The organism is Clostridium sp. CS1-1 (assembly GCF_056135525.1).
The window spans coordinates 230,687-346,029 of the sequence record NZ_CM148680.1; the positions used below are offsets into that span (position 1 = coordinate 230,687).

Here is a 115,343-nt window from a genome sequence, read left to right on the forward strand (position 1 = left end):
GATAAGAGAACGATTTGGTGTAAAATGGGCTTTTTTTGCCATGCTTACATTACTGGTAGCAAATCTTGGAGTATGTATAGCAGATTTTGCTGGGATAGCTGCAAGTTTGGAACTATTTCATATAAGTAAATATATTTCAATTCCTTTGTTATCTGTTCTTATATGGTTTTTATTAACTAGAGGTGATTATTCAAAGGCTGAAAAGGTATTTCTACTACTTACGATTACGTTTTTTAGTTATATTGTAACTGCTTTTCTTGTAAAGCCTAATTGGGGGCATGTAATCACAAGTATTGTAAGGCCACAGGCTAAGTTTGACAAAGGATATTTTTTAGTGTTAATTGGGATGGTGGGTACTACCATAACACCTTATATGCAATTTTATTTACAGTCATCTATTGTGGATAAAGGAATATCAATTAAAGAGTATAAATATGAAAAATTGGACGTTTATATTGGAACAGCATGGGGAATACTGACAGCTTTATTTATTACTGTGTGTACTGCTGAAACTTTGTTTAAAGTTGGCATAAATATAGATAGCGCGCAAGATGCTGCAGCTGCCCTTGGACCGCTTGCAGGACAATATTCGTTTATCCTATTTGCCATAGGACTTTTCGGAGCATCATTTTTAGCTTGTTGCATAATACCGCTAAGTACTGCCTACGCTGTATGTGAGGCTTTCGGATTTGAAAGTGGCGTGGATAATAAGATAAAAGAAGCACCTGTATTTTTTGGATTATTTTTATTTATGATTTCTATAAGTGCTATTGTTGTCCTTATACCTAATATATCACTAATTAATATTATATTAGTAACTCAACAGTTAGCAGGTATCTTATCCCCAGTAGTATTAGTTTTTATGATAATACTTATAAATGATACCGAGGTAATGGGTAAGTATGTTAACACAACTATGCAAAATTTTATAGCAAAAGCTACAGTGTTACTTATAGTAGGTTTAACTGTATTAGCGCTTGGGTCAAATTTCGTATAACAGCAATTAAAGTAGAATTAAATTAAGATGTATATACTTGATAAATACATCTTAATTTAATTCTACTTTTTATATTTGGGTAAATTTAATATTAATAGGAAAATTACTCCTTAAATTTCCAACAGTAACTATTTACTGTTGACTTTTTTGCGTGTATTTTTTAAAAATTTGTGCACACACTAAGTTCATAGAGCGAATCATAACCTCATGCTATGATAAGGAGTGATTATATGAAAAAAAGGATTTCTAAATTTAGAAAGGAAATAATTTATGTACTTGCTATTATGTTTACATACAGTGTCACAACTATAGGTGTTGCTCCTTACAATAATGCAGCAAGAGCTATAGCCTATAATTACGGTGATAGAGGAAATATAGTGTTAGAAATACAAAGAAGACTTAAAGCTTGGGGTTATTATGAGGGTGATTTAGATTCAATATATGGTTATAGAACTTATACTGCAGTTAGGAGTTTCCAAGGTAAACAAGGACTAACAGCAGATGGAATAGCAGGGAATGCAACGCTTAATGCATTAGGAATTAATGCAGGACAATATGCGACAAACACCGCGACAAACACTGCTGCAAAAGCTCAAAGTGCTAGTAAGTATACTACAAACAATCAAGATGTAATGCTGCTCGCAAGACTGATAAATGGAGAAGCAAGGGGAGAGCCTTATGAAGGACAGGTGGCAGTAGGGGCTGTAGTATTAAATAGAACAAGGGATTCTAGGTTTCCGTCAACTATTGCTGGTGTTATTTATCAACCTGGAGCATTCACGGCAATAGTAGATGGTCAAATCCATTCTAATATGGAGCAAAACTCTATAAATGCTGCAAGAGATGCTTTAAATGGTTGGGATCCATCAGGTGGAGCGGTATATTATTTTAATCCAGCAACATCAACTAGTAAATGGATATGGTCAAGACCGCTAATAAAGGTTATTGGTAAGCATAGATTTTGTAGATAAACAGATTTAAATTAATATTAAAAATAGGTTGACAAATTTGAAAATCATAATATAATATAATTATAGAATTCATAGTAAAACACTCAGAAATACGTTGAAAAAGGAAAGTAACTTAAAAGGAGTTTTGCAGAGAGGAAGCCATTTGCTGGGAGGTTTCTAAACAAGTTTTATGTGAAGTGCCCTTTGGAGTAATGTACCGAATTAAGTAGGCTACATCGGGTCCACCCGTTATAGTGGTAGAGCATAGCGCTGTGCTTGAGTATCGAGTTGGAATCTTGATTGTTTTAAGATTCAATTAGAGTGGAACCGCGGAGTTTACTCCGTCTCTAAGTTTATAGAGACGGGGTTTTTTGACGTTAAAAATATTTTTAAGCTCATAGGGAATTATAATAATAAATAATTAAAATTTTATAATAAAAATGGAGGTATTAATAATGATATTTAGTAATGCAATTGATATGATAGGAAACACACCTTTATTTAAGCTTAGCAATATGGTTGATAATAACATGGCGGAGGTATATGTAAAACTTGAAAAGTTTAACCCAGGTGGAAGTGTTAAGGACAGAGCAGCACTTGGAATGATTGAAAAAGCTGAAAAAGATGGAATTATAAAACCGGGTGATACTTTAGTTGAGCCAACTAGTGGTAATACGGGGATTGCACTAGCTATGATAGGAAAATTAAAGGGATATAAGGTTATCATTGTTATGCCAGAAACAATGAGCGTGGAAAGAAGAACTATGATGAAGGCTTATGGAGCAGAACTTGTGCTTACTGATGGTGCTAAAGGAATGAAAGGTGCTATAGAAAAGGCATCAGAAATAGCAAATGATAAAGAAGGATATTTCATCCCACAGCAGTTTATTAACGAAGCTAATCCAGTAAAGCATTATGAAACTACTGCGGAGGAAATATTAAGTGATTTAAAAGATTTTGATGTATTTGTAGCAGGCGTTGGTACAGGTGGAACAATATCAGGAATTGGTGGTAAATTAAAAGAACGTAATAGTAATATAAAAGTTGTAGGTGTTGAGCCTGCTAAATCACCTGTAATATCAGGCGGACAGGCTGGACCACATAAAATACAGGGAATAGGAGCAGGATTCATTCCTGATATTTATAAAAAAGAATTAGTAGAAGAAGTTATGACTATAACAGATGAGGATGCTTTTGAGTATGCAAGACTTATGGCAAAAGAAGAAGGAATTTTAGTGGGAATATCATCTGGCGCTAACATAGCAGCAGCCATAAAGATTGCAAAAGAACTTGGTAAGGGTAAAAAAGTAGTTACTGTTGCACCAGACGGAGGAGAAAAGTACTTATCAATGGGATTATACGATTAGTTCCAATTCATGGGGGGGAAGAGTTATGAGAAATCCGTTTAAGTCATTATCTTATGATTTAAAAAGTGCTATGAAAAATGATCCTGCGGCTAGAAACCAAATAGAGGTATTTCTTCTATATCCGTTTGTTCATGCACTTATTGGATATAGAATATCGAATGTTTTATATAAGAGAAAGTTCTTTTTCTTAGCGAGATTAATATCCCAACTAGCTAGGTTCTTTACAGGCATAGAAATACATCCGGGGGCGACAATAGGAAAAGGATTGTTTATTGATCATGGCATGGGTGTGGTTATTGGAGAAACAGCAGAAATAGGAGATAACGTAACTTTATATCATGGAGTAACTTTGGGTGGTACTGGAAAAGACACTGGAAAGAGACATCCAACTGTAGGCAATAACGTCGTTATAGGAAGTGGTGCTAAAATTCTAGGACCTATAGTTATTGGTGACAATGTTAAAGTGGGTGCAAATTCAGTAGTTTTAAGAGATGTACCATCAGATTGTACAGCTGTTGGAATACCTGCTAAGTATATTCACAGAAAGCCTGCTCCAGCAGTGATAGAAATCAAGGATTATAAAGGAAGAAAAAAGAGTATATATAATGAAATGGTGATATAGTATAATTGGGGATGAGTAACTACGGGTTGAAATGAGTATATTTTCAGCTCTCAGTTCCTCATCCTTAATTACTTTTATACAGAGAAAGTTTCAGAGTAGATAGGTATCGGATAATTAAAATTTTACCTGATGTAGATTTGGGTTTAAGAGGTGATGAATGTGAATCATAAGGAGCGAATAATACAATACTGTAAAGAATTAGGGATAGATGTTATTGGTTTTACAGATTGCAGGATATTTAGTGAATTAAAACCTTATTTTGAGAATAGAAAAGAAAGAGAATTAGAAAATGAGTTTGAGGAAGAGGAGATAGAAAAAAGAATAAATCCATTCCTATACATGGAAGATGGAAAGACAATAATATCTATTGCTTTTCCGTATTTGTTTGATAATAATTTTAAGGGAGCTATAAATTTCTCAAAGTATACTAGAGGTAAAGATTATCACGCTGTAGTTTCTAGTTACCTCAAGAGGATTTGTGAATTTATAGAGGGTTTAGGTGGAAAAGCAATACATTTTGTTGATAGTAATGCACTACCTGAAAGGTACATTGCAACTCAAAGCGGAATAGGTTTCCTAGGTAAAAATAATACTCTTATTACAGAGAAATATGGCTCGTATGTGTTCTTAGGTGAAATAATAACGAATCTTAGTATAGAAAAGGATAAGCCTTTAGAAAACAAGTGTGGAGATTGTAATCTGTGTCAAACTGCATGTCCTACAGGTTCAATTAAGGTTGGAAATAACCCCAATATATGTTTATCGTATATAACGCAGAAAAAGGATATAGAAGACCAGTGGTTTAAGAAGTTTAAAGGGAGAATGTTTGGTTGTGATACCTGTCAAATTGTATGTCCTTATAATAAAAGTGCAGCCTTTTCTAACTTAGAGGAGTTTAGACCTAATGAATTTATGAATGACATTGCCATAGAAGAATTAATTAATATAGATAAAAAAACTTTTAAAGAAAAATATAGTCAAACATCCTGTGGTTGGAGAGGAAAAAATGTATTACAAAGGAATGCATTAATCAATGCGATTATTTTAAATAAAGATATGAAAATAGGAGAAATTACATCACCTTATGTAAAAAATTATTATGATAGACTTTTAGAGTTTTTCAAACTATAATTTATATTGAAGAGTAAATTTTACATTATTTTATAACTTGATTCGATCTGTGATGAAAGTAATCCTTAAATTACAGAGTATGATTGAGTATATGCATAATGAAAGGTGGGCATTGTTATGATTTCTCCTGGAGTGGCCAAGATTATAGGCTATCTTCCTAAAGGATTTGTTCAGGTTTTATCAAGAAAGATAGTAAATGGATATTTAAAAAAATATGCTGATATAGAAGTTACAGGATTAGAGGATTTAAAAAAGGTAAAAGGACCCATAATATTCGTATGTAATCACTTAAGTAATTCGGATGCATTGGTTATAAATAAGGCTTTAAGAGATCAAGACATAACTTTTATTGCAGGCATAAAATTATCTGACAACCCTTTAACTAGCATTGGTATAAATATCACCAAGACTATAACTATAAGGCCGAACACTGCGGATAAAGAAGCTATATCCAAAGTTATAAAGACATTAAAAGATGGTAATAATATTCTTATATTCCCAGAGGGAACACGAAGTAGAACTGCGCAACTGATTAGGCCTAAAAAGGGAGTTGTTCTAATTCAGAAGTTGACTAAAGCGTCAATAGTTCCTCTTGCTGTATATGGAAGTGAAAAACTCCTTCCTATAAATAGCAAAGATATGGGGTTAGAAAAGTTTCATCATGCTAAAGTTAATATTAATATTGGAAAGCCAATGGAACTTCCTGAAAAGTATAAGGAAGAAGACAAACGTGATTATGAAGATAGGGCTATGGATTTTTTGATGAGAAAGATTGCCGAACTTTTGCCTGAGGAATATAGAGGAATATATGGATAAAAGAACAGCCGTGGAATAGTATCTACGGCTGTTTTCATAGAAATATACTTGTAGTCATAATTTTAATAAAGCAGGTGATAATGTTGGATAAAGAAAATATGAAAGAGGTATTAAGGATATTAAGTGAAACTTATCCGGAGGCAAAATGTGCTCTTAATTTTAATTCACCTTATGAATTATTAGTTTCTACTATATTATCAGCTCAATGTACAGATGTAAGAGTCAATCAGGTCACAGAGCAGTTATATAAAAACTATAATACTCCAGAAAAAATGCTGAGTCTTACAGAGGAAGAGTTAGGAGAAAAAATTAAAAGTTGTGGATTTTACAAAAATAAAAGTAAAAATATATTGGGGACCACTAGGACCATAATAGAAGAGCATGATGGGAAGGTTCCAGATACTATGGAAGAGCTTATAAAACTTCCTGGCGTAGGAAGAAAAACAGCGAATGTGGTACTCTCAAATGCTTTTGGAATACCAGCTATTGCTGTGGATACTCATGTTTTTAGAGTGTCAAATAGAATAGGTATTTCTAAAGGAAATACACCAGATGCAGTAGAGAAAGGACTTATGGAGAATGTGCCTAGGGATATGTGGAGTGATGTTCATCATTATCTGATATGGCATGGAAGACAAATATGTAAGGCAAGAAAGCCTAATTGTGAAATATGTCCTGTAGCGCCATACTGCGAATATTTTAATAATGTAGTTGAGGAGTAGCATTCAATAATAAAACACTCCTGTGATGCTGTAATCAGAGCGACAGATTAGTACCCCAGGAATCATAACTAAAGCTATTAAAACTAAAAGCACTGTTTATAGTTCTGGGAGTGTTGAAAAGAGAAGGTTATCCCCAAACATACGAAAAACTTACTGAATATGTGGACAAAACTTAAAAAGATTGTGGATTAAATTTAGTTTTTTATATAGGAGGAATTTTTAGATGAACGTTAAAGAAGAGGCATTAAAAATACATAAAGAGAATAAAGGGAAGCTAGAGATTAAAAGTAAAATTGAATTAAAAACGAGAGAGGATTTATCTATAGCATACACACCTGGAGTAGCAGAACCTTGTCTTAAAATAGCTGAAGATAAAAATGCTATTTATGATTATACGATTAAAGGTAATACAGTAGCTGTAGTTACAAATGGTACTGCAGTTCTTGGACTTGGGGACATTGGTGCTGGTGCAGGGCTTCCTGTTATGGAAGGAAAAGCTTTGCTGTTTAAAGAGTTTGGTGGGATAGATGCATTTCCTATATGTATAGATAGCAAAAATCCAGATGAAATAATCAAGACTGTAAAAATGATATCACCTACTTTTGGTGGAATAAACTTAGAAGACATAAAGGCGCCAGAATGCTTTTATATAGAAGAAACTCTAAAAAGAGAATTGGATATTCCAGTTTTTCATGATGATCAACATGGAACAGCTATTGTAGTACTTGCAGGTCTTTATAATGGACTAAGACTTTTAGACAAAAATATTCAAGAGGTTAATATTGTAATAAATGGAGCAGGATCAGCCGGAATTGCAATATGTAAGCTACTACTTAAGGCAGGCGCAAAGAACATAGTAATGTGTGATAAAAATGGTGCATTAGTAGAGGGTGATAAAGATTTAAATGAAGCTCAGCAAAGTATTGCAAAGCTAACGAATAGAAATAAGGAAAGAGGGACTCTAAAAGAAATAATTAAGAATAAAAACGTATTTATAGGAGTTTCAGCAGCAGGGGCACTTACAAAAGAAATGGCTCAGTCAATGAATAATGATAGCATAGTATTTGCTATGGCAAATCCTGTGCCGGAAATAATGCCAGACATCGCAAAAGAAGCAGGTGTAAGAGTAATTGGAACTGGGCGTTCGGATTTTCCAAATCAAATAAATAATGTTTTAGTGTTCCCAGGTATATTTAAAGGGGCGTTAGAAGTAAGGTCTAAGGTTATTAATGATGAGATGAAACTTGCTGCAGCGAGGGGAATAGCTAACCTAATTACTGATGAAGAATTAAAAGAAGATTACATAATACCGGATGTTTTTGATAAAAGAGTATGCAGTTCTGTGGCAGAAGAGGTTAAGAGGATTGCGAGAGAAATGGGAGTGGCAAGAGTTTAATTACGGGCTTAGTTGGTTAATAGTTAATAATGGACAGTTGACAGTTAAGGAAGTTTTTCCTCCTTACGTCGGAAAATAATTAATTTCTCTGACACTTGTTTCACTTGTGATGAAACATTGTAGGTTAAATTAGAGCAAGCTCTAATTTAACCTAGTTTACCGAAGAAAAACCAACCTTAACTGCCCAATGTCCACTTAACTAAAGTCAATTATTTAATCAATTCTCTTCTAAGCCAATCGAGTGCAGTTATAGTAGTCCTTCTCCTTATTCTATCCCTATCTCCTGAAAGTTCAAGTTTTTTAACTTGAACAATTCCATTTATATAGAGCCCTATGTACACAAGTCCTACAGGCTTTTCAATAGTTCCACCACCTGGTCCTGCGATACCGGTAGTAGATAAACCTATGTTTGTGCCAGAGGTTTTAGCAATACCTTCTGCCATCTCTCTTGCGGTTTCCTCACTTACAGCCCCGAATTTTTCTAATGTTTCTTTTTTTACATTTAGACGATTCATTTTTGCATCGTTGCTATAGGTAACGGCTCCTTCCATAAAAGTGGAGGAAATACCAGGATAGTTAACGAGTTTTGATGCTATTAGCCCACCAGTGCAGGATTCTGCTGTGGATATTGTTAGGTTTTTTGATATAAGAAGATTTCCTATAACCTCTTCAAGCGAAGTCTCATCTTCACCATATATGTTTTCACCTAATCTATCTCGAATTTGTTTTTCTATGGGAACTATAAGTCTAGAAGCTTCTTCTTCAGTTTTAGCCTTAGCAGTAAGCCTCAAGGTAACCTCCCATTCCTTTGCGTATGGAGCAACTGTAGGGTTAACGCTTTCATTTATAATGTCAGAAATTTGCTCGGCCATAACGCCTTCGCCAATACCACAAATCCTTAATATCTTAGATTTTAAAATCTCATCACTATACTTTCTTAGAAATGGGACTACATAGTTTTCAAACATAGGCTTCATCTCTCTTGGAGGTCCAGGTAAAACTATGAGAATTTTTTCGTTTTCCACTATGGCACAACCAGGAGCAGTGCCATGATCATTTGGAAGGATAGTCGATCCTTCAGGAAAATAAGCTTGTTTTAAGTTATTTCCTTCTAGTTCGCCTCTACCATTTCTAATAAAATATGAATTAAGTTTATCTAGAGTAACTTGGTCCAGTACCATCTTCTTGTTAAAATATTCAGCACCTGTTTCTTTAGTAAGGTCATCAGGAGTAGGCCCTAGGCCACCTGTAGTAATTACTAAGTTAGCCCTACTAAAGATGTCTTTAAATTCATTCTTTAATCTTTCCGCATTATCGCCAACTACAGATTGGTGATACACAGAAAAACCAAGGTCTGCTAGTCGTTTTGATAAGTATTGACCGTTTGTATTTACAATATCTCCAAGTAAAATTTCTGTACCAACACATAAAATTTCAGCCTTCATTTATATACCTCCAGCGATTTAAAATTAAGAATTAAAGTTATATATTTTAAATTATACACTATATTTACGCCAATGCTTAATTTAGTCTTATTTGTCTATTATATTTGTTTATTTTAGCAAATATAATAAATAAGTAATCAATAAATACAAAAGTGAGTAACACTGTAGTATAATAACATTGGGGAAAAGCAAAGGGGGATTTTCAAATGGAGTTAGAAAAAAAGGTTAATACCTCTAAGAATGGCCTTATAGGAATAGTTATAATTTCAGTTTTACTATTAAGTTCGGCTTGTGGTTACATAACGTATCATTATCAGGACATAAAATATTGGAATAATTTAATTTATCCAGGGGTAACGGTAGATGGTATAAATTTATCGGGAAAAACTAAAGCCGAAGCTTTAGCTGTAATCAGAGGAATTTCTGCTGAACGAGTGTCTAAAGGAAAAATTAACGTTATTGAAGGTGAAAATAATTATACTTTAGGTTATTCTGAACTAAATCTAAAGTTCGATATAGATTCAGCTGTTAATCAAGCTTATGCTTATGGGAAAAACTTGAATTTATTCCATAAGTATATCTTATTAAAAAAGCCAAACTACATAAACTATAAACTAACCTTCTCTTATAATAGAGAACCTGTAAAGAATTTAATAAAAACTATTGAAAGTGACGTGAACATCGCTCCTAGAGATGCCACTTTAGAAGTTGCAGGAAATGGTTTCAATGTAGTATCAGAAAAGATCGGTAGGAGGGTTCAACGAGATAGAATTGAGAAAGAGATTTTAACTGAATTGAATAAGGGTGTAAGTAGTGATGTTCAGGTAAGCGTGCCTACAGAAACATTTGAACCTAGAATCAAAGCAGACATGATAAAGGGTATTAATTCAAGAATTGGAGGGTTTACTACAAACTTTGGAGCTATATCCTCACCACAAAGGTCTAATAATATAATTATATCAACTAAGAGTATTAATGGAAAAATATTGATGCCAGGGGATGTGTTTAGCTTCAATGATATTGTAGGTGAAAGAACTTCAGAAAGAGGGTACGAGGCTGCGCCGGTGATTGTAGATAACAGGTTAGAGTCAGGGCTTGGTGGAGGAATTTGTCAGGTATCTTCTACACTATATAATGCGGTATATAATTCTGGTATGACATCATTGGAAAGAACTCACCATACACTTCCAGTTCATTATGTACCAGAGGGAATGGATGCCACTGTAGACTATGGAAATATTGATTATAAGTTCAAGAATACGCTGGAATATCCGGTATACATACAGGCATACACTGCAGGTGGAAATGTTGTTTTTAACTTGTATTCTAATTCAGCTGCTAGAAATTAATTTGAATAAGTTTTGTTTTATAGTATAATAGCTAGGTAAAAGATAAAATTATGTCGGATAAAGTTATGCTTAACATGGTTTTTGTTGTAGCAAACGAAGGATAAGTAAAGAGGTGATGTTGGTGGCAAGGAAGAAGAGAGCTAAGAAGAAAAAGTTACCCTTGGGAATTATAATAGCTGTTGTAATAATAGTAAGTAGTTCTTTTGGAGTAATATTCCATCAGTATAGCACTGTAAAACAGTGGAACAACTTAATATACCCTGGAGTTAAAATTGAAGGCGAAAACTTATCTGGAAAAACTAAGGATGAGGCGAAAAAGATTATAGAACAAGGACATGGTGCTACTGTAATAAAAAAGAAAATGAATATAGTTACACCAGATAAAACATATACTATAGATTATTCTAAACTAAATCCTAAACATAATGTTGATGAAGTTATAAATCAAGCTTTTGAATATGGAAAAAGTTTAAATTTGTTTTCTAAATACAGATTAATAAAAAAAGGTGGAGAAAAACAATTCGAACTAAACTTTGCCTATGATACAAAGCAAATAGATAGTATATTAGATACTATTGAAAAGGATGTAAAAAAGGATCCTATAAATGCAAAAATGAAAGGATATGGAGGAAATTTCGAAGCCGTATCGGAACAAAATGGTAGAAAGCTTGAGAAAGATAAATTAAGAAAAGAAATAACTTCTAAGATTAATGGAGATAAAGGACCAGATGTAACCATTAATGCACCTATTGAAGTGGTTACGGCCAGAATCACTGCAGAAAAGTTATTCTCTATAGATTCCAGAATTGCAACATTCACTACCAATTACGGGTCTATATCATCGCCAGAAAGAGCGAATAATATAATATTAGCAACAAGAAGTATCAATGGTACAATATTATTGCCTGGAGATGTATTTAGCTTTAATGATGTGGTTGGGGAAAGAACTGCTGGAAAAGGATATCAATCAGCTCCAGTTATTATAGGAAACCAAGTTGATTCAGGTTTAGGTGGAGGAATATGTCAGGTATCTACAACATTATATAATGCAATACTTAGATCTAATATTAATTCTGTAGCAAGGGCACATCATACGCTTCCGTCTCATTATGTGCCTTTAGGTTTGGATGCCACAGTTGATTATGGTAATCTAGACTATAAGTTTAAAAATACTCTAGATTATCCAATGTATATAGAAGGTAGTACTTCAGGGGGAAATGTTATCTTTAATATATATTCTAATAGTTCTCTGAAAGGTATAGTAACTGAAATTAGCTCAGAAGTATATGAAACTATACAGCCAGGAGTAAAATATGTGGATGATCCTACTTTGCCTATTGGACAAACACAACAAGTGCAAGCACCGTCTACTGGTTTTAAAGTTAAAGTTACAAAAAAGGTTATTCAAAACGGGAAAGTTATTAGTCAAGATGTTGTTGCAAATGACTTCTATAAGCCTGTTGATGCTATTATAAAAAAAGGAACGAAAAGTTAAAGAGAAATAGGGAATTAGGAATTTTAATAGTTTCTAATTCTCTATTTTAATTTTATCCGATGACTATCCAATCTAATACTCCATCTGGTTGGAGTTTCACTTTATACTAGTAGAAATATTATATAGATATATTCATTATGTTGGAATAATATGATATAATATACTTGTAAAATTATTACAGATGCGGGTATGGCGGAATTGGCAGACGCGTTAGATTCAGGTTCTAATGGGTAATACCGTGCAGGTTCAAATCCTGTTACCCGCACCATAAATTTAGTTAGGATTTGAGAAAAAGATATTTGTTTAAGCATCTAAAGAAAAATCAAAATAGAGAGGATTTTAATATGAGGATTGTTAACAGGAAAAGATTTACGCTTTCTTGTATTTTTTTTACTATGCTAATGTCAATATTTGGAAAAGGATTCGTGTCGGTAGAGGGTAGAAGTATTCTTAGGGAATCTTCGTTACCTGTGATTAAGGCCTCAGGAAAAAATAATAAATTAGAGGATAATAAAGATAAGTTAAATGAAAATAGCAAATATATTATAGTTCTAGACTCAGGGCATGGTGGAGTTGATAAGGGAGCAAGCTATGGAACTATGAATGAAAAAGATTTGACACTTAAAGTTGTAAAATATGTAGAAGAGTATTTAAAGAATAAAGGATATACTGTAATTTTAACAAGGAATACTGATGTACTTATTCCGTTAAAGGAAATAGGTGCTAAGGCAAATTCTAGTAGGGCTGATGTTTTTATTTCAGTACATATTAATTCGATTAGTGATCCTAACTATAAAGGGATTAGTACTTATTTTTATGATCCTGATGGATATCAGAGAGAACAAAGGATAGAACTGGCTAGAGTCATGCAGAATAAGATTTTAAAAAGTGATAAGTGGGAAGATAGAGGAATAAGGAGGCAAAATCTTGCTGTTCTTAGATACAGCAAAATGCCAAGTGCGCTAGTTGAGTGTGGTTATATTACAAGTAAAGAGGATAGGGACAAGTTATCTAAGGATGAAACATTAAAGAGTATAGGTGAAAGTATTTCAAATGGAGTTATAGAATACTTGAGCAATAAAGATAGTTATGGGTATGATGAACATAATAAAGAGAGCACTTCTTATATAGATGAAGTAAGTTCTAGTGAAAAAGATTTAATTAAACAAGATAACAAAAATAATGGCGTTAAGAAAAGTGACCAAGGCGACATATCCAACAAAATAAACAAAAATACTCAAAAAACTGATATAAAAAGTAAAAGTACAGTTAAATCAGAAACTAAGGTAGAGAAATCTTTAAAATCTAATACTAGTAAAGTTAATGTTAATGAAGTAAAACACTAAACAGTATTTGCAAACTCTTTACTATTAAGGTATTATATAATAATATATTTGATGAAATCTTTTTGAAGAGATTTTGAGTTCTCCTTATATTTTACAAGGAGAATTGCTTAGGATAAGGAGGAATTAATTTGAATTTAAATATAGTATTGTTTCAACCAGAAATACCTCAGAATACAGGAAATATAGCTAGGACCTGTGTGCTAACAAATTCTAAATTACACTTAATAAAACCATTAGGATTTAGCTTAGATGAAAAACAAGTAAGAAGGGCAGGGCTTGACTACTGGAAGCACTTAGATCTTACTGTATATGAATCCTACGAAGAACTTAGAGAAAAGTATAGCAGCTCTACGTTTTATTTTTCAACTACTCATGCCGGTAATTTTTACCATGAGGTTCAATTTAAGCAAGGTGATTTCATAGTGTTTGGAAGAGAATCATCAGGTCTTCCTGATAGAATAAGAGAAAGTGACCCTGAAAGATGTATTAAAGTACCTATGATAGAGACTAGTGCCCGTTCCTTAAATTTATCTAATACGGTATCGATAGTAGCATATGAAGCCTTAAGACAAATGGATTTCCCGAGGATGAAGTAGGAAAGGTGAGGTAATGGAAAAAATAAAGGTAATTACTGATAGTACCGCAGATCTGCCAGAATACATATTAAAAAAGTATGATATAGAAGTACTTCCTCTTTTAGTAAGTTTTGATGAGGAAACTTATAGAGATGGAGTAGATATAGACACCCATACATTACTGGAAAAAATGAGTAGTTTGGATGTGTTTCCTAAAACCACACAAGTAACACCGTCGAGATTTATAGAATGTTATAAAAAGTACATAGATCAAGGTTATAAGATAATTTCAATACACCTTTCCTCAAAGATGAGTGGTACTTATCAATCAGCATGTATAGCTAAAGAAACTCTTGAAAGTGATGAAATTGTTGTGATAGATAGTCTAAATGTAACATCCGGACTAGGACTTTTAGTAATAAAAGCGGCAAAATTAAAGGAAAGCGGACTTTCAATAGATATTATTAAGGAAGAGCTTCTTACAATAATACCGCATATAAAAAGCGCAATTGTTTTCAATAGTTTGGATAATTTAGTTAAGGGTGGAAGATTGTCTAAAACAGCTGGGGTTATTGGGAGTTTATTGAGTATAAGGCCTATACTTACAGTAGATAATGGTGAAATGGTAGTTATGGATAAGGTTAGAGGAAGTAAAAAAGCTGTAAGAACTATTTTAGACTATGTTTATAAAAAAGGAATAAAGAGTGAGGAAGAAACTATTCTGCTTGAAATAGAAAGCAAGGATGTTGATATATTAAGAGGGGAATTAAAGGCTAATGGAAGTTCGTTTATAGACTGTCAAGTAGGTTGCGTTGTAGGAGTACACGCTGGACCTGATGCTACTGGAGTATTTTTTATAGAGAATTTTTAATACTTAACAATAATTTATTTGATAGAAAAGCGCCATAAATATTATTAAACTCCGATAATATTTATGGCGCTTTTCTTATTTATAATAAAAACTATATATATAAATTGATGATTATAACAATTTGTTAACAAAATAGTGTTAATAAATTGTAACAAATGTTAACAAACTATTGTTAACAAATTATCAAAATTGCATTTCGAGCAAATATATTAATAAGTTCAAAAAATAAGGGTAAAAATGCATTTATTTGACGAATTAAGTCATTTGATTAAATATTTTGTATAATAAACGAAATAAATAGTCGAAATATATCCATTTAAAGTAATTAGTACAAGAAAATGTAACTAAGTATTAGTAAAATGAATAATATGTATCAAAAAACACAATACTAAATATCTTTTAAAAATATAGAATTTTTTGTATTAGTAATATATAATAGTAATTGTAAACAGTAACATTAAAAAAGTTAATAAGTTTGGATGAAATTTTCGGGAGATTAAGTAGAATTGTTAACAAAGTTTTGCGCAATTTATTACTTAGCTATAGATCTAAATGTGAATTTAATATCTAGATATATAGCATCCTTAAGTGGATAGCCGAAGGAAGAAATATTATTTTTGCGAAATAATATGAAGCTCTCAGGCAAAAGGACCGAAAATGGACAAGTCTCTGGAAAGCTTATGCACCGAAGGAGTAAAACTCTCAGGTTAATAGACAGAGGTAAAAGCGAAAAAGCCTTTACCTCTGTTTTTTTGTTTATCTAATTGCCAATTGATGGATTGGTAATAATCCTATAAAGGAGATTGAGTATGATAGAACCAATAATAGTTGTAACAAATAATCCACTTAGCAAAGAAAATTTAAGTAATAAATATGTAACTGAATTTATAGGCGGGTCTACTATTGAAGTTTTTAAAAAAGTAAGAGACTATATTCATAATGGACACAAGCTACTTACTCATCCTTTAATGAGTAGTATAAAACCAAATGAGACTCCGTATAGAACAGTCATCATATCAAAAAATAAAGAAAATACTGTAGATATGGATTCCTTAAAGTATATAGAAGAAGGAATATATGCAACTGAAAAGTTTACAACAAAATTTGGGATTCCAAATTGGAATGAAAATGTTTTAGAGGATTTTCAGTTAATAGATTATGATTTGATTTATCATGCATTATACTAATATATTTTATATAATAACTAGACTTTGTATCTAGGATTGGATATATACTACATATCCATAATTGCAAGGTTTATAAACATCTAGTAAAATAGGGGTTAATCATAAGGGCTTATTATCCTAAACTGGTGATTCTCACTAGTAATGATTTAATTAATAATATTTAGGAGGTAATAACAATGTCACACATTTATGACACAATAATAATTGGTGGTGGACCAGCTGGATTATCAGCAGGACTTTACGGTGCTAGATCAAGAATGGATACTCTAATTATTGAGAAAGCAAAATTTGGTGGACAAGCAACAACTACAGATGAACTAGAAAATTATCCTGGTTCAATTGAAGAATGTACAGGATCAACATTAAGTGAAAGAATGAGAAAGCAAGCAGAAGAATTTGGAACTAAGTTTGCTGTTGATGATATTATTGAAGTTGAACTTGAGGGAGATATTAAAACTGTAAAAGGTAGAAAAGACTCATATCAAGCAAAAACTATAATAATAGCTACTGGAGCTAACCCAAGGCTTGGAGGATTTGAAAATGAAGTAGAATTAAGAGCGAAGGGAGTTTCATATTGTGCAACTTGTGATGCAGACTTCTTTACTGAGCTAGATGTTGCTGTTATTGGTGGAGGGGATTCAGCTATAACTGAAGCTATATACCTTACAAAATTTGCAGAACATGTAACTGTAGTACATAGAAGAGATTCATTAAGAGCAGCGAAATCTTTACAAGAAAAAGCTTTTGCAAATCCAAAGATAAGCTTTATCTGGAACTCAGTAATTGAGAAAGCTATTGGAGATGAGATATTAGAAGGTCTTGTAATAAGAAATAGAGAAACAGGAGAAACTAGTGATTTAAAGGTTGATGGATGTTTCGTATTTGTAGGATATGATCCAATAACTCAATTATTTGCTGATAAATTAGAGTTAGAAGATGGTTATATTGTAACTGATGAAGACATGAGAACAAACATACCTGGAGTATTTGCAGCAGGAGATGTTAGAAAGAAAACATTAAGACAGGTAATAACAGCAGCGGCAGACGGAGCTATAGCTGCAACTGTTGCTGAGCATTATATAGAAAATCATAAATAAGGAGGGTCTATAAATGATAGAATTAAATAAGGAAAATTTTGATGCAGAGGTTGTAAACTATACTGAGAAGCCAGTATTCGTAGATTTCTGGGGAGATAAGTGTGAAATATGTAAACAGCTTATGCCAGGAGTACACGACCTTGAAGGAAAATATGGCGATAAAATAAAGTTTGCTAGTTTAAATACAAGCACAGCTAGAAGACTTGCTATATCACAAAAAGTTCTTGGATTACCAACAATGATAATCTACAAAAATGGAGAGAAAGCAAGTTCAATAACTGCTGACAAAATCGCTACATTAGATGATATAGAAGGCTTTATAAAAGCTTACTATGAAACTCTATAATTTAAAAGTTATCAATTAAAATTAATAATAAATAATCACTCAAAACCCTAAAAAATAGTTTGATATTGATTGAGAGTTAAAAACTTAACTCTCAATCGGAATAAATTTGGAGGTGAACACTTTGCGTTTAGAATTAGGAAAAATTTATGTAAAGGACATTCAATTTGGAGCTGAAACAAAGGTTGAAAATGGAGTTCTTTATGTAAATAAAGAAGAGTTATTAGAAGCAGTTGGTGGAGACGAAAAGATTCAAAGCATAGACTTTGAAATTGCAAAGCCAGGCGAGGAAACAAGAATAATCCCTGTAAAAGATGTCATAGAACCAAGAGTTAAAGTTGAAGGAAAGGGTGGAATATTCCCAGGATTCATCAGCAAAGTTGATATGGTTGGTGCAGGAAGAACTCATGTATTAAAGGGAGCTGCTGTAGTTACTACAGGTAAAATAGTTGGTTTCCAAGAAGGTATCATAGACATGAGCGGAGAAGGCGCTAAATACACTCCATTCTCAAAGACAAATAACTTAGTAATTATTTGTGAACCAAAAGAAGGCGTTAAACAACATGAGCATGAAGAAGCTGTAAGAATGGTTGGATTCAAAGCTGCTACATACCTTGGAGAAGCTGGAAGAAATGTTGAACCAGATGAAATTAAAGCTTATGAAACATTACCAATATTAGATCAAGTTAAACAATATCCTGATCTTCCAAAGGTAGTATATGTGTACATGCTTCAAACTCAAGGACTTTTACATGACACATATGTATATGGAGTAGATGCTAAGAAAATTATACCAACATTCTTATATCCAACAGAAGTATTTGATGGAGCAGTAGTAAGCGGAAACTGTGTTTCAGCTTGTGATAAAAACCCAAGCTATGTTCATATGAATCACCCAGTAATTGAGGATCTATATGAAAGACATGGAAAAGACTTCAACTTCTTAGGTTGTGTAATTACAAACGAAAATGTTTATCTTGCAGATAAAGAAAGATCATCAAACATGACTGCTAAGTTAGTTGAATACTTAGGAGCTGATGCAGTAATAATATCAGAAGAAGGATTTGGTAATCCAGATGCTGACCTAGTTATGAACTGCAACAAGATTACTGACAAGGGAATTAAAACTGTATTAATTACAGATGAATATGCTGGACAAGATGGAGCTTCACAATCACTTGCAGACTCAACACCAAAAGGTGATGCAGTAGTTACTGGTGGAAATGCTAATGAAGTTGTTATACTTCCAGTTATGAAAAAGATAATAGGTCACGTAGAAGCTGCTGATATAATAGCAGGTGGACACGTAGGAAGTTTAAGAGAAGATGGTACTATAGAAGCTGAAATCCAGGTTATAACTGGAGCAACAAGTGAAGTAGGATTTAACTACTTAACAGCTAAAGGATACTAAAATCACCTTAAATAGACTGAATATTAAAGTAAAATTATCACTTATCATAAAATAAGTAATTTTATGTAATAGTTAATTTTATCGATATTAGTACATTGTAAAGGTATACAAGAATGTGGATTGAAAGAGAGGAAGATATAGATGTTACAAGGAAAAAAAGTTATTGCAGTAGGAGATAGAGATGGAATTCCAGGACCAGCTATAGAAGCTTGTGTTAAATCAGCTGGAGCAGAAATAATTTTCGCATCAACAGAATGTTTTGTCTGAACAGCCGCTGGTGCTATGGATCTGGAGATCCAACAAAGAGTAAAAGACTTAACTGAAAAGCATGGTGCAGAAAACGTAGTAGTAGTAATCGGAGGAGCAGAAGCAGAAGCATCTGGACTTTCAGCTGAAACTGTAGCTGCTGGAGACCCAACTTTTGCAGGTCCACTAGCTGGAATTCCACTAGGTCTTGCAGTTTACCATGTAGTTGAGCCAGAAATAAAAGATGAATGTGATGCAACTGTTTATGACGAACAGTGCGGAATGATGGAAATGGTTCTTGACGTAGATGCTATCATCGAAGAAGTTAAGAACGTTAGAACTCAATACTCAAAATATTAATATGAAGTACGTGTAAATTCCTATAAGGGGGGAAATGCTGAAATGATTAAAGTTGTTCATTATATAAATCAATTTTACGCTGGTATAGGCGGAGAAGAAAAAGCAGATATAAAACCAGAAGTTAGAGAAGGTTTTGTAGGTCCTGGTATGGGACTAAATGGTTTACTAAGCAAAGAGGGTGTTGAAATAGTTGCTACAGTTATCTGTGGAGACTCATATTTCAATGAAAACACTGAAGAAGCTAAAGCAGAAATTATAGATATGGTTAAGAAGTATAATCCTGACCTATTTATAGCTGGACCTGCTTTCAATGCTGGAAGATATGGTGTTGCTTGCGGACACATTGCAAAGGAAGTTGAAGAAAAGCTAGGAATACCTGTACTTACAGCTATGTATATTGAAAATCCAGGTGCTGATTTATACAAAAAGCATGTTTATATTGTAGAAACTAAAAACAGTGCTGCTGGTATGAGAGATGCACTTCCAAAGGTTGCTGCTTTAGCAGTAAAGCTTGCTAAGGGAGAAGAAATCGGACTACCTACTGAAGATAACTATATCGAAAGAGGTATAAGAAAGAATTATTTCGCAGCAGAAAGAGGATCAAAGAGAGCTGTTGATATGCTTGTTAAAAAGTTAAAGGGTGAAGAGTTTGTAACAGAATTCAAAATGCCTGTATTCGACAGAGTTGCTCCAAATCCAGCTGTAAAAGATATATCAAAAGCTAAGATAGCATTAGTTACATCAGGTGGTATAGTTCCAAAAGGAAACCCAGATCACATAGAGTCATCAAATGCTTCTAAGTTCGGAAAATATAACATAGAAGGTGTAATGGATTTAACAGCAGAAACATACGAAACTGCACACGGTGGATACGATCCAACTTATGCTAATACAGATTCAGACAGAGTACTTCCAGTTGACGTATTAAGACAAATGGAGAAAGAAGGAAAAATAGGTTCACTTCACAATTACTTCTATACTACTGTTGGTAACGGAACAGCAGTTGCTTCATCAAAGAAATTTGGTGAAACTATAGTTAAAGAATTAATAGCTGATGGTGTTGACGCAGTTATACTAACGTCCACCTGAGGAACTTGTACACGTTGCGGTGCAACGCTTGTAAAAGAAATTGAACGTGGAGGACTTCCAGTAGTTCACATGTGTACAGTAGTTCCAATCTCTTTAACAGTTGGTGCTAACAGAATAGTTCCTACAATAGCAATACCTCATCCACTTGGAAACCCAGCTTTAGAAGCTAAGGATGAGTTTGAATTAAGATACAAACTAGTTGATAAGGCATTAGCAGCTCTTTCAACTGAAGTAGAAGATCAAACAGTTTTTGACAAGTAGGATATTTAAGCTTAAGGCAGTACTAAGTGTGTATAACTAATTATTCAATACTGTTAACTGCCTTTAAGCACTCTAAAGTTTGTAAATACAGAAAATCTAAGAGCTCTCGCTAACTCGCTATCGCTCAGACAAGCGAGAGTTCTAAGATTTTCTGAATTTACAAACTAAGAGTGCTAAGAAGTCAGTTAAATGTATCTTCATAATTAGTTACACACACCTATACAAACTTTAAGTATAAATTTATTGAAACAATATTGGTGAGAATTTAAATATTGAGAATTGAGAAATGAGAATTGAGTTAAAAGCATTAGTTCTTAACTCTCAATTCTCAATGAAATTTAAGGGAGGTTTTTATAATGAGTTTTCCAGTTATAAAGAAAGCATCTTATATTTTAGTAAATACGCCAGATATGGTAATTCATAATGGTACTACACAAATGTTAGAAAGGGAGACTAATCCTGATTCAGAGTATTTAAAAGAATTAAAAAATCACTTAAGAACATTTGATGAAGTTGTAGGTTATGCTCCAAATCAAACATACATAGGAAACATGACTCCAGAAGAGCTAGGGGAATTAAAGAGACCTTGGTACAACAGTACAATCGAGAATGCTAACAGATTTGGTAAGTTTGGCGAAATAATGCCTCAAGATGAATTCTACGGATTACTAAAAGCTTCAGATGTATTTGACTTAGTAATTCTTGAAAAATCCTTTACAGCAGCAGTAAAAGAAAAGTTTGTAAATCATCCTATATTAAATGTAAAAGTAGAAGCATTAAAAGAGGGAGAAGAGCTATCAGCAATAGAAACTTTGGTTGAAAATGGAGTAGCTGAAGGTTTATATAATGCAGGGAATTTAGTAGGATGTGTTAAAAGAGCACATGAATTTGATAGTAATTTATCATCACATATAATGGTAGAAAACTTAGTAGTTAAGGCATCTGGAGTTTTAGCTCTAATGCACTTAATAAAAAATTCTGGTGTAGATGTAAATGAAGTTGGATACTTAATAGAGTGTTCAGAAGAAGCGGTAGGAGATATGAATCAAAGAGGCGGTGGAAACACTGCTAAGGCTTGTGGAGAAATAGCAGGAATTGTAGGAGCTACAGGTGTAGACATGAGAGGTTTCTGTGCTGGTCCAAGCCATGCTTTAATAAATGCTGCAGCTTTAGTAAAATCAGGAATATATAAGAATGTAATTGTATTTGCTGGTGGAAGTACAGCTAAACTTGGAATGAACGGAAAAGATCATATAAAGAAGGGCTTATCAGCACTTGAAGATTGTGTTGGAGGATTTGCTGTTCTTGTATCCGAAAATGATGGAGTAAGTCCAGTTTTAAGAACTGATGTTATTGGAAGACATACTATAGGACATGGAGCAGCACCACAAGCAGTTATAGAAGCTCTAGTATCAGAACCTTTAGCTAGAGTTGGAATGAAGATTGTAGACGTTGACAAATATGCTCCAGAAATGCAGACTCCAGATATTACTGAACCAGCTGGAGCAGGAGATGTTCCAACTCAGAACTACAAAATGATAGGAGCACTTGCTGTTAAGAGTGGACAATTAGATAGAAAAGAATTACCAAACTTCGTAAAAGATCATGGATATCCAGGATATGCTCCAACACAAGGACACATTCCGTCAGGAGTTCCAATAGTGGGACATGGCGTAGAGCATATAATGAATGGAAAATTAAACAACTTCATGGTAGTTGGTAAAGGAAGTTTATTCTTAGGAAGAATGACAAATCTATTTGATGGAGTATCTATATTAGTTGAGAAAAATACTGGAGCTACAGAAGAAGCTTCAGGAATTTCAAAAGATGAAATTAAGAACATGATAGCTGAAGGTATGAAGAAATTTGCTGAGGAAATTTTAAAATAAATTAAAGTGGAAGGTTGGCAATTGTTAACTGTCAATTGTCAACTCTCAACTTAAAAGGGGTGATCTTAATGGATGCAACTAAAAAAATAATATCAGAAGTTTTTAGTGAAATAGCTGACGGCATAAAATCCGGAAGCTTCGGTAAAAAAGTAAGAATTGGACTCACCACTTTTGGTTCGGAGCACGGTGTAGATGAAATGGTAAGAGCTGCTCAAATGGCTAAAAGTAAATATGGTGACTTTGATATAGTTTTAATAGGACCTAAAGTAGAAGGCAGCTTTGAAATAGTAGAAGTTAAGGACGCAGAAGAAGGTCATAAGAAGATGGTAGAGCTTCTAGAAAAGAAAGAATTAGATGGCTGCGTGACTCAACACTTTGACTTTCCGATAGGGGTTTCAACAGTAGGAAGAGTGTTAACTCCTGGTAAAGGTAGAGAACTTATAATTGCAACTACTACAGGAACTACTTCTACAAATAGAGTAGAAGGCATGATAAAGAATGCTATATCTGGAATAGCTGTAGCAAAATCAGTGGGCATAGATAATCCGACTGTAGGTATTTTAAACATAGATGGAGCAAGAGGCGTCGAGAGAGCCCTTAAAGAATTACAATCTAAAGGATATAACTTTAAGTTCTCAGACTCCCTAAGAGCAGACGGTGGTTCAGTAATGAGGGGAAATGACCTTTTAGCAGGAACACCAGACGTAATGGTATGCGATTCTCTAACAGGAAACCTTTTAATCAAAATTTTCGCTTCTTATACAACTGGAGGAGATTATGAAACTCTAGGATATGGATATGGTCCTGGAATAGGTGAATCTTATGATAAGCTAGTTAACATAGTTTCTAGGGCATCAGGTGCACCACTTATAAGCGAAGCTTTAAGATATTGTGCAACTTGTGCTAAAAACGATGTTTTAGGAAAAGCAAAACAAGAGTTCACAAAGGCAAACGAAGCTGGATTAAAAGATATATTAGGAAAGTTATTAGCTAAAGAAAAGCCAGCAGTAGAGGAAGAGGTAGAAATGCCTCCTAAGCAGGTAGTTACTTATGCTATACCAGGAATAGATATACTAGAACTTGAAAATGCTTGTAAAGCATTATGGAAGGAAGGTATTTATTCTGAAAGTGGTATGGGATGTACTGGACCAATTATTCTAGTACCAGAAGCAGTTGGTGAAAAGGCAACAGAGATACTAATAAAGAACGGATTTAAGTAAATATTACCCTAATGGTGGGATGCAAGACCCCGGAGATCACAAGCAAGTCTGTCGGTATTCGATAAACCTGTTTAAGACCTCAGGGGTCTTATTTTAAATATTATATAATTAAGGTGTAATTAAGATTAAATTTATAATAATCTTAGTTTTAATTTGCCATAATAGTAATGTGGAAAATATTATTAAATCTTTAGAAGGAAAAGCAAACTTTTTGTAGAATAATTTACTGGCATAGACAAATCATATAAATAAAAATAGGTGTTTTAGGAGGGAAACTTTAATGAACAAAAAGAGAGTAGTATCATTATTTGCTGCAGCAATAATGACAGTATCATTATTTGCAGGCTGTGGTCAAAAACAACAAAGCGGTACAGAAGGTGGCGGAACAAAGCAAGAGAAGAAGATAAAAGTAGGTCTTGCAACTGATGAAGGTGGTTTAAATGATAAGTCATTTAACCAGGCTGCTAACGAAGGAATAAACAAAGCCAAGAGTGAACTTAAGAACATAGATTATAAGGCTATCGAGTCAAAAAAGAAAGATGAATTCCAACCAAATCTTCAAGCATTAGTTGATAATGGTTCTGATATAGTATTTGGTGTAGGATATCAAATGGCAGACGCTATGACAGCTATGGCTAAAAAATATCCTGACAAGAAATTTGCAATCATAGACTCAGAAGTTAAAGAAAAAAATGTTGTTTCACTTAACTTCAAAGAGCAAGAGGGTTCTTTTTTAACAGGTGTTATTGCTGCAAAGATGAGCAAATCCGGTAAAGTAGGATTTATTGGTGGAAAAGACTTTGAATTAATAAATAGATTTGCTGCTGGATACATAGCTGGAGCTAGAGCTATTAATCCAAATATTCAATTTGATATAAGATATGCTGCTGATTTTGCAAATCCAACTAAAGGTGAGGAACTTGCAAGTGCTATGTACAATGGTGGTTGTGATGTAATTTACCATGCTGCTGGTGGGACTGGTCTTGGATTATTTAAAGCTGCAAAAGCTATGGGCAAACCAGATAAGAAGCTTTGGGCTATAGGCGTTGATATGGATCAATCTCTTACTGTTCCAGAATATGCAGACGTTATCCTTACAAGCATGATAAAGAGAGTTGATACAGCTACTTATGATACAACTAAAGGTTTAGCTAATGACAAGTTCGAAGGTGGAGCATTAAAAGTCTTCGGATTAAAAGAGCAAGGTGTTGATATAGCTGCAACTTCTAATAAAAATACTCCAAAAGATGTTTTAGATTTAGTTGATAAGTATAGAAAAGCTATAATAGACGGAAAAATAACTGTTCCAGCTACAAAAGAAGAGGCGATGAAATTTACAGCGCCTGCAATCTAAAATTTAATTTGTTTAAATTAGAACAATACAAGAGAATACTTCAAATATATTCCATAGGGTAATTAAAAAAAATCTCTTTACTAGAATATTACCAAAGTAATATAATAGCTAGGTATAATATGCATAAGCTAGGCATATACCTAGCTTTTTCTCTACAAAAGAAGCGGCAATGTTATGATGAGGAGGGTAAAAATGGAAAAGGTAATCGAAATGATTGGAATAACAAAGGTTTTTCCCGGAACTGTAGCTAATGATAATGTAAATTTCGAATTGCTTAAGAGTGAAACTCATGTTTTGCTTGGTGAAAATGGTGCAGGTAAAACTACACTTATGAATGTGCTTTACGGCCTTTATCAACCAGAAAAAGGTGAAATACATGTAAACGGTAAAGAAGTAAAGATAACTAATCCTAATGATGCTATTAGACTTGGAATTGGAATGGTTCATCAGCACTTTATGTTAGTTCATAATTTTACTGTAGCTGAGAATATAGTTCTAGGGTTGGAGCCTAAAAAAGGATTAAGAATTGATATAAAGAAAGCCGTTAAAGATGTGAAAGAAATAGCAGATAAGTATGGTTTTAATATAGATCCTAATGCTGTTATTGAAGATATTTCTGTTGGTCAGCAACAAAAGGTTGAGATTTTAAAAGCTTTATATAGAGGTGCAGACGTATTAATTCTTGATGAACCTACTGCAGTGCTAACTCCGCAAGAGATTGAAGAATTAGGTGTAATAATAGATAATCTGAAAGAAGAAGGGAAGTCGGTTATTCTAATAACTCATAAATTAAAGGAAGTTATGAAGATGAGTGATAGGGTAACAATAATAAGAAGAGGTAAAGTAACTGGAACTGTTAAAACAAAAGAAACTAATATTGATCAGCTTGCAGAGCTTATGGTAGGTAGAAAAGTAAATCTAGTTGTCCAAAAAGGTGAAGCTAAAGCTGGTGTTGAAGTACTAAAGGTTGAAAATTTAGTTGTAAAGGATCACAGAGGGGTAGAAGTTGTAAAAGGAATAAATCTTACAGTTAGAGCAGGAGAAATAGTTGGTCTTGCAGGAGTAGATGGAAACGGACAAACAGAATTTATTGAGGCTTTAACAGGGCTTAGAAAATCTGAATCAGGGAAAATAATATTAAAAGATGAAGATATATTTGGGAAGAGTCCAAGACAAATTACTGATAGTGGTTTATCACATATTCCTGAAGATAGACATAAGAGAGGCCTTGTTTTAGGTTACTCACTATTTGAAAATGCAGTTTTGGGAACTTATCATAATAAGCCTTTTAGCAATGGTATAGTTATGAATTACGGTGAGATTCGTAAACATTGCCAGAGGTTAATTGAAGAGTTTGATGTTAGAACTCCTAATGATGAAGTAAAAGCTTCTGCACTGTCTGGCGGTAATCAGCAAAAGTTAATAGCAGCAAGAGAAATAGCTAAGGATCCAGATTTCTTAATTGCAGCACAACCTACTAGAGGTATAGACGTAGGAGCTATAGAGTATATACATAAGAGATTAGTAGGTGAAAGAGATAAGGGTAAGGCAGTTTTACTAGTATCACTCGAATTAGATGAGGTACTGGCACTTTCAGATAGAATAGCTGTTATGTATGATGGAAGAATAGTAGATGTGCTAGATAGAAAAGATGCAGATGAAAAGAAATTAGGTATACTAATGGCAGGAGGAACTTTGGATAACAAGGAAGAGGTGAATGATTTTGAGCAAAGCGGAGAATAAGAATAATGCAATGGGAGCAATCAATGATGCTATAAAAAGCCTTGCTTTTCCACTATTTTCAATAGTAGTCTCATTGTTTGTGGCAGTGTTCTTTGTTATGTGGGCAAAGGAATACTCAATAACGGAGTACTTCACAGCTCTAAGTGATCTTATAACTTTAATTATAAGTGGAAGTTTTGGAGAGCCATCAAAGGCCCTTGAAACTATGGTTTTTGTAACCCCACTAATATTCACAGGAGTTGCACATGCTATAGCTTTTAAATGTGGACTGTTTAACATCGGGGTTGAAGGGCAGTTTACTTTAGGGTTAATTTGCGCAGCTATAGTTGGATTGATTCCAGGATTAAGCCCATGGATACATGTACCTTTAATAATTCTGTCAGGTATTATAGGTGGAGGATTGTGGGCGGCGATACCAGGATATCTGAAAGCTAAGTTTGGTACAAATGAAGTTATTAATACAATAATGATGAACTACATTGGCTTAAACTTAGTTAATATAATTGTACTTAGAACACCTATCGGTATTGCATCAAAAGCTTCAACTCCTGAAATACAAGAAAGTGCCAAGCTTCTTACATTCGGAGCAAGCAGAGCGAATATTGGACTTATACTAGCTATTATTTTTGCTATATTCATTTACTGGTTATTATGGAAGACTACAGTAGGTTATGAGATAAGAGCAGTAGGAATCAATGCTTATGGTGCTGAATATGGTGGAATCAATATAGCAAAAAATACTATATTAGCGATGGTTTTATCTGGTGCTATTGCAGGTATAGGTGGAGCTACTCACTTAGCAGGTGTAATGTATAGCAGCACGGATTTGATGGGGTTCATAGGATATGGATTCGATGGTATAGCTGTTGCACTTCTAGCTAAAAGTAATCCAATTGGATGTATTCCAGCTGCACTATTATTTGGTGCGTTAAACAGTAGCTCTAGAATACTTCAATTGAATGATATACCAAAGGAAATAGTTTATCTAATACAATCAATAGTTATAATTTTCGTTGCTACTGACTATATAGTTAAGTATTTCCAAAATAGAAAAAGAAAAAAAGGGGTGATTGCAAATGGATAGTACAGGACTTATTATAGTAATAATTGCATCCACCTTGAGGATGGCAACACCACTTATATTTGCGGGTCTTGGAGGAGTTTTTTCAGAGAAATCTGGTGTTGTTAACATTGGCCTTGACGGAATGATGACAATAGGTGCCTTCTTTGCTGTTTTTGGTTCTTATATCACAGGAAGTGCTATAGTTGGAATAGTATTTGCTGCTGTAGCGGGTGGGCTTTTAGCAGCACTTCATGCATTTTTAAGTATACATCTGAAAGCAGATCAGGTTATATCTGGTACAGCTATAAACCTTTTCTCTACAGCTTTTGCAAGCTTTCTTATTTTTAAGATATTTAAAAAGGGTGGCCAAACAGATATAGTTACAGGACTTTCATACAATATTCCAGAAGCAATAAAGAGTATTCCTTGGATAGGGCCGTTAATAGGAGGCTTAAACTGGTTTGTAATACTTGCTTTATTGTTTGTATTTATATCTGAATATGTATTATTCAAAACACCACTAGGACTTAGGATTAGAGCTGTTGGAGAGCATCCAAGCGCAGCTGATACTCTAGGAATAAGTGTCTATAAAATAAGATATCTGTGTGTAATAATTTCAGGAGTACTTGCAGGTATTGGTGGCGCTGCGCTATCCTTAGGAATGACTCCTGTTTATAAAGAAGGAATGGTTTCAGGACGTGGTTTTATTGCACTTGCAGCAATGATATTTGGTAACTGGAAACCGAAAGGTACAATGTGGGCATGTTTACTATTTGCATTTGGTAATGCATTAGAAATAAATGCACAAAGTCTTGCTCTAAATATACCAACTGAGGTTTATACAATGATTCCTTATATTTTAACAATGCTTGCGTTAGCTGGATTCGTTGGAAAAACAACTGCACCGGCGGCAGACGGAGTACCATATGAAAAAGGACAGAGGTAAAAAGAACTTGGATTTCCAAGTTCTTTTTATTTTTGTTAATAATTATATTCAATACACTTTCAATTCTTGATTTTATATAGGTTGTCTTCATGCTATAATAGAGTAGGTGAATTTAGGGTGTAGAAATGGGGTAATTAACGTGAATATGGATTTTGGTTTAAGTTTAACGCAAGAACAAAAGCTTATAATGACTCAGGAAATGCAGTTATCAGTGAAACTTCTTCAAATGTCTAGTTTTGAGCTACAAGAGTATGTAGAGAAAGAAATACAAGAGAACCCCGTACTTGATGCAAAGGCGGCTTCTACAGAAAGTGGAGAGAAAAACGGATTAGACTATAAGGAATTGGTAAAATATTTGGAATTTGATAACTATAGCCATCATGGTTATGAAAAAAATGATGAAGATGAAGTATCGCCTTTTAATTTCATATCAGAGAAGAAGTCATTAAAAGAGTACTTAAAAGAGCAAATTAGAGATTTAAATGAAAATGATTACATAAAGTCTATTTGTGTATATCTTGTTGAAAATATAGATGAAAGAGGATATTTAGAGATAGAGGATAGAGATGTATGTGAAGAACTTAAAATATCCCAAAAAATCACAGAATATTGCGTGATGGTAATACAATCCCTTGAACCTAGCGGAATAGGTGCAAGAAACTTAAAAGATTGTCTAAAGATACAATTAGTAAAAAAAGGCATAGAGGATGAAAACATATTCAGAATAATAGATGAATATTTAGAATTACTGGCTGAAAATAAATACAATAATATTGCAAAGCTATTACAAATAGATGTGAAGAAGGCGCAGGAGTATGGGGACGTAATAAAATCCTTACAACCTAAACCTTCTAGAGGTTTTTTCACTGGAGAAGAAGTTAAGTATGTGGCACCAGATGCTTATATAAGAAAAATTGATGATGAATATTTTATAATAATGAATGAAGAATTGTCTCCTAGGCTTACTATAAATGAAATATATAAAGATATAATTAAAAATGAAGATGATAAAGATGCTGTTGATTATGTAAAGGAAAAAATAAATAGTGCGATGTTTTTAATTAAAAGTATACAGCATAGAAAAAGCACAATATATAGGGTGCTGGAAAAGATTTTAGAAAAACAAAGGGATTACTTTGATTTTGGAGATGAATATTTAAAACCAATGACTCTAAAGGAAATTGCAGAAGAATTAGAGATGCATGAATCCACAATCAGTAGAGCAATTAGAGATAAATATATATATACGAATAAGGGTACCATAAGAATAAAAGATTTATTTACTACAGCTATATCATCAGGTATCAGTGGGGAAGATGTCTCAGTAAAAATTATTAAAAATGCTATAAAAGAGTTAGTAGATAAAGAAGATAAGGAAAAGCCTCTTTCAGATCAAGTTATATGTGATTTATTAAATAAAGAAGGCATGAATATTTCGAGAAGAACTGTAGCAAAATATAGAGAGGAACTGGGAATAAAATCATCTAAGGGGAGAAAGAGATTCTAATTCTCCCCATTATTCACAATTTGTTCATATTTTTTTTGAAAATACTATTTAAAAAAGGATTTATTTATTTTATAATATAAGTGGGACAAGAAATAGAGTACTGGGACATTAAGTGACCAAGGGGGTAGTCAAATGAAAGATGTGCTAAAGTTGCAACAGAAGATAGTACCAGAACTTGTAGAATTGCTTGAAAAAAGGTATAACATTCTGCGAACAATATATTATAATCAACCCATTGGCAGAAGGGTACTCGCTAATAACTTGGAAATTGGTGAAAGAATAGTAAGAACTGAAATAAACTTCTTGAAAAGTCAAAACTTTATTGAGATAAATACGCCAGGTATGACAATAACAAAAGAGGGCGAAGAAATAATAGATAAACTTAAAGATTTTATACATGAGTTAAAAGGTTTATCAGAACTTGAAGAGTTTATTAAAGAAAGTTTAAGCTTAAAAAAAGTAATAATTGTTCCAGGAAACTTAGATGAAGATAGAACTGTAGTAAATGAAATTGGAAGAGCTGCAGCGGTTTATCTAAAAGATATAATAACTGACGGAAGCATAATTGCAATTACTGGAGGGTCTACCATAAAAGAGGTAATTGATAATGTACCTAAGCTATCAAATATTAAGGATGTGCTAGTAGTTCCAGCTAGAGGTGGAATGGGAAAAAACGTAGAAACACAAGCGAACACTCTTGCTGAAAAACTTGCAAATAAAGTAGATGGTAATTATAAGTTATTACATATACCAGATAACTTAAGTGATAAGGCTATGAGTACTATTATTCAAGAAAAAGATATAAGAGATATACTTGATACTGTTTATAATGCTAATATTTTAATTCATGGTATTGGAAGAGCAGATGAAATGTCAAGAAGAAGAGGCTTAGCAGTAGATGAAATAAGCAAAATAGAATGCTCAGAAGCAGTAGGAGAAGCCTTTGGATATTACTACGATAAAAAAGGTAACATAGTACATTCTACACCAAGCATAGGAATCAGAAACCAAGATATTGGAAAAATAGACACGGTAATAGGTGTAGCTGGTGGAAAAGATAAGGCGGAAGCAATCATTTCTATACAAAAGAATTATCATAACAGCGTATTAGTTACAGATGAAGGTGCTGCTAGAGAAGTGATAGAATTTTTAAAATAGCCAATAAATTTTATTAATATAAATTATTTAATTGTTTAGGAGGAATTTTCATATGGTTAAGGTTGGAATTAATGGTTTTGGAAGAATAGGAAGAAACGTATTTAAGGCATTAGTTAAGAACTATGCAAGCGAATTAGAGGTTGTAGGTATCAATGATTTAACAGATGCTAAAACATTAGCACACTTATTAAAATATGATTCACTTTACGGAAAATTTGACGGAACTGTAGAAGCTAAAGATGCTTCAATAGTAGTTAATGGAAAAGAAATAAAGATATTTGCTGAAAAAGATCCAAAGAATATAGATTGGAATTCAGTAGGAGCAGAAATAGTTATAGAATCAACTGGATTCTTTACAGATGCTACAAAAGCTAATGCACATATTGGTGGAACAGTTAAGAAAGTTCTTATATCAGCACCAGCTTCAAATGAAGATATAACAATAGTTATGGGTGTTAACGAAGAGAAATACGATGCAGCTAACCATAATATAATATCAAACGCTTCATGTACAACAAACTGTTTAGCGCCATTTGCTAAAGTTCTTGACAGAGAGTTTGGAATAGTTAAAGGTTTAATGACAACTGTTCACTCATATACTGGAGACCAAAGATTACTTGATGCTCCACACAAGGATATGAGAAGAGCTAGAGCTGCTGCAGAGTCAATGGTTCCAACAACAACTGGAGCTGCTAAGGCAGTTGCGTTAGTATTACCACAATTAAAAGGAAAATTAAATGGATTCTCATTAAGAGTTCCAACTCCTACAGTATCATGTACAGACTTAGTTGTTGAACTTGCAAAAAATACTACTGTAGATGAAGTTAATGCTGCATTCAAAAAAGCATCAGAAACTGATATGAAGGGTATCCTTGGATACAGCGAAGAGCCATTAGTATCTATAGACTATAGAGGAGATGAAAGATCATCAATCATCGATGCTATGTCAACAATGGCTATAGAAGGAAACATGGTTAAGGTTGTTTCATGGTACGACAACGAGGCTGGATACTCAAATAGACTAGCTGACTTAACTAAGTTTGTTGCAGATAGACTATAATTCGATAATCAACATTGTAGAATTAATATACAATTAAAACAAATAAGGTCTGGTTTTGTAGTTTTGGCTATAAGGCCAGACTTTTTTAATAATGGTAGCTTAACTAAATTATTTTCCTTAAACAATTGATGAAACAGGTGGAAAAATAATGTATAATTGTAAATGGTCAATTAGCAACGATTAATAAAAAAATAATCGTCAGCTGTCAATTAAAAAAAGGAGTGTTTTTAATGAAATTTAGTAAAAAAACAATTGAAGATATAGAAGTAAAAGGCAAAAGAGTCTTAGTAAGATGCGATTTTAATGTTCCGCTAATAGAAGGAAAAATAACAGATGAAAATAGATTAGTTGGAGCAATGCCAACTATAAAATACCTAGTAGATAACGGAGCAAAGGTTATACTTTGTTCACATCTTGGAAAACCAAAGGGAGAAGCTAAGCCAGAACTTTCATTAGAGCCAGTTGCAAAAAGATTATCAGAAATGCTTGGAAAAGAAGTAGTATTTGCAGCTGACAATAACGTTGTTGGAGAGAATGCTAAAAAAGCGGTATCTGATATGAAAGATGGAGATATAGTATTACTAGAGAATACAAGATATAGAAAAGAAGAGACTAAAAATGAAGAAAACTTCTCAAAAGAATTAGCTTCATTAGCAGATGTATTTGTAAATGATGCTTTTGGAACAGCTCACAGGGCACACTGTTCAACAGTGGGAGTTACTGAATTTGTATCAGCTTCAGTATGTGGATACTTAATTCAAAAAGAATTAAAATTCTTAGGTGATGCAGTTGAAAATCCACAAAGACCATTTGTTGCAATTCTAGGAGGAGCTAAGGTTACAGATAAGCTAGGAGTAATAAACAATCTACTAGATAAAGTTGATACCCTAATTATAGGTGGAGGAATGGCATATACATTCTTAAAGGCACTAGGACATGAAATAGGTCAATCACTTTTAGAAGCAGATAAAATTGATTATGCAAGAGATATGATGAAGAAAGCAGAAGAAAAGGGAGTAAAATTATTACTTCCTATAGATGTAACATATGCTAAGGCTTTTGGAAAAGATGAAACTCCATTTGTTTCTGAAGGAAGAGATATTCCAGCTGATCACCAAGGATTAGATATAGGACCAAAATCAGCTGAACTTTTTGCACAAGCAGTAAAAGAAGCTAAGACTGTTATTTGGAATGGACCTATGGGAGTATTTGAATTCCCGAGCTTCGCAAAAGGAACTTATGCTGTTGCAGAAGCTATGGCAGGATCAGATGCAACAACAATAATTGGAGGGGGCGACAGTGCATCAGCTGTTAACAACCTAGGATTTGGCGATAAGATGACTCACATTTCAACCGGTGGTGGAGCATCACTTGAATTTTTAGAAGGAAAAGAATTACCTGGAATTGTTGCACTTAACGATAAGTAGGATTGGAACTTAGATAAAATAAATAAAAGAATTGAGGTAATTAATAATGAGAAAGTCAATCATAGCTGGAAACTGGAAAATGAATAATACTATAGAAGAAGGTTTAAAATTAGTTGAAGAGTTAAAGGGTCTTGTAAATGATGCAAAGTGTGATGTAGTAGTTTGCCCGCCATTTATTGCATTAGATGCAGTTTTAAAGGCGATTAAAGGAACTAATGTAAAAGTTGGTGCACAAAACATGCATTTTGAAGAAAGTGGCGCATATACTGGAGAGGTATCACCTTTAATGCTTGAGCAAATGGGAGTAGAGTATGTAATAATTGGACATAGTGAGAGAAGACAATACTTTAATGAAACTGATGCAACTGTAAACAAAAAGACAAAGAAGGCATTAGAGCATAACTTAATTCCAATAGTATGTTGTGGTGAATCTTTAGAAGAAAGAGAAACAAATATAACTGAAAAAGTTTTAGAAGGACAAATAAAAGTGGATTTAGCTGGTCTTAATGTTGAAGACGTCGAAAAAGTAGTTATAGCTTACGAACCAATCTGGGCTATAGGAACTGGTAAAACTGCAACAGATGAACAAGCAAATGAAACTATAGCTTATATAAGAAGTGTAGTAGCTTCAATGTATGGAAAAGAAGTAGCTGATAAAGTTAGAATACAATACGGTGGTTCTGTAAAGCCATCTACAATAAAAGCACAAATGGCTCAAAGTGATATAGATGGAGCATTAGTTGGAGGAGCTAGTTTAAAAGCAGCAGACTTTGCGGCGATAGTTAATTATTAATTTAGTTAAGAGTTAAGGGCTAAGAATTAAGAGTCGGTGGGAAAAACCATTCATAACTCTTAACTCTTAATTTTTAACTCCTAACTCAAAAATCGGAGGTAAAGATGAGTAAAAAACCAGTAGCATTAATCATACTTGATGGATTCGGAATTTCAGACAAAGTAGAAGGAAACGCAGTGAAGGCAGCAAACAAGCCAAACTATGATAAATATTTTAGTAGCTATCCTTATACTGAAATAGGGGCTAGTGGTTTAAGTGTTGGACTTCCAGAGGGACAAATGGGAAACTCAGAAGTTGGTCACTTGAATATAGGTGCTGGAAGAGTTATATATCAAATGCTAACAAGAATAACGAAGTCTATAGAAGATGGAGATTTTGCCGATAACGCTGCTTTGAATAAAGCAGTAAATAGTGCAAAAGAAAACAATTCATCACTTCACTTAATGGGACTTTTATCACCAGGTGGAGTTCACTCTCATACAGAACACTTAAAAGGACTTTTAAAGCTTGCAAAAGAAAAAGGCTTACAAAAAGTATATGTTCACGGATTTCTTGATGGAAGAGATGTTCCCCCAGCTTCAGCGAAAGAGTATATTTCTGATTTAGAAGGATTTATGAAAGAACTTGGAGTTGGAGAAATAGCAACTATATCAGGAAGATATTATGCTATGGATAGAGATAAAAGATGGGAAAGAGTTCAGCTTGCATATAATGCAATGGTGCTTGGTAATGGTGAAGAAGCATCAAGTGCTATAGAAGCTGTAGATAAGTCTTATAGTGATAACAAAACAGATGAGTTTGTACTTCCTTCAGTAATAGTTGAAGATGGAAAACCAAAGGCTACAATAAAAAATAAGGACTCTGTAATATTTTTTAACTTTAGACCTGATAGAGCTAGAGAAATAACAAGAGCAATAAATGACAAGGTGTTTGAAGGGTTTAAGAGAGAAACCTTAAATCTTACATTTGTAACCTTAACTGAATATGATATAACTCTAGAAGGAGTAGATGTAGCTTTTGGAAATGAAAGTTATACAAATACCTTAGGTGAGTATGTAAGTAGACTAGGTAAAAATCAGCTAAGAATAGCAGAAACTGAAAAATATGCACACGTAACTTTCTTCTTTAATGGAGGAGTTGAAGTAGCAAATGAAAATGAAGATAGAGCACTTATACCTTCACCCAAGGTTCCAACTTATGATATGAAACCAGAAATGAGTGCTTATGAGCTTACAGATGAACTATTAAAAAGATTAGATGAAGATAAGTATGATATGATTATATGTAACTATGCCAATCCAGACATGGTAGGCCACACAGGCGTACTTGATGCAGCTAAAAAGGCTATTGAAACTGTAGATGTATGTTTAGGAAAAGTAGTGGATAAAATACTAGAGAAGGGTGGCTCTGCATTTATTACTGCTGATCATGGTAATGCAGAACAAATGATAGACTACTCAACAGGTAAACCAATGACAGCGCATACAACAGATCCAGTTCCATTCTTATATGTTGCAGAAGATGCTAAACCATTAAGGGATGGTGGTATTTTAGCGGATATAGCTCCAACTATGCTTCAAGTTATGCAACTGGAGAAACCAGAAGAGATGACTGGGAAGAGCCTTATAAAGTAGTATTAGATTATACTTTGGATAGGGTTTTTATAAGGCGGTTGACAGTTGGCAGTGAAGGAATTTTAGATTTTTTACAGCGAAGCGAAGAAAATCAGCCTTATCTGCCAATTGTCCACTGTCTATTATCAAATTAATATATTTGTATAGTTTGAATTGATTTAAAATTGGAAATATTAAGCTTGCGCTTAATATTCTGCAAAAAAATAGGAGGTAACAGTATGAAAAATTATGTAGAAATTGTTGATGTATTAGCAAGACAAATTCTTGACTCAAGAGCTTTTCCAACAGTAGAGGTTGAAGTAGTTTTGGAAGATGGAACTATAGGAAGAGCAGCAGTACCATCAGGTGCTTCAACTGGTATGTTTGAGGCCGTTGAATTAAGAGATGATGACAAAACTAAATACAATGGAAAAGGTGTTTTAAAAGCAGTTGATAATGTAAATAACTTTATAGCAGAAGAACTTATCGGAATGAACATATTTGATCAAGTTGCAATAGATAAACTTATGATTGAACTTGATGGAACCGAAAATAAAGGAAAGTTTGGAGCAAATGCAATGCTTGGAGTATCTCTAGCATGCGCACATGCTGCTGCAAACTACCTTGGACTTCCTTTATATCAATACATTGGAGGAGTAAATGCAAAGGTTCTTCCAGTACCAATGATGAATATAATAAATGGCGGAAAACATGCAGATAATAATGTTGACCTACAAGAGTTTATGATAATGCCTGCAGGTGCATCAAGCTTTAGTGAAGCATTAAGAATGTGTGCAGAGGTTTACCATGGATTAAAATCATTATTAAAATCTAAGGGATATGATACTGGCGTTGGTGATGAAGGTGGATTTGCTCCAAACTTAAAATCAAACGAAGAAGCTATTCAAGTTATAGTTGAAGCAATAGAGAAGGCTGGATATACTCCAGGAAAAGAAATATTTATAGCTCTTGATCCTGCTTCATCAGAAATATTTGAAGATGGAAAATATAACTTAGCTGGAGAAGGAAAAGTTCTAACTCCTGAAGAGATGGCTAACTACTATGTAGACTTAGTAAATAAATATCCTATAATTTCAATTGAAGATGGTATGGCAGAAGAGGATTGGGAAGGTTGGAAGATAATCACTGAAAAGCTTGGTGACAAAATTCAGCTTGTTGGAGATGATTTATTTGTAACTAACACAAGTAGATTAAAAACTGGTATAGAAAGAGGAGTTGCAAACTCTATACTTATAAAGTTAAATCAAATAGGAACTCTTACAGAAACATTAAATGCTATAGAAATGGCTGAGAGAGCAGGCTATACTGCTGTTGTTTCACATAGATCAGGAGAAACGGAAGATACAACTATAGCTGATCTAGTTGTTGCAATGAATGCAGGACAAATCAAAACAGGTGCTCCAGCAAGATCGGAAAGAGTTGCAAAGTATAACCAACTTCTTAGAATAGAAGAAGAACTAGGAGAAATGGGAGAATATAGAGGTTTAAAGGCTTTCTATAACGTGAAAAGATAGTTGAATTAGGAAATGCAGCACTGCTTCTAGTAGAGCTGCATTTTTTAAAGGCTTGATAATCAGTAATTGTAAACTAATGACTAGTGTAAAACTTTGTAAAAAGTAAGTGTTATATCATTGTAATACAATAGTTTATATGTTAAAATGTAATGTATGTTAAGTTACCAGGAGGTGAAGGTTATGCATACTTTTTTAATAGTTATCCAAACTATAGTAGCTATAGTTTTAATAGTTTCTGTATTAGCTCAACCAGGCAAAACTAATGGCTTAAGTGGATTAGTTTCAGGTGGAGGAAATGAATCGTTTTATTCAAGAAACAAATCAAAAACTTCAGAGGCGATGTTGTCAAGAACAACTACTATATCTGCTATTATATTTGCAGGCCTATGTGTAGCGCAGAATTTAATAAGATAATTTAATAGATTTACATAAATAGAGTGGTTTTTAACCACTCTATTTATTTCCTACTTATTATTTTGAATAAAAAGGAAACAATATATTAGAGTCTGTTTATAAGCAGAGTTTTAAGTTTAAAAGATGGGGCTAGAGTAGTGAGTTGTTAGGCAAACTTAATATATTGGAAGATTAATTAGATAAGTCTAGTATTTTAACATTAATTTGACTACTGGATAATTTTGCTATATTATTGAAACAAGGTCTTAATTCAGATAGAGATTCCTTTACGTTATCTGAATTTTAGAGCTGCGAATGCATGGCTTACTTGGCGTTGAGTTTTCAGCTAAGCAGAGAACTAAAATTTATAATTTTATGTAAATCGCTTATATGTGGTGTGGAGAAGATTTACGCCAAGTTAGTCAGGTGAAGCTACAAATATATTAAATTAAGTTTTGTAAAAATAATAGAGGATTCTATTAAATTCTATAAATAATACAAGTATTATTGAATAATTTATTATCTATAATATAAAGATAATAACAGATAATTCTATATATTGAACAAGTCTTAAGAAGTAAGAGGTGGAAGTATGAACATAAGAGAGACTATTTTAAGTTTTATGACAGAACAGGCATATAAGCCTATGAATCTAAATGAGTTGCAAAGAATTTTTACGGTAAAAAAGGCAGATAGAAAAGATTTTGAAAAAATATTAAAAGATATGGAGAAAGATGGTCAAATAGTTAAGACTAGTACAGATCTTTATGGTATCCCAGAGAGGATGGGACTTGTAGTTGGAAAATTCCAAGGACACCAAAAAGGATTCGGCTTTGTTATACCAGATGACCAAACTCCAGATTTATTTATCCCAGCTTCTCATATGAACGGAGTTATGAATGGTGATAGAGTAGTTGCTAAAGTAACAAGAGAAGAGAATAGGGGCAAAAAACGTGAAGGTGAGATAATAAGGATACTTGAAAGAGTAAATAAAACTATTATAGGTACTTATGAAGATAGCAGTAATTTTGGTTTTGTAGTACCAGAAGAAAAGAGAATATATCAGGATATTTTTATTCCTAAAGAATCCAAAAAAGGAGCTAAAACTGGGGATGTAGTAATAGCTGAAATAACTTCATGGCCAGATAAGAGAAGAAACCCAGAAGGAAAGGTTGCTGAAATACTAGGTAAGAAGGGCGAGAAGGGAATTGATATACTAACAATAATCAAGAAGTACGGTCTTCCAGAAGAATTCCCTCCAAAGGTAGATTCTTTTGCTGGAGGAATACCAGAAGAGATACCTGAAGAAGAATATACAAGAAGAAAAGACTTGAGAGACTTAACAATAGTTACAATTGATGGAGAAGATGCAAAGGATTTAGATGACGCTATATCTATAGAAAAGCTAGAAAATGGAAACTATTATCTAGGAGTACATATAGCTGATGTATCCCACTATGTAAGAGAAAAGAACCCTTTGGATAAAGAAGCTCTAAAGAGAGGGACTTCTGTATATTTGATAGACAGGGTTATACCAATGCTTCCTAAGAAGCTCTCAAATGGTATATGTAGCTTGAATCCAAAGGTGGATAGACTTACTTTAAGCTGTTTCATGGAAATTGATAAATCAGGTAAAGTAGTTGACCATGAAATAGTGGAAAGTATAATAAAAACTAGTGAAAGAATGACGTATACTAATGTAACGAAAATAATTAGGGATAAAGACCCAGAAGTTATGCAAAGATATGACTACTTAGTAGATACTTTCAAGCTTATGGAAGAATTATGCGGAGTATTAAACAAAAGAAGAATTGGTCGCGGTGCTATAGATTTTGATTTTGAAGAATGTAAGATAATTCTTAATGAATTGGGAAAACCTATAGATATAAAACCGTATGAGAGAGCAATAGCTAATAGAATAATTGAAGAATTTATGTTGGTATGTAATGAAACTATAGCTGAGCATATGTATTGGGCTAACATGCCATTTGTGTATAGAATACATGAAGATCCAGATGAAGAAAAGCTTGAACATTTTGGGGAGTTTATTCACAACTTAGGATACGTAATAAAGTGGGGAAAAGAAATACATCCAAAGGCCTTACAGGATGTTATAGAAAAAATAAAGGGAAAGAAGGAAGAGACAGTAGTAAGTACACTTTTACTTCGTTCAATGAAGCAAGCTAGATATTCACCTGAATGTGTAGGTCACTTTGGTCTTGCGGCAAAATATTATTGCCACTTTACTTCTCCTATAAGAAGATATCCTGACCTTATCATACACAGAATAATAAAAGAATTTATAAATGGAAAAATAGATGATAACAGAATGAAGAGGTTAACCGGAGAGGTAGAATCTGCTTCAAAACAATCATCTGATATGGAAAGATTGGCTCAGGATGCAGAAAGAGAAGTAGATGATCTAAAGAAGGCTGAATACATGAGTGAAAGAATAGGAGAGGAATACGAAGGTATAATATCTTCTGTTACTAATTTTGGAATGTTTGTGGAACTTCCAAACACTATTGAAGGTCTTGTTCATATGAGCACTATGGATGATGATTACTATGTTTATGATGAAAGACATCTAAGTCTTATAGGAGAAAGGACTAAAAAGATATATAGACTTGGTGATGATGTAAAAATTAGAGTTTTAAAGGTTGATATGTTCTCTCATGAAATATACTTTGAGTTAATAAAAGGAGATGAAGAAGAGGATATGTCTGAAAATCACTTAGATGGAGAATACACAACAGATGGAATCGGTAGTAGCGATTTAAATACTGAAAATGTCACAATGGATGAGGTTTATGGAGATGCGTCAAGAACACCAACAGTGAGTGAATCAACACCTCAAAATAGTGGTATACAAAATAAAAATACCGATCTTAGTGAATTTGCAAGTGAATTATCTATATCATCAATTGAAACAATAAATGGATATACTACAGATGGCATAGGGAATAGAGACTTAAATAGAAACGATAAAAAAATTGAAGATAGCGCTAAAACGGTAGAGATAGTGCTTGCAGAAAACTTTCAAAGAAAGCTTAGATAGAGTTAATAGAGAAGCTTTAAAAATTAATGATAATGTAAAATAAGTTAGCTTTAACTTAGAGTTGTTAAAGTGATTAGAGAAACTATGATGTAGGGAATATTAGATTGGGTAGTTATCAGATAAATATGAGGAAGGAGTAGGTATTTTAATTAAACATAAAATACTTACTCCTTTTTCATAAGTAAAAGTTTTTGAAAAAATGAAGTGCTTAATTATGAAAATAAGTTTGTTGTATCAGATCATTTTAGGGTAGGGATGTAATTAAAATAGGAAGTATTAAAACCCTCATAAACTTATATTATATAAAATGGGCTGAATCTGAAAGTTGAAAATCAATGTTTGTGAAAATGGTGGTAAACAGTGTATAATTAAGTAAAGTAATATGTTTATGGAGGAATTCGGATGTGGGATAAATTCGTGGTAGGAATTGATTTAGGCGGAACTAAGATAAGTGGAGCTGTTGCAGACTTTAATGGTAATACAATTTCTAAGTATACACTTCCTACAAAGGCAGAGGAAGGTGAAATGGCAGTACTAGAAAGAATAACATCTGTTGCAGAACGGGTAATAGAGGACTCTAAGGTAGATATAGATAAAATAGTAGCTATAGGTATAGGCTCACCAGGACCTCTAGATGCAAAGGAAGGAAAAATTATAACCACTCCGAATCTTCCTTTTAAGAACTTTAATATCGTTAAGCCTTTAAGAGACAAGTTCGATATGCCTGTTTATATAGACAACGACGCCAATGCAGCAGCCATAGGTGAATATATTTTTGGTGCAGGTAAAGGAACAAACAATATGGTATTTATAACAGTTTCCACTGGAATAGGTGGCGGGGCTGTGCTAAACGGAAAAATATATAGAGGTAATACTTCAAATGCTTTAGAAATAGGACATATGACGTTAGAAAGGAATGGTCCTAAATGTAACTGCGGAAACTATGGCTGTGCAGAAGCACTTGCTTCCGGTACTGCAATAGGTAGAGCGGCAAGAGAAGAAGTTGCAAAGGGAGCAGATACTTCTTTAGCTAGATACGAGAATGTAACTTCATATGAGGTGTTTAAAGAAGCAGAAAATGGCGATAAAGTGGCTCAAAGAGTTCTTGATAAATCTTTAGACTACCTTGGAATCTGTGTTGCTAATATAATTACTTCCTTTGATCCAGAAATGGTTATAATCGGAGGTGGAGTTTCTAAAGGAGGAAACATAGTATTTGAAAAGGTAAGGGAAGTAGTAAGGGAGAGATGCTTCAAGTCTATGTCAGAAAGTACTAAGATAGTGCCAGCAGCCTTAGGAACAGAGGCTGGTGTTATAGGTGCTGTTGCCCTTGCTATAATGGAAAGCAATTAATTTGCTGCTCATCGGCTTTATTCGATAGTCGTTTTAATAATCCCCCGCACTCTATTTATCCGATGACTACCCGCTCTAATACTACCCCGCACGGTGTGAAAGCGACTATCACCAAATCAGAGATTTGGGATATCTGCTTGCACGGTGTGAAAGCGACTATCACCAAATCAGAGATTTGGGATATCTGCTTTTCTCCAAGGGGTAGTATTAGGGCGGCTACGTCGCTGGATAACGACTTCTAAGCATCAGGTAGAGTTAAAACTCCATCTGATGCCAAGAATTCTGTTTATAGGAATATTGACTTTTGGATATATTTGTAATATAATAAAATATCTTATATAAAGGAAAAAGTAGGTGTTGATATGAAGAAACAAACTGGAAATAAAACACTAGCTGAAAATAGAAAAGCAAGACATGATTATTTTATAGAAGAAAGCATGGAGGCAGGCATAGAGCTTGTGGGCACAGAGGTTAAGTCTATAAGAGCTGGTAAAGCAAATTTAAGAGATAGCTATGCAGATATACTAAATGGAGAAATATTTGTTCGAAACATGCACGTTAGCCCCTATGAGCAGGGGAATATATTTAACAAAGACCCTCTAAGGGACAGAAAGCTACTTCTTCACAAAAGCGAGATATCTAGATTGCTTGGATATACAACTCAAAAAGGATATACTCTCATACCTTTATCACTTTACCTTAAAAATGGAAGGGTAAAAGTAAACTTAGCAGTGGCTAGAGGTAAGAAGGACTACGATAAGAGAGATGCTATGCTTGAAAAGGCGGCTAAAAGAGATATTGATAGGCAGATGAAAGAGAGACTTAGATAAGGGATTATCTCAAAGTGAATATGAATACAAAAAGTTTTGATATAGTCTAAATGTTATATAAAAACAATAGTTTTATATAGGGTTTTGCCAAGTAAAGTTATGATTTAAGTGATATCATGAGAAAAGAGCTTCTCGTAATGCACAGATATGCATTTTGAGACAGCTCATTTTTTATGTAATAAAATTTATAATACAGTGTTACTAATTACAATACCTATAGAAGAAAGTGGTATTAATAGCTTTTCAGACTAGATTACATAAAAGTTTTTAAACATTTGCTAGTAATAATAGTTATTATTACTAAATATCTTATCACCATATATTAAGTATATGCATAATCTAATATTATAATAATTCTATACGGAGGAAGGCAATGGTAGTAACATTAACTTCTTTGCACTATATTTACTTAATCTTAATTCTTATAATCATAGCAGCGATGGTGATGAAGAGGGATATATCCTTAATTTGTATAGTTGGGATATTTATCCTAGGTATGATTGCAACTGGATCTGTGTACAAGTCTACTATGGGAGTATTTAATAGCTTTGTCTATGCTACAAAAGAACTAATGCCTACTATATTTATTATATCTATTATCACTGCAATGAGTAACGTTTTAATAGCTTCAGGAATAAACGAGGCATTAATTTCTCCTTTTAAACCAATAATAAAGAATTATTGGATAGCATATTGGATTATAGGTTTAGTAATGATGACACTTTCTTGGTTTTTCTGGCCATCGCCAGCAGTTGCTCTTATCGGTGCGTTATTTTTACCTATAGCAAAAAAAGCAGGGCTTCCAGCTATAGGGGTAGCTATATCTATGAACTTGTTTGGACATGGGATAGCTTTATCTAGTGATTATATAATTCAAGCTGCACCTAAGCTTACTGCAGATGCAGCTGGGATAGAAGTTTCCAGCGTTATTTCTGCGAGTATACCTTTAGTTATTACCATGGGTTTGGTAACAACTATTGCAGCTTTTTATATGTTAAGAAAAGAAATTAAATCTGGCCAATTAGTTGTAGATTATGATGTTGAAGAAGAGATAGAAAAAGAAGAATCCTCAGCATTAATTGCTTCTAATACAGCTAGAAAAGTTTTAGGTGCTCTTACTCTAATTTTATTTGCTATAGATATAGTTGTAATGTACTTTGCAAAACTTCAGGGGGGAGATGCAACAGCTCTAATAGGAGGGACAGCAGTATTTATATTAAGCTTGATATCAATCATAGCTTATAAGAAGGAATCTTTAGAAAAGATAACAAATGATCTTGTAAAGGGATTGCAATTTGGCTTTAAGATATTTGGAGTTGTTATTCCTATAGCAGCATTCTTCTATCTTGGTGACTCAGCATTTAATGATATTTTTGGTAAACTACTACCTAATGGGTCCCATGGAATAGTCAACGATTTAGGTGTAGCTTTAGCAAATGTAGTTCCATTAAACTCTATTGTTGCTTCAGTAACACTAACAACTGTGGGAGCAATTACTGGTTTAGACGGATCAGGATTCTCGGGAATATCTTTAGTTGGATCAATAGCAAATCTATTTTCAACAGCTTTACATGGAGGCGTAGAAACATTAACTGCACTCGGACAAATAGCAGGAATATGGGTAGGTGGAGGAACAATAATTCCTTGGGCAGTAATACCTGTAGCTGCTATATGTGGAGTTGATGCTTTTGAATTAGCTAAGAGAAATATTAAACCGGTTGTTATAGGTTTAATTGCAACTACAATTGTAGCAATGTTTCTGATTTAGTTAAAGCTAGGCAGAGTTTGTTTAAAGTAAGGAATAAACTCTGCCTCTTATTTATAATTAGGAAAGCTGCTACACATATATAACAATAAAATTGGAAATAAAGGTTAAATACATAGTATGTTATTAGTATTGCATTTAATATAAAGGAAATTTATATTAATATATCTAAAAAACTTACTGAATTGGAGTTAATAATACTATTGATAACTTCTAACTTATGATGTATTATAATAGATGTCAGGTAGATGAAAGTCCTTGACGATGAGAACTTTAAATGGTACAATTTAATAACATAAAATAATAGAATATGCGTTTATAAGTTTTATGATGATACACTCATAACCCGAGTGTTATATTTAATAACATGGGGGCGTACTTGGTTTCGACGGGGGTATGTTGTATCTGGGAAGCGAGTCGAGGGAACCTGTGGGCCCGCGTTAAAAAACTATGGGAATAAAGATAAACGCAAACGATAATTTTGCATTAGCAGCTTAGTCTGCTACGTTCTACCTTTGAGTACCGCGGCTTAGGATAGGGCGTCGACAGCGGTGAACCGAGTCTAGCAAAGCTTTGAGCTAGAAACGGAATTTATGAAGCTACCGAAACTAGAAGCCTGTCCTTAGGCGTCTGGCAGAGGGAAATTTAAACTAAGGACTGCACTCGGAGATGCCTAGGTATTACGGCTTTCGGACAGGGGTTCGACACCCCTCGCCTCCACCAAATAAGAACTTAAATATTGATACATAGAGAAAGTCCTTGATTTCAAGGGCTTTCAGTGTTTTTTGGCGAAAACACAAGACTAAATATGCAATAGAAGGCATAAAATTTTGGATTCAATTGGAATTAATACACACCCCTAGGGATTTTTAAATTAGGAGTGTACATTTTTAGCGGAATTCGATTGATATAAAAATCAAGCATATTGTAACAGTTTTTGTGGTAGCGAATGAATATGTTTCATAAAGCCAAGATTGAAAAAGGAAACTTAAACATTGAACAATATAAACAAAGGGTTGAGAGGTACGCTCTGCTACTTACTACTATTATATTTTATTAACAGCCTTCCTTATACAATAAAAACCTCAAAAACTGTAACAGTTTTTCTAAATTATCCATACATTCTTCTGCTGATAATCTCTTATTTAATAATGATGAAAACCCAATAAGAGTATACTGAACTAGTTGCTTGCTTTCTTCTGACTTTTCCGGATATTTTAACAAGTTAGTATTCACATCTTCAAAAATACATTTCAGTACTTTTTTATGTAGTTCATTTATTTCTTCCAAAATGTCTGGAAAATTATTCATATCCGGCGAGGAAGAAATATAATTTAAAAATCCAAAGAAATATGGGTATTCTATCATAATCTGTATCTGTACCATTGCGTACTGCCTCACACGATTCAGTAAATCCGCACCTTCCTGATCAATTGTTTCAAAAAATCTTTCCTGATATATGCATTGTGTGAAAATACACATACATTGAAACATATCATCCTTGCTTTTAAAATGATGATAATATCCGCCTTTTGACATTCCAGCTTTTTCTAGAATATTATTCAAAGAAGATGTTGCATACTGGCTCTGAGAAAATTCCTCCATTGCCGCATTTACAAGTCTGTCCCTTTTCTTTATTTTAAAGAATCCTTCATATCGTTGATTCATAATTCTTCACCTCTCTTTAAGGTTCACTGATACTGTGTTTTTTACCAGAACAATCACTGTAATAACTGAAAAGCTTTCTATGGTTATTTCACAGAAAGCTCATTTTTCAAATAGTACGATTACTGCTTTTTTACCGCATTAAAACTCTTTTTATCAAAAGTTCTTTTTATCGCATCCCCATAAATTGTAACTCTGATATGTCACATAGATGCGAGCGGCTGGAATTCCGAGGATATCTTCCAGTGATGTGCAGATACATTCTGTCATCTTTTCAACATCTTTCTCAATCGGCGTACCCATATATTCAACCTTCACATAAGCAGTTTCTCCATCCTGATTTCCAGCTAAATATAGTTTGCATTCATCTACAATCTGAACCATAAGTCCGCCTTCACTCTTTCCAATCATTCCAATTGCTTTTGCCATAGCTGCTTTTACTTCAATTTCTTTTTCAGTTGATACTTTTGTTGATACATTTGCTTTAATAAATGGCATAATAATTTCTCCTTTCACCTCTTGTCTTATTTTCCTAAAATAAAACCGTATTTGAACGGGTCACTTTCATCAATCATCCACTGATTGTATCCTGTTATATATGCACTTCCTGTAATTATCGGTACAACGCCAGGAATATCTCCGACCATGACTTCTTTTTTAATCACACAATGGAAAAGGCTTTCAACAATACTTTCATAGACAAATTTCTCTCCTATTGCCAATTTCTTACTTGCATGAAGTTCTGCCACTTTGGCACTTATTCCGGTTCCGCATGGAGAACGGTCTACTTGAGATTCCCCAAATATTGCAATGTTCTTCAAATCTGCATTTCCACTGTCTGATGGCCCATAAAAATCAATGACATCGATGGAAGTAATATTAAGTAACGGATGCTTCACTTCTACTTCTTTATTCATTTGTTCCAGCATCCTCATGCCGAGTTTTGTATATGCATCTACATTTTGTCCAGAAAGTTTCATATTCAGCTGTGTTGCGTCTACGATTGCACAGAAGCTTCCGCTGAAAGAAATATCATATATGATTCTTCCATATCCTTCTATTTCAGTAACTAAATTTTCTTTATAAAGAAAGCTTGGTACATTTTCCAAGTCTACGCTGATTACATGGTCATTTTCGACTTTAACTTTTGTTATAATCATACCTGCCGGTGTATCCAGTGTCACGGTGGTATAAGGTTCTGTGACTTCTACAAAACCACATTCTACAATTGCAGTTACTGCAGCAATCGTACCATGTCCACACATATTAACCACTCCACCGCTTTCTAGAAAGAGTACACCAAAATCTGATTTGTCGTTAGATGGTTCAACAAGTGCAACACAGAGCATATCCTTATGTCCTCTTGGTTCAAAACACAGAGAGGTTCTTATATAATCATAGTGCTCTATAAAATATTCTTTTTTCATCATCATCGTACCAGCTGGAAGTTCAGGTATTCCACCAATAATAACTCTTGCTGGTTCTCCTACTGTATGCATATCTATTGTAGTAAAAGTCTGTCTTTGTGTCTTAAATACAGGTTTTAAATCCATAATTATTCTCCTTTTTCTGTTAGCCAACATGGAATCCATATTTCAACGGGTCTGTAGGATCAATAAAATATGTTGACTGACCAGTGATGTAAGCACTTCCAGTAATCTGTGGTATTACTGCACTATATCCGCCTATTTCCGTTTCTTTTAAGATAACACCTTTAAACAAAGTCCCTATAAAGCTTTCATATATAAATTCTTCGCCTACACCAATTTCTCCCCAAGCATTCAATGTAGCAAGTTTTGCAGATGTACCAGTTCCACAGGGAGAACGGTCTGCCTGAGAGTCACCAAAAACAACGACATTTCTCATCGTCGCCTTATCTAAATTTGGCGTAGGGCCATAAAATTCAACAAGATCAACAGATGTAATATCGAGTGTAGGATGTTGGATTTCTATTTCTCGATTAATCTTATCAAGCATTTTCATTCCCAAATTTGTTAGGTATGGAACATTGTTGACATTGATTTCTTCAATTCCTATTTTTTCTGAGTCAACCAATGCGAAGAAACTCCCGCCAAAAGAAATCACATATGGGATTCTCTGCCCGTCAATTTCTACAATTAAATCTTCTTTATAAAGGAAAGCTGGAACATTGGTAAGAGAAACAGAAACTGCTTTCCCATCTTTTACCTCAACTTTTGTACGAATGAGACCTGCAGGTGCTTCAAGAACAACTTCTGTATAAGGCTCCTTTACTTCTACGATTCCTGTTTCTACTGCTACAGTTGCAGAACCAATCGTGCCATGTCCGCACATATTCAGATATCCACCTGTGTCCATAAAAATAACACCAAAATCTGCTTCCGGGTTGATAGGTTCGCAAAGAATCGCTCCAAACATATCATGATGTCCTCTTGGTTCTAGCATAAGAGCTGTACGAATCTGGTCACAGTTAGTTTCCAGCCATTTTTTCTTTTCAATCATCGTATTCCCCTGTGGTTCAGGGATTCCGCCTACTACGACACGTGTAAATTCACCAGCAGTATGGGAATCAATCACCTGAATAGCTGCTTCAAAACGATCAAAATTTACTTGTGCATTTAAATTCATACATATTCCCCTTTCGATATTTGATGCTTTCTAACAGACCGAACCAGTCTGGTCTGCTTTTCTTTATTATACAAAATAAAATTTGAATATGCAACTATATTTTACTTAATGTCAAGTTCAATAAGCGCAGTTCAAACAACGGTAATTCTATTGAACATATTTTACCCAAATCTCGCACCATAGAAAATGCGGACAAAGATATTTATGGATGGAATGGTACTAATTGAGTACTACAGACTCAAAGCAATACCTAAAAATAATGCAAATTACAATAAGTTAAATAAGCAAATGGTTATATAAGCAGTTGCGATAAGTTAATGCAAGATAAAAAGAGTGAACCATCGCATTCGTAAACTGTGGGCCGGAGATTCGAATGCTCTCACGCACACCAATAGAATCCCTGTAAATTGTAGCAGAAAAGTAGTTTCCATATAGTAAGTGATGTGGTAATATAATTGTATGATAAATTTACAAATTGATACAAACATCGACAAGTTTATTATAGTACATTATCAATAGAGGTGAAAAAATGGATATATTTTTAATAATAGGTATTATTGTTGGATTAGGTGCTGTTACCATAGGATTGCTGATGAAAGGCTTAGGTGTAGCTCTGCTAATTAATGGTGAGGCAGTTATAGTAATTCTTATAGGTACAGCAGCAGCGGTAATGAACTCTTTCCCTAAAAAGGAATTTGTCAATATACCTAAAGTATTCGGAGCTGTATTCAAAGAAAAGTCAAAGGAAGATCCAGTAGAAACAATTAAACAAATGATTGAAATGGCATATGAAACTCGAAAAAATGGACTATTGTCGCTGGAAGGCAAGCTTCAAGATATGAGCAATCAATTTATGAAGCAAGGATTAGAGCTGGTAGTTGATGGTACTGAGCCAGAATATATTAGACAAGTTCTATCTGATGATATTGAGGCAATGGAAGAAAGGCATCGAGGTAATGCGTCAATTCTTACAACAGCAGGGGGTGCCTCTCCAACTCTAGGAGTTTTAGGAGCAGTTATAGGACTGATTGGTGCACTTGGAAACTTAAATGACACGGAAAAACTCGGTGAATCTATAGCTGCTGCTTTCGTAGCTACTATCTATGGAATTTTCTTTGGATATGTTATTTGGCATCCCTTGGCATCCAGATTGAAAAGGAAGTCACATGAAGAAGTTAATAATAGGCAAATAGTATTAGAAGGTGTTTTAGCAATTCAAGAAGGAAAAAATCCAAAAATTATTGAGAAGAAACTTCTAAGTATGCTAAGCCCTAAAGATAGGAAAAAGTTTGAAGAGACAAATAATTTTAGTTAATGTAAAGGAGATCAATGATGAAAGGTAAAAAACAACATCATGAAGAGCATGTAGATGAAACATGGCTGCTCCCTTATTCCGATATGATGACACTACTATTGGCGCTTTTTATAGTTATGTTTGCCATGAGTAAAGTAGATAGCCAAAAAGCAAAACAGCTTAGTCAACAATTCAATGTTATTTTCTCAGGTGGTGCTGCAGCATTACAAAGCAGTGGCAGTAGTGATGGAGATACTTTTAAAATAGACGATGCCATTACAATAAATGAAACAAGCAATGTAATTGAACAGGATAAGATGCTCCAAATCAAAGGTATATTAGAGCAAGATATTAAAAATGCAGGATATGCAGATAAGATAAATGTCGACCTTAAAGGTGAAGGCTTAGATATAAACATACAAGACACAGTAATTTTCAACTCAGGAAATGCGGATATATTAAATGATTTTACTCCAGTACTTGCTAAAATATCAAATATTATAAAGGATTTAGACAATGAGATAAGGGTTAGTGGTCACACAGACAACATTCCGATAAAAAATCAAAAATTTCGCTCCAATTGGGACTTGAGTTATATGCGTGCCTCAAATGTTATGAACTTCATGGTTGATAAATGTCATATTGATGCTGATAAATTTTCAATTCAAGCATACGGTGAATTTAGAGCTAGATATGATAATTCAACAGAAGTTGGAAGATCCAAAAATAGAAGTGTAAATATACTTATAGTTCGAAGATATGTATTAGGTTCTAAGAATGTAAATTAGTTTGGCTATAATACATGCTTTGTAAAGGAAATACAATAATAAATAATTGACAAATAAATAAATGCACACAAACAGTTTTACATCAGATAAAGTTTGTACAAGGTTATTACTTAAAGAATATATTGGATGAAGTCCATACATACAAATAAGTGGCTTTGTATGACAATGAAGCTAACAAACAATGATATAGAATAGTGGGGTTAAAGGTCGTACATTGCCTCCACCATACATATTGATGACCGCCTGTAAGTGGCTTAAATAGTTGCTTACAGGCGGTTGTGTTTTTAACAAGAAAATGTATCTGTATCAAATATTTATTTCGTATTAACTTCATAAAAGTATGTTTGATCTATTCATGGTTGGTAGTAACACCCTTTTATTTTGATTTTATATATAGAATATCCTTATTATTAGGCTTCTCTATGGAGAGAGCTTTCAAACTATCCTCATTTACAATAATTTTTGTTTCATTTGCTGTAGCAATTGGCATTTTAGAAATATCTTCACCTTTTAAAACCTTAGCGGCCATCTCTCCAGTCTTATACCCTAACTTATAATAGTCTATTCCTTGAGTGACTAATGCTCCTGTTTCTACAGAACCTCTTTCAGATGCTACAACTGGAATCTTTTTTTCTGATGTTTTTTGAATAATTATAGGCATAGAAGAAACTACTAGTTGATCTGTCGGGACAAATAACACATCTATTTTATCTACTAGGCTACTAATAGCTTGAACAACTTCATTTGTACTAGAAATTCCAACTAAGATAACTTCATATCCATTTTTCTTGCTATACTCCTTTAATTGATTAACTTGCACCTCAGAATTTACCTCACTAGTATTATATAAAACGCCTATTTTTTTAGCTTTTGGAACAAACAACTTAATTAAATCTAGTTGTTTATCTACGGGTATATAATCTGAGGTACCAGATACATTGGTATCAGGTTTCTCTAAAGATTTAACTAACCCTGCAGCTACAGGGTCTGTTACTGCACTCATTAATATTGGGATTTTTTTAGTTGAATTATATGCTCCTTGAGCAGAAGGTGTTGAAATTGCAAAAATCAAATCCTTATTTTGAGACGAAAATTGCTTAGCAATAGTTTGCGTTGTAGTCAAATCACCTTGAGCATTTTGATAATCTATTTCTAAATTTGAACCTTCCTTATAGCCATTATCCTCTAGTGCTTTTATGAATCCCTTTCTATCATCATCCAAAGCAGCAAACTCCACAATCTGACTGATGCCAATCTTAGCTTTATCCTTTGCTTCATTTGATTTAGTACATCCTGTTACAACAGTCATTCCTAATATTGCCAAGATAACTAACTTTCCTATAGTTTTCATCTTTATCATTTTAAATCTCTCCTTTGTTTTTATATTGCGTACTCGAATTTCTCTAAAATGCTTTCAATTGTTAGGTTTTTCTTTTCATCTTCTCTTACATCTAGCATAACCTGTCCTTTATGAAGCATAATTAAGCGATTACCATATGTAAGAGCGTGTTTTAAATTATGAGTTACCATTAAGGTAATAATATTTTTTTCTTTTACAATTTTATCTGTTAAATCCATAATCTCATTTGAGGTTTTAGGGTCTAATGCGGCAGTATGCTCATCTAACAATAAAATCTGCGGATTTGAGACACTTGCCATTACTAGAGCAAGAGCTTGTCTTTGTCCGCCTGATAGGTATTTAACTTCAACGTCTAAAAACCTTTTTAAATCTAGAGATATAACTTCTAGTAGGTCTTCTAAGTTTTCAGTCTTATATCGAAGACATTTTTTCAGGTTTAACAGTTTTCCTTTATTTAAAGCAAGAGATAAGTTTTCTCTAACTGTCATAGATGGACACGCACCTGATGAAGGATTTTGAAACACTCTGCTAATTATTTTAGTTCTCTTATGCTCTGGTAGACTAGTTAAATTTATATTGTCTAACATAATTTCTCCGGAGCTTTCTTTTATAAGTCCTGAAATAATATTCAATAGTGTGGATTTACCTGTACCATTACTTCCTATAATGCTAACGAATTCACCTTTATTTATATTTAAGGAAAGACTTGAGAACAATGTGTTAGTCTCTCCATATGGATTAGGAAAACTCTTTGATAGATAATTAATTTTTAACATTTAAATACCTCCCTTTACTGAATACTGCTATCTTTTTATAGGCTTTCAAAGGTCTTATTCCTAAAAATAACACGATTACTAATGATGTAACCATTTTTAAGTCAGTTGCAGACATTCCTAAATTCATGGCTGTATAAATGGTGAATTGATAAACAATTGCCCCAATTAGGACAGTACTGATTTCAGTTAAAAATCTGACTTTTCTTAAGAGCGTTTGCCCTATAATGATTGATGCGATTCCTAAAATAAGGGTACCTATTCCCATAGAAATATCGGAAAATCCTTGATATTGAGCCATTATGCTTCCTGAAAAGCAAATTAACGAGTTTGATAACATAAGACCTAAAACCTTTATGTTGTTAACATCTATACCAAGAGAGCTAACCATCTGCGGATTATCTCCTACAGCTTTAAGAGTATATCCAAGACTAGTTTTTAAAAATAAATCAAGTGAAGCCTTGCATATAACTACAAGAATCAAAGTAAGAACTAATGGTGAATAATCAGCTTTAAATAAATGATTTGTATTAAATAGTGGTATATTAGCTTTTCCCATAATTCTTAAATTGACAGAATATAAAATTCCCATAACTAAAATTCCTGAAAGTAAATTTGAAATTTTAGCTTTAACATGTAAAATACCAGTTAAAAGACCAACGGTTAATCCTCCTATTAAAGCTAATAACGATCCTAGAACTGGAGATAATCCGCTTTTTAAAGAAAAGGCAATAATAGCTCCTCCTAAAGCAAAACTACCATCTGCAGATAAATCGGGAAAATCTAAAATCTTATAGCTTATATACACCCCCAAAACCATTATTCCTAAAATTAAACCTTGTGTTCCCACGGATATTAATGCATCCATAAAACTATTCCCCTTTCCAGAAAATTTTGAATATAAAAAAGCCGCATAAACTTCTATGCGGCTAAAAACGAAAAAGCCACATAGATCATCTATGTGGCTTCATATATAGTTACAATGAATAACTTTATAAGTAAACTAGCCAACATAGATACGAACCCATAATCCTTAGGGTTTGTATCTATGCTGAAACGCAAGTACAAACCCTACCTAAATTGGCTATTAAAAAAGAATTGTACTTGATTGTTTACTAAAGTTCTCATTGTTCATCTCTCCCTTGCTTAATTTAAAACAAATTATACTATGCTAAAATTAATAAGTCAATATAAATATATTATTTATGGCTCATTTAATTATCTTTATATTGAATTGAACTCAGTAATAATGTACTATAAACTTATAAAAATATTCTAGAAAAGTGGTGAGAAAATGAACTTAAAAGAATTTGAACAAATAATTTTCAAACCATCTTCTAATATCATGAGGAATATGGGGGAACAAATTTTTAAAAATGGACTAGTTTCAGGCATTAGGGGGAGAAAAATTGAAAATGCATATCATATTTATGGAGATGTATTAAGAGGCACTGATCAAAGTGAGCTTAAAACACATATAAAAATAAATATGATAGACAAAAAATTGGAGAATATCAGCTGCAATTGTGATGAGTTCAAAGAGATTTCGAGAACTAGAGATTTATTTATGTGTGAGCATTTAACTGCTACTGCATATAAGTTTCTAAGCTTACTTAATAAGAAAAAAGATGAGAAAAATGAACTAACGAATAATCTAACTGAAGATGAAAATAAAAAAATTGAGGTTGGAATTGATATAAAGATAACTCATAAGTCTTGGAAGGGTAAAACTGATTATGAGTTGGAGTTCAGAATAGGGTTTGAGCATAAGTGTCTAATTAATGATTTAAGAAATTTTATCTCAGCTTTAGACCAAGAAAAAAGTATTTATTTTAATAATCAATTCACGTATAATCCTAAAAAACACACAGTTTCTCAAAATCATATAAAGGTTATAGATTTTATTAAAGAGTGTATTTATGAAAAAAAAGCAGTATCCAGCACAGGAAGGAATTTAATAGTTTCACCTAACAACTTGAGAAGATTTCTAAAGTATATTAATGGACAAAAGATTCTATTCAAGTATAACGGTATAGAATATAAAACTACTATTTTTGATGAAGACTTACCTTTGAATTTTACTTTTAAAGAGAGATCAGATCATTTTATAATAACTACCCACAAGAGGCTTCCAGTTCCTTTAAATCCAAATAGAGATGTTTATCTTTTTAATGAGGAACTTTATTTGCCATCGAAAAATCAAGTTAAGAAATATAATATTCTATATGATAAACTACAAAAGAATGGTCATGTGATATACCATAAAACTATAGAAAATTATAATAAAATCATTTCTTTGTTAAGCAGTATTTCAAATAATGTTACTGTTGCTGAAGAAGTAAAGAGATTCGCATCTAACTCATTGGAGTTCCAGTTTTTTATTTATAAAGAGGGTATCAATATTTATTGTGACGCATATGGAGTTTATTATAATGAAAAAATTAATATACTAGATGAGGCTGATAGTAAAACGAAGCTAATAAGAGATTTTAATAAAGAAGAAAAAGTTCTTATGAAATTCGAGTATTATAAGTTTATCAAAAGAAAAGGTAAGCTTATGTTTACTGGTGAAGATGAAGATTTTTTTAACCTTTTAAGTAAAAGAAAAAATAGCATTTATTCTTTGGGAACCGTTACATTAGGTGAAGGGCTGAGGGACATAAAATTGTATAACTCTGAGTCTATAAATATTGATTTATACGAAGAAAGTGGATATTTTAAATTTAATTATAGTATTGGTGATGTTGACAGTAAAGAGATACAGAATATCTTTGAAAGCTATAAGGCTGAGAATAGATTTTATAAAACTAAGGATAACGGGTTTATAGATTTTGAAGATGAAGGTATAGTAAGCTTTTTAAATCTGATTGATTTACTAAGCAACGGTAAAAATATAGAAGAAGGTTCAATACAAATAGAAAAAAATAAAGCTTTATATATATCAGAAGGCTTAAAGAATAGAGATTACAAATTTGGAAAAGGTATTAATCTGTTAAAAGATATAGAGGATAAATTAACTGAATTAGGTGATAAGGAAATACCGATACCTATAAATTTGAAAGCAAAACTAAGAGACTACCAAACCAGCGGATATAAGTGGCTTAAAAGTTTAGGCGACTTAGAGTTTGGTGGTATTTTAGCAGATGAAATGGGACTTGGTAAGACAGTTCAGACAATAGCTCTTCTAACATCGGAAGAGAATAGAAAGTCTTTAATAATTACACCAACCTCCTTGATTTATAATTGGAGGAATGAGATAGAGAAGTTTGCACCTAATTTAAGAATTGGAATTGCACATGGAAATATCTCAGAACAAGAAAATCTATTAAAAAGATTAGAAGAATACGATGTAATTTTAACCACCTATGGTACTTTAAGAAATAATATTAAAATGTATGATAATATTAAATTTGATTATTGCATTATAGATGAAGCTCAAAATATAAAAAATCCTGCAGCACAAATTACAAAAGTAGTTAAGGAAATCAAGACAAGAGTGAGGTTTGCTCTTACAGGAACCCCAATTGAAAATAATTTAGTAGAGCTTTGGTCGATATTTGATTTTATAATGCCAGGATACTTATACTCAAAAGAAATTTTTTATGAGAAGTTTATTTCTAACAGTGAATCTGATTTAGAAGGTCTTAGGCTATTGATTAAACCTTTTATTTTAAGAAGGACTAAGAAACAAGTCATAGACGATTTACCAGATAAAATAGAAAAGAAGATGCTAGTTCAGATGACGGTAGCTCAAAAATCTATATATAGTTCATATATCAAAGATGTTAGGTCAAAAATGAAGAATAATACTGAGGGGAAGATAGAAATATTTTCTTACTTAACAAAACTAAGACAAATTTGTTTAGATCCATCCCTTATATTAGATGATTATAAGGGGGGGAGTGGAAAAATCAAAGTTGCAATGACGTTAATAGAAGAAAATATGCTTTACGGTGGAAAAACTTTATTGTTTTCTCAATTTACTTCTGTTTTAAAGAAAATAGGAGAATCTCTAGAGGAAAAGGGAATTGAATATTTCTATTTAGATGGATCAACACCTTCTAAGGAAAGAATTGGGTTAGTAAATAGATTTAACAATGATAAGAAAGCAAAGGTATTTTTAATTTCCTTGAAGGCAGGAGGAACAGGTCTTAATTTAACTTCAGCAAATTTAGTTATCCACTTTGACCCATGGTGGAATCCTGCAGTAGAAGATCAGGCAACAGATAGAGCACATAGAATTGGTCAAAGAAACGTAGTTGAAGTAGTTAAGCTAGTTGCTAAAGGGACAATAGAAGAAAAAATTATTTTACTTCAGGAAAGTAAAAAGGAGTTGATTGGTAGCATTATTACTGGAGAACTTAAGGATAGTAATATGCTTAATAAGTTAACAAGAGAAGAATTAATTCAGCTCTTTAATAGAGATTAAGGATGTTATAGATAAACAATACCGAAAGTTGACTTATCCTACGAAACATAATACCAATTTTCGGTACGTTAAATATTTTTAAGTAGTCTAAAGCTCAGAATTTATGAAAGACTAAGAATCTTTGATAACTCGCTGACACTCAGACAATCTAAGATTCTAAGTCTTTCATAAATCCTTCGCTAAGACTACTAAAAAAATATTTAAATCTATCCTCAAATTGGTATTATGTCTCTCCGAATAAGTCTACTTTCTAGTTTGGTTATCTATATAGATAAGCAACACCGAAAGTAGACTTATCCTCCGAGACATAATACCAATTTTCGGTACGTTAAATATTTTTAAGAAGTCTAAAGCTCAGGATTTACGAAAAACTAAGAATCTTTGATAACTCGCTGACACTCAGACAATCTAAGATTCTAAGTCTTTCATAAATCCTTCGCTAAGACTACTAAAAAAATATTTAAATCTATCCTCAAATTGGTATTATGTCTCTCCGAATAAGTCTACTTTCTAATTTTGATATCTATATAGACAAACCGATACAAGGCTAGGTTTACCCACCGTATAAGTCTAGTTTAACGACTTACAACATTCACTGGTTTCCCATCAATGAATCCTTTGATATTATCTGCCAACAATCCAATTAGTCTTTGTCTTGATTCAAGGCACTTCCATCCTATATGTGGAGTTAAAATAACATTTTTCATAAAGAATAACGGATTGTCAAGGGCTGGTGGTTCTGGATCTTGAACATCAAGGGCAGCTCCGGCAATTATTCCATTTCTTAAAGCATCAATTAAATCGGTTTCTTTGATAATTGCTCCTCTTGCAGTATTTATTATAAATGCAGAAGGCTTCATTGTTTTTAACTTCTCCATATCTATTAAATGTCTTGTATTGTCAGTAAGTGGGCAATGAATGGATATGAAATCGCTGTGCTTGAGTAACTCCTCAAGTGAAACATATTGTATTTTTGAATCCTCAAAAGACTTAGGGGTTCTGCTGTATACTAAAACATTCATGCCTAAGGCTCTAGCCACTTTTATTACCTGGTTTCCAATGGCACCAGCTCCTATTATTCCTAAGGTTTTGTTTTGAACCTCCAAATGTGGTACTTGAAGATGCTTTGTAAAGTTATCAAAGTTTTTATCTTTTAACATGTTTTGTTGTACAATTAACGAAGAACTTAAGTTTAATATAAAAGTGATAACTAATTGAGCTACTGCTTCACTACTATAACCTGCAACATTACATACAGTGATATTTTTCTCCCTTGCAGCGGCAATATCTATATTGTTATAACCAGTACCTGCTTCACATATAAGCTTAACTGAAGAAGGGAATTTTTCGATTAGGTTTTTTCCTAAAGGTAATTCTTTAGTTATTACAATATTTTGATCGCTTACCCTTTCTAAGATCTCCTCATCACTACTCTTATCATACCTAGTAACAGTAGTGAGCTTTTCTAATTTTGAAAAATCAAGTTTATTATCAAAGTCTAACTTTGCTAAGTTAAGAAATACTGTTTTACTCATAATTACCTCCTTTTTATGGAAATTTATAACTATTAGTATACTCCAGTTATTTTTCACTGTCAAAAGCCATTAAATACATATGAAAACAAAAATAATAGATTTAGAGGGGATTTTAAAATATATTTTAATAATTTTATATGATGAGAAATAATTATTATCGGTTGAGATAAATTCGATTTATTGCTTTTGTTGCTAAAAATAAATTAAGTGATATAATAAATAGGACGAGAAATATGTAATTAAAAGTAATAAAATAAAAATTTTGTGATAAATTTGTAACAATATAAGATAGTTTGTCAGGAGGTTAACAAATGAATTTACTAAATAAAGAAGCAAATAGATGTTTGATGTGTAAAAATCCAAGGTGTAAACAACATTGTCCTATAGGAACTCCAATTCCAGAAGTAATACAATTATTTAAGGATAATCAGTTAGATAAAGCGGGGGAGTTATTATTTAATAATAATCCGTTATCAGTTGTATGTTCAATAGTATGTCCGCATGAAGAACAATGCAAGGGGAATTGTATCAAGGGAATAAAGGGAGAACCAATAGAGTTCCATGAGATTGAGAAGTATATTTCAACGAATTTTTTAGAATCTGTTCAATTTAAACCAAACAACCTATTAAAAGACAGGGTGGCTATTGTAGGATCAGGTCCAGCTGGAATTACAATTGCATTTATTCTTGCTAATAAAGGCTATAAGGTTACTATATTTGAAAGTAAAGAAAAAATAGGCGGTGTATTAAGATATGGTATACCAGAATTTAGGCTGCCTAAAGATATTTTAGATAAGATTCATCAAAAACTTATTCAGATAGGTGTTAAGATAAGACCTAATACACTAATTGGGCCGGTACTAACAATGGATAAATTATTTGAAGATGGATATAAAGCAATTTTTCTTGGAACTGGTGTATGGAATCCAAAAACTCTAAATATTAAAGGTGAAAGTTTAGGAAATGCACATTATGCTATAGATTATTTAAAAGCACCTAATGTTTATGATTTAGGTAAAAGAGTATGTGTAATTGGTGCTGGAAATGTGGCTATGGATGCAGCAAGGACTGCAAAGAGAAACGGTGTAGATGAGGTATGTATTCTTTATAGAAAAGATTTCGAAGATATGACTGCAACGAGAGTTGAAATTGAAGAAACAAGAGAAGATGGTATTCGATTCGAATTATTTAAAGCACCTCTTGAAATATTAGAAGAAGGGGTAAAATATATAGAAACTAAGAAGATTGAAGACGAGAATGATAAAGTAAGTGTAGTAACGTTAGAGGGAACAGAAGGACTTTATGAATGTGACTCTGTTATAATAGCCGTTAGTCAGTCTCCAAAAAATAATATAGTTGCTAATAATAAAGGCATAGAAACTGACCGATATGGACTACTAGTAACAGATGAGTTTGGACACACTACAAGAGAAGGCGTTTTCGGTTCAGGAGACGTAGTTACCGGAGCTAGAACTGTAGTGGAAGCTGTTAATTATGCCAAAACTGTGGCAGAGTCAATTGACAAGTATTGCATAACACTTAGAGATAATAGTGAAAAATAAGGCAATTGAAATTTATAATTCAAAACATGAATAAAAAATTTGTCTTTTTATATAAGAATGTGATATAATACTCCATATCATACAGAAAGCTCGTATATCATCGGTAATATGGACCGAAAGTTTCTACCTGCTAGCCGTAAATTAGCAGACTACGAGGTATTGTTTTTAGTAATTAGATATGATTTATCCAATGGTTACTAATATTGGATATTGAATCTCGATTAGTGGCTGAATATCCAATGGATATTCAGCGGAAGGTAAGCATGCCTTCCTAAGGCTAAGAATTGAGTTTATATCTATTTATCTTGAACTCAACACCTCAATTTATATTGAGGTGTTTTTTATTTACAGTTAAAATACTGTATCAGTCCTCTACGATGCTCTGTGTATGATGAATTTAAAATTTTTAAACATAGAGGGAGATGGAAAGAATGAAAAATAATCAGACTGATATTCAGTTAGTTTATGGAGTTAACGATAAGCCGAAAATGTTAACACAAATCCTACTTGGATTACAACATATCTTTGCTGCATTTGGTGGAATTATCGTTGTTCCAATCGTAATCTCAGCGGCATTAGGATTCGATGCAAAAACATCAACAGCACTAATTAGTAGTGCAATTTTAATGGCGGGAGTTGCTACTTTTATTCAATCCAGAGGAGTTGGCTCAGTTGGAGCACGTGTTGCATGTGTTATGGGTACTGACTTTACATTTGTGGCACCAGCAATAGTAGTCGGATCAAAATTTGGATTACCAGGAATTTTTGGAGCAACAATCTTAGGTTCATTTATTGTAATTATTTTAAGTTTTTTTGTTAAACCGCTAATGAAATTATTTCCTCCTATTGTAACAGGGACAGTAGTAGCTCTAATTGGACTAACATTGCTACCAGTATCAATAGATTGGGCAGCAGGTGGTGTTGGAAGTCCTAATTATGGAAGTTTGAAAAATATAGCTATAGCTTTAGTAATAATGATAGTTACGTTATTATTAAATCATTATGGAAAAGGCTTAGTAAGTAGTGCCTCAATTTTAATTGGAATGGTTATTGGATATATAATTTGTATACCTCTAGGAATGGTTGATTTTTCATCTGTTAGTCAAGCTAGTTGGCTGTCATTTCCTAAAATTTTTGGACATGGTATAAATTTAAGTTTAAAAGTTGTTCTGCCATTTATACCGGCCTATTTTGTTACAATTATTGGAACAGTGGGATGCTTAAAGGCTATTAATGAGGTTTCAGGAATGGAATCAGATGAAAAACGTATTGGTGCAGGTGTTTTATCAGATGGTGTTGGAAGTATGTTAGCAGGTTTCTTTGGGGCATTACCTAATACATCTTTTAGCCAAAATATTGGATTAATACCATTAACAAAGGTTGCAAGTCGTTATGTAACAATGATGGCGGGAGTGCTGCTAGTTATTTTGGGATTATTCCCTAAATTTGCAGCATTGATCAATATAATGCCACAGCCAGTACTTGGTGGTGTAGGAATTGTTATGTTTGGGACGGTAGCAGCAGCTGGAATTGAAACTTTAAGCCGTGTAAAGATAAACAATCGTAATCTATTAATAATTGCTACATCAATTGGTCTAGGATTAGGAGTTACATTCCGTCCAGAGTTCATTAGTCAGCTTCCAGAAGGTATAAAAATGATTTTTTCATCTGGAATTTCAACAGGGACAATTGTAGCATTAGTATTAAATTTGATATTAAAAGAGGAAAACAAAAAAACTTGTGGAGTAGGTGAGATAAATGAAAATGTTGCATAAGTATATTTTAGAATATGGACATGCAGTATCAGAAAATGTGTTAAAGGTTGATTCTTTTTTAAATCATCAGGTCGATCCAAATTTAATGTATGAAATGGGAACCTATTTCAAGAATTATTTTAAAGAACATGGAATTACAAAAGTATTTACAATCGAAAGCTCTGGAATTGCTCCAGCTGTAATGACTGCAATGCAAATGAATTTGCCAATGGTAATACTAAAGAAAAGAACATCAAAAATTTTGAATGATGATGTTTATCAAACAACTGTGCATTCATATACAAAGGCTTTAGATTATGAGTTAACTTTATCAAAGAAGTATATAACATCAAAGGATCGTATATTAGTTATAGATGATTTTTTAGCAAATGGTGAAGCTGCATTAGGAGCAGCTCGTTTAATAGAGGAAGCCGGAGCTAAAGTTGCTGGAATAGGAATCGTTATTGAAAAATCATTCCAACCTGGACGTAAGATTTTAGATGACAATGGGTACGATGTATATTCATTAGCTCGTGTTTCTAAGCTTGGAGAAGGAATAATTGAATTTGTAGAAAGTTAGCATTACTAAAGCTAAAAGATCACGTTAAGTTAAAACTTAATGTGATCTTTTAGCTTTTATACAGGCGGTAATGATATCAAAAAAGGCACCTAACCACAAAGTCAGATGCCATAGATATAATGTTGTTTTTTAGAATTATTCTTTTATTTTAGATTTAGAAACTTTATCAGTGTCACGCTTCACATTAGGCATACTTTTTTTAGGTTCTACTATAGTGCCTTTATATACATCTATTTCTTGAATTTTTATATTAAAATCTCTCTCATATCTTCTAATCGTAGCTACTTCTTTTTCTGTAACTATTGAAATGGCTGTACCAGGCTTTCCTGCTCTTCCGGTTCTACCAACTCTGTGTAGATAATCCTTTGAATCTTGAGGTAAATCTAAATTAAATATGTGAGTTACATCTTTTACGTCAAGCCCTCTTGCTGCTACATCAGAAGCTACCAAAAGTTGGATCTTTCCGCTTCTAAATCCTTCCATAGCCTTTTTACGTTCTTCCTTTGTTGCTGTACCAAATATTCCATAAGCCTCAAGGTGATGGTATTGAAGCTTCAGAGTAGTTAGTTGAGTTTCCTCGCTTTTATTGATAAATACAATAGCTCTTTCTGGATTTTCAGCAGCTACTAATTTCCTTAGAAATTCAATTTTATCCCTTTGTTCTGTAACTATGTATAGATGCTCGATATCTGGGTTAACTAAAGTCTTTTCCTCAACTTTTATAATTTCTGGCTCTTTCATTAAGCTTTTTGCCACATTTAATGTCTCTTGACTAATGGTAGCTGAAAATAACATTAGTTGTCTATCTCTCATGGTAGTTTTTATGACATCCTTAACTTTAGATAAATTATTTTGGTCTAGTAATCTATCACCTTCATCTATGACAATAGTTTTAATTGTATGTGCACTTATCTTCTTCATTTTTATCAGTTCGAATATTCTTCCGGTTGACCCTACTATTATATGAGGTTTTTCCTTCAGTTTCTCAACTTGTCTCTTCACATTAACTTCTCCTATTATAGGAGTAGAGGTAATTGGTATTCCAGAGTTCTCTGATAGAAGTTTTATTTCACTATCTATTTGCATAACTAGTTCATGAGTAGGGGCAAGTATAATAGCCTGCATTTCTCTTTTGCTACTATCTATTTTTTCGAATATAGGTAATAGATAAGCTAAGGTCTTTCCGCTACCTGTCTGAGATTGACCTATGACATCTTTATTTTCAAGGGCTAAAGGCACTATTTTAACTTGAATATCTGTAGGCTCATTTATGCCTTCTTTTTTTAATCCTTCTATTAAATTTGTGTTTAATCCTAATATATCAAATGATGTTTCCATATTTATCTCCTTTAGGTTTAATGTTGGTAAAAACTCATCTAATTTTATACTTAGTATGTACGTTTGTCAATGTTCTTATAACACTATAGCGCTGCTTACTGTGTGAATAACATTTAGTGAAATTTAAGTTCGTAATGATATTTCTAACTCGGTTTAATTTAAGTACAGTAAATGAAATATATGGTATAAATGGTGTATTAATTATGGAAGCGTGGCAATAAGTAAATTGAATTAGAAGAAGGAAAGAGAGATTTAACTTAATAATTCTAAAGAGTTTGAAGTTAAAGTTAAGAGGAAAGAAGTTAAAACAACCTTAATATAATTATTATAGGATAAGTTAAAAATGTAGCATTTAGGAGGAGTTTTTATGTATCCTATGAAATTTGAAAACTTATACTTCGAAAAAATATGGGGAGGCAGAGATTTAGAATTATTTAGAGATAATCTTCCAGAGGGAAATATAGGTGAAAGCTGGGACGTAGCTTGTCACAAAAATGGAATGAGTATCGTTGCAAACGGAGAATTCAAAGGTGAAAGATTAGATGATTTGATAAGAGAAAAAGGTAGTGAACTTATTGGAACAAAAATCTCTAAGGAATGGTTTCCCCTTTTAACTAAGCTTATTAACGCAAAAGAAAGTTTATCTGTCCAAGTGCATCCAGATGATAAATATGGGAGAGAAGTTGAAGGGGAAATGGGAAAGACAGAGGTATGGTATGTAATAGAGGCCTTCGAAGGAGCTAACCTAATTGTTGGGACAAAGGAAGGATGTACAAAAGAACCATTCAAGAAGGCTATAGAAGCTGGAAATCTTGAGCAATATATGAATAAGGTTAATGCGAAAAAAGGTGATGTATACTTTGTAAAGAGTGGATTAATACACGCCATAGGTGAAGGAGTTATTATTGCTGAAATTCAGCAAAATAGCGATACTACTTACAGAGTATATGATTATGGAAGAGACAGAGAGCTTCATATAGAAAAGGCGCTAGATGTAGTAGATTTAAGTTTAAAAGGAGAAAAAAGTAAAGGAATCAAAATAGAAAATGACGGTTTTGATAAAACCTATTTATGCTTATGTAAGAATTTCTCCTTGGAGATGTATGATGTTAGAACAAAAGTAGAAGAGAGAAGTGATGAGGAAAGATTCTTTGTTTTCACAGTGGTAGATGGAAATGGAGAGATAGCTTATATAGGGGGAATTGAAAAACTAAGTAAGGGGGATAGTGTTTTAATTCCTGCTGCGCTGGGTAAGTATACTTTACGGGGAAATATGAAGGTTTTAAAAAGCTATGTTCCAGATGTAGAGAAAGTGGAAAAAGAAATACTAGGTTTTATAAAAAAATAATAGTGATATAAGAAAGTAATGTTTATAGTTATAAAGATATGATAATACTGGATGGAATCTGGAAGTAGGGTTTTCTATGATATCTTTAAAGGAAAGGCAATTCAAATGATACACTGATAAGGGGCTCCTCAAAATAGATATATGTATTTTGAGATGACCCCTTATGTTTTTGAATTTATATTAACTTCTTATCTAATACACCAGTTAATCCCAGGTCTTCAATTCTTCTTTTTATTTCAACCTTATCAGTAGAATATAATTCTAATTTTTTCATTCTCTCAAAATACTCTGCCCCAGAAAAAGTATGCCTTATCTTTTTACCGTTTGGGGTAGTTAGTCTGTAGTTAGAATAAGAAATTAGGTCACCTATAGTCGTCTTATCAGGCAAAACTAATAAAGGAATATTAACTCCAAACCTTACTGCGTTGTGGCCAGCTAAAGATCCTGTACAAATAGCTTCAGTATGGCCAATAAAGAAACCTGACTTTTCGCCTGCACAGAATAAATTATCTACTCCGATTACTTTTAAGTCATTGGTTCTAGGTGCTGCAGCCAAGTATCTTATAGAATTACCTTTTCCGCCAGAATAAGGATCCATAAATCTAACTTTCTCAAGCCCAGGAATTTTTCTAAGCTTATCGATAGGATAGAAAGGACTCATTAATTTGATATGACCAGTATCAAGTAATACTAAATTTTCTGCAAACTGTTCTAGTGCATACTGCTGACAAACTTTAATATTTAATTTATCTGGGTTAACATCCTCAGCGGGAATTTTTAGAACTGCAGATCCTTTCTCATCTAATTCTTTTATTAATTCATCTGATAAGCTATCCTTTGGAATCTCACAGGACCCACTAAAAGCTCCAGGAGTTCCATTAACTCGTTCTGAATTTAAATCCTCTACGCCTGCTTTAGCACTAATGCTGACTCTAGAGCCAAAGGTAGGACATCTTAGAATACACATTACACAGCCATTGCCGTATTTTGAACAGTTATCCATGGCACCTGTAGAGCCTGTAGCATCTATAAATACGTCTCCTTCAACTAAAGTTCCGTCTTGAAGTTTTATAGCTTTTATTCTTTTATTATTCATTTCTACTGTAGCAACTCTAGCTATTAGATTTATTTCTATTCCTAAATTAGATAGATACTTTCTTACATCAGGCTCAACCTTACTTACATCGTAAAGTGATGCGTGGTTGTGCTCAGGAAAGTGTATGTTTTTATGTCTTGCATTGGTATCCATTATGTGAATTAAGTCTCCAGCGCCTAAGTTTATTATTTCTTCTGCAGCAGTATATCTTCCATTGTTTCTAAATATTCCTCCTACATTTCCAAGACCTAATAATAAATCTGTTTTTTCATATAAGGCCACGTCGGCGCCCGCTTTCTTAGCTGTAATAGCTGCGGCACATCCAGACCAACCTCCACCGATAATTATTACTTTCATAAACAACACCAGCCTTTCGTTTTGAGTGCTAATATTAAGATATTTTAAAAATGAAAATTTGTGACTGATTTCTGGAAATTTTATTAAGATATATATATTAAGTTTTAAGATGTGATATAATAGTTTTCAGGTGGTGAGATGAATGGATAAAGAATTATTACAAGCACTAAGTAATTTACTAGATGAAAAGCTTGAACCGATAAAAACTAAGCTTGATGAAACTTACCAAATAGTTAAAGCACTTGAACATAAAGCGGAAGTTAACAAGGTAGAACATGATAAAATGGCTAATGATATAACTCATATCAAAGGTGATGTTGAAGCTATAAAAAAAGATTTAACTAATGTTGAAATTATAACTAGTAGTAATTGGAATGAAATAGCGAAATTAAAGGCTGTAAAATAAATATAAAATATTTATAGTTAAGGATTAAGCAGTTAGCTTAGTCCTTTTGTTTTAGTGGAGTTAGTTTAAAAAAATTGGATAAACTATATATAAAAGGAGAAATAAAAATGACAAATTCAGAATTTAAAAGTTTTAAAATAGATGAAGAAATACTAAAAGCTATAGACCTATTAGGCTATAAAAAACCATCAGAAGTGCAGCAAGAGGTTTTACCTTTGGCGCTTGAGGACAGAGATATAATAGTAAAATCGCAAACTGGAAGTGGAAAGACTGCAGCTTTTGGTATTCCTCTTTGTCAAAAAATGAATGTAGAACAAAGAAAAGCACAAGCACTAGTGCTTACCCCAACTAGAGAGTTAGCAATACAAGTAAAAGAGGATATAACCAACCTTGGAAGATTCAAAAAGATAAGATCAGCAGCTATCTTTGGCAAACAACCTTTCGATATGCAGGTTAGAGAGCTAAAACAAAGAGTTCATGTTATAGTAGGTACACCAGGAAGAACCTTAGATCATATAGAAAGAGGAAGCATGGAATTAGATGAGATTAAATACCTAATTCTAGATGAAGCAGATGAAATGCTGAATATGGGTTTCATCGATCAAGTTGAAGCTATAATAAATAAACTTCCAAAGGATAGGATTACAATGCTGTTTTCAGCAACTATGCCAGAACAAATAGAAGAGTTATCTCGTAAGTATATGAATAACCCTACTAAAATAGAAATCCAATCTAAGAATGTTACCAGGGAGAAAATTAGGCAGGTATATTATGAAATAGAAGAAGATAAGAAATTTAATCTACTAAATAAAGTAATATACACAGAAAGACCAGACAGCTGCATTCTATTTTGCAGAACAAAAGACAATGTAGGAACTTTAGCTCAAAAGATGAAGAACAGGGGTTACTCTGCAAGTGGTTTACATGGTGGAATGCTTCAAAAGGATAGAATGGATACTATTAAAGCCTTCAAAAGAGGAGAATTTAGTTTCTTGGTAGCTACAGATGTTGCAGCTAGAGGAATTGATGTAGAGGATATAACTCATGTAATAAATTATGATATTCCATTAGAAAATGAAAGCTATGTTCATAGAATAGGAAGAACAGGGCGTGCAGGTAGTGAAGGAGTAGCAATAACCTTTGTAACTCCTTATGAAAATAGATTTTTAAATGATATTGAAGAGTATGTTGGATATAAGATACAAAAGTCAGAAATGCCTTCAAACGAAGAGGTGGAAGAAGGAAGAAAATTATTTGAAGAGAAAATCAAAGTTAAGCCGAAATTAAAAACTGATAAGAGTGCTAATTTAAATAAAGGTATTATGAAAATTTACATAAATGCTGGGAAAAAGAAGAAAATGAGACCAGGAGACATAGTTGGTGCCATTACTAGCATTGAGGGTGTAACTGCTGACGATATTGGAATAATAGACATCCAAGATAATGTTTCTTATGTTGATATATTGGATGGAAAGGGAAAGAAAGTGTTAGATATGCTTAAGACCTCAACTATAAAAGGAAAAGCAGTTAGAGTTCAAAGGGCTTATAATAAGTAAAGCCAAAAATTCAGTTAAATAGAGAATAATAAGCAAATTTACTTTCAAAATAAAATGTTATTTTACATTTTAGAAATAAATTTTCAAAAATTTAAAAAATTATTCTATTTAGCTATTGCTTAATATAGAATAACATGATATTATAATCAAGTAGCAACGGTTCAACGAATCGTTAGCGGGAGATTTAATAATGGTGAACAACGTTTCCTCGTTTTGAGAATTAGTTGTCAGTTTTAAATCTTAATTTTCAAAAAGGAGGAATATTGAAATGGATAAAACTTTAGTTTGTAAAGACTGTGGAAAAGAATTCGTATTTACTGAGGGAGAGCAAGCTTTCTACAAAGAAAAAGGATTCGAAAACGAACCACAAAGATGTGCTGATTGCAGAAGAGCAAAGAAGCAACAAAACAACAACAACAGAGGATTCAGAAGATAATATTTTGAATACTTTTACCCTATAAGATTAATCTTATAGGGTTTTTAATTTTTAAAAATATATTAGATTGAATACATTTCGAAGTTCACAAAATAGACTTTGAAATTACAAATACAGTTATCTAATCTAAATAGTTAGAATGTGTATTGGATATTTGTGTCTAAAGACAAGATCACATAAAAATGATATAATGATGTGGTAAAAAAGTGAGGTGTTACAAATGAGTGATATTGCAGGAAGTGGTTGCGAGGTACTAGTTCCATTTAATGAAAGAAAACCACTAGAAGAAATAGAACGTAGTATTACTACAACATATAAGAAACGAATATGGTCAAAATTTATTAAAGCAATAAAGGATTATAAATTAGTAGAAGAAGGGGATAAAATTGCGGTTGCCGTTTCTGGAGGTAAAGACAGTTTATTAATGTCTAAGCTATTCCAAGAGCTACACCGTCACAGGCAGATGAATTTTGAATTAGAATTTATTGCCATGGACCCAGGCTATCATCCGGATATTAAAAAACTACTAATAGATAACTGTGAATACTTAAATATTCCTATTCACATATTTGAATCTGGTATTTTTGAGGTAGTGGATCGTATAGCAAAGGATTACCCTTGCTACATGTGTGCAAAAATGCGTAGAGGATCATTATATTCAAAAGCACAGGAATTAGGATGCAATAAGCTTGCACTAGGACATCATTTTAATGATGTTATTGAAACAACCTTATTAAATGTTTTATATTCCGGAAACTTTAAAACAATGCTACCAAAACTAAAATCATCAAATTTTTCAGGATTAGAGTTAATTCGTCCTCTATATTACATTGAAGAACAATCTATTCAACGTTTTACACAGAATGCTGGTATTTGGCCATTAAACTGTGCATGTATGGTTGCAGCAGAGAAAATAGGAAACAAGCGTTACGAAATTAAGGATTTACTTGTTGAATTAAAGAAAAACTTTAAAGATGTAGAAAAATCTGTTTTCCAAGCAGCTCAAAATGTAAACATGGATTCTATTTTAGGATGGCAGAAGGATGGAGAAAAGCATTCTTATCTAGACTTTTACGACGAAGAATAATATAGGAAAAGAGAGCTTTTTAGCTCTCTTAAATTACGATTATACATTATGAATAGTACTATAATCTCTAAGTAATCTCAAATAGTGATTAGCCTCTCTAGTAACATGATCTGCAAGTAGCGGTGGTATAACTCCCTTTATCTTGCAGGATATAATACCTTCGGTACCTTGTTTTTTAAAGTTTCTTAAATTTGTAACTGCATTTAGATTTTTCTTTGTAACCTCTGGCAATTTAGTAGGTTGTTTTACTAAATTGTTTGTTTCTTTTTGAAGTCCTTCAAATTCCTTAGCAAATTCATTAGCCTTTTCAAAGAGTTGTTTTTCCGATGGGTCAAGATACCCTCTTATAAACTCTGCGTGCTCTTCCATGATTTCATTCCAAAAGATTTCCTGCTCTATAATATCTTTTATAGTGTCTATATCGCCTCTGTTTTCAAGTCTTGTAAAGATCATAAGAAAGAACTTGCTTTCATGAATTACGTGTTCGAGCATTGTAGGGTATACGTAACTAAATGATTTGCAACTTGAAATACTTTTATAAAGATTAGATAGAAATGCTATAGCTGAATTTGTTCCAACCATAACAGCTTTATTTAATGCAGATATTTCTTTAAGTAATTGTTGTTTTTGCCCAGGCTGCATATTAGCATTTAACTTTAATTCTTTTTCTGTGATGTTAGAATCTATAGGTATTCCGGTCAAAAACTGAGTTTCTTTTTCAGCTGCAAGTGTGAGATTTGTTACAAATTCTCCAGATAACAGAGCTTCCTTACTTATTAATCCATTGGATAACATAACGGCTCTAGAGAGAAGTTTTTCGAAGCTGTTTTTCATTGCAACTAACTGACGAGATATCGCCAAATCCCTTGGAGGTAATGAAGCTGCTGCAAAAATAGCATGCTCCTTAGCGATTCTAAGGAAAAATAAATTTGTTTCAAGAGAATGTTGTATATAATCCTTATCAGATAGCATTGAATTCTCCTTTTTATTAAGTGATATCCACTTATCATAATATGTTTTAACTTTGATGAATGTTATAGGAATTTAAAGATTTTTTTCGATAAATGTTAACAAATTGTGAACAGTGTTATTTATTTAACATAAAAAATATTCAGAATTATACATCGAATGAAAGGTGATTAAATGAATTATTTGTAAAAAATAGTTTAGTTAGGTATTATTAGTGAAAGTTGTGATATTGATCACGGGAAAATTAGATTTATTTTATGAAAACATTCACATAGACCATATTTATGAATAAAAAGTTAACTAAATTATAAATTGTTTGATAAATTATTAATTAAGAATCTAAAAAATATTATAAAAAAAGAAGAGGAATATTGCATGGGTTATAGAATATATATAGTATCAGGAATTTAAAGATTCAATATTTAAAATCAAACGACAAAATAAATTCATATATGGAGGTAAAGAATATGACAAATGTAAATGCATCAACTTACATCAAAGAGGTAATTGAAAACGTTAAGAAGAGAAATGGTAACGAGCCAGAATTTTTACAAACAGTTGAAGAAGTTTTAGGATCATTAGGTCCAGTATTTGAAAAACATCCTGAATACATAGAAGAAAATCTTTTAGAGAGATTCTGTGAGCCAGAAAGACAAATATCTTTTAGAGTTTCATGGGTTGACGATGCAGGAAAATTACAAGTTAACCGTGGATTCAGAGTACAATTTAACGGAGCTATAGGACCTTACAAGGGAGGATTAAGATTCCATCCATCAGTTTATATAGGAATTGTTAAATTCTTAGGATTTGAGCAAATATTAAAGAACTCATTAACTGGTCTTCCAATAGGCGGAGGTAAAGGTGGAGCTGACTTCGATCCAAGAGGAAAATCAGACAATGAAATCATGAGATTCTGCCAAAGCTTCATGACTGAGCTTTACAGACATATTGGACCAGATGTAGACGTTCCAGCTGGAGACTTAGGTGTTGGTGGAAGAGAAATCGGATACCTTTATGGTCAATATAGAAGAATTAAAGGAGCTTTCGAAAACGGAGTTCTTACTGGTAAAGGTTTAACTTATGGTGGAAGCTTAGTAAGACCAGAAGCTACTGGATTTGGAGTAAGTTACTTCTGTAATGAAATGTTAAATCATGAAGGAACAGATTTTACTGGTAAAACAGTTGTAGTATCAGGATTTGGTAACGTTGCTTGGGGAGTTTGTAAGAAAGTTAGTGAATTAGGAGGAAAAGTTGTAACACTTTCAGGCCCAGATGGATACATTTATGATCCAGAAGGAGTAACTGGAGAAAAGATAGATTACATGGTTGAAATGTTAACAATAAACAAAGGTGCAAGAATTAAAGATTATGCTGATAAATATGGTGTACAATTCTTCCCAGGAGAAAAACCATTTGGAGTTAAAGCTGATATCATAATTCCATGTGCTATTCAAAATGATATTAAAATAGAAGAAGCTAAGAAAATAGTTGAAAACGGAGTTAAATTCGTTTGTGAAGCTGCTAATATGCCATGTACAAATGAAGCAGTTGAATACTTCTTAGAAAAAGGCGTAATAGTTGGACCTTCAAAAGCTGCTAATGCTGGTGGAGTTGCTACATCTGCTCTAGAAATGGCACAAAACAGTGGAAGAATAGCTTGGACTGCAGAAGAAGTAGATGCTAAATTACATCAAATCATGGTTAATATCTACAATAACTGTAAGTCAGCTTCTGAAAACTTTGGCTTTGGATATAACTTAGTTGCTGGTGCTAACATTGCTGGTTTCGTAAAAGTTGCTGAAGCTATGCATGCACAAGGAAACTACTAAAATATAGCGACATAATTAGAATTTGTTTATATAGATAACATATTGATTACTGATGGATTAGCCGTACACGGGATTGTGTACGGCGTTTTTTTTATGAATATATTTCCATGTAAATGAACAAAATAACAACTGGGTTAATACGTGGGAGAGAGGTACGGTAATGAGAGAATCTGCAGTAAGCATCTTAGATAAAGCCTTAGACTTCATAGAAAGAAATTATTATATATTTTTGGCACTTATACTTTCAATAACGTTATTCAATCTTTTTTACTACCTAAAAGAAACCCCGATATATAGTTGGGATGAGGCGAGACATGGGGTAAGTGCTTATGAAATGCTTAAAAAAAATGAATATATAGTAAATACCTATGGCTATAAAAATGACTATTGGAACTTAAAGCCTCCTGTGAGTTTTTGGGCAATTATGCTTGGATATAAGATGGTAGGTTTTAATCCTCTTGGGTTAAGACTATTTTCTGCATTAGCAGCATTCTTAACTATACTAGTTTCAGCACTTCTTGTTAAGTATAAGCATGGTCCAATAGGTTCTTTAGTATGCTTATTAGTTTTGACTACATCTCCTAAATATATCGTTATTCATAGTGCAAGGACGGGAGATGCAGATGCATTATTTGTATTATTTTTTACTATTGCAATGATATCTATGATTTTAGTTCAAAAAAATATAAGATTTTTATACCTTGCAGGGCTTGGGTTTTCCTTTGCATTTTTAACTAAAAGCTGGCATGCATTTAACATAGCTGTAATAGGATTTCTTTACTTATCCTTTACTAAGATTATATTCAAATTAAAATTAAAAGAATGGATACTGTTTATTGCAAGTGCATTTTTACCCATATTGTCTTGGGGAGTTTCAAGATATGTAAAGGATGGCTTTGAGTTTTTTAGAATGATGATAAGTTATGATCTTTTAGCAAGATCTTCACGAACTTTAGAAGGCCACGTAGGTGATAAATGGTATTACTTTATTACTTTAAGCTCCTTTTACTCTGCATGGCTTGGACTACTTGGTATTTGTATAATTGCTTATCTAATGCTATGTGCTTATTTAAAATATAGGCATAGGTTTTATAATGCTAAAAATAAGGTAACTGATTGCATAGAAAGAAAAGTATTAAGAAATAGGAAAGATAAGACAATTAAAACTAAGTTGTCTGATTCTTTAGAAGAACAGCCATTAATACATAGTGGAAATTACAATTTACTGGGAAAAGAGTATGCACTAGGCTTAATATTATGGATTCTAATTCCTTTATTGGCCTACACAAAAGCAAGTACTAAAATAGGTTGGTACATACTGCCTGTTTATATTCCAATAGCTATATTCATTGGAAGTCTTAGTGAAATTCTATTAAGAGGTTTATGGAGAAATGAAGTAGCGCAGCTGCTAGTAATTATTAATCTAATCGTAGGGTTAGCTGCCTATGAACCGGCAATAATTGAACATATAGCAAGGTTTAAGGATGATAGCACCAGAGTGACCTTTAATAATAATCAGGTGTCTGAGGATATTAGAGGAACGGACACATATATCTATTACGGGGCAATTGCAGATATAAATGTCGGTCCGATAAGTGAATTGAAAGATTGGCAGCAGAGCGATTTATTATCCGCTGAACTTTACTGGGATTTGGTACCTCAAGACGGAGGATTTTATGGATTCTTAAATGATAAGAAGAAGTCAATTATAATAATTCCTAATAGAAGTGAATTTGAAAGTGTTGTAAAGGATAATAATCTTAAAGTTTTATCAAGCAATGATTCTGTCTATATTTTAAGAAAAAATGAATAATCTTGACTTAACACTGGAATTATATTATTGGTCAGAAAAATACATAAATAAGTTTTAGGCTTTTGGACAGGAGGAGCTTTATGGAATCTAAGAATTTAATTTCTGTTGTTGTACCTATGTACTACGAAGAAGAAGTAGCGGATGAATGTTATAGAAGACTGAAAAAGGTAATGGATAGTAGTGAGTTAAAATATGAGCTGATATTTATAAATGATGGAAGCAAGGATAGAACCTTAGAAATACTGAAAAGAATAGCATTAAATGATGATAAAGTAAAAATTATAGATTTTGCAAGAAATTTTGGGCATCAAACAGCTGTTACAGCAGGAGTATTTAATTCAAAGGGGGATGCTGTAGTTATTATAGATGCGGACCTTCAAGATCCTCCCGAACTTATATTAGAAATGGTTAGTAGATGGAAGCAGGGATTCGATGTAGTATATGCTAAGAGAAAAAAGAGAAATGGAGAAACCTACTTTAAGCTCTTAACTGCTAAATGTTATTATAAATTTTTATCATGTATGTCTGAAATTGCAATTCCGAGAGATACAGGTGATTTTAGATTGATGGATAAAAAAGTAGTAGAAGTATTTAAAGCTATGCCTGAAAAAAATAGATTTGTAAGAGGTATGGTAAGCTGGGTTGGCTTCAATCAAACCTATGTCGAATATGAGCGAGAGGAAAGGTTTGCAGGGGAGACAAAATATCCTCTAAAAAAGATGTTGAAGCTTGCAGCAGATGGAATTATTTCTTTTTCAACAAAGCCTTTAAGGTTTGTAACTAAACTGGGAGGCATGACTATATTTATAGCTCTTGCAATGCTTCTATATTCATTAGTTACAACGATGCTAGGTCATTCAGTGACAGGTTTTGTTTTTATGATGGTAGGCATAATATTCTTCAGTGGAGTTCAGCTTTTGTCTTTAGGAATTCTAGGCGAATATATAGGTAGAATATATGATGAAAGTAAGAATAGACCATTATTTATAGCAAGAGATATGATAAACTTTGAAGAGGAAAAGAAAGAGGATAAGAAGCAGGTTCTTAAGGAGATAAAGCAAATTTCTTAGCATATATGAATACGAAGAATTATTTGCAAAATATTTATGATATTAATAAAGAAACTGGGAATTATGTAATCAAAACAAAGATTCGCGGTTATAAAGATATATTTAATGATTTAGATAACTATCCGCTGACAAAGAGAGATATAAATCATGATGTGCAATCATACTTACATGATTGTTCATTAGATATTCCACTTAAATATAGGATAGACTTATGTTTTTACATCGCAGGAGATTTAAGAGATGATAAAAGTGAAGAATTGGTTACTTTGGCATTAAAGAACTACTACTCTTTCAATTTACGCTTGAGGAAAAATTCTTTAAAAAAGTCCCATAAGTGTGTATTTCAATATATAGCTATCTCATTTACTACTCTTTTCTTAAATTTTTTCCTGGAAAGTAAGTGGCAAAAGAGTATATTCTATAATACACTTTTGGAAGGATTTAATATTGGTGGATGGATTTTTCTTTGGGAAGCGATATCTTTACTTTTCTTCAAACAAAAAGAAATTCGTGATGAGATTTCTGAACATAAGAGGTTTTTAAATGCATCAATTAGTTTTATGTATGATAAAGAGAGTTAGGTGCCAGTCTATTGTCGGATTTTATACTTAAAGATAAAACTCGACAATAGACTGGCGCCTTTTTTAAAAGAACAACGGTGGATGGGGCTTTAATGATTATTAATTGAAGACTTTATATCTATAAAATGAATATTAAGTGGTATGAATGTCTTAATAATTACGGTTGAATTATATACACAAATTTAATTGAATAGATATCACAAAGAGTTAAGTTGCCAGTTTGAGTTTCTCTTAAAATAATATAACTTATACCTACACGTTCTAGCGTACCTTCACGGTCTTGAATTGTGCTAGTTCCAAGAAGGAATGATACTCTTACTCTCTTTCCTATTTGAGTTCTTAAGAATCCTTGAGTGTATTCAACATCTAAATCGGTAGGTGATCCAGGTGCAGTTTCAAATGGTGATGTCATTAAAGGAATCTGAGATGGTAATACTCCAGTTCCAGAACCAGGAACCATTCCTTGACCAGCTCCACCAGGCACCATGTTACCACCCATTCCAGTACCTTGTATCATTCCATCCATCATACTTTCTCCTCCTTGACTCATACTAGGAACTCCTACTGGAGTTTGCATTGGCATAGACATTGGAACAGGGACCTGCATTGGAACTGATCCAGGGCTAGGCATCTGCATCATTCCAGGGAATGAACTAGGAAATGTACCAGGCATTACTGGCATAACTCTCTGGCAAGCATTCATGTAGTTTAAGTAGCATTGTGGAAACATAAAATTACCTCCATAATTTATTTGTAGACTTCAAAGTAACTATTTTTAGGTTTGAAAATAACTTGCTGTAGGATTATAGAAACAATGGTTTGCGACCTTTATCTGATAAGTTCCATTTCCATTATACGGAAAAAGGTAAGGACAAGGGGCATATGGATTAAAGTACCATAATGAATAACCAATTGTGAATAGTCTATTGCCTGCTAATGCCCAATCGGCTATATCGTAATGTATTTGCTCTGGCGGATTAGCCCAAAGAGTCTGAGGATTAGCTACTCCACCTAGTACTGGACGGGTACAATCAAACTGGCCCTTTTGGTAGACTATTTTTCTTACATCACCTTGACCTATTTTCTGATATTCGCCGCTAGGGACCCTTACCCTATTCATTACAACAGTGGCAACTGCCTTCATTCCGTTGTCACCTTCCCCACCAGCTTCACATTTTATTAGTCTTGCCAGTAGCTCCCTATTATCCAAAAGTTTTTCACCTCATTAATTTCGCTTACAATATTAGTTTATTTAAAAACACAAAATTGGTTACAGATATAGAAAATATTTATACTACAAATTATTACAATAAATTAGGTTGTGTTTAGGTGACGAGGAACTATTGAATTGCATATTATAAATAATCAGATTACCGATTAATTAATAACTAACAATTATTAATTATGAGCTGAAAAATGAGGGGAGATAATATGACGCTAATAAATAAAGCAGCTAAGACAATAATTGTAAGCACGATGATATTAATACTAATATTATATGGAATTTCAAATAGAGTGATATTTCAAAAGTTCCTTGTTTTAGAAAATAAAATTGTAAATGAAAATGTAAATAGGGTTAATGGTGCCATAAATAGAGATATATCGAATATAAGCATTTTTGCTAACGACTGGGGGGCGTGGGATGAAACTTGTAGATTTGTAGATGATTTGAATGAGCGCTATATTGCAAATAATCTGGTAGATGAGTTGTTTATAAACTATAAAATAAACTTTATGATATTTGTAAATAATAAAGGGGAAATTGTATATAGTAAGTACTTTGATCTTATTAAAAGAGAAGAGGTTGCTAGAAATAGGGAGTTTGAAAAGTATATATCGAGTATTGGAGATCTTACAAGGGGCAGCACAATAACTGACAAAAAATCAGGAGTGATTATGTTTTCAAATAACTCAATACTAATTGCTTCTGCTCCAATAATAAACAGTAGTTTTACAGGACCGATAAATGGAAAGCTGATTGTAGGTAAGTATTTCAATGAACAAACAGCAGCGGAGGTTTCAAAGACTACTGCTCTTAATGTAACATTTGATTTATTTAAAAATACTAATAAAACAGACGATTTTAAACAGGCTAAATCATTTTTTGATAACAATGATGAGAATTTTATTTATAAATTAAGTGAGAAAGATATAGCTGGTTATTTATTAGTAAAAGATATAAAAGGAGAGCCGGCACTTATTTTAAAAATAGATATGAATAGAGACTTATATAAGGAAAGTAAAGCCGTAAGAATATATTTTTTTATGCTGATTATTTTGGTGTTTATTATATTTACAGCAGCGATATTGTGGGTTCTAAACCATATAGTACTACTTCCTAGTATTCAACAAGAGACTCTTTTGAATACTATTCCAGCAATAGTATCCTTTAAGGATGACAGGCTGAATTATATTACCGTAAATAAAATGTTTATTGAAAAAATGAAATTATCATATAAAAGTATAAAAGGAAAAAATGTTTATAGTATTTTTACAAAAAAAGAAGCAGAAAAAATATATAGAGAAGATAAAGAGGTAATGCAATCAGGGATTCAAATATTAAACTCTATAAGAAGTTTTACAGAACCTAATGGAGATGTTAAATGGTTATGCGTATCTAAATCACCTTATTTTGATAGGAGTAAAAATATTAAGGGGATTGTAACGATCTGTACAGATATTACTGAACAAAAACAAATGGAGGAAAAATTTTATCGTGCAGCTTACTTTGACCAGTTAACTAATTTGCCTAATAGACTATTTTTTATAAAAAGCATGCAAGATTTTATAATTGATGCAAAAACAAATTGTAAAGGTATGGCATTACTATATTTAGATTTTGATAGGTTCAAGTTAATAAATGACACTGAAGGTCATGATGCAGGGGATAAGTTTCTTAAATATATAGGAGAAAAGATGGTATCAATGCTAAGTGGCAACATGATGCTTGCAAGACTTGGTGGAGATGAATTTGGAATATTGGTTACAAATATTAAAGATGAGGAGGAAGTTTCAAAAATATGTTGCGATATACAAGAGCTTACAAAAGGAACATGGGTATTTAATACAAGAGTATTCCATATTACTGCAAGTATTGGAATAGCTATATATCCAAAGCATGGAGAAGATGCTGTAGAGCTTTTAAAAAATGCAGATGCGGCAATGTACCATGCTAAAGATCAGGGGAAAAATACCTATGAATTCTATAACTCTTCCCTAAGTAGCAGTGCGCTTAAACAGGTTTCTATGGAGAATTCTATTCTTTGCGCCATAAATAGGGATGAATTTGAACTTTACTATCAACCTCAATTTAATATTATTACAAGAAAAATTGTAGGAGTAGAGGCTCTTATAAGGTGGAATAAACCTGATTATGGTATAGTATCACCTCAAAAGTTTATTCCCTTCGCAGAGCAAACTGGTTTAATTACTTCGATTGATAAATGGGTATTTAAAACTGCTTGTTTACAAATTAGATACTGGCAAAGCCTAAATATAAAAGCCACAAGGGTAGCAATAAATATTTCATCCAAACAGTTAGAAGATCCGAATTTTGTGCAATATGTTAAAGAGTTATTAAGTGAAACGAAAGCAGATCCAAGCTGGTTAGAAGTTGAAATAACAGAAAGTGCTCTCATGAAAAGCCCAGAAGAAGCAGTCAAAATTCTTAATTCTTTAAAAGATATGGGGATAAAAATAGCACTAGATGACTTTGGTACGGGGTATTCATCTCTAGCATACCTAAAAAGGTTCCCTATAGATAAATTGAAAATAGATAAAACATTTATTAAAGACATTACTGAAAATGTAGAGAATGCAAATATAGTTAAAACTATAATTGATTTGTCTAAGAGTATGGGATTAATTGTAGTAGCAGAAGGAGTAGAGACGGAGGAGCAGCTTGAAATTCTAAAACAGCAGAATTGTGATGAGGTGCAGGGGTATTTGTTTAGCAAGCCTGTTGATGTTAGGGAAGTTGAGGAGAAGTTTTTAAAGAGCACTTAGGGAAAGTAGGGTTTTAAGAAACTATGATAGAAATGTAAGAGTTGACAGTGGCTAGTTAACACTGTCAACTAACTATTATCCATTCACAATTTGCCCACCATTAACATGTATAGTCTGCCCAGATACATAAGTAGAATCATTTGAGGCTAAGAATACATAAGCACCAGCAAGTTCCACAGGCTGACCGGGCCTTCCATAGGTTGAACTTGAGCCAAATTTACCAACCTCTTCAGCACTAAAGGAAGATGGGATAAGAGGAGTCCAAATTGGCCCTGGAGCAACGGCGTTAACCCTTATATTCCTACTTGCAAGAGATAGAGATAAGGAACGGGTAAAAGTAACAACAGCACCTTTAGTGGATGAATAGTCTATTAAAGTTTCATGGCCATGATATGCAGTAATAGAAGCGGTGTTTATAATAATACTTCCATCCTTAAAGTGAGGCATTACTGCATTTGTCATATAGAAAAGACTAAAGATATTTGTTTTAAAAGTTTTTTCAAGTTGTGCTGCTGTTATATCCTCAATGCTGTTTTGAGGATATTGAACAGCAGCGTTGTTTACAAGGATATCTATCTTATTAAAAGAATCTATAGTTTTTCTAACTGCATCCTTACAAAAGTTTTCGTCACCTACATCCCCTGGTATCAGTATGCACTTCCTACCCTTTTGTTCTATTATCCCCTTTGTTTCTTCTGCATCTTGATGTTCGTCAAAGTACACAATTGCAATATCAGCGCCTTCTTTAGCATAAGCAATAGCTACAGCTCTACCAATTCCGCTATCTCCACCAGTGATTAGAGCTACCTTGTCTTTCAATTTATCAGAACCTTTATAATTAGGATCATCAAAAATTGGTCTTGGATTCATTTGTGCCTCTAAGCCAGGTTGTTTGTCTTGATGCTGAGCTGGTACTGTCTTTGGAAAGTTCATTTAAGTACCTCCGTTCTTAATTTTTTCAGCAAATCCTTTGTTGAATAATTACAAAAATAGTTAAATGTACTACAGATATAGATAAATCAAATTCATCCTAGACTTATACAGAGGACTATATTAGTGGTTCTGAAGCACATTTAAATACTTTTTTTATGAGTCTTAGCTCGACTGTAAGGAAAAGCTTAGAACTTCGACATGTCTGAGCGATAGCGAGTTTGGCGAAGTTCTTGGCTTTTTCTTATAGTCGAGCTTTAGGCGAATTAAAAGTATTTACAGTGCAGAAGAATTACTAATATAGCCCGGGGGTTAAGTCTAGCTCTGAATTTATTTAAGCTCACCCATCATTTGGTTAGCTTGATTTTTAAGTGTGTTAACTTCAGTATCAGGTGCATCTTTAGTAGTATACCATCCTTTTTGTTTCATAGCGTCAAACACCTTGAATTGAACGTCTTGTGCATTCTTAAAGTTATCAACTAATGTATTTCTAAGATTTGGGCAAGAAGTTTCAGTTATTCCTGTGCTGTATGCTGATACAACTTGTTTTTCACTTGTAAGTAAATCTTGCATTAAGTCTTTTTCTTTCATTATTAAGTACCTCCAATTAATTTTTAAATTACTATGTTTAAATAAATAATACTAAAAACTATAAGTATAATCTGTAGATGTTATTTTAAAAGTGATTTGGCTTTGTTAAAATTCTTGTTATTGATGAGAATCTAAGTATGTTTTAAGTGAGTTAAAGTTTTGTTTATGAACTGTAGCTGCTTGGGTACATAAGTTTTTTAAATTAGTATCAGTGCACATTCCTGAGTACTCATTGTATTTTTTATTCATAAGTGCTTCGTGGTTTAATTGATCTTCAATTACTTTTAGGTTGTTAGCTTCTATTTGTTTGTTTTGCATAAATTTATGCCTCCTTATTTTTGTTTAAGTTTGCTACAAAATTATTATTGGCAAGAGAGTGGGTAAATATAGTAGGGAAATAGAGGAAAATCGTATCAGATACTTGTAAATTTTTTTCTAGTAAGATAAAAGTCTACAGGTACCTGATACTATTTCTGCCTTACTTAAGTTTCATAGCGGCACTATTCATTTTAGAAATAAGATAATTAGTTATCACCCTATCCCCACCAAATATATTAAGTGTAGCCTTATTGCTTCCCGTAACCTTATTCAATGATCTCACTGCATTAAGATAGGAGTTTTCTGATACAAGAACTAAAGGTGCACCATTATTAAAAGCAGCTGCAGCACTTCCGCTTAATGAGTCAGGGAAGTTTTCGCCGTTTGCTACATAAACACTTCTTAAATCACTTCCGTAAAAATAACTGTTTATATTTTCAGATGTTTCGTATCTGGTTTGACCACCTAACCTTATAATTTGACTGTAGCTAAGACCAGTAATATCCATAACTCGGTTTCTCACGCCTTCAGAAATTGCACCTATACCACCTAATATATACACTCTAGAAGGATTGATATCTCTAATGTAACTCTCAACCTCCTTATTTAACGTATCTGTAGAAGTTAATAGCACAGGCATTTGGCTCGCCCCAGCTTTAGAGGAAATACTTAGAGCATCTGCAAAAAGAGAGTCATTTGCAAGTATAATGGAGGTACCTTTTGCTAAATTTAATGTCCTAGCAATGTTAACACTAGTTTCATGTCTATTTAATCCACCAACTCTAATTATGTTACTATTTAGATATCCACTTTGTGTAAGATAATCTACGTATGAGGTACTAATCACACCTTCCCCACCTAAGATGTATATCTTGCCGTCCTTTTTAAGGGTATTTACTATATAATTTAGTACAATTTTACTGCCTTCATCTTGTGGGCTTTTATCTACAAGCAACAGAGGTGCATTAAGTCTTCTAGCTAAGGTAACTCCAGACAAGCCATCAGGAAAATCATTACCACTGGCTATAACAATATTTTTTAAATCGATATATTTAAAATTTTCCTCAGCTATAATTTTTGAGGTTTCATATCTGTTCACTCCACCGAATTTTGTAACATCTTTTATTTTGGTAGGCACATTTTTCACATCACTAACTAATTGAAAAGGAGTCAGTAAAGGGTTACTCCAGTAGCCACTATTATTTTTAGTTTCCAAAATAAAGTAGTAATTTCCTTCAGTTATGTTATTTAAGGTTATAGTCTTTTCCTGAGAAGATGAATCTTCGGAAATAACGTTAAGTAATACGCCAGATAAGCTGGAACCATCACCTATGGCACCCTTATAGATTCTGATTCTATAAGCTGACTGATACTCATTGCTATTTGTACCAGTGAAATGCCACTTAAATTGTATTTGAGGATTATTTTTATCAAGAGCTTGTTGGTACAAAGGGCTTTCTATAATTGGTTGCGGTGAATTGTTTTCTATGTAGTCATTGCCTATATTTTGATATCTATATGCTTTGAAATTATCCATTATATAGTCTTTAGGTCTATAGTACTCTTTTACTTTTTGGCCAGTACGGTCATCATTTTCAATAGTAGCTTCCAAAGTATTAGCACCTAGCAATTGCCCAAGCTCATCATAAACCCAAGACTGAAAAAAGACTGCATGATTGCCTTTAGATAAAAGTATATCCATGTTTTTTAAATCATCAAAAGATATAGAAGTTAAATACTGAGAGATTGTATTTGTAGTAAGCTTAGTGCCAGGAATCTTTAGCGTGCTTTGAATAAAGCTTGCATCATCTATTCCGGCAGTTTCACCCTTATATCCACCAGAAAACTTTACGTTACCAGCAGTGGCTCCTTTAGTAATTGCATCAAAAAAATTACTCCACTGAATGTTTGAAGTTGTATCAATACCGTCAGAACCTCCATAGTTATAAGGAATACCTATTTCTTGAGAAGCTGTTTTAGTTCTTAAATGCTCAGGTAATACAATATAGCCTGTAGTTTTACCGTTTAAACTCTTTAAATATTGCCAAGGAGTGTATGCCATCCTATACGCTCTGTCTTGTGCCTCTTGTCTAGAAATAGTTTCTGCAGCTTTAGTTTTGTTAATTGAAATGCATGCAATCATGGAGACTATTAATAAAGATATAATAAATTCCTTTCTTACTTTCATGTTAAAACCTCCTCTTAGTATCAAAATACCCTTATACGTGCAAATTATACTATAGACAAATAATCGCATTGTTTGGGCAATATAGATGTGATATAATATCATTACTGTATATTAAGGAGGTAATGTTGTGGAGGCTGAATTAAAGAATCTGTTGATACAAATCATGGAAGGTCAGGAAGCCTTAAAATTAGAAGTTAAAGGTGAAATAAGAGAAGTAAAAGAAGAATTAAAAGTAGTAAAAGAAGAATTAAAAGTAGTAAAAGAAGATGTGAAAAAAATAGGAGCTAAAATTGATGGAGAAGTAATGCCTAAAATAGAAGCTCTATTTGATGGTTATAAAGCCAATACAGAGAAGCTTCAGCAATTAGGCGACAATGTTGATGAACTAAGAATAGATTTAAATAATATAACTATAAAGACTGTTAGAAACGATAGTAGTATTCTTGAATTAAATAGAAGATTAAGTTCGATATAAGCACTCTATGTGCTTTTTTTATTTTTGTTTATCCGATGACTACCCGCTCTAATACTCCCTCTTCTTCTACAAGAGGGAGTAAAGAGCGGCTACGTCCCTGGATAACGATTTCTAAGCATCAGGTGGAGTTAAAACTCCATCTGATGCCAAGAACTCTGTTTATATTTGAAAAGAAGTAAAATGTTTACATATGCTAACAGAAGTTAATAGTATGTGTTATTATATATATACGAGTAATAATAAGCCTTAAAGGAGAGCAGTTTATGAAGACAGTATTACTTATTGATTCTTGCAGTGACTTACCGCTGGAATATATAGAAAAAAACAATATGATATACATGCCATTTACCTATGAGATTAAAGGTTTGGTATTTGAAGATGACTTTTGGAAAACAACTAATTATAAAGATTTTTATAACCATCTAAGACAAGGAGAACTATCGAAGACCTCTCAAGTAAATGTAAATAGATATTATGAAGAGTTTAAAAAGCACATAGTAGAAGGAAATTCAATCATATATATAGGATTTTCCTCTGGGCTAAGTGGAAGCATTAATAGTGCGGGCATTGCAAAAGAACAAATTTCAGAGGAATTTAAAGATGCAGATATAACAATAATAGATACTAAAAGTGCTTCAATGGGGGAGGGACTTCTAGTTTATTATGCTAATGAGATGCTAAATAAAGGCTATTCGAAAGAGGAAGTTGTTCGATGGATAGAGGAAAACAAGCTTAAAGTTAATCATTGGTTTACTGTAGAGGATTTAAACCATCTAAAAAGAGGGGGAAGAATATCCAGTGCAGCAGCAATAGTAGGAACTTTACTTAGTATAAAACCAGTTCTTCAAGTGAACGATGAGGGAAGACTAATACCAGTCGAAAAGGTAAAAGGAAGAAAGAAAGCACTAAAAACCCTCGTAGAAAAGTTAAGCCAAAACATAATAAACCCTGAAGAACAGGTAATAGGCATAAGCCATGGAGATTGCATTGAGGATGCTGAACATGTAAAAGAATTGATACTAGAACAGTATAAGGTTAGAGATGTTATCATAAGTAATGTAGGGCCTGTTATAGGCTCGCATGCGGGACCAGGAACAGTAGCGTTATTTTTCTTAGGTAAAAGCAGGTAAATACACTTTAAACCACAAAATAATATCAACAACTTCGTAAAAATAATACCAAGTAGCTGAATAACTAAAATGGCACCAGGTATCTAGGAATTTTTGCCTAACAAGTCAAAAGCCATCAGATACCTGTGTGCCATTATCACTGCATTACAACTGTATCATTACCGTGAAGGAAACAATTCTCATAATAAAATCCCTATTTAGAGGTGTGAAAATCTACCGATATAATATATAATAAAATAAGTTACACATTTTATTAATGAAAGAACAATAGGAGGATATATATAATGAAGGGAAAAAGATTTCTAAGTTCTGTATTGACGGCTTTAGTTTTATCAGTAACTGTGAATATGGTAAGTGTACAAGCAGCTACGGTATCAAGAACAGCATCAGGTAATAGAATAGGAACAGCAAACCAAGTTGCTGTAAGCCTATTTGGATCAGCACAAAATGTAGTTCTTGTAAATGGATATGGATATGCAGATGCAGTAAGTGCTACTCCGCTTGCAAAACAGTTAAATGCACCAATACTTTTAACTGAAGGAAAAACTTTAGAGTCAGAGGTGGCAAGTACTATTAAAACGCTTGGTGCTTCAAAAGTATATATAGTTGGTGGAACAGGGGTTGTATCACCTGCTTTAGAAGATCAGTTGAAATCAAGCTACCAAGTAGAGCGTATAGCAGGAACAACTGACACAACAAGAATGGGAACTAATGCAGAAGTTGCTAAAAAAGTAGTAGAAATTAGCGGACAAACAACTGCTATGCTAGTAAATGGACAAGATGGATATGCAGATGCACTATCAGTAGCATCTATTGCAGCACAAAAAGGTTATCCAGTACTATTTGGAAGCCGTACAACAGTAGCTCCCGTAGTTAAAGATGTAATAAGCAACAATGGTATAAAAACAATTTTAGCTGTAGGTGGAGAAGGGGTTTTACCTCAGACTGTAGTGGATTCAGTAAGTGGAACAAAGATAACTAAAACTGAAGACTCAGCAAATAGATTTTCAACAAACCTAGCAGTTTTAAAATACTTTAAAGAAAATGGTGGGTTAGATTTTAGTAATGTATATATAGCAGCTGGTGGATCAGCGCCAAGCCACTTCGCCGATGCTCTTGTAGCTTCTGCAGCAGCAGCAAAGACAGGATCACCATTAGTACTAAGTGGAGTTGGAGCAGATGAAAGCGCAGTAGCTGCAGCTAATGAATATATATTAGGTAATGCAACAGATAGTTCTAAGGTAATAATAGTTGGAGGAACTGCATCTGTTTCTAGTGAGGTAGAGGCTGGATTAAGATCAGGAGATGTGCTTGAAATAATAAGTATAGAATAATGTGAAAAAAATATCCTAGATAATTTTATAAAATTATCTAGGATATTTTTATAAATAAAAGAGGAAATAATAAATTTGTGTAGAATAGTATAGATGATATCACAATATAATTATAAAGTAGTTAAAAATTAGGCTCTCTTAAAATGTTTGAAATATAAAAACATAATAGGAATATTTTAAGTTGTATATGCTGAATATTCACCATATTTTTCACTAACTAGAAATAGATTGTGCAGTACGCCTTAAATTACTAGATATAAATATATGGAAAAGCTAGAAATAGTATTGTATAATAATATCAGTAGTTAGGGATTCTAGAAAATTCTAAAATTTAATTAACTTATAAAGTATGGAAATTATATTTTATATATGTTATAATAAGGAGTGAATTTTAGAAGGCCTATCTAAATAAGAGATATAATTAAAACATATATTTACATATAAAATAAGCAAAACAGGTAGAATGTGTTAAATGTATATGTTATAATTAAATCTGCTTTAAAATGTATGACGAGCTATTAGTTACTAAATTAAGTAAAAAAAGCTTGGACATATTACAAAGTATATATTAAAATATATATTAATAAAAAGAAAACAATTTTATTCACTTAAATCGAGGAGGGTATTACAATATGAGTAAAAAAGGTACAAGAGCACTTGCTAGTGCTACACTTATGTCCTTAGTTTTGACTACAGCTTTATCAGCTGGACAAGTTCAAGCAGCAGCAGGAAAAGTGACTAGATTAGGAGAAGCAGACAGATACTCAACAGCAGCAAAAGTTGCAACATCAAACTGGACAACTAGTGATGATGTAGTATTAGTATCAGGTGAAGGTTATGCAGACGCAGTAAGTGCATCAGCATTAGCTAAGAAATTAAATGCACCAATACTTTTAACTACAGCTGGTTCATTAAATACTGATGCTAAAAATGCATTAAGCACATTAAAAGCTAAGAACATATATGTAGTTGGAGGAAACGCTTCAGTTTCTCAATCAGTAAGAACTGAATTAAAAGCTAACTACAAATTAGTAGAACTTCAAGGAACAAACAGATATGAAACTAACGTAGCAGTTGCTAATAAGTTAGTAGAATTAGGTGTTAAAGCTGACGAAGTTATATTAGTTGGTGGAGAAGGATTCTCTGATGCATTATCAGTAGCTCCAGTAGCAGCAACTAAAGGACAAATATTATTATTAGGAAACAACAACGAAGAATCAATGAAATCAGTAATTGATTTTGTAAAGACTAACAAGTCAAAAGTTACTGTTGTTGGAACTAAAAATGTTATAAGCGAAAGTATATTAAGTTCACTTGGAAATGCAACAAGAATAGATGGAGGATCAGATAGATTCGACACTAACTTAAAAGTATTAAATGCATACAAGAGTGATTTAAAAACAGATAAATTATTCGTTGCAAACGCAACAGGAAATGGATATGCAGATGCTCTAGTTGCTTCAGCTTTAGCTGGAAAAACAGCTTCACCATTAGTATTAGTTGATACTGAAGGTTCAGATGCAACAAGAAACGCTATATCATACATCAAAGATACTGCAACTAAGACAACTGATCTTAACGTTGTAGGAGGAACTGGTGTAGTTTCAAAAGAAACTGAAGAAGCTATAAACACTGCAGTTGGAAACCCAACAAACAATAATGGCGAAACTACTGTTGAATCAATAGAAGCAGTAAGCTTAAACCAAATAAAAGTTCACTTCAATACAGCAATCGACAGTGATTCAGCTGAAGATGAGTCAAACTACAAAATAGATGGAACTCAATTAGAAGCAGCTGATGACAATGATGTTGCTAAGAATGAAAATAGTGCAGTAGCTACTGCAATAGATGACAACACTGTTTTAATAACACTTGCTCATCCAAGAAAGCAATATGACGATGTAACAGTTTCAGTTAAGAAAGCTATCTTAACTTCAGACAAAGAGAATACAATTGATGCATTTGATCAAGATGTAACATTCTCAGATACTACAGTTCCTACATTAAAGAAAGTAACTGTAGAAGGAAATAGCCAATTAACAGTTGAATTCTCAGAAGCTGTTAATATGCAAACTGTAAATCAATTAAAGAGCAAATTCAAAATTGATGGACAAAGCATAGGAAACTATGGTGTTAACACTCAATGGAGTGAAATCAAAGATCATATAGAAGTAGCTGATAGCAATATCGGACCTGCTGGAACTTGGTCAAACAAGGTATTATTCTACTTTGATTCACCAATGGAAAGTGGAAACCATACATTAAAGATTTCTGATGGAGACAACAATAACGGAGCATTAAGTGATGCTGCTGGATTCACATTCAAAGAAGCAAGTGAAGACTTCACAGTTGACAGCATGACTACTAAACCAGTTATTAAGTCTGTAAAAGAAACTTCAAATGGAGAAGTTCACATTACATTTGACAGACCAATGGATGTACAAACTGCTAAAGATGAAACTTACTATGAAATCAATGGTAAGAAATTACCAAGCGGAGCAGAAGCTAAAACTGCTAGTGATGACACTGTAGTAAAATTAAAGCACGTTGGTAGCTTAATTGAGTCAGGTTCAAATACACTTTATATAAAGAACAATGTTAAGGATGCTTTCGGAAACAAGGTAGAAGATGATACAAGAATAAACTTCGACCATGTTAAGGACGAAACTAAACCTACAGTTAGCAGCATCACTGTAATAGATAGTGAAACTATCCGTGTTAAATTCAGCAAAGATGTTGATTACAGCTATGCTACAAACCCATCAAACTACAAATTACAAGATAACAAGAATATAGATATAACTAACCACATTGAAGGTATCTACAGCACAGTTGGTAAGACTGACACTGATGACACAGATACTTACAACATTAAGTTAAGAAAGTTCAATCCAAACAACTCAAACGATGATTGGAGATTAACAGCTTCTAAATATACTTTAACAATAAAGAATATCATAGATACATCATCAACACCAAACACAATGGATGATTACACTTATACTATAAACGGTAATGATGATATAGCTCCTAAGGGAACTGGTATCTACGGAAAATTAAGAGATGGTTCTTCAAGCAAAGATAAAGTTGTTGTATACTTCAGTGAATCAATGGATACTTCAACACTTACAAACAAAGATAACTACAAGTTTGTAAACGGAGAAGGGGACACTAAGACACTTCCAGGAGATGCAAGTATATCAGTTGGTGGAGACAATAAGAGTGCTATAATCGAGTTCCCATCAAGCTACAAAGTAAGATTAAACACTAAGACTACTACAGGTACTACTAATGATGTAACTGCAGTAATAGTTTCTAACGTTAAAGACGAAGCTGGAAACATCTTAGACGGAGTAGCATACAACAACGATAAGGAAATCGACAAAGCACAAGCTGGAGCAAAAGTAAAAGAGAAGACTCTTAAAGTTTACTATGATGGAGACGATCTAAAAGTTGATGTTCAATTCGATAGAGCTATCGATGAAATAAACGCTAAAGAATTCACATTAGGTGGAATAACTCCAACTAGCGCAAGCATATCAGGAGATAAGGTAACACTTACATTCAAGGATGGAGCAAAACCTACAACTGATGATGTAGCATTCACAGTAACTTATGGTAATGGCTTAACTAAGTCAGATGCTAGTAAGATAGATATGATAAAAGCTCAAGGACAAAACGCTGTACTTGCTATAGTTTCTAAAGATACTATAGATGAAACTGGAGCAGCTGTATCAAGAGATGATAATGGCCAACCATTAACTCTTTCAAAAGACCAAGCTGCAGTATATGACTATCAAGCAGCACCAAAAACAACTGGTGATGACGATAAGGCTCCATACTGGACAGCTACAAAAGATGCTAATGGTGTTGGAAAAGTATACATCACATTTGATACTATACTTGACACTAACAGCGGAATTAAGTCAGACGACTTTACATTCAGCGGCGTAGGCGGAACAGACATTAAAGCTGACTCAGTTAAGATCGAAGGAAATACAGTTATATTCACATTTAACTCTAACAACAAAGACATCAACTCATTCAGCGGTGATTTAAATGTAAGAGCTAAGAGTACTGTATCAATAAGAACTGAGAAAGACGTTGATGGTAACAATGCTAACTACGTTCCTTCAAGCGATGACTTAAAGAAGAGAACTGTAACTGTGACTGGAAACACAAATCCAAATCCAGGAAACAATATAACAAATTTAACTTTGGATACAGCATCAGTACCATACACAACTTTAGTTACTTTCAAGTTAAATGTTACTGATCCAGAAAACTATACTGTAAAAGTTAAAGGTGTAGATGCACAATATAGCGCTACAAGCAAAACTTTTGGAGCTGCACTTGATGGAACTCTAACAACAGCTAACTTTACAGCAGCAGATTTCGTAGTTACTAAGAATAGTACTACTCCAACAAATCCAGCTGCAGCTGCTGATTTAACAACTGTAGCAGTTGATACAGCATCAGTACCATACACAACTATAGTAACATTCAAATTAAAAGTTACAGATCCAGCTAACTACACTGTAAAAGTTAAAGGAGTAGATGCAACTTTCAACGCATCAACTAACACTTTTGGAGCAGCAGTAGATGGAACTTATGCAGCTAACCAATTTACAGCAGCAGACTTCGTAGTTACTGCAAAATAATTGTAAAGTAATATTAAAATATAAATAGTGATTGGCGTACTTTAGGGTACGCCAATACACAATCAAATACAGTGATATACAATATCAAAAAGATAATTAAATTATGAAATTCTAGGAGGGAAACATAAATGAATAGATCTAAAAAACCACTTGCGGTACTATCAACAGCAGCAGTTGCTGGTTTAATAGTAGCAGCAGTAACAGCTCCAGTATCTGCAAAAACTACAGCTTTAGTAGTAAACGCAAAAGATACAAAAACATACGAGTATGATTATGCTAAGCTTAAAGCTTCAGCTGTACAATATACATTAAATGGTGCAAACAGCACAGGTGCTGCATTATTTAATCACTTTGTAACTAACAAAGCATCAATGAAAGCTTTCTATGATGACGTTAAAGCTGGATATGTAGATTCAGCAGTAGTAAATGCAGCAGCTTTAGATGCAGTTATGAATCACAGAGCATTCGTTCTAGATACATTTACATCAGCAGCATCAACTCCAACAACAGTTGTAACTCCTGATAAGGTATCAACAGCAGCTGATGGAAGCGTAGTTGTTACTCCAGCTACTCCAGGAGAAACTGTGTTAACAGTAAGTTCTGTAAGTGCTATTAATGCAACAACAGTTGAAGTAACATTCTCAGGCACACCAGAAACAGCACCAGCAGTAGCTGATTTCGCAGTAACTGCGTCAATCAACGGCGGTAACGCAGCATCTGTTACTCCTGCATCCGTAAACATGAACGGAACTGTAGCAACTCTAACATTACCAGCGGTAAATCCTTCCAATGTAGATCAAAATATCACTTACAGTATATCATATAAAGGTGGACAAGTAAATACTACCAATTCAGTTGTAGTTAAAGCAACTGTAGCATCAGGTATATCTGGATTTATAACTGATGGTGGTACAGCAGTAAATGGTGCAGTAGTTACAGTAAATGGACAAACTGCAACAACTAATGCAGATGGATACTATGTAGTAACAAATGTAGCACCTGGTACTTACGATGTAACAATAGCTGCTCAAGGATATCCAGTAGCTACAGCTTCAGGCGTTAAGGTTGATGCTAATAGCTTAACATCTTTAAGCCAATCAATAACACCTTTAGTACAAGCTAATATCACTGCTTCAGGTGTAGTAGCTGACAAAACTACAGGAGCTCCAATTGCAAGTGCAGATGTAACTTTAGAGTACAATGATCCTACTAATGGATGGGCAACAGTTGTTCCAGCTTCAACAGTAGCAACAGCTGCAACAGGAGCATTCTCTATAGATCAAACAGATGCAACTCCAGATATGGTGTTTGGTGGTGAATACCGTTTAACAGTTAAAGCAGCTGGATATCACGATGCTGTAGTTAACTTCACAGCTAAAGCAGATAATATAGCAAATACATTAGCTGGTATTGAAATGGATGCAATCAAACCAATGACAATATCAGGAACTGCTAAGGATTCAACTAGCACAGTAATCAGTGGCGGAACTGTTACTTTATCAGATGCTGATGGTAACACAGTAGATACAGCTACTACTGCTGCAGATGGAACTTATAGCTTTGCTAATGAAACTTTACTAAGTGGAAAATATACTTTAACACTTGATAATAGTTCAGATGCAGTTTACAGCTCAACTGTAGACGTAACAGAAGGAACTAATTTAACAAATGATATAAATCTAGTTGGTGGATACAACGTAGCATTAACTGTTGGAACTGAAACTGTAGGAGGTACATTCTCAGCTAGTGGTTCAGATGCAGATGCTGCAACTTACACAGCAACTTTATTAAATGGTAACACTGTAGTTGCATCAAATACTTTCACAGGAACTGCTTCTGCTAGTGACAACCAATTAAGCTTTACAATAGCACGTGTTGCTCCGGGTTCATATACTCTAAGAGTTTCAGGCGACTATGTAGCTACTAAAGACTTCAGCGTAGCTGTAACAAATGCAAATGCAACAGTTAGTGGAAGAACTAACCTTGCAGGTAAAGTTGCAGGTGTTATAACAGATTCTAGCTCAGCAGCTATAGCAGGAGCTAAAGTTGAATTACTTGATTCAAGTGACAATGTTGTAGCAACTACAACTTCAGCAGTTACAACTGGAGCTTATAACTTCGGCGGAATTACAGCTGGAAACTACAAAGTAAGAGTATCTAAAGATGGATTTGTAGCTAAGACATCTACAGCAGCATTTGCAGTTGCTGATGAAACTGATACTACAGAAAGCTTACAACTTAGCGCAGTTCCAACAACTGGTTCAGTAGCAGGTTTCGTAAGAGCTGATTCAACATTAGCACCAGCAGCTGGCGCAGTTGTAACTTACTATAATGCAGATGGAACAAAGGCTTATACTGCTACTGTAGCAGCAGATGGATCATACTCAATAGCAACTATTGCTCCTGCAACTTATAAAGTTGTAGTAAGAGATCCAAGTGCTCTTGAAACTTATGTAACAAGCCAAACTGTAGCAGCAGGAGATGCAATCGCTAATGCTAACTACAAGTTAACACCAGGTGGAAATGAAGCATTAACAGTTAAGTTTACTGATAAGAATAACCAAGCAGTTAACATTTTAGCTGGAGATGTTGAATTATTCGATGCTAATGTTGATAAAGCAACTGCAGCAGCTGCAGCAGATGGTTACTGGGTAAGTGGATCTGGTTCAGATACAATTACATTCAACACACTATCAAAAGGAACTTATGAATTAAAAGTTGATGCACCTGCTCAATATGTAGATGTAGATCAAACTGTAACAATTACTAGTGCTACACAAGACCTACCAATTCAATTAGTTGATGCAGCAAGTGTATACAGCGTAAACTTCAGATTAGTTGATGCAGATAACACAGACGGAGATGCAGCTGACATAGTTGTATTCAAAGCTGATGGAACTAAGCTTGCTACAGCAACAACTGCAGCAGACGGAACTGCAACAATAGCTAACTTAGTAAACGGAGATTATAAATTCTATATATTCAAGAACGGAAACCTAGTTACTACTAAAGACGTAACAGTTAACGGAGCAAACGTAAGCGTTCCAGTAATTCAGTTAACTGCAGCTCAATAGTAAATTAATTCTTAGTATATTTTAAGCAATTATAAATATTAAGAAAGGAAGGGAAACCTTCCTTTCCCATTTCTAATAAATCATATCTTTTTATAAACGGCATTTCATAAAGTTTAGGGCATATCACTAAATTTAAAAGTACATAATTATAATGTAAGAGTATCTATTTTAGATACTCTTATTCTCTTTTATGGGCACTAAACTCGATTAGAGGCTTTTTAAGAGATGTTTTATTATGCACAGGCATGTAACATCCTTTTGTTCAAGGATAAGCTCATATGGCCTTATATTATCAAATTATTATCTTGTCAAAAAGAATAGAAGAGCACCAAAGATAGGTACTCCATTTTTGACATGTTTATTCTATTTTCAGTCAGTATGTGGCCTGGCCATTGTGTGAGTGTTTTAATTCGGATTGTTTGAAATGTGCTTTTTCCGTTCATTACATTTAAATTTGAGAAGGAAGGTTTCCCTTCCTCCTTTAATTTTCCTAATTTACAGACTATCATAAGTGTTTAATGCTTCTATGAGTAAGTCTTAATAGATATTGTTATCTCTGCAATAACTTGTCTATAATTACTATTTTCTTGTAGCTGTTATATTTGCAGACTTAAGAGTATTTGCATCTGCGTCAGCACCAGTTACACCTGTAGAAATTACCTTAACAGTAATAGTTCCAGTTAAGAAACTTTCACCAGCAGCTGGAGTTAAGTAAATCATCTTATCGTCAGTAGCGTGGTTAACAACTGTAGGAGTTCCTAATCTAACTCCATCTTTGTAAATTTCGAAGTCGCCTGCTACTGGTGTAGCACCTACTCCTGCTGCGCCTGTTCCATTAACTTTTTCAGAGAATGTAAGTTCTAATCTTCCATTTACAGAGTTTACCACTGCACTTTGAAGAACTGGCTTAACATTATCTGTTATTTGAACAAATGTTGTTGTTGGATTTGGATCTATAAGATTTCCAGCAGCATCTTTTACTCCTGTAATTTTAAGTGCTAATGCATTTGTTTCAGCTATTGTTCCTTCAGCAAATGTTATAGTTACCACTTTCTTTGTAGCTGCATCTACAGTAATTGTTGAACCAGCTGGAATTGGTTTATTATCATAAGTATAGTTCGCTAAATCTGTTATTGATCCAGCAGCAGTTCCTGTAGTCATTCCACCAGCATCAGTATAAGTTACTGTGATTGTGTTAGTGTTATCATTAGAAGATGCTATTACAGCTGTTGGAGCTGTTACATCAGCAGCTGCTGTCTTAACATCGAATTCTATTACATCATTTTTGTTTCCACCATTTAATGTGTTGTCTGCAAACAATCCTGCCAATAATTTTACATGAACTGTTTGATTAGCAGGTAATACTGCAGTAGTTATAGTAAAGTCTTTATCTCCTGCAGTTATTGCAGTATTTCCAGCTAGTGCATATGCTGCTCCGTCTTTGTCAGTAACAACTACTTTTGAAGCAGATAATGTATTCGCAACTACCGCTGCTAATTCTTTACTTACTTTTACTTTAATAGTGTTAGCTGCTGGATATTCAGCACTTACGAAAGCTGGCTTAGTTGTATCTTTTTTTACTGTAGTAGTTGCATCATATGTTGTAATAATGTTATTTACAGTATCTTTTGCATCTTTTATAACAACTCTTAGTGGTACTGAAGTTTCATTAAGAGCTGAGTTATAAAGTACATCTGGTGTATTTGGAAGGTCAATCTCAAACTTCGTATTTGTAGGTAATCCAGCTGCAGCAGAAATATCTCTTACAGCTGCAAGTGTAAGTTCTGTAGTTCCTTTATATACATAAACTTGTTGTCCGCCACCCATTCCACCAGCAATATCTAAAGTAGCACTTAACGCTTTGCTTGCTTCAATAACTAATGTATCTTCATCTTTAGCTGTTACAGATTTAACTGTAGGAGCTGTAGAAGTAGCTGTATATGCAAGATTAACTCTATATTCATCCATAGTATTTCCAGCTAAATCTTTGATTCCATTTATAACAAGTGGATATGTTTTTCCGGCTTCTAAAGCTGGAGTTATTGCTGTTAATGTTGCTGCAGATACTCTAATAGTTTTACTATTTCCTTGTGCTGTAGCACCAGTTAAAGTTTGATCAGCACCAGGTGTAGTTATAGCTGCAATCTTACTGTTATAAGTAATCTTATCAGCTAATGATTGAGTTCCACCGTTGCTAGCCGCATCTTCAACATAAACTTCTTCGTTAAATTTAACAACAAGATCCCCATTTTCATCAAATAATGCGCTTGTTACTTGTGGTTTAGTATGATCTGAGTAAGTAACTGCTTTTACTGGTACATCATTTGCTGTTGGGAATAAAGTAGTTCCATCTTTAGCAACTAATGTGTTTGCTGCAACTTTTACTGAATAAGTCGCATCATTATCAAGGTATCCATCAACGCTTGTTTTTATTTTGCCAGAACCACCCGCTGCTAAAAGAACACCTGCTGGAGCAGCACCTTTATCAAAAGTTATAATAACTTTGCTTGCATCTGTTGGATCTAATGATACACCATCTGAAGCGCCAAGATTTACATTATTTATGAAGTAACTAGCTTGCGCAATATTAGGTCCAGCGCTACTTAATTCTCTATTAAACTTAATTTCTAGTTGGTTTCTGTTTAAAGTAGTTACTGACTCTATTGTTGGTCCTTGTTGCGATAATACTGTAACAGCATAAGTTTTTACTGAATTTCCTACTTTAGCACTAATAGTAGCATTACCAGCCTTAACAGCTGTTACAACACCATTAGCATTTACAGTAGCAACTGTATTATCACTTGAAGTCCAAGTTACGTCAGCTGTTGCTGCATTGCCATTTTGATCAACTACTGTAGCTTTTAATGCTAATGTTCCATCTGTTGTAGAACCTACAGTTACAACATTGTCTTTTGTAGCATCAATAGCACTTATATTTCCAGTTTTTTTGGATTATTTTACAATGGCTGAAAATGGCTATACTGCTTGTACACAGGAGATATGGATTTTCACATATTTGTTATTTATATATTACTTTAATATGAGTAAGTTATTGCTTTTGAATAAATTGTACAATTATTTAATAAAGATATAATATTGCTTCATTATATATATAAATAAAATTTAAAGCTTACAATAAAAAACATTATAAAAAGCAAGTAACTGTGTAAATAAAAACATCATATTGGAATATATGATGTTTTATGGAAATAAAGTGATACGATTATAAAGATATTTAAATATGACTTGTCATTTGATTATTAGAATAGAAGACTAAGAGGAGAATAGGGAATTTATTTCATTTTCATAACCGTACTTTTTGAAGAATTCTATAATGGCTACTTCAAAAATTTCTCTTTGGCTTATATTTTTTTCTTTACTGAATTCTTTAATAAGCTCAGCAAGAGAGTGAGACATACATAATGATTTGGTTATAGTTATTCCACCCACTATATAACGTGGAATGGTAGCAGATGAATTTATAGATAATAGCTCTGTTAACTTATCTTTATTTTTATTTATCATTTCTAACATGGGTAATAAATTTTCCAGCCGATTTAATTGAGAAAGTGATGAATCATCTGAATTTAAAAAATTTTCATCGAATTCATTTAAATTATCTACCATATGAATATCATTAATAGAATTATGATTATAGTGATTGTCTTTAGAATTTTCTGATTCAAATTCCGCTCTATTATTTCTAGGTTGCTCACCTTTTAAAAGTATATAATTTTGTCTTTCAGTAGACCAGATATACCCTTTGGATTTCATATAAGCTGCCATAGATCTGTGGTCAGGCATTCCGACTTTTTTTGCAACTTCCATAGGTTCAAAGCCACTATTAAATAGACCAATGATTCTTTGTACCTTTCCAGTATTAGCTTGTGAAAAAGAGTTGTCAGGTATAATATTATTTTTTACTATGTAAGTTTGTCTAACGCTATCCCATATGTATCCCCGTCTTCTCATATACATATCTAGTGTTCTATAATTTTTGTGATTAAGCTCTGAGGCAATAGTATCTCGGGTCTTACCTTCCATTAAGCTTCTTAATATATATTTATCATCATATTCAAGTTTTTCGGCATTTTCTAAGGTTGCTGATATTTCATACTCTTCTGAGAAATTATTATAATTATCATTCATGAAAAACACGTCCTTCTTATAGTAAGTTTATAGATTTATCGAGATCTTCCATATTTGCATGTGTATAAATTGAGGTTACTTTTAGATTTGAGTGGCCTAACAGCTTCTGGACATAAACTAAATTCACTCCATTTTTTATTAGGTTTGAAGCAAAGCTATGTCTTAGTATATGAGCACTAACATTCTTTTTCCAGCCAAGTTTTTTTACGGCATCTTTTAGAACTCTATTTACATAAGGCGCACTTAAGTGGCCAGATTTTTCAGTGCTGAAAAAATATTCGCTGTAAATACCCTGACGGTAATTATTTATATAGCTTTGTAAAATAGGTATAAGGTTCTTGTTTATAGGAATGTTTCTATCTTTGGCACCCTTACCATTTATAATATGTATAACGTTGTTGGTAAGGTCCACATCTTTAAGTCTCAAGTTTAAACATTCGCTGATTCTCATACCTGTGTAAAATAGAGTTTGTACTACAACTTCAATTAATGGATGCTCAATAGAGGCAATTAGCGAAGTAACCTCATCTAAAGATAAAAATGTACGTTCTTTTCTCTGAATTTTTATTGGTTCCACAGACATAAGTATGTTCCAATCGCAAAACTTATTTTTGTAAGCAAAGTTCCACAAAGATCTAAGAGTGTAAAGATTTCTACTTCTACTGGCAGTTGTTAGATTTTTTTCTTTAAGGTAATATAAGTAGTCTTCTATGTCTGATGTTTGTATTTCATTTACATATGAAGGACAGTTATATTTTTCTTCTAAAAAATTTTCAAAGGCTGTCAGATCAGAAGTATAGGATTTTATTGTTTCGTTACTTTTGTTGGTTATAGCAAGATAGTGTAAAAATCTTGCTACCAAATCCTTTAGCAGCATGTAATCCCTCCCCTGACTTAAATGTTAATAAAGTGTTAATATATGACACTATAATATCAACTTCGGTTAATTTTGTCAATTTTTCGGTTTTGTGTATGTAAAGTAATATTATACATAATGTAGAATATTGATTAATTGGTAGTATTTTTTGTTTTATTTAATATATTATTCAAGTATATTTTTACCATGTGTCACATAAAAATCCAAATAGGGATTCGCAAGCTCAGCCCAAAGGTTTTGCAAAGACCCCAGGGGATGTGAACAACAAAATAGCGGAATGCTGCGAAAATAAGACATCTGATGAGATAAGAATACAAAGACAATATTAAATTTAGTGCAGTTGTTTAGAAACTTAGTTATAATATAGATAAGTAAGGATATATTATAAAAGATGATAATTTAAGAATAAAATCAAGATAGATGTAGGTGTATAAAATGGAATTTAATATAGATGATGTAAGGATGCTTACGAAAGAAGACAAGATTCAATGGAGAAGTCATATTCTTATAAGAATGCAACAACGAGGAATAAAAATTAAAGATGTAGTAACTTGTATTATGAATGGAGAAATTATAGAATTCTATAAAGATGATTACGGGTTGTCAACACCACTTCAGAAATAGTTAAGTCAATACTGAGAGTATCTTTAGGGATACTCTCATATTTTTTAGAATAAATCGACAAGCCTTTTGATAATCCTTCCTAAAAATAAACAAATGAAACTTTTCATACACATTTCACACAAGTTATTGTGATATTTTTGTCAAATAAAATATCAAATGTATAATAAAGTAGTCTTTTAGAATATATTGATACAAATTAGCGAAGGATTTCTTGCTTAATTTGTCTCGATTTTCATGAAAAAAAGCACTATATATATATGTAAGCAATAATATATGCATTTTGTGCAATAAGGGGAGGAAATGTGTAATGACTAAGTTATAAGTTTATGTTAAATAATTTACAAATTTGATGTCACCTTTTTTGAAAAAAACGGTATCTATTGTATGAGGCATTAAATAATTAGGGGGGGAAGATTTATGAACATAGATAGTATATATAACATGGATGCAGAGATAAATGTGATTGGATCTATTTTGATTAAAAACGATAGTATTTGTGAAGTTGTTGATTTTCTAAGGAGTGACGATTTTTATAGGACCAGACACGGGATAATTTATAAGGTTTTGAAAGAAATGTTTGAAGAGGGCGCGCCTATGGATATAATAAGTGTTTCAGAAAGGTTGAAGGACAAGCTAAGAGATATTGGCGGAAAGACCTATCTATGCGATATTGTAAACGCAGTAATCAATGCTAATAACATAAGGAAATATGCGGAGATTGTAAAGGAGAAGTCTAAAATAAGAGAGCTTTTTGTAGTGTTTAATAACTCTCTTGATAATATCAATCATGGAGATTCTTCAGAGGAGATAGTAAGTCTTGTACAGGAAGGGATTCTAGGAATTAGAAACTATGCAGCAAGAGATGATGGGGATATGGAAAGAATAATGATGAGTTTTATGGATACTCTTCAGACTAGATATGAAAAAGGGGGAGATATTCAAGGGATAAAAAGCGGTTATAAGGTTATAGATAAAATGCTTGGAGGATTATCAAAAGAGGATTTGATAATACTTGCTGCAAGGCCTTCTATGGGTAAAACTGCTATGGCTCTTAATATTATTTTAAATACTGTATTTGAAGAAGGGGTGAAGACAGCTTTTTTCAACCTAGAGATGGGCATAAATCAAATTGTAGATAGGGCAATTTCTCAGTATACAACCATACCTATGAGCAATATAAAAAATGCCTCTCTTTCTGATGAACAGTGGGCTGAGGTGGGAAAGGCAGCTTCAATGCTAGCAGAGGCTGATATGAAGATTTATGATAAGATATTTACTTTAAGTGAGATAAAGGACGAGTGCAGAAGGCTTAAGCTTAGGGGAATGCTTGATATAGTTGTTATTGACTATCTCCAGCTTATTGATAGTGGAGAAAAAAGAGAAAATAGAAATCAGGATATTTCAAAGATAACTCGAAGCCTAAAACTTATGGCAAAAGAGCTTGAGATAACGGTAATAATTTTATCACAGCTTTCAAGAGCGCCAGAGGCAAGAAGTGACCACAGGCCTATGCTTTCTGATCTGAGGGAGTCAGGAAGTATTGAACAGGATGCAGATGCCGTTTTGTTTTTATACAGAGATGAGTATTACCACAAGGATAGTGAAAGCAAGGGAATTATGGAATGTATTGTAGCGAAGAACAGAAATGGCGAAGTAGGCACTGTTAGGTTAAAGTGGAAGCCGGAACTTCAGAGGGTTGAAAATATGATGGGATAAAAATTTTTTCTGCCTAGTCCTTTGAAGTATGCATATATACTATATGAAAGGGGTTGATAGTATGGCTGCTGTTTCAACAAGATTACAGAGTTCACTAGTACTTAAATATGTGGATGGTGTAGATGAAAAGGGAAAGGAAATAATTAAAAGTCAGAGGTTTTCTAAGGTGAAGACAAATGCTTCAGATCAAGCTTTGTTTGATGTGGCTTTGGAGGTAGAAGGTTTACTTGGAAAAACTCTAAATGAGCTAATTAGGGAAGATGAAAATTCAATAACTAATGCCTAGTTAGAGTTAGGAACTCTTGCAGAGAGAATCTATAATTCTGCAGGAGTTTCTTAAAGAAAGTAATTGCTAAAGAAAACTAATTATGAATTTAAGACTATGAATATAATAAGGGGGAGAGCAAATGAGTAAAACATTGACTATGAATTTTTTAAATGAGCAGGGGAAAAAGACTTCTGTAAGGGTTAGTAATGTAAGGGAAGATGTAACGGAGGCTGAGGTAAAGGCTGCAATGGATGTAATTATTTCTAAGAATATCTTTACTTCTAGTGGTGGAGATTTAAAGATGAAGGATAGTGCTCATTTAGTGGATACTAATACTACAGAGATGAGTGTTAAGTAGGAGATATGAAAAAGAGGGTAGAATTTCGTTTAGAGATTCTACCCTCTTTTTTATGCTTGATTATTTTGCTGTTACTGTGACATTAAGCTGATCTTGAGTATATGTGTTATCTAGAACTGCAATAAATGATTTTTCTCCAGTTTCAGATTGTTTAAGTTCAGCTGCAGTGCCATTAACTGTTACATTGTAGTTTTCAGGAGTTGTTGTATCTAAGGATATTTTTACAATTGTAGTAAAAGGAACATCGGTGTTTACTGTATCAATTGTATATTTAGGCATAGTAACATTTCCGTTATTATTGTTGTTTGTATCAGGTTTTGGAAGTTGAGTATTAATCTTTGTTATTAACGTTTCAGGAATAACTCCAGTTCCTCCTACAGCCTGGAAATCAGAAGCTGCTGTAGCATTTGTTTTTATAAAGCTAATTGCATTAGTAGTAGCTGCAGATCCTTCAGTGTCAAGCAATACTAAAGGTGATGCATATTTTCCAGAAAGAGCGGAAGCGACAAGAGCATCTGCATAACCATTTCCAGTAGCGTTAGCCATATATACTTTATCCATTTTTATATCGCCCTTAAACGCAGCTAAAACTCTTAGATTGGTATCAAATCTATCTGTACCACCTTCTACTCTTGTAGAGTTTTGGAAAGAGGTTAGAACAGCTTCAGGTATTACATTTTTAGTTCCTACTACAGTTACCTTTGAAGTATGATTATTTACAAAGTCTGCAACTGGTTTCATGCTAGCTAAGTTGTCTGTGCCAAGTAAAAGTATTTGTCCCTTAGCAGCAGCTATTGGAGCTACAGATAAGGCATCTGAAAAACCTTGGCCTCCAACCATCATAACTTGAGCTGGATCTACTCCAAGAGATACTAATTTATCAGCTACAGCTGCATTAGTACCATACCTAGTTGTACCACTAAGCTCTATAAGAGTATATTTATCAGCTGATAATTTGTCTCTTACAGCTTGTGAAACAGAAGCAGCTCCCCCTATAACGTATACATTTTTAGGCTTTAATGTATCTAAAGCTGTTTTAGTTTCTGGGTTTAACTCTGATGATTTTGTTAAAAGTATAGGCGCATTTAATTTTTTTGCTAAGGCTGAAGCACTTACTGCATCCGCATAACCCTCTCCAGATACTAAAACTACATCATTACTAGTAGTCCAGTTTGTTGTAGCAACTTTAGCTGCAGTGGCATATCTATTTACTTCACCGATTCTTGAAACTTCTCCTGTGGCAGCTTTAACAGAACTTGTTGACAAAGTTGAAGCTAAAACTAAAGCTATAAGTGCAGGGCTTGATAAAGCAGATATTTTAATTCTTTTGTCCATTTATGTAATCCTCCTTAATTTTTATATTTAAGTTTTTTATTGATAAACTTAGTATATACTAGAAAAAGTAAATTATTATAGGATATAAATCGTAATAGAGGTATAAATATCTAGATGATTTCGCAAAAAAGTGCAGTGAATATAAATTCACTGCCATTTTAACTTATTCTATTGATATTACATCAAAATCCTGAGATGTTGAGTCGTCAACAACAACGGTACCATTATTATTCTTTAGTTTCTTAGTTTGTACTGTTGTTGAAGGTGTAGTTGTAGTTTCCATGTATGTCTTAAAGTCAAAGCTTGTATGATTAAGCATACTGTTTATAGCTTGGTTTTTTACTGCTGAGGCTGGTACATACACAGCTCTTATATCATCATAAAAAGCGTCTATAGAAACCTTATTATTTAAGAAGTCATTATATAGTGCTGCTTCAGCGGTTTTTCCGAGAACTGCTGCCACTGCAGAAGCCTTTAACTCATCATAGTTATATTCATAATGAGATCCATCTTTACCTAAGGTTACTATTGAGGAAGCTTTTGCATGCGCTGTTATAGTTGGTGCTACTAAAATTGATGATGCTGTAATAATTGTAGCAGCAATTAGAGATAGCTTGTTCTTAAATTTCACGATGTTCAACTCCTTTAAATTTACTTTAGTAACTTAATTGTATATTCTTCCTTTATTTTATCATAAATTTTATTATTAGTAATGAATAAATTTTTGTGAAATATAAAATATATTTAAATCACTCTAATAATCTGTATATTATTAGAGTGATTTAAATCATTTAATCTTTTCTATTTTAACTAAGCCCTTAACTTCTTCTAATCCGAGTTCTTTATCCACACTATTTATGAAGACTTTCTCACCTTTATCACTTGTCTTTAATTCTAAAGTAGTTCCAGAAACTGATACTTTGTAATTTTCAGGTGTAGGAGTATCCAGCGTAACTGCTACAATAGTAGTTTGAGGAATACTTGTTAGTATTTTTACGCTGAATTTTGGCATATTTGCAGCGGACGCATCTTTCTTTCCAGAGTTATCAGGAGCTTTGCTGCTATCAGTTTTAGTGTTTTTGTCTGGATTTTTTTGTGAATCATTAGAAGTACTACCGCTATTAGGTTTAGTTGAGTTAGTAGTAATTTCAGGGTTACTAACAACTGTAGAATTATATGAAAGTTTTATGTCTAAATCGCCCTTTATACCTTGTCCGTCTTTATCTTTCAAATCTTTTGATATACTTAATGAATGATTTGAGTTTACCTCTTTTAAAGCTCCATTAGGAAGTTTTATAGAAATTCCATTAGCATCAAAAGGAATTATTTTACTGCCTTTTGGGAGTTCAGCACCGTCAAACTTATAGTTTTTAATATTAAAAGGATTTAAACCATCCTCTTTCTTTGTATCTGACAATGGATTTGTGAAGGTTATAAAAACATAATCGTATGTTTTGTCACCATCTTCCTTATCTTTATCTTCTATTATCATATCTGAGTCTACATCTGCAAAGGCAGATTTTACTCTGAATTCTGTCTTCGGAACACTAGTTTTTTTAGAATCATCTGTTTTTGCATTATTGGATTTGTTAATTAAGTTAAAGCTTCCTATAGAAACTACTAGTGCAATTAACGCAACAATAGTTATTACTTTTTTCTTCATATTGTATAGACCTCCCCCATATTTCAATAATACTTGTCTTGTCCAAACCTAATTTATCACAATAAGTTGGTATAGTCAAATGTTTAATACTAGCACTGGGGGAAGGTCAAAATAAAACCTTACAATAAAATGATTAGCATTTACTTTATACTGGTACTATATTAAAATTAGAATTATAATTCAAAGTTATACGGAGGTACATATGGAAAATAAGACTAAAGATAGTAATATTGAGTCACAAAGCAATATAGAAGAAGGGAAAATTATAGATACTGAACTTTCACTTCCAGAGCGTTATGAAGCTGTAGTATCTGATGTTCAGAAAGAAATCATGACTGATGAAATTTCAGAGTTTGCGCCTATAAAGGAAAATGATATAAATATTTCTACTGTCTATGTTTATGACGATGGTGATGAACTTGAGGCTAAAGTGTATTTTAGAAACGGATTTGAGAGAAAAGTAAATTTTGAATACGTTCCTCTAATTATGATTAACTCTAAAAATGAAGTATTAGGGGGAAAGGTTTTCGATTTAAGAGAAATGGGAGACATACCTCCTAGAGGTGCAAGACCTTGGAAGATAACTTTTAATAAATCAGAACTTGATATGAATAAGTTTGAACCTGCAGAATGTAGGATTTTATTTGATAAACAAATTAAAGCTGTAAGTTATGCTAATATAGAACTAGAAGAACTTGAAGAAGGTATGGAGGAACTTAAGCCTGTATTTGAAGACTTTTTAAAAAGCCTTCCTAGAATTGAAGGAGGTAAGGTGAATGTTTCTAAGTTTAACTTAGCTTTATCCAATTCTGGAGAGCTTATAGTAACCTTATTAGTTAGAAATTCAACAGATAAAACAATAAATATAGAAGAGATACCAATAACTATTAAGGATGAAAATAATAATGTTGCAGCATCAGGAAAGTTTGTTTTAGGTAATTTTGCTGTAAATTCTATGAAGGCTAGAGTATGTACATTAGCTTTTAAAACAGAACTAAGTTTTAGTGAAACAATAAGTCTAGATAAATGGAATGTGTTTTTTGAATATACTCCATAGAATAGAATGATATTTATAAGAGGGGCTGGGTAAAGTAATAATCTGGCTCCTCTAGTTTAATTTTAGATTAACTTATACGTATGAAATATTGAAAATATATAGATAAGAAGATCAGAAGTTAGACTTATACGCCAGGATATATTGCCAGTTATTCGGCACTATAAATACTTTTTAATGATTCTAAAGCTCGCACTTTATAAAAACCTAAGAACTTTAGATAACTCGCTTCGCTCAGACAATCTAAAGTTCTAAGATTTTTATAAAGTCCTTCGCTAAGAATCATAAAAAAAGTATGTAAATGTGCTCTCATAACTGACAATATATCCTTCTGTATAAGTCAAACTTCAAATTAGCTTATCTATATAGATAAGCAACACCGAAAGTAGACTTACCCTCCGAGAAATAATACCAATTTTCGGTACGTTAAATATTTTTAAGAAGTCTAAAGCTCAGGATTTACGAAAAACTAAGAATCTTCGATAACTCGCCGACGCTCAGACAATCTAAGATTCTAAGTTTTTCATAAATCCTTCGCTAAGACTACTAAAAAATATTTAAATCTATCCTCAAATTGGTATTACGTCTCTCCGAATAAGTCGACTTTCTAATTTGGGTATCTATATAAAGTAGAATATATAAGAATAGAAATATTACTAATGAAGGTGGAGGCGAAAATTGTACAAGAGATTGAGATTTAAACTTTTAATTTTTACATTCTTATTAATAATATTGAATTTATTTAATGAAAAAAGTGTCCTGGCTTTTCAAGTTAATGATAATCAAGTTGTAGAAGCTAATAAAATATGGACTATTAAGTTTACAAATCAAGTAGGATTTGATGACTTAACAAGAGAAGGAATAGTTGTAACTGACAGTAAGGGTAGTAAGGTAGATACAAAACTAGGTCTTGGGGATGATAAAAAGAGTGTATTGGTTTATCCTCCAAGTGGTGGATATAAATCTAATGAATTCTATACTTTAACTGTTAGTAAAAAGGCACACTCATATAAAAGTGTTAGCATGAAACAAGAACGAACAATTCATTTCAATATTATAGACTTGCAAAGCGATTTGTTAGCACCAGTTTTAAACAATATATATGTAGATAAAAAGGTAGTAATGTCTGGTGGAGCAGTTACTATATCAATAGATACCATCGACGATTTGTCAGGCATAAAGAGTGGCTGGATAGATTATGAGTCACCTTCAGGAGAAGCTCGTAAAGGGTTAAATTATCTAAAGTTTAATGTAACAACAGGAAAATGGGAGACAACCTTAAATATTGGACAGTATGATGAAACAGGTGCATGGAAGGCTGTTGGATTGACATTAGTAGATAACGCGGGACATTTTAATAATGTTGAAAGAAATGATATGCTTCAGTTAGGAGATTTTGAAATAAAATAATTTAAGATGCTAATTTTCAATTGTATTTTTAAAGACATGATTTTAGGTATAGATCATGTCTTCTTATTATTTTTTGATGTTTACATATGCGAGGAACCATGGGATAAACAGAGTTCTTAGCATCAGAGGGAGTCTTAACTCCACCTGATGCTTATAAACGGAGTTCTTAGTTGATTTGACACTTAGAACTCGTTATCTAGGTTTACTCCCCCTTGTAGCAGGGGGAGCATTAGAGCGGATAATCATCGGATAAATGGGATAGGTGGATAGATAGAGTAGATTGAATTCTAAGGATTTATTGCAGAGATACTGGATTATTGGATAAATGTTCATTGTTGGGATTTTATTTCAGAAAACACCAAAAAGCAATGGATTGAAAAGCGAACAAAAAATAGATACAATAAGTCCATGAAGTTGAGAAATATGTCGAACAAGCTTAGGGGAATACAGTAACTCTTTAACTTCATGGAAAACTGCAAATTAATCTTTTAGGTATCAGCAGTTTAGTTGCAAGAGCATTCCAAACTGTATCTTAAATTAGTAGTAGTTCAGTCTTGGAAAAGTAACAAGCAGTCCTTTGATTTTAGGTGGTTAAGCCTTGAACAATTACCAAAATTTAATGGATTGAAAAGTGGACAAGATAAAGTATAATAAGTTCATAAGGTTAAGCAATATATCGAACAAGCTTAGGGGGAAGACAGTAGCTCTTTAACTTCATGGAAAACTGCAAATTAAGCTTTTAAATATCAGCAGTTTAGTTGTGAGAGAATTCCAGACTATATCTTAAATTATTGGTAGTCAAGTCTTGGAAAGATTACAAGCAATCCGTTGATTTTAGGTGGTTAGGATTTGAACAATTACCAAAATTTAATGGATTGATAAGTGGACAAAAATGGGGTACAATAAAGATGTCAAATAAGACGTAACAAATTGTCGAAACAACAAGGACAAACTAATTGAGCTATCACAGTAAAATTACTTTAATATATTTGAAAACTAATAAAAAATAAAAAAATATTATTAATCTGTGGGAGGATTATATTTATGAATAAAAAGGGTACAAGAGTATTAGCGAGTGGAGCACTTATGTCTTTAGTTTTAACTTCAGTTTTATCAGTAGGACCAGCACATGCTGCAGCGGCACCAGTAACTAGAACAAGTGGAATAGATAGATATGCAACAGCTGCAGAAGTAGCAAAAGCAAACTGGGCAGATGGAGCACAAGACGTAGTATTAGTAAGTGGAGAAGGTTATGCAGACGCAGTAAGTGCATCAGCATTAGCTAAGAAGTTAAATGCACCAATCCTTTTAACAACAGCAGGATCACTAGATAAAAACGCTGAAGCAGCACTAAACACATTAAAGCCAAAGAATATATATGTAGTTGGTGGAAACGCGTCAGTAAGTCAATCAGTAAGAGATGGTTTAAAATCTAACTATAACTTAGTAGAATTAAAAGGAACTAATAGATACGAAACAAACTTAGCAGTAGCTAAGAAGTTAGTAGAATTAGGAGTGAAAGCAGACAACGTACTACTAGTAGGTGGAGAAGGCTTCTCAGATGCACTATCAGTAGCCCCTGTAGCAGCAGCTAAAGGACAAATATTACTACTAGGAAATAACAGTGCAGAATCAATGCAGCCAATAATAGACTTCGTAAAAGCTAACAGCTCAAAAGTAACAGTAGTAGGAACTACAAATGTTATAAGCGAAGATATGTACAAGGCACTAGGAGCGGTAGAAAGAGTAAATGGCGGAGCTGACAGATTTGAAACAAACATGAACGTTCTTGGAAAATTCAGCTCAGATCTACAAGGTGAGCAGTTATTTATTGCTAACGCAAGTGGACAAGGTTATGCAGATGCATTAGTAGCATCAGCGCTAGCTGGAAAAACAGCAGCACCGTTAGTATTAATAGATTCAGCAACTTCAGGAGCAACATCAAAAGCAATGGACTACATTAAAGGAAAAGCAGCTTCAGTAAAAGGTATCAACATCGTTGGAGGAACAGGAGTTGTTTCAAAAGACACAGAAGATGCTATAAATGAAGCAGTAGGTAATCCAGGCAATAACAACGGACAAGCAACAGTTCAATCAATAGAAGCAGTGAACCTTAACCAATTTAAAGTACACTTCAACACAGCTATTGACAGTGATTCAGCAGAAGAGGTATCAAACTACAAAATAGATGGAAACTCATTAACTGCAGCTACAGCAGTAGCGAAAGCAATTGATGACAACACAGTTTTAGTTACATTAGCACAATCAAGAAAACAATATGATGATATGACAGTATCAGTTAAAAAAGCTATCTTAACTAAAGATAAAAATAATACAGTATCTGCTTTTGACCAAGCAATAACATTCTCAGATACAACAGTACCTACATTAAAATCAGTATCAGTGCAAGGAAACAGTAAAATAACTATAGAATTCTCAGAAGCTGTTAACATGAAGGATATTGATAGTATAAAAGGAAAGTTCAAAATTGATGGACAAAGCATATCAAACTACGGAATAAACAGTGACCCATCACTAACTAAGATAAAGAACTCAATCTCAGCTGATGGAAAGACATGGGCAAACAAAGTTGAATTCTACTTTGACTCACCAATAGCTGCAGGAGAGCACTCACTAAAAGTTTCAGATGGAGAACTAAACGGAATATTAAGTGATGCAGCAGGATTCACAGTAAAAGAATCAAACTTAGCATTCACAGTAGATACGAACTCTACAAAACCAGAAATCAAATCAGTAGAAGAAACATCAAGCGGAGAAGTTCACGTTACTTTCGATAGACCAATGGATAAGAAAACAGCACTTGTTGCTTCAAACTATGAATTAAACGGTGTAGCTTTATCTGGAGTAACATTCGATACAGATAATAATGATACTGTAATTGAGATAAAAGGCTTAACTGGTATTAAAACAGGAGCAAACACACTTTACATCAAAAATAATGTTAAAGATGCCTTTGGAAACAAAGTTGCAGATGATACAAGAATAAGCTTTAACAACATTAAAGATGAAACAAAACCAGTAGTTACAAGCATCAACGTAATTGATTCAGAAACTATCCGTGTAAGATTCAGCAAAGATGTTGACTACAACTACGCTACAAATAAATCAAACTACAAACTAGAAGACAGCAAAGCTACAAATATAACTAACCATATTGCTGGAATATACAGCACTAAGGGTCAAAGTGATAAGAGCAACACAGACACTTATGACATCAAGCTTACAAAAGTTAATCCAAACAATTCAAACGATGACTGGAGATTAACAGACTCTAAATACACTTTAACAATTAAGAATATCATAGACACAGCAACTACACCAAACACAATGGATGACTATATAACTGTACTAAATGGATCAGATGATATAGCACCAAAAGCAACAGGAGTATACTATAAGCAAAATAGCAGCTCAGGAAAAGATCAAGTAGTTGTTTACTTCAGTGAAGCTATGGACTCAGAAACACTTACAACCAAAGCTAACTACAAGTTTGTAAATGGAGAAAGAGACACTAAAGCATTACCAGGAGATGCAACACTTACAGTAGGTGGAGATAACAAGAGTGTTATAATAGAATTCTCATCAAGCTACCACGTAAAAACAACTGCGGATGCAGCTGAGAACAAAACAGGCAGCAACGATGTAGTTAAAGTAATAGTTACTAACGTTAAAGATGAAGCTGGAAATCTATTAGACGGAGTAGCATACACAAGTGAAATAGCTGTTAACGGAGTAGGATCAGAAGTAAAAGCTAACACAATTAAAGTATACCATGATGGAGACGATCTAAAAGCTGATGTTCAATTTGACAAGGCAATAGACAACTTAACAGCTAGTGACTTCACATTAGGTGGAGTAGCACCAACAAGTGCAAGCGTTGCTGGAGATAAGGTAACACTTACATTCAGAGATGGAGCGTTAGCGACAGATGCTGATAAGGCGGCAGCCCCAGTAATAAGCTATGTTAACGGAAAAACTGACAACGATGCAAACACAACAAAGATAGACTTAATAAAAGCTCAAGGACAAGCTGCACACCTTGGAATAAAAGCAGGAGCTACAACAACAGATGAAACTGGAGCAGCGGTAGCTAGCTTAGATAACACAGTAGCAAGTGAGCAAAACACAATCTACGATTACCAAGCAGCACCAAAGACAACATCAGATTACTGGACAGCAGTAAAAGATGTAAATGGCGGAAAAGTATATGTAACATTCGATACAATGCTTGACGCAAACAGTGGAATAAAGACAGATGACTTTATATTCACAGGATCAAATGGAACAGACTTAAAAGCTGATTCAGTACAAATAGATGGAAATACTGTAGTATTCACATTCAAGAGTGATAACAGCCGTATAGCATCATTCACTGATAAGGTAACTGTAAAATCTAAGAGCACAGTATCAATCAGAACTCAAAAGGATGCTGATGGAAACTATGCAAGCTATGCACCATCAAGCGATGACTTGAAGGATAGAACAGTATCTATAACAGCTCAATAATTAAATTAATAATATCTTAAAGGGGATAGCATATCGCTATCCCCTCAGATTGTTCAAGAACCCAGCACTTTTTAGGTGCTGGGTAAAATTATGCCTTTAGTTAATACGATAGTATTCATGAAATGTATTTCTATAGTAGCAAGTTCACGCCCTTCGGCCTCCCGCTAAGACCCTCGGGGGATATAAACAGAATGTAAACAACCGAGCGAAGTGGTGAGAAAATGGAACACTTGATGCGAAGGGTTAGAGATAAAAGTTAGGTTTAAGAGAAGAGAGTTTGAGAAAAAGGTAATAAAAAGCTTGGCGAAAGCCAGGAGAGAAACTACTAATATATAGATATATGTTGGTAGCTTTTTCATAATGAAAATATTTTAATTTTGAGAATTGAAGCCTCACAAAAAATTAACAGTAGCATATTACGTGCTACTGTTAGTTTTTTTATTTAGAAATAATTCGACAACCCCTTTGATAGTCCTTCTTAAAAATAAATAAATGAAACCTCTCATACACATTTCACACAACTCATTGTGATTTTTTTGTCAAAACAAATATCAAATGTATAATAAAGTAGTCTTTCATAATATATTGACATAAATTAGCGAAAGATTTCTTGCTTGATTTGTCTCGATTTTCACGAAAA

General features: G+C 33.2%; 90 protein-coding genes, 1 tRNA gene, 1 other RNA gene, 2 pseudogenes, 3 riboswitches and 1 other annotated feature (1 of these 98 cut by a window edge). Of the genes and pseudogenes, 69 read left to right on the plus strand and 25 right to left on the minus strand.

Annotation, left to right across the window (positions count from 1 at the left end; genetic code table 11):
- The 8 genes from AC0N0V_RS01120 to AC0N0V_RS01155 all read left to right on the plus strand — a co-directional run.
- A protein-coding gene (locus AC0N0V_RS01120; RefSeq protein WP_474461706.1) for an Nramp family divalent metal transporter crosses the window boundary here: on the plus strand, window positions 1-997 show its 3' portion. The gene continues 227 nt to the left of window position 1, outside the view; 997 of the gene's 1,224 nt are visible here — the last part of the coding sequence; the start codon falls outside the window, past its left edge; it ends in the stop codon at window positions 995-997.
- Between the two features lie 230 nt (window positions 998-1,227).
- Entirely contained in the window at window positions 1,228-1,968 is a 741-nt protein-coding gene (gene sleB / locus AC0N0V_RS01125; protein ID WP_474461707.1) for a spore cortex-lytic enzyme, read from the plus strand.
- 85 nt (window positions 1,969-2,053) lie between these two features.
- Window positions 2,054-2,299: a binding site (T-box leader), on the plus strand.
- Window positions 2,300-2,402: 103 nt separating this feature from the next.
- Window positions 2,403-3,314: a cysteine synthase A gene (cysK, locus tag AC0N0V_RS01130; protein ID WP_474461708.1), complete on the plus strand. Its 912-nt coding sequence runs from the start codon at window positions 2,403-2,405 to the stop codon at window positions 3,312-3,314.
- A gap of 25 nt (window positions 3,315-3,339) precedes the next feature.
- Entirely contained in the window at window positions 3,340-3,936 is a 597-nt protein-coding gene (gene epsC, locus AC0N0V_RS01135; RefSeq protein ID WP_474461709.1) for a serine O-acetyltransferase EpsC, read from the plus strand.
- Between the two features lie 153 nt (window positions 3,937-4,089).
- Window positions 4,090-5,067 (plus strand): tRNA epoxyqueuosine(34) reductase QueG, encoded by a 978-nt coding sequence (gene queG / locus AC0N0V_RS01140; protein ID WP_474464394.1) that lies wholly within the window; start codon window positions 4,090-4,092, stop codon window positions 5,065-5,067.
- Between the two features lie 117 nt (window positions 5,068-5,184).
- On the plus strand, window positions 5,185-5,883 hold the full coding sequence (locus AC0N0V_RS01145) for a lysophospholipid acyltransferase family protein (RefSeq protein WP_474461710.1): 699 nt from the start codon (window positions 5,185-5,187) through the stop codon (window positions 5,881-5,883).
- 98 nt (window positions 5,884-5,981) lie between these two features.
- On the plus strand, window positions 5,982-6,605 hold the full coding sequence (nth, locus tag AC0N0V_RS01150) for an endonuclease III (RefSeq protein ID WP_474461711.1): 624 nt from the start codon (window positions 5,982-5,984) through the stop codon (window positions 6,603-6,605).
- A 223-nt stretch (window positions 6,606-6,828) separates the two neighbouring features.
- Window positions 6,829-8,001, plus strand: a complete 1,173-nt coding sequence (locus tag AC0N0V_RS01155) for an NAD(P)-dependent malic enzyme (RefSeq protein WP_474461712.1) — start codon at window positions 6,829-6,831, stop codon at window positions 7,999-8,001.
- Between the two features lie 209 nt (window positions 8,002-8,210).
- Here the strand turns inward: AC0N0V_RS01155 and AC0N0V_RS01160 are convergent, their stop codons facing one another.
- Entirely contained in the window at window positions 8,211-9,446 is a 1,236-nt protein-coding gene (locus AC0N0V_RS01160) for a competence/damage-inducible protein A (RefSeq protein WP_474461714.1), read from the minus strand.
- A 206-nt stretch (window positions 9,447-9,652) separates the two neighbouring features.
- Between AC0N0V_RS01160 and AC0N0V_RS01165 the strand changes: the two genes are divergently transcribed.
- The 31 genes and pseudogenes from AC0N0V_RS01165 to ssrA all read left to right on the plus strand — a co-directional run bounded on the left by AC0N0V_RS01165 (window position 9,653) and on the right by ssrA (window position 46,506).
- The gene (locus AC0N0V_RS01165; protein ID WP_474461715.1) at window positions 9,653-10,795 is read left to right on the plus strand and encodes a VanW family protein; all 1,143 of its coding nucleotides are present in this window, start codon (window positions 9,653-9,655) and stop codon (window positions 10,793-10,795) included.
- 121 nt (window positions 10,796-10,916) lie between these two features.
- On the plus strand, window positions 10,917-12,290 hold the full coding sequence (locus tag AC0N0V_RS01170; protein ID WP_474461716.1) for a VanW family protein: 1,374 nt from the start codon (window positions 10,917-10,919) through the stop codon (window positions 12,288-12,290).
- Window positions 12,291-12,473: 183 nt separating this feature from the next.
- A tRNA-Leu gene (locus AC0N0V_RS01175) sits at window positions 12,474-12,558 on the plus strand.
- Between the two features lie 127 nt (window positions 12,559-12,685).
- Window positions 12,686-13,636 carry an N-acetylmuramoyl-L-alanine amidase family protein gene (locus AC0N0V_RS01180; protein ID WP_474461717.1) on the plus strand — a complete coding sequence of 317 codons (951 nt, stop codon included), beginning with the start codon at window positions 12,686-12,688 and terminating at the stop codon, window positions 13,634-13,636.
- 128 nt (window positions 13,637-13,764) lie between these two features.
- Window positions 13,765-14,232 (plus strand): tRNA (cytidine(34)-2'-O)-methyltransferase, encoded by a 468-nt coding sequence (locus tag AC0N0V_RS01185; RefSeq protein WP_474461718.1) that lies wholly within the window; start codon window positions 13,765-13,767, stop codon window positions 14,230-14,232.
- Window positions 14,233-14,245: 13 nt separating this feature from the next.
- Window positions 14,246-15,082, plus strand: a complete 837-nt coding sequence (locus AC0N0V_RS01190; protein ID WP_474461719.1) for a DegV family protein — start codon at window positions 14,246-14,248, stop codon at window positions 15,080-15,082.
- Between the two features lie 479 nt (window positions 15,083-15,561).
- A riboswitch (glycine riboswitch) is annotated at window positions 15,562-15,746 on the plus strand.
- 3 nt (window positions 15,747-15,749) lie between these two features.
- Window positions 15,750-15,802, plus strand: a riboswitch (glycine riboswitch).
- Window positions 15,803-15,891: 89 nt separating this feature from the next.
- Complete coding sequence (locus tag AC0N0V_RS01195; protein ID WP_474461720.1) at window positions 15,892-16,269, plus strand: GrdX family protein; 378 nt, start codon at window positions 15,892-15,894, stop codon at window positions 16,267-16,269.
- Window positions 16,270-16,445: 176 nt separating this feature from the next.
- Window positions 16,446-17,366, plus strand: coding sequence for a thioredoxin-disulfide reductase (gene trxB / locus AC0N0V_RS01200; protein ID WP_474461721.1), 921 nt, complete (start codon window positions 16,446-16,448; stop codon window positions 17,364-17,366).
- Between the two features lie 13 nt (window positions 17,367-17,379).
- Window positions 17,380-17,712 (plus strand): thioredoxin family protein, encoded by a 333-nt coding sequence (locus tag AC0N0V_RS01205; RefSeq protein ID WP_474461722.1) that lies wholly within the window; start codon window positions 17,380-17,382, stop codon window positions 17,710-17,712.
- 121 nt (window positions 17,713-17,833) lie between these two features.
- Window positions 17,834-19,120: a glycine/sarcosine/betaine reductase component B subunit gene (locus tag AC0N0V_RS01210; RefSeq protein ID WP_474461723.1), complete on the plus strand. Its 1,287-nt coding sequence runs from the start codon at window positions 17,834-17,836 to the stop codon at window positions 19,118-19,120.
- A gap of 141 nt (window positions 19,121-19,261) precedes the next feature.
- Window positions 19,262-19,726 carry a glycine/sarcosine/betaine reductase complex selenoprotein A gene (gene grdA, locus AC0N0V_RS01215; RefSeq protein ID WP_474461724.1) on the plus strand — a complete coding sequence of 155 codons (465 nt, stop codon included), beginning with the start codon at window positions 19,262-19,264 and terminating at the stop codon, window positions 19,724-19,726.
- Window positions 19,727-19,768: 42 nt separating this feature from the next.
- Complete coding sequence (gene grdB / locus AC0N0V_RS01220; protein WP_474461725.1) at window positions 19,769-21,076, plus strand: glycine reductase complex selenoprotein B; 1,308 nt, start codon at window positions 19,769-19,771, stop codon at window positions 21,074-21,076.
- Between the two features lie 356 nt (window positions 21,077-21,432).
- The gene (gene grdC, locus AC0N0V_RS01225) at window positions 21,433-22,965 is read left to right on the plus strand and encodes a glycine/sarcosine/betaine reductase complex component C subunit beta (RefSeq protein WP_474461726.1); all 1,533 of its coding nucleotides are present in this window, start codon (window positions 21,433-21,435) and stop codon (window positions 22,963-22,965) included.
- Window positions 22,966-23,033: 68 nt separating this feature from the next.
- On the plus strand, window positions 23,034-24,185 hold the full coding sequence (gene grdD, locus AC0N0V_RS01230; protein ID WP_474461727.1) for a glycine/sarcosine/betaine reductase complex component C subunit alpha: 1,152 nt from the start codon (window positions 23,034-23,036) through the stop codon (window positions 24,183-24,185).
- Window positions 24,186-24,465: 280 nt separating this feature from the next.
- Window positions 24,466-25,539, plus strand: a complete 1,074-nt coding sequence (locus tag AC0N0V_RS01235) for a BMP family lipoprotein (protein WP_474461728.1) — start codon at window positions 24,466-24,468, stop codon at window positions 25,537-25,539.
- A 192-nt stretch (window positions 25,540-25,731) separates the two neighbouring features.
- Complete coding sequence (locus AC0N0V_RS01240; protein WP_474461730.1) at window positions 25,732-27,282, plus strand: ABC transporter ATP-binding protein; 1,551 nt, start codon at window positions 25,732-25,734, stop codon at window positions 27,280-27,282.
- Complete coding sequence (locus AC0N0V_RS01245; RefSeq protein WP_474464396.1) at window positions 27,263-28,366, plus strand: ABC transporter permease; 1,104 nt, start codon at window positions 27,263-27,265, stop codon at window positions 28,364-28,366. Before AC0N0V_RS01240 ends, AC0N0V_RS01245 begins: the two co-directional genes overlap by 20 nt.
- Window positions 28,359-29,291 carry an ABC transporter permease gene (locus AC0N0V_RS01250; protein WP_474461731.1) on the plus strand — a complete coding sequence of 311 codons (933 nt, stop codon included), beginning with the start codon at window positions 28,359-28,361 and terminating at the stop codon, window positions 29,289-29,291. The genes AC0N0V_RS01245 and AC0N0V_RS01250 overlap by 8 nt, the downstream gene beginning before the upstream one ends.
- Before the next feature lie 145 nt (window positions 29,292-29,436).
- The gene (gene rpoN, locus AC0N0V_RS01255) at window positions 29,437-30,798 is read left to right on the plus strand and encodes an RNA polymerase factor sigma-54 (RefSeq protein ID WP_474461733.1); all 1,362 of its coding nucleotides are present in this window, start codon (window positions 29,437-29,439) and stop codon (window positions 30,796-30,798) included.
- A 132-nt stretch (window positions 30,799-30,930) separates the two neighbouring features.
- Window positions 30,931-31,956, plus strand: a complete 1,026-nt coding sequence (locus tag AC0N0V_RS01260) for a sugar-binding transcriptional regulator (RefSeq protein WP_474461734.1) — start codon at window positions 30,931-30,933, stop codon at window positions 31,954-31,956.
- Window positions 31,957-32,008: 52 nt separating this feature from the next.
- The gene (gene gap / locus AC0N0V_RS01265; protein ID WP_474461735.1) at window positions 32,009-33,016 is read left to right on the plus strand and encodes a type I glyceraldehyde-3-phosphate dehydrogenase; all 1,008 of its coding nucleotides are present in this window, start codon (window positions 32,009-32,011) and stop codon (window positions 33,014-33,016) included.
- Between the two features lie 230 nt (window positions 33,017-33,246).
- Window positions 33,247-34,443: a phosphoglycerate kinase gene (locus AC0N0V_RS01270; RefSeq protein ID WP_474461736.1), complete on the plus strand. Its 1,197-nt coding sequence runs from the start codon at window positions 33,247-33,249 to the stop codon at window positions 34,441-34,443.
- A gap of 46 nt (window positions 34,444-34,489) precedes the next feature.
- The gene (tpiA, locus tag AC0N0V_RS01275) at window positions 34,490-35,236 is read left to right on the plus strand and encodes a triose-phosphate isomerase (protein ID WP_474461737.1); all 747 of its coding nucleotides are present in this window, start codon (window positions 34,490-34,492) and stop codon (window positions 35,234-35,236) included.
- Window positions 35,237-35,340: 104 nt separating this feature from the next.
- The gene (gene gpmI, locus AC0N0V_RS01280) at window positions 35,341-36,870 is read left to right on the plus strand and encodes a 2,3-bisphosphoglycerate-independent phosphoglycerate mutase (protein WP_474461739.1); all 1,530 of its coding nucleotides are present in this window, start codon (window positions 35,341-35,343) and stop codon (window positions 36,868-36,870) included.
- A 218-nt stretch (window positions 36,871-37,088) separates the two neighbouring features.
- Window positions 37,089-38,384: a phosphopyruvate hydratase gene (gene eno, locus AC0N0V_RS01285; RefSeq protein WP_474461741.1), complete on the plus strand. Its 1,296-nt coding sequence runs from the start codon at window positions 37,089-37,091 to the stop codon at window positions 38,382-38,384.
- Between the two features lie 180 nt (window positions 38,385-38,564).
- Entirely contained in the window at window positions 38,565-38,798 is a 234-nt protein-coding gene (gene secG, locus AC0N0V_RS01290) for a preprotein translocase subunit SecG (protein ID WP_474461743.1), read from the plus strand.
- Window positions 38,799-39,369: 571 nt separating this feature from the next.
- Window positions 39,370-41,493, plus strand: a pseudogene (rnr, locus tag AC0N0V_RS01295) (ribonuclease R); the annotation flags it as partial.
- A 744-nt stretch (window positions 41,494-42,237) separates the two neighbouring features.
- Entirely contained in the window at window positions 42,238-43,188 is a 951-nt protein-coding gene (locus AC0N0V_RS01300; RefSeq protein WP_474461744.1) for an ROK family protein, read from the plus strand.
- Between the two features lie 362 nt (window positions 43,189-43,550).
- Entirely contained in the window at window positions 43,551-44,018 is a 468-nt protein-coding gene (gene smpB, locus AC0N0V_RS01305) for an SsrA-binding protein SmpB (protein ID WP_474461745.1), read from the plus strand.
- 373 nt (window positions 44,019-44,391) lie between these two features.
- A complete protein-coding gene (locus tag AC0N0V_RS01310; RefSeq protein WP_474461746.1) occupies window positions 44,392-45,786 on the plus strand; it encodes a hypothetical protein in 1,395 nt (464 codons plus the stop codon).
- A gap of 366 nt (window positions 45,787-46,152) precedes the next feature.
- Window positions 46,153-46,506: a transfer-messenger RNA gene (gene ssrA / locus AC0N0V_RS01315) on the plus strand.
- Window positions 46,507-46,839: 333 nt separating this feature from the next.
- Here ssrA and AC0N0V_RS01320 read toward each other — a convergent pair.
- From AC0N0V_RS01320 to AC0N0V_RS01335, 4 genes are all read right to left on the minus strand, one after another.
- The gene (locus AC0N0V_RS01320; RefSeq protein ID WP_474461747.1) at window positions 46,840-47,451 is read right to left on the minus strand and encodes a TetR/AcrR family transcriptional regulator; all 612 of its coding nucleotides are present in this window, start codon (window positions 47,449-47,451) and stop codon (window positions 46,840-46,842) included.
- A 153-nt stretch (window positions 47,452-47,604) separates the two neighbouring features.
- On the minus strand, window positions 47,605-47,946 hold the full coding sequence (locus AC0N0V_RS01325; RefSeq protein ID WP_474461748.1) for a phenylpyruvate tautomerase MIF-related protein: 342 nt from the start codon (window positions 47,944-47,946) through the stop codon (window positions 47,605-47,607).
- Between the two features lie 26 nt (window positions 47,947-47,972).
- Entirely contained in the window at window positions 47,973-49,001 is a 1,029-nt protein-coding gene (locus AC0N0V_RS01330; RefSeq protein WP_474461750.1) for a proline racemase family protein, read from the minus strand.
- Window positions 49,002-49,020: 19 nt separating this feature from the next.
- The gene (locus AC0N0V_RS01335; RefSeq protein WP_474461751.1) at window positions 49,021-50,055 is read right to left on the minus strand and encodes a proline racemase family protein; all 1,035 of its coding nucleotides are present in this window, start codon (window positions 50,053-50,055) and stop codon (window positions 49,021-49,023) included.
- A 529-nt stretch (window positions 50,056-50,584) separates the two neighbouring features.
- On the opposite strand from AC0N0V_RS01335, the gene motA reads away from it, so the two are divergent.
- Complete coding sequence (gene motA / locus AC0N0V_RS01340) at window positions 50,585-51,370, plus strand: flagellar motor stator protein MotA (RefSeq protein WP_474461752.1); 786 nt, start codon at window positions 50,585-50,587, stop codon at window positions 51,368-51,370.
- Between the two features lie 17 nt (window positions 51,371-51,387).
- Window positions 51,388-52,137: a flagellar motor protein MotB gene (locus AC0N0V_RS01345; RefSeq protein WP_474461753.1), complete on the plus strand. Its 750-nt coding sequence runs from the start codon at window positions 51,388-51,390 to the stop codon at window positions 52,135-52,137.
- A gap of 376 nt (window positions 52,138-52,513) precedes the next feature.
- Here the strand turns inward: AC0N0V_RS01345 and AC0N0V_RS01350 are convergent, their stop codons facing one another.
- The 3 genes from AC0N0V_RS01350 to AC0N0V_RS01360 are packed head-to-tail and all read right to left on the minus strand — an operon-like array spanning window position 52,514 to window position 55,138.
- Window positions 52,514-53,479, minus strand: coding sequence for an ABC transporter substrate-binding protein (locus tag AC0N0V_RS01350; RefSeq protein ID WP_474464399.1), 966 nt, complete (start codon window positions 53,477-53,479; stop codon window positions 52,514-52,516).
- A 38-nt stretch (window positions 53,480-53,517) separates the two neighbouring features.
- Entirely contained in the window at window positions 53,518-54,273 is a 756-nt protein-coding gene (locus AC0N0V_RS01355; RefSeq protein WP_474461755.1) for an ABC transporter ATP-binding protein, read from the minus strand.
- A complete protein-coding gene (locus AC0N0V_RS01360; protein ID WP_474461756.1) occupies window positions 54,260-55,138 on the minus strand; it encodes an ABC transporter permease in 879 nt (292 codons plus the stop codon). Before AC0N0V_RS01360 ends, AC0N0V_RS01355 begins: the two co-directional genes overlap by 14 nt.
- A 426-nt stretch (window positions 55,139-55,564) precedes the next feature.
- On the opposite strand from AC0N0V_RS01360, the gene AC0N0V_RS01365 reads away from it, so the two are divergent.
- Complete coding sequence (locus tag AC0N0V_RS01365; protein ID WP_474461757.1) at window positions 55,565-58,699, plus strand: DEAD/DEAH box helicase; 3,135 nt, start codon at window positions 55,565-55,567, stop codon at window positions 58,697-58,699.
- A gap of 575 nt (window positions 58,700-59,274) precedes the next feature.
- Here the strand turns inward: AC0N0V_RS01365 and AC0N0V_RS01370 are convergent.
- Window positions 59,275-60,234, minus strand: coding sequence for an NAD(P)-dependent oxidoreductase (locus AC0N0V_RS01370; protein ID WP_474461759.1), 960 nt, complete (start codon window positions 60,232-60,234; stop codon window positions 59,275-59,277).
- Window positions 60,235-60,545: 311 nt separating this feature from the next.
- Between AC0N0V_RS01370 and AC0N0V_RS01375 the strand changes: the two genes are divergently transcribed.
- From AC0N0V_RS01375 to AC0N0V_RS01385, 3 genes are all read left to right on the plus strand, one after another.
- On the plus strand, window positions 60,546-61,796 hold the full coding sequence (locus AC0N0V_RS01375; RefSeq protein ID WP_474461760.1) for an NAD(P)-dependent oxidoreductase: 1,251 nt from the start codon (window positions 60,546-60,548) through the stop codon (window positions 61,794-61,796).
- Between the two features lie 70 nt (window positions 61,797-61,866).
- A riboswitch (purine riboswitch) is annotated at window positions 61,867-61,968 on the plus strand.
- Window positions 61,969-62,227: 259 nt separating this feature from the next.
- Entirely contained in the window at window positions 62,228-63,571 is a 1,344-nt protein-coding gene (locus AC0N0V_RS01380; RefSeq protein ID WP_474461761.1) for a nucleobase:cation symporter-2 family protein, read from the plus strand.
- Window positions 63,555-64,130: a xanthine phosphoribosyltransferase gene (locus AC0N0V_RS01385; RefSeq protein ID WP_474461763.1), complete on the plus strand. Its 576-nt coding sequence runs from the start codon at window positions 63,555-63,557 to the stop codon at window positions 64,128-64,130. The genes AC0N0V_RS01380 and AC0N0V_RS01385 overlap by 17 nt, the downstream gene beginning before the upstream one ends.
- A 135-nt stretch (window positions 64,131-64,265) precedes the next feature.
- Here the strand turns inward: AC0N0V_RS01385 and AC0N0V_RS01390 are convergent, their stop codons facing one another.
- The gene (locus tag AC0N0V_RS01390) at window positions 64,266-65,468 is read right to left on the minus strand and encodes a DEAD/DEAH box helicase (RefSeq protein WP_474461764.1); all 1,203 of its coding nucleotides are present in this window, start codon (window positions 65,466-65,468) and stop codon (window positions 64,266-64,268) included.
- Window positions 65,469-65,835: 367 nt separating this feature from the next.
- Between AC0N0V_RS01390 and AC0N0V_RS01395 the strand changes: the two genes are divergently transcribed.
- Window positions 65,836-66,816, plus strand: coding sequence for a type I phosphomannose isomerase catalytic subunit (locus AC0N0V_RS01395; RefSeq protein WP_474461766.1), 981 nt, complete (start codon window positions 65,836-65,838; stop codon window positions 66,814-66,816).
- Between the two features lie 175 nt (window positions 66,817-66,991).
- On the opposite strand, the gene AC0N0V_RS01400 is transcribed toward AC0N0V_RS01395, so the two are convergent.
- Window positions 66,992-68,269: an FAD-dependent oxidoreductase gene (locus AC0N0V_RS01400; RefSeq protein ID WP_474461767.1), complete on the minus strand. Its 1,278-nt coding sequence runs from the start codon at window positions 68,267-68,269 to the stop codon at window positions 66,992-66,994.
- Window positions 68,270-68,411: 142 nt separating this feature from the next.
- Between AC0N0V_RS01400 and AC0N0V_RS01405 the strand changes: the two genes are divergently transcribed.
- From AC0N0V_RS01405 to AC0N0V_RS01420, 4 genes are all read left to right on the plus strand, one after another.
- Entirely contained in the window at window positions 68,412-68,675 is a 264-nt protein-coding gene (locus AC0N0V_RS01405) for a hypothetical protein (protein WP_474461768.1), read from the plus strand.
- Between the two features lie 107 nt (window positions 68,676-68,782).
- Window positions 68,783-70,231, plus strand: coding sequence for a DEAD/DEAH box helicase (locus AC0N0V_RS01410; RefSeq protein ID WP_474461769.1), 1,449 nt, complete (start codon window positions 68,783-68,785; stop codon window positions 70,229-70,231).
- Window positions 70,232-70,499: 268 nt separating this feature from the next.
- Window positions 70,500-70,667 carry a zinc-ribbon domain-containing protein gene (locus AC0N0V_RS01415; protein WP_474461770.1) on the plus strand — a complete coding sequence of 56 codons (168 nt, stop codon included), beginning with the start codon at window positions 70,500-70,502 and terminating at the stop codon, window positions 70,665-70,667.
- 220 nt (window positions 70,668-70,887) lie between these two features.
- The gene (locus AC0N0V_RS01420; RefSeq protein WP_474461772.1) at window positions 70,888-71,754 is read left to right on the plus strand and encodes a tRNA 2-thiocytidine biosynthesis TtcA family protein; all 867 of its coding nucleotides are present in this window, start codon (window positions 70,888-70,890) and stop codon (window positions 71,752-71,754) included.
- Window positions 71,755-71,793: 39 nt separating this feature from the next.
- Here AC0N0V_RS01420 and AC0N0V_RS01425 read toward each other — a convergent pair whose 3' ends face one another.
- Window positions 71,794-72,726, minus strand: coding sequence for a DUF2935 domain-containing protein (locus AC0N0V_RS01425; protein ID WP_474461773.1), 933 nt, complete (start codon window positions 72,724-72,726; stop codon window positions 71,794-71,796).
- Between the two features lie 464 nt (window positions 72,727-73,190).
- Between AC0N0V_RS01425 and gdhA the strand changes: the two genes are divergently transcribed.
- The 4 genes from gdhA to AC0N0V_RS01445 all read left to right on the plus strand — a co-directional run bounded on the left by gdhA (window position 73,191) and on the right by AC0N0V_RS01445 (window position 78,016).
- The gene (gene gdhA, locus AC0N0V_RS01430) at window positions 73,191-74,552 is read left to right on the plus strand and encodes an NADP-specific glutamate dehydrogenase (protein ID WP_474461774.1); all 1,362 of its coding nucleotides are present in this window, start codon (window positions 73,191-73,193) and stop codon (window positions 74,550-74,552) included.
- A 160-nt stretch (window positions 74,553-74,712) separates the two neighbouring features.
- The gene (locus AC0N0V_RS01435) at window positions 74,713-76,365 is read left to right on the plus strand and encodes an ArnT family glycosyltransferase (RefSeq protein WP_474461775.1); all 1,653 of its coding nucleotides are present in this window, start codon (window positions 74,713-74,715) and stop codon (window positions 76,363-76,365) included.
- A gap of 80 nt (window positions 76,366-76,445) precedes the next feature.
- Window positions 76,446-77,435: a glycosyltransferase family 2 protein gene (locus AC0N0V_RS01440; RefSeq protein ID WP_474461777.1), complete on the plus strand. Its 990-nt coding sequence runs from the start codon at window positions 76,446-76,448 to the stop codon at window positions 77,433-77,435.
- Window positions 77,436-77,440: 5 nt separating this feature from the next.
- Window positions 77,441-78,016: a hypothetical protein gene (locus AC0N0V_RS01445; protein ID WP_474461778.1), complete on the plus strand. Its 576-nt coding sequence runs from the start codon at window positions 77,441-77,443 to the stop codon at window positions 78,014-78,016.
- Between the two features lie 157 nt (window positions 78,017-78,173).
- Here the strand turns inward: AC0N0V_RS01445 and AC0N0V_RS01450 are convergent, their stop codons facing one another.
- Window positions 78,174-78,746: a hypothetical protein gene (locus AC0N0V_RS01450; RefSeq protein ID WP_474461779.1), complete on the minus strand. Its 573-nt coding sequence runs from the start codon at window positions 78,744-78,746 to the stop codon at window positions 78,174-78,176.
- A gap of 45 nt (window positions 78,747-78,791) precedes the next feature.
- On the minus strand, window positions 78,792-79,226 hold the full coding sequence (locus tag AC0N0V_RS01455; protein ID WP_474461781.1) for a cell wall hydrolase: 435 nt from the start codon (window positions 79,224-79,226) through the stop codon (window positions 78,792-78,794).
- 221 nt (window positions 79,227-79,447) lie between these two features.
- Between AC0N0V_RS01455 and AC0N0V_RS01460 the strand changes: the two genes are divergently transcribed.
- Entirely contained in the window at window positions 79,448-82,021 is a 2,574-nt protein-coding gene (locus tag AC0N0V_RS01460) for an EAL domain-containing protein (protein ID WP_474461782.1), read from the plus strand.
- Between the two features lie 75 nt (window positions 82,022-82,096).
- Here AC0N0V_RS01460 and AC0N0V_RS01465 read toward each other — a convergent pair whose 3' ends face one another.
- From AC0N0V_RS01465 to AC0N0V_RS01480, 4 genes are all read right to left on the minus strand, one after another.
- Entirely contained in the window at window positions 82,097-82,954 is an 858-nt protein-coding gene (locus tag AC0N0V_RS01465) for an SDR family oxidoreductase (protein WP_474461784.1), read from the minus strand.
- Window positions 82,955-83,281: 327 nt separating this feature from the next.
- Window positions 83,282-83,542: a spore coat protein gene (locus AC0N0V_RS01470; RefSeq protein ID WP_474461785.1), complete on the minus strand. Its 261-nt coding sequence runs from the start codon at window positions 83,540-83,542 to the stop codon at window positions 83,282-83,284.
- Between the two features lie 117 nt (window positions 83,543-83,659).
- On the minus strand, window positions 83,660-83,860 hold the full coding sequence (locus AC0N0V_RS01475; protein ID WP_474461786.1) for a hypothetical protein: 201 nt from the start codon (window positions 83,858-83,860) through the stop codon (window positions 83,660-83,662).
- A gap of 160 nt (window positions 83,861-84,020) precedes the next feature.
- Window positions 84,021-86,048, minus strand: a complete 2,028-nt coding sequence (locus AC0N0V_RS01480; RefSeq protein WP_474461788.1) for a cell wall-binding repeat-containing protein — start codon at window positions 86,046-86,048, stop codon at window positions 84,021-84,023.
- 127 nt (window positions 86,049-86,175) lie between these two features.
- Here AC0N0V_RS01480 and AC0N0V_RS01485 point away from each other — a divergent pair, with 127 nt between their 5' ends.
- From AC0N0V_RS01485 to AC0N0V_RS01505, 5 genes are all read left to right on the plus strand, one after another.
- Window positions 86,176-86,523 (plus strand): hypothetical protein, encoded by a 348-nt coding sequence (locus tag AC0N0V_RS01485; protein WP_474461790.1) that lies wholly within the window; start codon window positions 86,176-86,178, stop codon window positions 86,521-86,523.
- Window positions 86,524-86,786: 263 nt separating this feature from the next.
- Entirely contained in the window at window positions 86,787-87,653 is an 867-nt protein-coding gene (locus AC0N0V_RS01490; RefSeq protein ID WP_474461792.1) for a DegV family protein, read from the plus strand.
- A 284-nt stretch (window positions 87,654-87,937) separates the two neighbouring features.
- Window positions 87,938-88,987, plus strand: a complete 1,050-nt coding sequence (locus AC0N0V_RS01495) for a cell wall-binding repeat-containing protein (RefSeq protein ID WP_474461793.1) — start codon at window positions 87,938-87,940, stop codon at window positions 88,985-88,987.
- 632 nt (window positions 88,988-89,619) lie between these two features.
- Window positions 89,620-93,648, plus strand: a complete 4,029-nt coding sequence (locus AC0N0V_RS01500) for a cell wall-binding repeat-containing protein (protein WP_474461794.1) — start codon at window positions 89,620-89,622, stop codon at window positions 93,646-93,648.
- Between the two features lie 128 nt (window positions 93,649-93,776).
- Entirely contained in the window at window positions 93,777-96,722 is a 2,946-nt protein-coding gene (locus AC0N0V_RS01505; RefSeq protein ID WP_474461795.1) for a beta strand repeat-containing protein, read from the plus strand.
- Window positions 96,723-97,301: 579 nt separating this feature from the next.
- On the opposite strand, the gene AC0N0V_RS01510 is transcribed toward AC0N0V_RS01505, so the two are convergent.
- A complete protein-coding gene (locus AC0N0V_RS01510; protein WP_474461797.1) occupies window positions 97,302-98,690 on the minus strand; it encodes a hypothetical protein in 1,389 nt (462 codons plus the stop codon).
- Window positions 98,691-98,709: 19 nt separating this feature from the next.
- Here AC0N0V_RS01510 and AC0N0V_RS01515 point away from each other — a divergent pair, with 19 nt between their 5' ends.
- Together AC0N0V_RS01515 and AC0N0V_RS01520 are read left to right on the plus strand one after the other, a co-directional pair.
- Complete coding sequence (locus tag AC0N0V_RS01515) at window positions 98,710-98,838, plus strand: hypothetical protein (protein ID WP_474461799.1); 129 nt, start codon at window positions 98,710-98,712, stop codon at window positions 98,836-98,838.
- Between the two features lie 318 nt (window positions 98,839-99,156).
- A complete protein-coding gene (locus AC0N0V_RS01520) occupies window positions 99,157-99,294 on the plus strand; it encodes a hypothetical protein (RefSeq protein ID WP_474461800.1) in 138 nt (45 codons plus the stop codon).
- Window positions 99,295-99,419: 125 nt separating this feature from the next.
- On the opposite strand, the pseudogene AC0N0V_RS01525 reads toward AC0N0V_RS01520, so the two are convergent.
- The 3 genes and pseudogenes from AC0N0V_RS01525 to AC0N0V_RS01535 all read right to left on the minus strand — a co-directional run.
- A pseudogene (locus AC0N0V_RS01525) lies at window positions 99,420-99,656 on the minus strand (Ig-like domain-containing protein); the annotation flags it as partial.
- 339 nt (window positions 99,657-99,995) lie between these two features.
- Complete coding sequence (locus tag AC0N0V_RS01530) at window positions 99,996-100,871, minus strand: hypothetical protein (protein WP_474461803.1); 876 nt, start codon at window positions 100,869-100,871, stop codon at window positions 99,996-99,998.
- A 16-nt stretch (window positions 100,872-100,887) separates the two neighbouring features.
- Window positions 100,888-101,748, minus strand: a complete 861-nt coding sequence (locus AC0N0V_RS01535; RefSeq protein ID WP_474461804.1) for a tyrosine-type recombinase/integrase — start codon at window positions 101,746-101,748, stop codon at window positions 100,888-100,890.
- Between the two features lie 435 nt (window positions 101,749-102,183).
- Here AC0N0V_RS01535 and AC0N0V_RS01540 point away from each other — a divergent pair, with 435 nt between their 5' ends.
- From AC0N0V_RS01540 to AC0N0V_RS01555, 4 genes are all read left to right on the plus strand, one after another.
- Window positions 102,184-102,372 (plus strand): DUF4258 domain-containing protein, encoded by a 189-nt coding sequence (locus tag AC0N0V_RS01540; protein ID WP_474461805.1) that lies wholly within the window; start codon window positions 102,184-102,186, stop codon window positions 102,370-102,372.
- 417 nt (window positions 102,373-102,789) lie between these two features.
- On the plus strand, window positions 102,790-104,088 hold the full coding sequence (dnaB, locus tag AC0N0V_RS01545) for a replicative DNA helicase (RefSeq protein WP_474461806.1): 1,299 nt from the start codon (window positions 102,790-102,792) through the stop codon (window positions 104,086-104,088).
- Window positions 104,089-104,116: 28 nt separating this feature from the next.
- Window positions 104,117-104,374 carry a DUF1659 domain-containing protein gene (locus tag AC0N0V_RS01550; RefSeq protein WP_474461807.1) on the plus strand — a complete coding sequence of 86 codons (258 nt, stop codon included), beginning with the start codon at window positions 104,117-104,119 and terminating at the stop codon, window positions 104,372-104,374.
- A gap of 121 nt (window positions 104,375-104,495) precedes the next feature.
- On the plus strand, window positions 104,496-104,714 hold the full coding sequence (locus AC0N0V_RS01555) for a DUF2922 domain-containing protein (protein WP_474461808.1): 219 nt from the start codon (window positions 104,496-104,498) through the stop codon (window positions 104,712-104,714).
- A gap of 60 nt (window positions 104,715-104,774) precedes the next feature.
- On the opposite strand, the gene AC0N0V_RS01560 is transcribed toward AC0N0V_RS01555, so the two are convergent.
- From AC0N0V_RS01560 to AC0N0V_RS01570, 3 genes are all read right to left on the minus strand, one after another.
- Window positions 104,775-106,049: a cell wall-binding repeat-containing protein gene (locus tag AC0N0V_RS01560; RefSeq protein ID WP_474461809.1), complete on the minus strand. Its 1,275-nt coding sequence runs from the start codon at window positions 106,047-106,049 to the stop codon at window positions 104,775-104,777.
- Between the two features lie 163 nt (window positions 106,050-106,212).
- Window positions 106,213-106,680 (minus strand): hypothetical protein, encoded by a 468-nt coding sequence (locus AC0N0V_RS01565; RefSeq protein WP_474461810.1) that lies wholly within the window; start codon window positions 106,678-106,680, stop codon window positions 106,213-106,215.
- A 156-nt stretch (window positions 106,681-106,836) separates the two neighbouring features.
- Window positions 106,837-107,712, minus strand: coding sequence for a hypothetical protein (locus AC0N0V_RS01570; protein WP_474461811.1), 876 nt, complete (start codon window positions 107,710-107,712; stop codon window positions 106,837-106,839).
- A gap of 202 nt (window positions 107,713-107,914) precedes the next feature.
- Between AC0N0V_RS01570 and AC0N0V_RS01575 the strand changes: the two genes are divergently transcribed.
- The 3 genes from AC0N0V_RS01575 (at window position 107,915) to AC0N0V_RS01585 (ending at window position 114,703) form a co-directional block, all read left to right on the plus strand.
- A complete protein-coding gene (locus tag AC0N0V_RS01575; RefSeq protein WP_474461812.1) occupies window positions 107,915-108,769 on the plus strand; it encodes an SLAP domain-containing protein in 855 nt (284 codons plus the stop codon).
- A 675-nt stretch (window positions 108,770-109,444) separates the two neighbouring features.
- Window positions 109,445-110,176 carry a hypothetical protein gene (locus AC0N0V_RS01580; protein WP_474461813.1) on the plus strand — a complete coding sequence of 244 codons (732 nt, stop codon included), beginning with the start codon at window positions 109,445-109,447 and terminating at the stop codon, window positions 110,174-110,176.
- Window positions 110,177-111,220: 1,044 nt separating this feature from the next.
- Complete coding sequence (locus AC0N0V_RS01585) at window positions 111,221-114,703, plus strand: cell wall-binding repeat-containing protein (protein WP_474461814.1); 3,483 nt, start codon at window positions 111,221-111,223, stop codon at window positions 114,701-114,703.
- Window positions 114,704-115,343: the final 640 nt, after the last annotated feature.

What these genes read in the sequence shown, in the direction of transcription:
- sleB (WP_474461707.1), top strand. Translation starts at nt 1,228, where the DNA reads ATGAAAAAAAGGATTTCTAAATTTAGAAAGGAAATAATTTATGTACTT.
- cysK (WP_474461708.1), top strand. Translation starts at nt 2,403, where the DNA reads ATGATATTTAGTAATGCAATTGATATGATAGGAAACACACCTTTATTT.
- epsC (WP_474461709.1), top strand. Translation starts at nt 3,340, where the DNA reads ATGAGAAATCCGTTTAAGTCATTATCTTATGATTTAAAAAGTGCTATG.
- queG (WP_474464394.1), top strand. Translation starts at nt 4,090, where the DNA reads ATGAATGTGAATCATAAGGAGCGAATAATACAATACTGTAAAGAATTA.
- AC0N0V_RS01145 (WP_474461710.1), top strand. Translation starts at nt 5,185, where the DNA reads ATGATTTCTCCTGGAGTGGCCAAGATTATAGGCTATCTTCCTAAAGGA.
- nth (WP_474461711.1), top strand. Translation starts at nt 5,982, where the DNA reads ATGAAAGAGGTATTAAGGATATTAAGTGAAACTTATCCGGAGGCAAAA.
- AC0N0V_RS01155 (WP_474461712.1), top strand. Translation starts at nt 6,829, where the DNA reads ATGAACGTTAAAGAAGAGGCATTAAAAATACATAAAGAGAATAAAGGG.
- AC0N0V_RS01160 (WP_474461714.1), bottom strand. Translation starts at nt 9,446, where the DNA reads ATGAAGGCTGAAATTTTATGTGTTGGTACAGAAATTTTACTTGGAGAT.
- AC0N0V_RS01165 (WP_474461715.1), top strand. Translation starts at nt 9,653, where the DNA reads ATGGAGTTAGAAAAAAAGGTTAATACCTCTAAGAATGGCCTTATAGGA.
- AC0N0V_RS01180 (WP_474461717.1), top strand. Translation starts at nt 12,686, where the DNA reads ATGCTAATGTCAATATTTGGAAAAGGATTCGTGTCGGTAGAGGGTAGA.
- AC0N0V_RS01190 (WP_474461719.1), top strand. Translation starts at nt 14,246, where the DNA reads ATGGAAAAAATAAAGGTAATTACTGATAGTACCGCAGATCTGCCAGAA.
- AC0N0V_RS01195 (WP_474461720.1), top strand. Translation starts at nt 15,892, where the DNA reads ATGATAGAACCAATAATAGTTGTAACAAATAATCCACTTAGCAAAGAA.
- trxB (WP_474461721.1), top strand. Translation starts at nt 16,446, where the DNA reads ATGTCACACATTTATGACACAATAATAATTGGTGGTGGACCAGCTGGA.
- AC0N0V_RS01205 (WP_474461722.1), top strand. Translation starts at nt 17,380, where the DNA reads ATGATAGAATTAAATAAGGAAAATTTTGATGCAGAGGTTGTAAACTAT.
- grdC (WP_474461726.1), top strand. Translation starts at nt 21,433, where the DNA reads ATGAGTTTTCCAGTTATAAAGAAAGCATCTTATATTTTAGTAAATACG.
- grdD (WP_474461727.1), top strand. Translation starts at nt 23,034, where the DNA reads ATGGATGCAACTAAAAAAATAATATCAGAAGTTTTTAGTGAAATAGCT.
- AC0N0V_RS01235 (WP_474461728.1), top strand. Translation starts at nt 24,466, where the DNA reads ATGAACAAAAAGAGAGTAGTATCATTATTTGCTGCAGCAATAATGACA.
- AC0N0V_RS01240 (WP_474461730.1), top strand. Translation starts at nt 25,732, where the DNA reads ATGGAAAAGGTAATCGAAATGATTGGAATAACAAAGGTTTTTCCCGGA.
- AC0N0V_RS01250 (WP_474461731.1), top strand. Translation starts at nt 28,359, where the DNA reads ATGGATAGTACAGGACTTATTATAGTAATAATTGCATCCACCTTGAGG.
- rpoN (WP_474461733.1), top strand. Translation starts at nt 29,437, where the DNA reads ATGGATTTTGGTTTAAGTTTAACGCAAGAACAAAAGCTTATAATGACT.
- AC0N0V_RS01260 (WP_474461734.1), top strand. Translation starts at nt 30,931, where the DNA reads ATGAAAGATGTGCTAAAGTTGCAACAGAAGATAGTACCAGAACTTGTA.
- gap (WP_474461735.1), top strand. Translation starts at nt 32,009, where the DNA reads ATGGTTAAGGTTGGAATTAATGGTTTTGGAAGAATAGGAAGAAACGTA.
- AC0N0V_RS01270 (WP_474461736.1), top strand. Translation starts at nt 33,247, where the DNA reads ATGAAATTTAGTAAAAAAACAATTGAAGATATAGAAGTAAAAGGCAAA.
- tpiA (WP_474461737.1), top strand. Translation starts at nt 34,490, where the DNA reads ATGAGAAAGTCAATCATAGCTGGAAACTGGAAAATGAATAATACTATA.
- gpmI (WP_474461739.1), top strand. Translation starts at nt 35,341, where the DNA reads ATGAGTAAAAAACCAGTAGCATTAATCATACTTGATGGATTCGGAATT.
- eno (WP_474461741.1), top strand. Translation starts at nt 37,089, where the DNA reads ATGAAAAATTATGTAGAAATTGTTGATGTATTAGCAAGACAAATTCTT.
- secG (WP_474461743.1), top strand. Translation starts at nt 38,565, where the DNA reads ATGCATACTTTTTTAATAGTTATCCAAACTATAGTAGCTATAGTTTTA.
- AC0N0V_RS01300 (WP_474461744.1), top strand. Translation starts at nt 42,238, where the DNA reads ATGTGGGATAAATTCGTGGTAGGAATTGATTTAGGCGGAACTAAGATA.
- smpB (WP_474461745.1), top strand. Translation starts at nt 43,551, where the DNA reads ATGAAGAAACAAACTGGAAATAAAACACTAGCTGAAAATAGAAAAGCA.
- AC0N0V_RS01310 (WP_474461746.1), top strand. Translation starts at nt 44,392, where the DNA reads ATGGTAGTAACATTAACTTCTTTGCACTATATTTACTTAATCTTAATT.
- AC0N0V_RS01320 (WP_474461747.1), bottom strand. Translation starts at nt 47,451, where the DNA reads ATGAATCAACGATATGAAGGATTCTTTAAAATAAAGAAAAGGGACAGA.
- AC0N0V_RS01325 (WP_474461748.1), bottom strand. Translation starts at nt 47,946, where the DNA reads ATGCCATTTATTAAAGCAAATGTATCAACAAAAGTATCAACTGAAAAA.
- AC0N0V_RS01330 (WP_474461750.1), bottom strand. Translation starts at nt 49,001, where the DNA reads ATGGATTTAAAACCTGTATTTAAGACACAAAGACAGACTTTTACTACA.
- AC0N0V_RS01335 (WP_474461751.1), bottom strand. Translation starts at nt 50,055, where the DNA reads ATGAATTTAAATGCACAAGTAAATTTTGATCGTTTTGAAGCAGCTATT.
- motA (WP_474461752.1), top strand. Translation starts at nt 50,585, where the DNA reads ATGGATATATTTTTAATAATAGGTATTATTGTTGGATTAGGTGCTGTT.
- AC0N0V_RS01345 (WP_474461753.1), top strand. Translation starts at nt 51,388, where the DNA reads ATGAAAGGTAAAAAACAACATCATGAAGAGCATGTAGATGAAACATGG.
- AC0N0V_RS01355 (WP_474461755.1), bottom strand. Translation starts at nt 54,273, where the DNA reads ATGTTAAAAATTAATTATCTATCAAAGAGTTTTCCTAATCCATATGGA.
- AC0N0V_RS01360 (WP_474461756.1), bottom strand. Translation starts at nt 55,138, where the DNA reads ATGGATGCATTAATATCCGTGGGAACACAAGGTTTAATTTTAGGAATA.
- AC0N0V_RS01365 (WP_474461757.1), top strand. Translation starts at nt 55,565, where the DNA reads ATGAACTTAAAAGAATTTGAACAAATAATTTTCAAACCATCTTCTAAT.
- AC0N0V_RS01370 (WP_474461759.1), bottom strand. Translation starts at nt 60,234, where the DNA reads ATGAGTAAAACAGTATTTCTTAACTTAGCAAAGTTAGACTTTGATAAT.
- AC0N0V_RS01375 (WP_474461760.1), top strand. Translation starts at nt 60,546, where the DNA reads ATGAATTTACTAAATAAAGAAGCAAATAGATGTTTGATGTGTAAAAAT.
- AC0N0V_RS01380 (WP_474461761.1), top strand. Translation starts at nt 62,228, where the DNA reads ATGAAAAATAATCAGACTGATATTCAGTTAGTTTATGGAGTTAACGAT.
- AC0N0V_RS01385 (WP_474461763.1), top strand. Translation starts at nt 63,555, where the DNA reads ATGAAAATGTTGCATAAGTATATTTTAGAATATGGACATGCAGTATCA.
- AC0N0V_RS01390 (WP_474461764.1), bottom strand. Translation starts at nt 65,468, where the DNA reads ATGGAAACATCATTTGATATATTAGGATTAAACACAAATTTAATAGAA.
- AC0N0V_RS01395 (WP_474461766.1), top strand. Translation starts at nt 65,836, where the DNA reads ATGTATCCTATGAAATTTGAAAACTTATACTTCGAAAAAATATGGGGA.
- AC0N0V_RS01400 (WP_474461767.1), bottom strand. Translation starts at nt 68,269, where the DNA reads ATGAAAGTAATAATTATCGGTGGAGGTTGGTCTGGATGTGCCGCAGCT.
- AC0N0V_RS01405 (WP_474461768.1), top strand. Translation starts at nt 68,412, where the DNA reads ATGGATAAAGAATTATTACAAGCACTAAGTAATTTACTAGATGAAAAG.
- AC0N0V_RS01410 (WP_474461769.1), top strand. Translation starts at nt 68,783, where the DNA reads ATGACAAATTCAGAATTTAAAAGTTTTAAAATAGATGAAGAAATACTA.
- AC0N0V_RS01415 (WP_474461770.1), top strand. Translation starts at nt 70,500, where the DNA reads ATGGATAAAACTTTAGTTTGTAAAGACTGTGGAAAAGAATTCGTATTT.
- AC0N0V_RS01420 (WP_474461772.1), top strand. Translation starts at nt 70,888, where the DNA reads ATGAGTGATATTGCAGGAAGTGGTTGCGAGGTACTAGTTCCATTTAAT.
- AC0N0V_RS01425 (WP_474461773.1), bottom strand. Translation starts at nt 72,726, where the DNA reads ATGCTATCTGATAAGGATTATATACAACATTCTCTTGAAACAAATTTA.
- gdhA (WP_474461774.1), top strand. Translation starts at nt 73,191, where the DNA reads ATGACAAATGTAAATGCATCAACTTACATCAAAGAGGTAATTGAAAAC.
- AC0N0V_RS01435 (WP_474461775.1), top strand. Translation starts at nt 74,713, where the DNA reads ATGAGAGAATCTGCAGTAAGCATCTTAGATAAAGCCTTAGACTTCATA.
- AC0N0V_RS01440 (WP_474461777.1), top strand. Translation starts at nt 76,446, where the DNA reads ATGGAATCTAAGAATTTAATTTCTGTTGTTGTACCTATGTACTACGAA.
- AC0N0V_RS01445 (WP_474461778.1), top strand. Translation starts at nt 77,441, where the DNA reads ATGAATACGAAGAATTATTTGCAAAATATTTATGATATTAATAAAGAA.
- AC0N0V_RS01450 (WP_474461779.1), bottom strand. Translation starts at nt 78,746, where the DNA reads ATGTTTCCACAATGCTACTTAAACTACATGAATGCTTGCCAGAGAGTT.
- AC0N0V_RS01460 (WP_474461782.1), top strand. Translation starts at nt 79,448, where the DNA reads ATGACGCTAATAAATAAAGCAGCTAAGACAATAATTGTAAGCACGATG.
- AC0N0V_RS01465 (WP_474461784.1), bottom strand. Translation starts at nt 82,954, where the DNA reads ATGAACTTTCCAAAGACAGTACCAGCTCAGCATCAAGACAAACAACCT.
- AC0N0V_RS01470 (WP_474461785.1), bottom strand. Translation starts at nt 83,542, where the DNA reads ATGAAAGAAAAAGACTTAATGCAAGATTTACTTACAAGTGAAAAACAA.
- AC0N0V_RS01475 (WP_474461786.1), bottom strand. Translation starts at nt 83,860, where the DNA reads ATGCAAAACAAACAAATAGAAGCTAACAACCTAAAAGTAATTGAAGAT.
- AC0N0V_RS01480 (WP_474461788.1), bottom strand. Translation starts at nt 86,048, where the DNA reads ATGAAAGTAAGAAAGGAATTTATTATATCTTTATTAATAGTCTCCATG.
- AC0N0V_RS01490 (WP_474461792.1), top strand. Translation starts at nt 86,787, where the DNA reads ATGAAGACAGTATTACTTATTGATTCTTGCAGTGACTTACCGCTGGAA.
- AC0N0V_RS01495 (WP_474461793.1), top strand. Translation starts at nt 87,938, where the DNA reads ATGAAGGGAAAAAGATTTCTAAGTTCTGTATTGACGGCTTTAGTTTTA.
- AC0N0V_RS01500 (WP_474461794.1), top strand. Translation starts at nt 89,620, where the DNA reads ATGAGTAAAAAAGGTACAAGAGCACTTGCTAGTGCTACACTTATGTCC.
- AC0N0V_RS01505 (WP_474461795.1), top strand. Translation starts at nt 93,777, where the DNA reads ATGAATAGATCTAAAAAACCACTTGCGGTACTATCAACAGCAGCAGTT.
- AC0N0V_RS01510 (WP_474461797.1), bottom strand. Translation starts at nt 98,690, where the DNA reads ATGGATGAATATAGAGTTAATCTTGCATATACAGCTACTTCTACAGCT.
- AC0N0V_RS01530 (WP_474461803.1), bottom strand. Translation starts at nt 100,871, where the DNA reads ATGAATGATAATTATAATAATTTCTCAGAAGAGTATGAAATATCAGCA.
- AC0N0V_RS01535 (WP_474461804.1), bottom strand. Translation starts at nt 101,748, where the DNA reads ATGCTGCTAAAGGATTTGGTAGCAAGATTTTTACACTATCTTGCTATA.
- AC0N0V_RS01540 (WP_474461805.1), top strand. Translation starts at nt 102,184, where the DNA reads ATGGAATTTAATATAGATGATGTAAGGATGCTTACGAAAGAAGACAAG.
- dnaB (WP_474461806.1), top strand. Translation starts at nt 102,790, where the DNA reads ATGAACATAGATAGTATATATAACATGGATGCAGAGATAAATGTGATT.
- AC0N0V_RS01550 (WP_474461807.1), top strand. Translation starts at nt 104,117, where the DNA reads ATGCATATATACTATATGAAAGGGGTTGATAGTATGGCTGCTGTTTCA.
- AC0N0V_RS01555 (WP_474461808.1), top strand. Translation starts at nt 104,496, where the DNA reads ATGAGTAAAACATTGACTATGAATTTTTTAAATGAGCAGGGGAAAAAG.
- AC0N0V_RS01560 (WP_474461809.1), bottom strand. Translation starts at nt 106,049, where the DNA reads ATGGACAAAAGAATTAAAATATCTGCTTTATCAAGCCCTGCACTTATA.
- AC0N0V_RS01570 (WP_474461811.1), bottom strand. Translation starts at nt 107,712, where the DNA reads ATGAAGAAAAAAGTAATAACTATTGTTGCGTTAATTGCACTAGTAGTT.
- AC0N0V_RS01575 (WP_474461812.1), top strand. Translation starts at nt 107,915, where the DNA reads ATGGAAAATAAGACTAAAGATAGTAATATTGAGTCACAAAGCAATATA.
- AC0N0V_RS01585 (WP_474461814.1), top strand. Translation starts at nt 111,221, where the DNA reads ATGAATAAAAAGGGTACAAGAGTATTAGCGAGTGGAGCACTTATGTCT.